96 protein-coding genes and 3 pseudogenes (1 of these 99 cut by a window edge) are annotated in these 114,694 nt (G+C 58.7%); 49 read left to right on the top strand and 50 right to left on the bottom strand.

Features of this window, described 5'->3' with window-relative positions; translation table 11 throughout:
• From hemG to Ga0074115_RS06360, 6 genes are all read right to left on the bottom strand, one after another.
• Positions 1-719, bottom strand: the 5' portion of a protein-coding gene (hemG, locus tag Ga0074115_RS06380) for a protoporphyrinogen oxidase (RefSeq protein ID WP_057956562.1). It extends 691 nt beyond the left edge of the window; 719 of the gene's 1,410 nt are visible here — the first part of the coding sequence; its start codon is at positions 717-719; the stop codon falls past the left edge of the window.
• Positions 716-2,746: a radical SAM/SPASM domain-containing protein gene (locus Ga0074115_RS06375; protein WP_060528333.1), complete on the bottom strand. Its 2,031-nt coding sequence runs from the start codon at positions 2,744-2,746 to the stop codon at positions 716-718. The genes hemG and Ga0074115_RS06375 overlap by 4 nt, the downstream gene beginning before the upstream one ends.
• Positions 2,747-2,756: 10 nt before the next feature.
• Entirely contained in the window at positions 2,757-4,982 is a 2,226-nt protein-coding gene (locus Ga0074115_RS06370) for a universal stress protein (RefSeq protein ID WP_060528332.1), read from the bottom strand.
• 223 nt (positions 4,983-5,205) lie between these two features.
• Positions 5,206-5,379 carry a carboxypeptidase-like regulatory domain-containing protein gene (locus Ga0074115_RS16650; protein WP_232432938.1) on the bottom strand — a complete coding sequence of 58 codons (174 nt, stop codon included), beginning with the start codon at positions 5,377-5,379 and terminating at the stop codon, positions 5,206-5,208.
• A complete protein-coding gene (locus Ga0074115_RS06365) occupies positions 5,330-5,947 on the bottom strand; it encodes a cupredoxin domain-containing protein (RefSeq protein WP_232432937.1) in 618 nt (205 codons plus the stop codon). The genes Ga0074115_RS16650 and Ga0074115_RS06365 overlap by 50 nt, the downstream gene beginning before the upstream one ends.
• Before the next feature lie 33 nt (positions 5,948-5,980).
• Complete coding sequence (locus tag Ga0074115_RS06360; RefSeq protein WP_060528331.1) at positions 5,981-8,428, bottom strand: HEAT repeat domain-containing protein; 2,448 nt, start codon at positions 8,426-8,428, stop codon at positions 5,981-5,983.
• Positions 8,429-9,062: 634 nt separating this feature from the next.
• Between Ga0074115_RS06360 and Ga0074115_RS16215 the strand changes: the two genes are divergently transcribed.
• The 13 genes and pseudogenes from Ga0074115_RS16215 (at position 9,063) to Ga0074115_RS06300 (ending at position 26,423) form a co-directional block, all read left to right on the top strand.
• Entirely contained in the window at positions 9,063-9,215 is a 153-nt protein-coding gene (locus Ga0074115_RS16215; RefSeq protein WP_157292687.1) for a hypothetical protein, read from the top strand.
• A gap of 18 nt (positions 9,216-9,233) precedes the next feature.
• Entirely contained in the window at positions 9,234-11,141 is a 1,908-nt protein-coding gene (locus Ga0074115_RS06355; protein ID WP_082626860.1) for a cytochrome ubiquinol oxidase subunit I, read from the top strand.
• Positions 11,142-11,248: 107 nt separating this feature from the next.
• Positions 11,249-12,028 (top strand): cytochrome C, encoded by a 780-nt coding sequence (locus tag Ga0074115_RS06350; protein ID WP_232432936.1) that lies wholly within the window; start codon positions 11,249-11,251, stop codon positions 12,026-12,028.
• The gene (locus tag Ga0074115_RS06345) at positions 12,028-14,430 is read left to right on the top strand and encodes a c-type cytochrome (RefSeq protein ID WP_087959744.1); all 2,403 of its coding nucleotides are present in this window, start codon (positions 12,028-12,030) and stop codon (positions 14,428-14,430) included. The genes Ga0074115_RS06350 and Ga0074115_RS06345 overlap by 1 nt, the downstream gene beginning before the upstream one ends.
• A 194-nt stretch (positions 14,431-14,624) precedes the next feature.
• Positions 14,625-15,227 (top strand): SCO family protein, encoded by a 603-nt coding sequence (locus tag Ga0074115_RS06340; protein WP_232432935.1) that lies wholly within the window; start codon positions 14,625-14,627, stop codon positions 15,225-15,227.
• Positions 15,228-15,993: 766 nt separating this feature from the next.
• A complete protein-coding gene (locus Ga0074115_RS06330) occupies positions 15,994-17,100 on the top strand; it encodes a cytochrome-c peroxidase (protein WP_057956079.1) in 1,107 nt (368 codons plus the stop codon).
• A 17-nt stretch (positions 17,101-17,117) separates the two neighbouring features.
• Positions 17,118-18,356: a cytochrome-c peroxidase gene (locus tag Ga0074115_RS06325; RefSeq protein ID WP_057956080.1), complete on the top strand. Its 1,239-nt coding sequence runs from the start codon at positions 17,118-17,120 to the stop codon at positions 18,354-18,356.
• The gene (locus Ga0074115_RS06320; protein ID WP_057956081.1) at positions 18,356-18,952 is read left to right on the top strand and encodes an arsenate reductase (azurin) small subunit; all 597 of its coding nucleotides are present in this window, start codon (positions 18,356-18,358) and stop codon (positions 18,950-18,952) included. The genes Ga0074115_RS06325 and Ga0074115_RS06320 overlap by 1 nt, the downstream gene beginning before the upstream one ends.
• Positions 18,942-21,702: pseudogene (locus tag Ga0074115_RS06315) on the top strand (molybdopterin-dependent oxidoreductase). The gene Ga0074115_RS06320 and the pseudogene Ga0074115_RS06315 overlap by 11 nt, the downstream one beginning before the upstream one ends.
• A 300-nt stretch (positions 21,703-22,002) precedes the next feature.
• A complete protein-coding gene (locus Ga0074115_RS17070; protein ID WP_269747041.1) occupies positions 22,003-22,899 on the top strand; it encodes a phospholipase effector Tle1 domain-containing protein in 897 nt (298 codons plus the stop codon).
• Entirely contained in the window at positions 22,796-23,689 is an 894-nt protein-coding gene (locus tag Ga0074115_RS17065) for a phospholipase effector Tle1 domain-containing protein (RefSeq protein ID WP_267887562.1), read from the top strand. The genes Ga0074115_RS17070 and Ga0074115_RS17065 overlap by 104 nt, the downstream gene beginning before the upstream one ends.
• 12 nt (positions 23,690-23,701) lie before the next feature.
• Positions 23,702-25,828, top strand: coding sequence for a glycogen debranching protein GlgX (glgX, locus tag Ga0074115_RS06305; protein WP_057956093.1), 2,127 nt, complete (start codon positions 23,702-23,704; stop codon positions 25,826-25,828).
• Between the two features lie 52 nt (positions 25,829-25,880).
• A complete protein-coding gene (locus Ga0074115_RS06300) occupies positions 25,881-26,423 on the top strand; it encodes a DUF2058 domain-containing protein (RefSeq protein WP_057956083.1) in 543 nt (180 codons plus the stop codon).
• 51 nt (positions 26,424-26,474) lie between these two features.
• On the opposite strand, the gene rhlE is transcribed toward Ga0074115_RS06300, so the two are convergent.
• From rhlE to fliK, 3 genes are all read right to left on the bottom strand, one after another.
• Positions 26,475-27,932, bottom strand: a complete 1,458-nt coding sequence (gene rhlE / locus Ga0074115_RS06295; RefSeq protein ID WP_057956084.1) for an ATP-dependent RNA helicase RhlE — start codon at positions 27,930-27,932, stop codon at positions 26,475-26,477.
• Between the two features lie 294 nt (positions 27,933-28,226).
• The gene (locus Ga0074115_RS06290) at positions 28,227-28,511 is read right to left on the bottom strand and encodes an EscU/YscU/HrcU family type III secretion system export apparatus switch protein (RefSeq protein ID WP_057956085.1); all 285 of its coding nucleotides are present in this window, start codon (positions 28,509-28,511) and stop codon (positions 28,227-28,229) included.
• A complete protein-coding gene (fliK, locus tag Ga0074115_RS06285; protein WP_057956086.1) occupies positions 28,508-29,632 on the bottom strand; it encodes a flagellar hook-length control protein FliK in 1,125 nt (374 codons plus the stop codon). The genes Ga0074115_RS06290 and fliK overlap by 4 nt, the downstream gene beginning before the upstream one ends.
• A 131-nt stretch (positions 29,633-29,763) precedes the next feature.
• On the opposite strand from fliK, the gene Ga0074115_RS06280 reads away from it, so the two are divergent.
• Positions 29,764-30,558, top strand: a complete 795-nt coding sequence (locus Ga0074115_RS06280) for a pentapeptide repeat-containing protein (RefSeq protein ID WP_060528329.1) — start codon at positions 29,764-29,766, stop codon at positions 30,556-30,558.
• Positions 30,559-30,561: 3 nt separating this feature from the next.
• Here Ga0074115_RS06280 and amrA read toward each other — a convergent pair whose 3' ends face one another.
• On the bottom strand, positions 30,562-31,164 hold the full coding sequence (amrA, locus tag Ga0074115_RS06275; protein ID WP_232432934.1) for an AmmeMemoRadiSam system protein A: 603 nt from the start codon (positions 31,162-31,164) through the stop codon (positions 30,562-30,564).
• A gap of 100 nt (positions 31,165-31,264) precedes the next feature.
• On the opposite strand from amrA, the gene rdgC reads away from it, so the two are divergent.
• Positions 31,265-32,176 (top strand): recombination-associated protein RdgC, encoded by a 912-nt coding sequence (rdgC, locus tag Ga0074115_RS06270; RefSeq protein ID WP_057956089.1) that lies wholly within the window; start codon positions 31,265-31,267, stop codon positions 32,174-32,176.
• A 323-nt stretch (positions 32,177-32,499) separates the two neighbouring features.
• On the opposite strand, the gene Ga0074115_RS06265 is transcribed toward rdgC, so the two are convergent.
• The 9 genes from Ga0074115_RS06265 to Ga0074115_RS06225 all read right to left on the bottom strand — a co-directional run bounded on the left by Ga0074115_RS06265 (position 32,500) and on the right by Ga0074115_RS06225 (position 40,607).
• Positions 32,500-33,507 carry an NAD-dependent epimerase gene (locus Ga0074115_RS06265; protein ID WP_057956090.1) on the bottom strand — a complete coding sequence of 336 codons (1,008 nt, stop codon included), beginning with the start codon at positions 33,505-33,507 and terminating at the stop codon, positions 32,500-32,502.
• Positions 33,508-33,557: 50 nt separating this feature from the next.
• On the bottom strand, positions 33,558-34,835 hold the full coding sequence (gene tviB / locus Ga0074115_RS06260) for a Vi polysaccharide biosynthesis UDP-N-acetylglucosamine C-6 dehydrogenase TviB (RefSeq protein ID WP_005958955.1): 1,278 nt from the start codon (positions 34,833-34,835) through the stop codon (positions 33,558-33,560).
• 104 nt (positions 34,836-34,939) lie between these two features.
• Positions 34,940-35,791, bottom strand: a complete 852-nt coding sequence (locus Ga0074115_RS06255; RefSeq protein ID WP_057956091.1) for a lytic transglycosylase domain-containing protein — start codon at positions 35,789-35,791, stop codon at positions 34,940-34,942.
• Positions 35,792-36,286: a hypothetical protein gene (locus Ga0074115_RS06250; protein WP_060528328.1), complete on the bottom strand. Its 495-nt coding sequence runs from the start codon at positions 36,284-36,286 to the stop codon at positions 35,792-35,794. It lies immediately after the preceding gene.
• A 15-nt stretch (positions 36,287-36,301) separates the two neighbouring features.
• On the bottom strand, positions 36,302-37,768 hold the full coding sequence (locus tag Ga0074115_RS06245) for a hypothetical protein (RefSeq protein ID WP_232432933.1): 1,467 nt from the start codon (positions 37,766-37,768) through the stop codon (positions 36,302-36,304).
• The gene (locus tag Ga0074115_RS06240; protein WP_057956110.1) at positions 37,758-38,561 is read right to left on the bottom strand and encodes a hypothetical protein; all 804 of its coding nucleotides are present in this window, start codon (positions 38,559-38,561) and stop codon (positions 37,758-37,760) included. Before Ga0074115_RS06240 ends, Ga0074115_RS06245 begins: the two co-directional genes overlap by 11 nt.
• On the bottom strand, positions 38,527-39,204 hold the full coding sequence (locus Ga0074115_RS06235) for a hypothetical protein (RefSeq protein ID WP_057956109.1): 678 nt from the start codon (positions 39,202-39,204) through the stop codon (positions 38,527-38,529). The genes Ga0074115_RS06240 and Ga0074115_RS06235 overlap by 35 nt, the downstream gene beginning before the upstream one ends.
• Positions 39,205-39,211: 7 nt before the next feature.
• Positions 39,212-39,757, bottom strand: a complete 546-nt coding sequence (locus Ga0074115_RS06230; protein WP_060528327.1) for a hypothetical protein — start codon at positions 39,755-39,757, stop codon at positions 39,212-39,214.
• A gap of 19 nt (positions 39,758-39,776) precedes the next feature.
• On the bottom strand, positions 39,777-40,607 hold the full coding sequence (locus tag Ga0074115_RS06225) for a hypothetical protein (protein WP_057956107.1): 831 nt from the start codon (positions 40,605-40,607) through the stop codon (positions 39,777-39,779).
• Positions 40,608-40,699: 92 nt separating this feature from the next.
• Here Ga0074115_RS06225 and Ga0074115_RS06220 point away from each other — a divergent pair, with 92 nt between their 5' ends.
• The 3 genes from Ga0074115_RS06220 (at position 40,700) to Ga0074115_RS06215 (ending at position 44,652) form a co-directional block, all read left to right on the top strand.
• The gene (locus Ga0074115_RS06220) at positions 40,700-42,418 is read left to right on the top strand and encodes a B12-binding domain-containing radical SAM protein (protein ID WP_057956106.1); all 1,719 of its coding nucleotides are present in this window, start codon (positions 40,700-40,702) and stop codon (positions 42,416-42,418) included.
• A 222-nt stretch (positions 42,419-42,640) separates the two neighbouring features.
• Complete coding sequence (locus tag Ga0074115_RS17060; RefSeq protein ID WP_267887564.1) at positions 42,641-42,772, top strand: hypothetical protein; 132 nt, start codon at positions 42,641-42,643, stop codon at positions 42,770-42,772.
• A gap of 557 nt (positions 42,773-43,329) precedes the next feature.
• Positions 43,330-44,652, top strand: a complete 1,323-nt coding sequence (locus Ga0074115_RS06215) for a dicarboxylate/amino acid:cation symporter (protein WP_057956105.1) — start codon at positions 43,330-43,332, stop codon at positions 44,650-44,652.
• A gap of 26 nt (positions 44,653-44,678) precedes the next feature.
• Here the strand turns inward: Ga0074115_RS06215 and Ga0074115_RS06210 are convergent, their stop codons facing one another.
• Entirely contained in the window at positions 44,679-44,873 is a 195-nt protein-coding gene (locus Ga0074115_RS06210) for a hypothetical protein (protein WP_057956104.1), read from the bottom strand.
• 121 nt (positions 44,874-44,994) lie between these two features.
• Between Ga0074115_RS06210 and Ga0074115_RS06205 the strand changes: the two genes are divergently transcribed.
• From Ga0074115_RS06205 to Ga0074115_RS15740, 4 genes are all read left to right on the top strand, one after another.
• A complete protein-coding gene (locus tag Ga0074115_RS06205) occupies positions 44,995-45,381 on the top strand; it encodes an SEL1-like repeat protein (protein WP_057956103.1) in 387 nt (128 codons plus the stop codon).
• Between the two features lie 32 nt (positions 45,382-45,413).
• Complete coding sequence (locus Ga0074115_RS06200; protein ID WP_057956102.1) at positions 45,414-45,866, top strand: DUF192 domain-containing protein; 453 nt, start codon at positions 45,414-45,416, stop codon at positions 45,864-45,866.
• A 363-nt stretch (positions 45,867-46,229) separates the two neighbouring features.
• Entirely contained in the window at positions 46,230-46,439 is a 210-nt protein-coding gene (locus tag Ga0074115_RS15745) for a cold-shock protein (protein ID WP_006473869.1), read from the top strand.
• Positions 46,440-46,566: 127 nt separating this feature from the next.
• The gene (locus tag Ga0074115_RS15740) at positions 46,567-46,833 is read left to right on the top strand and encodes an RNA recognition motif domain-containing protein (protein ID WP_081417686.1); all 267 of its coding nucleotides are present in this window, start codon (positions 46,567-46,569) and stop codon (positions 46,831-46,833) included.
• A gap of 181 nt (positions 46,834-47,014) precedes the next feature.
• Here the strand turns inward: Ga0074115_RS15740 and Ga0074115_RS06190 are convergent, their stop codons facing one another.
• The 7 genes from Ga0074115_RS06190 to Ga0074115_RS06160 form a co-directional block, all read right to left on the bottom strand.
• Positions 47,015-47,425, bottom strand: a complete 411-nt coding sequence (locus tag Ga0074115_RS06190) for an acyl-CoA thioesterase (RefSeq protein WP_057956101.1) — start codon at positions 47,423-47,425, stop codon at positions 47,015-47,017.
• A complete protein-coding gene (gene menC / locus Ga0074115_RS06185; RefSeq protein ID WP_057956100.1) occupies positions 47,422-48,501 on the bottom strand; it encodes an o-succinylbenzoate synthase in 1,080 nt (359 codons plus the stop codon). Before menC ends, Ga0074115_RS06190 begins: the two co-directional genes overlap by 4 nt.
• Position 48,502: 1 nt before the next feature.
• Positions 48,503-49,366: a 1,4-dihydroxy-2-naphthoate polyprenyltransferase gene (locus Ga0074115_RS06180; RefSeq protein ID WP_005958975.1), complete on the bottom strand. Its 864-nt coding sequence runs from the start codon at positions 49,364-49,366 to the stop codon at positions 48,503-48,505.
• Positions 49,363-50,193: a 1,4-dihydroxy-2-naphthoyl-CoA synthase gene (menB, locus tag Ga0074115_RS06175; protein WP_057956099.1), complete on the bottom strand. Its 831-nt coding sequence runs from the start codon at positions 50,191-50,193 to the stop codon at positions 49,363-49,365. Before menB ends, Ga0074115_RS06180 begins: the two co-directional genes overlap by 4 nt.
• 127 nt (positions 50,194-50,320) lie before the next feature.
• Complete coding sequence (locus tag Ga0074115_RS06170) at positions 50,321-51,106, bottom strand: hypothetical protein (protein ID WP_057956098.1); 786 nt, start codon at positions 51,104-51,106, stop codon at positions 50,321-50,323.
• Positions 51,107-51,127: 21 nt separating this feature from the next.
• Entirely contained in the window at positions 51,128-52,828 is a 1,701-nt protein-coding gene (gene menD / locus Ga0074115_RS06165) for a 2-succinyl-5-enolpyruvyl-6-hydroxy-3-cyclohexene-1-carboxylic-acid synthase (protein WP_057956097.1), read from the bottom strand.
• Positions 52,828-54,228: an isochorismate synthase gene (locus tag Ga0074115_RS06160; protein ID WP_057956096.1), complete on the bottom strand. Its 1,401-nt coding sequence runs from the start codon at positions 54,226-54,228 to the stop codon at positions 52,828-52,830. Before Ga0074115_RS06160 ends, menD begins: the two co-directional genes overlap by 1 nt.
• Positions 54,229-54,477: 249 nt before the next feature.
• On the opposite strand from Ga0074115_RS06160, the gene Ga0074115_RS06155 reads away from it, so the two are divergent.
• From Ga0074115_RS06155 to Ga0074115_RS06100, 12 genes are all read left to right on the top strand, one after another.
• Positions 54,478-54,828: a hypothetical protein gene (locus tag Ga0074115_RS06155; protein ID WP_057956095.1), complete on the top strand. Its 351-nt coding sequence runs from the start codon at positions 54,478-54,480 to the stop codon at positions 54,826-54,828.
• Positions 54,829-54,869: 41 nt separating this feature from the next.
• Positions 54,870-56,270: a metal ABC transporter solute-binding protein, Zn/Mn family gene (locus Ga0074115_RS06150; protein ID WP_198295047.1), complete on the top strand. Its 1,401-nt coding sequence runs from the start codon at positions 54,870-54,872 to the stop codon at positions 56,268-56,270.
• A gap of 268 nt (positions 56,271-56,538) precedes the next feature.
• A complete protein-coding gene (gene nosZ, locus Ga0074115_RS06145; RefSeq protein ID WP_060528325.1) occupies positions 56,539-58,848 on the top strand; it encodes a Sec-dependent nitrous-oxide reductase in 2,310 nt (769 codons plus the stop codon).
• Between the two features lie 284 nt (positions 58,849-59,132).
• Positions 59,133-59,450: a c-type cytochrome gene (locus tag Ga0074115_RS06140; protein ID WP_060528324.1), complete on the top strand. Its 318-nt coding sequence runs from the start codon at positions 59,133-59,135 to the stop codon at positions 59,448-59,450.
• Between the two features lie 212 nt (positions 59,451-59,662).
• Entirely contained in the window at positions 59,663-60,445 is a 783-nt protein-coding gene (locus tag Ga0074115_RS06135; RefSeq protein WP_232432932.1) for a c-type cytochrome, read from the top strand.
• Positions 60,446-60,567: 122 nt separating this feature from the next.
• On the top strand, positions 60,568-61,764 hold the full coding sequence (locus tag Ga0074115_RS06130; RefSeq protein WP_060528323.1) for a hypothetical protein: 1,197 nt from the start codon (positions 60,568-60,570) through the stop codon (positions 61,762-61,764).
• Positions 61,761-63,128 (top strand): nitrous oxide reductase family maturation protein NosD, encoded by a 1,368-nt coding sequence (gene nosD / locus Ga0074115_RS06125; RefSeq protein WP_057955114.1) that lies wholly within the window; start codon positions 61,761-61,763, stop codon positions 63,126-63,128. Before Ga0074115_RS06130 ends, nosD begins: the two co-directional genes overlap by 4 nt.
• 33 nt (positions 63,129-63,161) lie before the next feature.
• Positions 63,162-64,061, top strand: a complete 900-nt coding sequence (locus tag Ga0074115_RS06120; RefSeq protein ID WP_057955115.1) for a 4Fe-4S binding protein — start codon at positions 63,162-63,164, stop codon at positions 64,059-64,061.
• A 1-nt stretch (position 64,062) separates the two neighbouring features.
• Positions 64,063-65,034, top strand: a complete 972-nt coding sequence (locus tag Ga0074115_RS06115; RefSeq protein WP_060528322.1) for a NapH/MauN family ferredoxin-type protein — start codon at positions 64,063-64,065, stop codon at positions 65,032-65,034.
• A gap of 39 nt (positions 65,035-65,073) precedes the next feature.
• Positions 65,074-65,940 carry an ABC transporter ATP-binding protein gene (locus tag Ga0074115_RS06110; protein WP_005958992.1) on the top strand — a complete coding sequence of 289 codons (867 nt, stop codon included), beginning with the start codon at positions 65,074-65,076 and terminating at the stop codon, positions 65,938-65,940.
• Entirely contained in the window at positions 65,930-66,499 is a 570-nt protein-coding gene (locus tag Ga0074115_RS06105; protein ID WP_198295046.1) for a hypothetical protein, read from the top strand. The genes Ga0074115_RS06110 and Ga0074115_RS06105 overlap by 11 nt, the downstream gene beginning before the upstream one ends.
• Positions 66,499-67,326 (top strand): ABC transporter permease, encoded by an 828-nt coding sequence (locus Ga0074115_RS06100; protein WP_005958994.1) that lies wholly within the window; start codon positions 66,499-66,501, stop codon positions 67,324-67,326. The genes Ga0074115_RS06105 and Ga0074115_RS06100 overlap by 1 nt, the downstream gene beginning before the upstream one ends.
• 63 nt (positions 67,327-67,389) lie before the next feature.
• Here the strand turns inward: Ga0074115_RS06100 and Ga0074115_RS06095 are convergent, their stop codons facing one another.
• From Ga0074115_RS06095 to Ga0074115_RS17235, 3 genes and pseudogenes are all read right to left on the bottom strand, one after another.
• The gene (locus Ga0074115_RS06095) at positions 67,390-68,073 is read right to left on the bottom strand and encodes a c-type cytochrome (RefSeq protein WP_057955117.1); all 684 of its coding nucleotides are present in this window, start codon (positions 68,071-68,073) and stop codon (positions 67,390-67,392) included.
• Between the two features lie 140 nt (positions 68,074-68,213).
• Complete coding sequence (locus tag Ga0074115_RS06090) at positions 68,214-68,573, bottom strand: inner membrane CreD family protein (RefSeq protein ID WP_232432931.1); 360 nt, start codon at positions 68,571-68,573, stop codon at positions 68,214-68,216.
• A pseudogene (locus Ga0074115_RS17235) lies at positions 68,480-69,003 on the bottom strand (inner membrane CreD family protein). Before Ga0074115_RS17235 ends, Ga0074115_RS06090 begins: the two are co-directional and overlap by 94 nt.
• Positions 69,004-69,164: 161 nt before the next feature.
• On the opposite strand from Ga0074115_RS17235, the gene Ga0074115_RS16210 reads away from it, so the two are divergent.
• Together Ga0074115_RS16210 and Ga0074115_RS06085 are read left to right on the top strand one after the other, a co-directional pair.
• Positions 69,165-69,329 carry a hypothetical protein gene (locus Ga0074115_RS16210; protein ID WP_157292684.1) on the top strand — a complete coding sequence of 55 codons (165 nt, stop codon included), beginning with the start codon at positions 69,165-69,167 and terminating at the stop codon, positions 69,327-69,329.
• A 357-nt stretch (positions 69,330-69,686) separates the two neighbouring features.
• Positions 69,687-72,272 (top strand): hypothetical protein, encoded by a 2,586-nt coding sequence (locus Ga0074115_RS06085; RefSeq protein ID WP_232432930.1) that lies wholly within the window; start codon positions 69,687-69,689, stop codon positions 72,270-72,272.
• 37 nt (positions 72,273-72,309) lie between these two features.
• Here the strand turns inward: Ga0074115_RS06085 and Ga0074115_RS06080 are convergent, their stop codons facing one another.
• Positions 72,310-74,406 (bottom strand): asparagine synthetase B family protein, encoded by a 2,097-nt coding sequence (locus Ga0074115_RS06080; protein ID WP_057956964.1) that lies wholly within the window; start codon positions 74,404-74,406, stop codon positions 72,310-72,312.
• 163 nt (positions 74,407-74,569) lie between these two features.
• On the opposite strand from Ga0074115_RS06080, the gene Ga0074115_RS06075 reads away from it, so the two are divergent.
• The 3 genes from Ga0074115_RS06075 to Ga0074115_RS06065 are packed head-to-tail and all read left to right on the top strand — an operon-like array spanning position 74,570 to position 77,656.
• The gene (locus Ga0074115_RS06075; protein WP_408642706.1) at positions 74,570-76,312 is read left to right on the top strand and encodes a 2-oxoacid:acceptor oxidoreductase subunit alpha; all 1,743 of its coding nucleotides are present in this window, start codon (positions 74,570-74,572) and stop codon (positions 76,310-76,312) included.
• Position 76,313: 1 nt separating this feature from the next.
• Positions 76,314-77,138 (top strand): 2-oxoacid:ferredoxin oxidoreductase subunit beta, encoded by an 825-nt coding sequence (locus Ga0074115_RS06070; protein WP_057956965.1) that lies wholly within the window; start codon positions 76,314-76,316, stop codon positions 77,136-77,138.
• A complete protein-coding gene (locus Ga0074115_RS06065; protein ID WP_057956962.1) occupies positions 77,135-77,656 on the top strand; it encodes a ferritin-like domain-containing protein in 522 nt (173 codons plus the stop codon). Before Ga0074115_RS06070 ends, Ga0074115_RS06065 begins: the two co-directional genes overlap by 4 nt.
• Positions 77,657-77,663: 7 nt before the next feature.
• On the opposite strand, the gene arfB is transcribed toward Ga0074115_RS06065, so the two are convergent.
• From arfB to Ga0074115_RS06045, 4 genes are all read right to left on the bottom strand, one after another.
• A complete protein-coding gene (gene arfB / locus Ga0074115_RS06060; RefSeq protein ID WP_057956961.1) occupies positions 77,664-78,077 on the bottom strand; it encodes an alternative ribosome rescue aminoacyl-tRNA hydrolase ArfB in 414 nt (137 codons plus the stop codon).
• Positions 78,077-78,412: a hypothetical protein gene (locus tag Ga0074115_RS06055; RefSeq protein ID WP_157292682.1), complete on the bottom strand. Its 336-nt coding sequence runs from the start codon at positions 78,410-78,412 to the stop codon at positions 78,077-78,079. The genes arfB and Ga0074115_RS06055 overlap by 1 nt, the downstream gene beginning before the upstream one ends.
• A gap of 107 nt (positions 78,413-78,519) precedes the next feature.
• Positions 78,520-80,493, bottom strand: a complete 1,974-nt coding sequence (locus Ga0074115_RS06050; RefSeq protein ID WP_060528321.1) for a monovalent cation:proton antiporter family protein — start codon at positions 80,491-80,493, stop codon at positions 78,520-78,522.
• 139 nt (positions 80,494-80,632) lie between these two features.
• Positions 80,633-82,201 (bottom strand): inorganic phosphate transporter, encoded by a 1,569-nt coding sequence (locus tag Ga0074115_RS06045; protein ID WP_057956785.1) that lies wholly within the window; start codon positions 82,199-82,201, stop codon positions 80,633-80,635.
• A gap of 344 nt (positions 82,202-82,545) precedes the next feature.
• Here Ga0074115_RS06045 and Ga0074115_RS06040 point away from each other — a divergent pair, with 344 nt between their 5' ends.
• The 4 genes from Ga0074115_RS06040 to Ga0074115_RS06025 all read left to right on the top strand — a co-directional run bounded on the left by Ga0074115_RS06040 (position 82,546) and on the right by Ga0074115_RS06025 (position 85,490).
• Positions 82,546-82,968, top strand: a complete 423-nt coding sequence (locus Ga0074115_RS06040) for a hypothetical protein (RefSeq protein ID WP_057956786.1) — start codon at positions 82,546-82,548, stop codon at positions 82,966-82,968.
• The gene (locus tag Ga0074115_RS06035; RefSeq protein WP_057956787.1) at positions 82,950-83,660 is read left to right on the top strand and encodes a response regulator transcription factor; all 711 of its coding nucleotides are present in this window, start codon (positions 82,950-82,952) and stop codon (positions 83,658-83,660) included. The genes Ga0074115_RS06040 and Ga0074115_RS06035 overlap by 19 nt, the downstream gene beginning before the upstream one ends.
• An 11-nt stretch (positions 83,661-83,671) precedes the next feature.
• A complete protein-coding gene (locus tag Ga0074115_RS06030; protein ID WP_057956788.1) occupies positions 83,672-85,126 on the top strand; it encodes a sensor histidine kinase in 1,455 nt (484 codons plus the stop codon).
• A 124-nt stretch (positions 85,127-85,250) separates the two neighbouring features.
• On the top strand, positions 85,251-85,490 hold the full coding sequence (locus Ga0074115_RS06025) for an HP1242/YdcH family protein (protein ID WP_057956789.1): 240 nt from the start codon (positions 85,251-85,253) through the stop codon (positions 85,488-85,490).
• Positions 85,491-85,645: 155 nt separating this feature from the next.
• Here Ga0074115_RS06025 and Ga0074115_RS06020 read toward each other — a convergent pair whose 3' ends face one another.
• From Ga0074115_RS06020 to Ga0074115_RS05985, 8 genes are all read right to left on the bottom strand, one after another.
• Complete coding sequence (locus Ga0074115_RS06020; RefSeq protein ID WP_057956790.1) at positions 85,646-86,029, bottom strand: PilZ domain-containing protein; 384 nt, start codon at positions 86,027-86,029, stop codon at positions 85,646-85,648.
• Positions 86,030-86,171: 142 nt separating this feature from the next.
• Complete coding sequence (locus tag Ga0074115_RS06015) at positions 86,172-86,801, bottom strand: class I SAM-dependent methyltransferase (RefSeq protein ID WP_057956791.1); 630 nt, start codon at positions 86,799-86,801, stop codon at positions 86,172-86,174.
• Positions 86,802-86,839: 38 nt separating this feature from the next.
• Positions 86,840-87,439 carry a hypothetical protein gene (locus Ga0074115_RS06010; RefSeq protein ID WP_057956792.1) on the bottom strand — a complete coding sequence of 200 codons (600 nt, stop codon included), beginning with the start codon at positions 87,437-87,439 and terminating at the stop codon, positions 86,840-86,842.
• A 68-nt stretch (positions 87,440-87,507) separates the two neighbouring features.
• A complete protein-coding gene (gene acs / locus Ga0074115_RS06005; protein WP_057956793.1) occupies positions 87,508-89,451 on the bottom strand; it encodes an acetate--CoA ligase in 1,944 nt (647 codons plus the stop codon).
• A 140-nt stretch (positions 89,452-89,591) separates the two neighbouring features.
• On the bottom strand, positions 89,592-90,284 hold the full coding sequence (locus Ga0074115_RS06000; RefSeq protein WP_057956794.1) for an exonuclease domain-containing protein: 693 nt from the start codon (positions 90,282-90,284) through the stop codon (positions 89,592-89,594).
• Positions 90,285-90,287: 3 nt separating this feature from the next.
• Positions 90,288-92,153, bottom strand: coding sequence for a putative nucleotidyltransferase substrate binding domain-containing protein (locus Ga0074115_RS05995; protein WP_057956795.1), 1,866 nt, complete (start codon positions 92,151-92,153; stop codon positions 90,288-90,290).
• Positions 92,154-92,321: 168 nt separating this feature from the next.
• Entirely contained in the window at positions 92,322-94,106 is a 1,785-nt protein-coding gene (locus tag Ga0074115_RS05990; RefSeq protein WP_060528320.1) for a sodium:solute symporter family protein, read from the bottom strand.
• Positions 94,107-94,119: 13 nt separating this feature from the next.
• Positions 94,120-94,374, bottom strand: a complete 255-nt coding sequence (locus Ga0074115_RS05985; RefSeq protein WP_039960067.1) for a DUF4212 domain-containing protein — start codon at positions 94,372-94,374, stop codon at positions 94,120-94,122.
• A gap of 472 nt (positions 94,375-94,846) precedes the next feature.
• Here Ga0074115_RS05985 and Ga0074115_RS05980 point away from each other — a divergent pair.
• A pseudogene (locus Ga0074115_RS05980) lies at positions 94,847-95,761 on the top strand (DUF3179 domain-containing protein).
• 114 nt (positions 95,762-95,875) lie between these two features.
• Here the strand turns inward: Ga0074115_RS05980 and Ga0074115_RS05975 are convergent.
• The 5 genes from Ga0074115_RS05975 to Ga0074115_RS05955 all read right to left on the bottom strand — a co-directional run bounded on the left by Ga0074115_RS05975 (position 95,876) and on the right by Ga0074115_RS05955 (position 104,475).
• Positions 95,876-99,010 (bottom strand): efflux RND transporter permease subunit, encoded by a 3,135-nt coding sequence (locus Ga0074115_RS05975; protein WP_057956752.1) that lies wholly within the window; start codon positions 99,008-99,010, stop codon positions 95,876-95,878.
• Positions 99,007-100,329 carry an efflux RND transporter periplasmic adaptor subunit gene (locus tag Ga0074115_RS05970; RefSeq protein ID WP_057956753.1) on the bottom strand — a complete coding sequence of 441 codons (1,323 nt, stop codon included), beginning with the start codon at positions 100,327-100,329 and terminating at the stop codon, positions 99,007-99,009. Before Ga0074115_RS05970 ends, Ga0074115_RS05975 begins: the two co-directional genes overlap by 4 nt.
• Positions 100,326-101,000, bottom strand: a complete 675-nt coding sequence (locus Ga0074115_RS05965; RefSeq protein ID WP_057956754.1) for a CerR family C-terminal domain-containing protein — start codon at positions 100,998-101,000, stop codon at positions 100,326-100,328. Before Ga0074115_RS05965 ends, Ga0074115_RS05970 begins: the two co-directional genes overlap by 4 nt.
• 123 nt (positions 101,001-101,123) lie before the next feature.
• Positions 101,124-103,169 carry an ankyrin repeat domain-containing protein gene (locus Ga0074115_RS05960; RefSeq protein ID WP_057956755.1) on the bottom strand — a complete coding sequence of 682 codons (2,046 nt, stop codon included), beginning with the start codon at positions 103,167-103,169 and terminating at the stop codon, positions 101,124-101,126.
• Complete coding sequence (locus Ga0074115_RS05955) at positions 103,156-104,475, bottom strand: NAD(P)-binding domain-containing protein (RefSeq protein WP_060528319.1); 1,320 nt, start codon at positions 104,473-104,475, stop codon at positions 103,156-103,158. The genes Ga0074115_RS05960 and Ga0074115_RS05955 overlap by 14 nt, the downstream gene beginning before the upstream one ends.
• 163 nt (positions 104,476-104,638) lie before the next feature.
• Here Ga0074115_RS05955 and Ga0074115_RS05950 point away from each other — a divergent pair, with 163 nt between their 5' ends.
• On the top strand, positions 104,639-105,553 hold the full coding sequence (locus tag Ga0074115_RS05950) for a transcriptional regulator (protein ID WP_232432929.1): 915 nt from the start codon (positions 104,639-104,641) through the stop codon (positions 105,551-105,553).
• Positions 105,554-105,654: 101 nt separating this feature from the next.
• On the top strand, positions 105,655-107,169 hold the full coding sequence (locus Ga0074115_RS15725; protein ID WP_006475047.1) for a hypothetical protein: 1,515 nt from the start codon (positions 105,655-105,657) through the stop codon (positions 107,167-107,169).
• A gap of 430 nt (positions 107,170-107,599) precedes the next feature.
• On the opposite strand, the gene Ga0074115_RS16640 is transcribed toward Ga0074115_RS15725, so the two are convergent.
• The gene (locus Ga0074115_RS16640; RefSeq protein WP_232432928.1) at positions 107,600-108,088 is read right to left on the bottom strand and encodes a hypothetical protein; all 489 of its coding nucleotides are present in this window, start codon (positions 108,086-108,088) and stop codon (positions 107,600-107,602) included.
• A 1,905-nt stretch (positions 108,089-109,993) separates the two neighbouring features.
• On the opposite strand from Ga0074115_RS16640, the gene Ga0074115_RS16635 reads away from it, so the two are divergent.
• Both Ga0074115_RS16635 and Ga0074115_RS05910 read left to right on the top strand, forming a co-directional pair.
• A complete protein-coding gene (locus Ga0074115_RS16635; RefSeq protein WP_232432927.1) occupies positions 109,994-110,212 on the top strand; it encodes a hypothetical protein in 219 nt (72 codons plus the stop codon).
• 92 nt (positions 110,213-110,304) lie between these two features.
• Positions 110,305-112,851, top strand: a complete 2,547-nt coding sequence (locus Ga0074115_RS05910) for a hypothetical protein (RefSeq protein ID WP_157292680.1) — start codon at positions 110,305-110,307, stop codon at positions 112,849-112,851.
• Between the two features lie 95 nt (positions 112,852-112,946).
• Here the strand turns inward: Ga0074115_RS05910 and Ga0074115_RS05905 are convergent, their stop codons facing one another.
• Complete coding sequence (locus Ga0074115_RS05905) at positions 112,947-113,315, bottom strand: response regulator (RefSeq protein ID WP_057956764.1); 369 nt, start codon at positions 113,313-113,315, stop codon at positions 112,947-112,949.
• Between the two features lie 114 nt (positions 113,316-113,429).
• Here Ga0074115_RS05905 and Ga0074115_RS05900 point away from each other — a divergent pair, with 114 nt between their 5' ends.
• Positions 113,430-114,518, top strand: coding sequence for a tetratricopeptide repeat protein (locus tag Ga0074115_RS05900; RefSeq protein ID WP_057956765.1), 1,089 nt, complete (start codon positions 113,430-113,432; stop codon positions 114,516-114,518).
• Positions 114,519-114,694: the final 176 nt, after the last annotated feature.

Raw genomic sequence — 114,694 nt, 5'->3', positions numbered from 1 at the left:
TGTTGCAGAGTGGTGGCACGGGTGCCAGACAGCCGCTTGATCAGCGGGTGGTCGGCTAGCTGTTCGACCAGTTTGCCCATGCCTCCCTGGAAGGAGAAAGCTTCGGCGCGGTTGGCACGCCGCCGATGCAGTAGTCGATTGATCAACATGCCGGCGGTGATGCTGCCGTAGCGTCGTTCCAGCGCGGTCATGCGCGGCAGCACGCTGGCGGCATTGGCCTGCTCCGGATCGGAGGCGAGGGTGCCGGCCACGTAGGGGTCCATCACCTTCTCGAGGATCTCGCTGCCGAAGCGACGGCGGATAAACTGGCTCACTGTCTCCTGCTCATTCCCGCCTCTGGCAACCAGCAGTTCGCTGGCCATGCGCAGCTTGCCGCGCCAGCTCCACAACGGTGAGGCGAGCAGTGCCGGCACCTGCATCGGCACCTCGCAGAGCCTGCCGCCTTGGACCACATAGCGGCGCATATCGCTGCCGCGGGAGCATTTTTGCTCGCTCAGTCTGGCAGCGTCGATCTGTTGGTCCACCTCGGCGCGGTAGTTCATCAGGATGCCAGCGGCGTTCTCCGTGAGATAGCCCGACTCCCGGTGGCTGCGGATCTTGCCGCCGAGGCGCTGGTCGGCCTCCCACAGCTCCACTGGAATGCCGCTGTCGGCTAGCCAGCGGGCGGTGGAGAGACCGGAGATGCCGCCGCCGATGATCAGGATCTTCTGCTGGCTCACTCTTTCAGCTCCTGCTTCATCCGCTCGATCAGATCGTGGCCGAGGGTGCCGAGGCCACTGCCGTCGGGCGCCTGGTGGCCCTCCACGTAGTCGCGGATCTTGGAGAAACACTGCTCCGCCTGGGGGTTGTTCTGCAGTCGTTTGACTTGTTGTTTGGCGACGGCGAAGGCGTCGAAGTCGAGGGATTTCATGCCCATGCCCTTCATCCGCATCACCGCCCGCATCATCGCCCGGTTGCGGTAGCGGGTCAGGTCGTTGCTGCCGATCACCGCTAGGCTATCGCGGCGGGCGCCGAACTCGGCGGCCTTCTTGATGCCGGCGCGGACGAATTCCGGCGCCGATTTGACTCGCGCCAGCGCCTCTGGCGACCACTCGACCCCGGCCAGCAGGGTGGCGGCCACCGCCTCCACATCCTGCAGCTCCACCTGTTGGGCGTGGCGGCGCTTCACCTCGCGTTCTGCTGCCGCCTCCATGGTGGGTTGCACAAACATTCTTACCTGGGGCGCCTTGTCGGCCAGCGCCTCGGCGAGATGCTGCTCTGCCGCCTCACTCCAGGGGAAAGCGCGTTTGGCTGCATCTTCCGATTCAAGCCGCTCTAATAGTTTGATGTTGACCTCAAACCGGCCCTCGCTGCGCGCCACATCCTCAGCCACCTGCTGTACGCCGGGCTGCAGGAAGGGAGGCAGCTGGTCGAGATAGGCCTGGGCCTCGCCGGTCCAGGGTAGGGCGGGGGCCTCGGAGATCGATTTGGCGCCGGCCTCGGCAATCGAGGCGATGTTGGCGGGGCGGCCCGGCATGCCCTTCTTGAAGCGATTCTTCGCCAGGGTCGCCATGTGTGCCGGGGTGACCAAGGTTTCGCCCTGCTCCCGTACATAGGTCTCGGCGCGCTTGTGCACCATCTTGCGCAGAAAACCGGGCACCCGAGAGAGGCGCTGCTGCGCCTCTGGTGACCAGTGGATCTCATCGCTGATCTGCGGGATCAGCGGCTGGATGATGCCGCCGCCTTCGGGGCGATAGTCGCACCAGGGGTCGGCGTCCATCAGGCCGTTGCCCATCGCCACCGGGCGGGCGCGGCAGCCGCCGCAGAGCTTCTGGTATTCGCACTTGCCGCATTTGCCATGCAGCTGCGGGTTGCGTAGTTGCTGGAAGGTTGGTGAACTGTCCCAGATCTGCCAGAAACTTTCCTGGCGGATCGAGCCCTCTTCCGCCTCCAGGTAGGGACAGGCGGTGACCGCACCTTCGGGGGTGATGCGACAGTAGTGGATGCCCGCCAGACAGCCGCCGCCCTCGTAGCCCTGGGCGCGGGTCAGCGGTGACTCCGGATCGTGCTGGTAGGCGATGCGTTTGTAGTGGGGGGCGCAGCGGGCGCGGAGCAGCAGATCCTTGTTTGCGTCCTGCGCCTCGACCAGCTGCTGCAACACCTGTTCATAGCGCTGTGGGGTGATGTCGGACATCGACTCACCGCGTCCAGTGCAGACCAGGAAGAAGATATTGAGCACGTGGGCGCCGGCGGCCTTGGTGAAGTCGATCATCGACTGCACCTCATCGGCGTTCTGCTCGGTCACGGAAAAGTGGACCTGAAATGGCAGGTCGGCCTGTCGGCAGAACTCCATGCCGGCCAGGGTTTTCTCCCAGCTGCCGGGACAGCCGCGGAAGCTGTCGTGGTGGTTTGGATCGAGGGAGTCGAGGCTGATACCCATGCCCATCGCGCCGGCCGCTTTGAACGAGGCGACGCGCTTTTCGTTGAGCAGCACACCGTTGGTGCCGACTACCATCGCCAGGCCGAGCCCGTTGCCGTGGGCGACCAGTGCTTCCAGATCGCGGCGCAGCAACGGTTCACCGCCGGTGAGTACCACCATGGTGTCGTCGCCCCGCTCGCGGATCTGATCGAGCAGTGCCTTCACCTCGTCGGTGGTCAGCTCACCCTCGCTGCCTGCCTCGCGGGTCGCTGCGTCCATGTAGCAGTGGGCGCAGGCGAGGTTGCAGCGGCGGGTGAGGTTGATGGCGATGAGAAACAGATCGTTCATCGCATTGGGCTTACTGATTACGGGAGTCGTTGGGATCGAGGTGGAACACACCGCGTTCCGTCCAGACCTGCTTGACTGCATTTACCGCCCGCGTATCGACCCGTTCATGCCCCTCGCGCCTGGCCCAGCCTTCGATCTCCTGCACCAGCATGCCGCGCACCATGTTGGGGGCGCGGGCGATACGTTCGCGGGCTGTTTCGTCCCAGGGCATGCTTTCACTGACCTGGCTGGAGCCCTGCTTGAAGGTGGTTATTACCTGCTGGATGAAGTCGCTGTCGATCTGCTCAAGACCACGTTGCGTGGCGATGGTTTCGGCAGCCCTCACGGTCATCTCACGGCAGAAGCCGGCAGGGACGCTGTTCATGCTCTGTTGGGCTTGGTCGCTCCAGTTGAGGTTAGGTTTTTTCTCTTCCTGCTTGATTGGCTTTGCCGGTTGCGCCAGATGGGCGAAGGGGCAGGCGCTTTTTTTCTTTTCCGGCAGGCTGGCAGCGGGCTGTTTGTCGCCCTGCATCTGGGCTTCCATCGCCTTGCGCGCCTCGGCCAGCCCCGCTTCAGCGGTTTGCAGGCTGACCTCACTCAGCCCCTGGGCGCGGGCATAGTCCTCGATGCGCTGTTTGGCGGCGTCGCGCATGAAGCCTTCTGGCACCCGCATCAGACGCGCTAGTGCCGCGGCCTGCCAGTGGAGATTAGAGGGAGCTGCCTCATCTGCTTGGGTGGTCGAGGGAGGGTGACCATAGGCAGAAGAGGCAGCTCCGGAACTGTGCTGGCTGGGGTCATCCAGAAAGGTCTGCAGATGGTGGATGGTCACTTGGCGCTTGCCTTCGCTACGGGCCTTCTTTTCGGCTCGCATGCTGAGGTTACCGCGCAGAGAGAGGTTATCGATGGTCAGCAGCAGTGCCTTGGCATCGTCGTTCCAGCGTATTGCCTCTTCTGCGTTGAGTTTACGTTTCAGCTCGCCCTTGTCGTAGGCTTCTACGATCTCGGTCATTGCATCCTCAGCGTGTCCGGGCATCAGCTGAGCGGTGGCCTCTTCGACAATGCTCTCGGTGATCACGGTGTGGCCGCGTTCCTGAGCGTAACGCAGGATAGCCATGCGTGCCATGTTGCGTACGAAGGAAGGCACGCGGTTCATGCGCGTCTCCGCTTCGTGGGTCCATGAGGTGGTGACGGCGGCGATCTTCTCCACCGGTGGTTGGTATTCGCGCTGACTCAGCAGGATGGCACAGTCGCAGTCGTTGAGCAGTGCCTCGGCGTTGCCGCCGATGTCGAGCCCCTCATCGGCATGGATGCCGAGCTTGCCAATTATCAGCAGGGAGGGTTTCTCCCGTTTCAGATAGCGGTCGATGACGTCGTTGGGTTTGCCGTCGAGCAGTGTGGTCTCGATCTCGACACCCTGGTCGGCGGCGACCTGTTTTGCCACGTCGAGGTGGCCCTGGTAGATCTTCGCTAGACCCGAGTCGATGATCTCTTCGTGCAGTTTCTCCTGCTCCTGAAAGCGGAATACCTTGCCCGCCTCTTCGGAGAGCACGCCGGCGATACGGTTGAAGGCGACATAGTGGTAGTAGGGGTCGAAGGCGGAGATCACCTTGACCGGCACCTGCCACTGCTGCGCCAGGCTGAGGGCGGTGAGCAGGCCGCCGTAGGATTTGGCGGAGCCGTCCACCGCGACCACGATCGGGCCGTTGGCGATGGAGCGTTGCGGCTCCTTGATCACCAGGGTGTCGATCTCGCTGCGGCGGCTAACACGCTGACAGACGGTGCCGAGGCGGCTGCTCTTGACCGCACCGAGCCCGAGTGCGCCGATCACCAGCAGGTCGTAGTTGCCGCTGTTGGTTTCGTTCACCAGCTCGCGGTAGTTCTTGCCCTCCAGTGAGCGGCGTCTGAGTTCGATGTTCTGTTCTCGGCTCTCGCGCTCAGCCTGATCCAGGTAGGAGTCGGTGATGATTGAGAGGCCACGGGTAATTAGGTCATCGTGCACATCGCGCTGGCGCTCCAACTCCTGCTCTTCGCGGAACTGCTCCGGCAGACCACCTTCCATCTGGCGGAAGCGCACGTCGTGCAGCTTGGCTGCGTAGACGTGGGCGGCGGTGAGATCGCTCTGCCAGATCGATGCCAGGGCGACGGCCTCGCTGGTGCCCCGGTTGGCGTGGTCGGAGGAGTCGACTGCGAGCAGGATCGAGCGGTATTCCGGCAGCGGCGCAGTCTGCGTGGGTTGGGTCTGTGCTTGCGATGACATGGTATCGGGTCGTTTTGCTGTTGGTCGTTATCAGAAGATAGATAACGGGTCGCAGGGATCACCCCGCAACCCGTATCAGGTTTTTGTTATTGGTTGAGAAACCAGTAGACAACGATGGAACCAATCACCAGTGCGTTGATGATGCCGGCGATGATCGCCATGTAATCAAGCGGTGCCAGATTGAATCGTTTCAATAGCGCCATGGCCTGGTCTCTCCTCTGTCTTACTTGAAGGTAAAGTCGACGGTTGCGGTGCCACCGGCTTCAACCGTGACCTTGCCCTTCTGGTTCTTTAAAAAGCCGTGCCAGGCCTTGATCTTGTATTTACCGGGCGGTACGTCCTTGATCTCAAAGCTGCCGTCTGCTTTTATCTTGGCGAAGTAGGGGGTTCTTGGCAACGAAGACAAAACCGTGCATGAAGTCGTGGGCGTCGCATTCGACCTTCATCGCCGGCCCTTTCTTCATCTTGATGGTGCTGGTGACGGTATTGGGTTCAGGCTGGGAGATGTTGGAGATGGTCTTTTTCGGCCCTTTGGCGTCGCCACGGATCAGCTCGTAGGTGTGGATGTTGTGCAGGATCGGATCCTTGTTGACCGCGTTGAGCTTGGAGTTGTTGCGCATCACCTGCATGAAGGGTTTGAACTCACAGCCCTGCTGATCGATGGTGGCGTCCGCCACGTCGGCGGGGAAGGGCTTGCCGCTCTTGACCTTGTCGAGATAGACCACCACGTCCATCAGCTTGCCGCCTTCGACCCGGACATAGTCGATCTCACGGGTACCGGTACCGCAGACGTCGTTGTCTTTGCTGATCTTGTAGGTCTTTGGCGCTAGGTCCTTGCCGGCAAACGTGATAGTGCCGGTGATGGTGCCGCCGTTGCTGACAGCGCCTTCCTTGTAGGCCGCCTGGCTTGCCAGGGGTAGGGCGCAGAGGCCGGCGATGCTGAGCGCGGTGATCAACTTCTTCATGTGCTGAATCTCCTGTGGAGTCTTGTTGGTGGATCAGGCCGCCTGCTGCGGCTGACCCTCTTGGGAATGGGAAACAAACAGTTCTTCGAGCATTTCGATGACAAAGCGCCGTTCAGCGCTGGAGTCGACCTCGGCCAGCTCTTTGAGTAGGCGTTGTGCGCTGGCTTCGGCGTCGATCTGACGCAGTATCTTGCCGATTGGGCGCGCATGCTCGCCGCTGCCAAGGAAGGCGGTGGCAATCAACCTCTCGATGGTGTCGGGGATCTCATCCGCCAGTGCTTCGAGCTGCAGCAGTTCGCTGAGTGCGTTGGCGGCAGTGATGCGCACCCCGTTCTTTTGGCTCTGCAGCATGCCTTTGATCTTGCGGACGATCGTTTTGGGAGAGACGGGCTTGGTCACCATGTGGTCCGCCTCAACCGGGTCAGAGCCGTGCAAGGCGAGGTTCGTGAGGGCGCGGATTGCCTCGATCTTGGTCTGGGTGAGGTCAGACTGCAGTGCATCCAGCAGCGGCAGGATCGCCGCCTTGTTGCCGAGATAGCCGAGGGCGCGGGCGCAGGCGATCTGTTGGTCCTCGTCGCCTAGACCGAGCTGGGTGATCAGGGAACCCATGGCGTTCATCAGCCCTGCTGCGTCGCGGTTGAGTTTGGCGGCCTCGGCGATGGCGAGTGCGGCTTCATACCTGATCTCGTTGTTGTCGTCGTTGAGTGCCTGAAGCATTGCGGCGATGGCCCGTTCATCGGTCTGCTTCGTCAGCACCCGCAGGCCGAGAATGCGCAGATCGTCTTCGAGCGGGATGGTGCGGCGGTTTTTCTTCATTCGCATGGCGGTGCGATTGTTTTGCTCCACCAGTTTGAGGAACTCCTCGGTCTCCTGGTCATACTCGGGCGCCGCGGTCGGCTCCTCCTGGCCTATGCCCAGGGTCGCCTCCACGTTGTCCATGGCGATGGCATCGAGGGTCGAGATCGCCTTGTTGACCTCGCCAACCTCAACCACTCTGCCGGGTTGCTCAGGCAGTTGCAGCGGTGCAGTTGTGGCAGCCTCTTCTGTTGCTCCGGTGATCTCTGCCAGGGTGCTGGTCGCTGCTTGCTCATCAGAAGCGGTCTCATCTTCGGTCTGCTTGGGTAGGATCTTGTCGGCCTCGGGGTCGAATTCGACCGTCTGGCTAATGGGCGGCAGCTCACTCTCTTCCGGTTTGATCAGTTCGCCATTGATCGCAGCCAGCACAATATCGAGTGGACGCTGTGGCTGCTGATCGGTTGCCTCATCTTCCTGAAGCGGAAACTGTTCAAGATGGCTGAGTGCGCCGATGCGTACCGCCTGATCCTTGTCGAGGACAGCGCTCTTCAGGACATCGATGATCGCTCTATTGTTGATGCCAAAACTGCGCAGGGCGAGGATTGCATGGCGCCGGGCCATGGAGTAGATGGTGTTGTTGCCGACCATCTCGATGAGCGGCTCGATCGACTCGCTGGCGTGGTTGGCGGCGAGTAGATCGGCAGCAGCAGCGGCGGTATTGAAGTCGGTGTGACTCAAGTTCTGTTCGACCAGTTGGCGTGTTGTTTGCTCCAGTGCCTCCGGCTGGATCAGCCCGCTGAGGGTTTTGAGAGTGGTGGTTCGCACTAGGCTGTTTGGGTCGACGAGCAGGCTGCTGCTCTCCTTGAGCAACAGTTCGGGATCGCCCTGGCTGGCTGCAAGCCGGCTGCTGGCCTCCACCGCAGCGGAGCGGACATCTTCGTCTTCATCCCGCAATAGCAGCACTATTGCGGACAGATAATGGTGGGCCCCTAATTTGGCGAGGGCGGTGGCGGCGGCGGCGCGTACCTCGGGGGCCTTGTCACGCAGGCTCTGACCGATCTTGCTGCTGGCATCCGGCGAGCCGCTGCGGCCAAGGGCGGCGACGGCACGACGACGGTGCATCGCGCTAGGCGATTTGAGCCGTTCACAGAGTACTTCAAAGCCTCGCTGCTTGATGCTGGAGAGGGCGTGGTAGATCTCGGCATCTATGTCCTGGCTGGCATCGCTGTCCATGATGTCGACCAGCAGCTCAGTGGCATCCTCGATGCCATATCTGCCCAGTGCCTCTACCGCGGCAAGCTGGACATCCCACCATCTATCCCAGTCGTCTTCCCACTCAATGGCTTCGGGACGCTCCACTGCGATCTTCTTTAGTGCATCGATCGCTGCTTCGCCGCCAAGCATGCCAAGCGCGCTGGTGACTGCGGTGCAGACCTCGCCACTCTCTTCTTTCGACAGAGAGTTCAGCAGTGGTGGTACGGCTGTCGGGTCGCCAATCCGCCCAAGGGCTTCGGCGGCGTCGACGCAGACGTCGATATCCTCGTCGGTTAGATGCGCGATGAGCGTTTCAACTGCATTTTGGCTGTGCAGGGTGCCAAGTGTTCTGGCGGCATAGCAGCGGTCGGCTTCATCGCCGTTTTTCATCAGTTCGATGAGTGCCTGTTCGGCTTTTGATCGCATATTCATGGCTGGCCTGGTGGAGATGAATCTTTCCTTTGCTAGCAAATACGGTGCCAAAGCGCTGGAGCGGTAGGTAGTGGTGAGTGGAGCATTATCCCGTTCAAAATGGCCGGCCGCATGGAATGAGATGTTTAGATCGTAGCCTCAAGAGGTGGAAAAATGAACAAATCGTTCAATTTTTCTCGGTGAGATTGTTTGTCCTCTGGTGTGTCGGTCGACGCGTGTCTGAGCGGAAGCTCGGCGGGCTGGGTTGAAAAAATTGATGCAGTTTTGCTGGAGCGGCTGAAAGAATCGTTCATTTATTTTCTGTAGAGGGTTTGAGGTGGATCGAAGTTGCCTGCATGAAAACTGAGTTGGAGTGGGGTAAATGGTTAAAACCACTGTAATCCAAGGGGTTGGAGTGAGTGCTTTGGAAGAGTGGGTGCTTTGGCTTGGTATTTGCTTGCTAGGCGGGAGCTGGGTTCACGGTCACTGGGGAAGGGGTATTTCAATATGTCTGAGAAAGAACAGCACTCTGCTTCGGCTAAAAATTGGGGTCCAAAGTTATTTGCCTCCGTCCTGGTCGGAGTGCTGGCATTCTTCTACTGGCTGCTTATCTATTCCGGCGGCGTTGTGGTCCACCACGGTTAGGAGAGGGAATATGAGCGAACAGAATAAACTCGGGATGCCTGCCACCCTGCTTATCTGGGGGGCTGCCTTTGTTGCAGTGCTGGTAGCGTTTTACGGGCTTGATCAGATGATCATGAGTATCCAGGGCTTGCCCTTGAACGTGGATCTGACGCCCGCTGGTTAGCGGCAAGGGGAATCGATAATGAGGCAGATGAGACTGCGTAGCCTGTTTGAAAGGGTGAGTCCCGGGCTGCTCCGGGGGGGGCTGATGGTTCTGCTGTTTGCCGTCGGGCTCTCCGCTGCTAGCGCAGGCATGGCGGGTGATGGTGATATCGCGCCGATCGGCCGGGTCCACGTTGAGGGGATGGATTTTACGCCAGCGGAGGATCTTGCTGCTACCGAGTCCGATGAACCTGAGCTGATTGCTGCGCCCCAGCCAAGCCGTGGAGATTATCCCAACATCGGGGTCAGCAGCCGCGCGGTGGTGTGGATTCTCGCGCAGATGCACCTGTTCTTTGGCGCGCTGGTGTTGGCGGTGCCGCTGTTTGTGTTGGTGATCGAGCTGGTTGGCGTGATGAGCGGTGATGAACGCTACGACAGCATGGCCCATGAGTTCATGAAGATCAGCCTCACCGGCTTCTCGATTACTGCTATTTTCGGGGGTTCCCTGGCCCTGGCGCTGTTTCTGCTCTATCCCGACTTTATGGGCTATATGATGCACGTGTTCGGCGCCCAGTGGCTGGTCTATGCTGGGCTGTTTTTTCTCGAGAGTTTCTTCCTCTACACCTATTACTATGGCTGGAACGCGATGCGTTACGGCAACGCCAAGTGGGTGCATCTGTCATTGGGGCTGCTGCTGAACGGCGCGGGCATGACCATCATGGTGATGTCCAACTCCTGGGCCACTTTCATGATGGCCCCCTCCGGCGTCAACGAGGTCGGCGCGGTGATCGGCAATATCTGGGAGGTGATGAAGGGGCCTTTGTGGAACCCGATCAACCTGCATCGCTTTATCGCCAACATCGGCTTCGGTGGCGCGGTGGTTGGCGCCTATGCGGCCTATAAGTTTCTCAGCACCAAGGACCCAGAGAAACGGGCCCACTACGACTGGATGGGCTACACCTCCAACTTTATCGCCATCCTCGCCTTTCTGCCGCTGCCCTTCGCCGGTTACTGGCTAATGGCTGAGATCTACGCCTACTCCCAGCAGATGGGCATCACTGCCATGGGTGGCATCCTGGCCTGGCTGTTTATTGTGCAGGCGGTGCTGATCGGTACCATTCTGCTGGCGGGTAACTACTACCTCTGGGCGGGCATGTCGCGCACCGAGGGGTCGGAGCGTTACAAACCGCTGATCAGCCTTATCGCGTTTGTGCTGGTGGTCTGTTTCCTTACCTGGGTGACGCCGCATACGCTGATCCTGTCGGCGTCTGAAATCGCCCAGCTGGGTGGCAGCCACCACCATCTCCTCGGTCCGTTGGGGATCATGCCGGCGAAGAATATCGCGGTGAACCTGATGCTGATCGTCACCTTCCTCTCGTTCCAGCTCTACCGCCGCTCCGACAAGGTGGCGACGGTGGCCTGGGCGCCTATCGGCAATGCGCTGATGGTGGCGATCTATGTGGTGGCGATCTATGTGGTGGCGATAGCTAATGTCATCTTTCTCGGCGTCTACTATGGCTACTTCACCAACACCGTCTACAAGGTCGGTTCCTCGGTGGCTCAGGTGTCGTCGACGCTGGTGGTGATCATCTCCGGTATCGTCATCGACGCGCTGATGTTCAAGAACGCCAAGACCCTGCCTTCGCACTGGGGCAAGATCCCGGACCGCGCTCAGTATGCCCTGTTTGCCCTGCCGATCGCTTTTACCTGGCTGATGGGTCTGATGGGCTATGTGCGCTCCTCGGTGAAGACCCACTGGCATGTCTATACGGTGATGAAAGACAACTCACCGGATAACTTCATTCCGACTATCGGTTACGCGGGCAATATGATCACCATCGTTACTGTGTTGTTTCTGCTGTTTGTGCTGTTCATGTTCTGGGTTGCCAATCTGAGTGGGACAAAACAGGCGAAACCGGTGGTGGTCACCGAGGGGGGGGCGGCATGACAAATCTTTCGGGAAAGGATCTGGATACGCATGGCGCATCCACAGGGGAGCGGGCGAGGTCGAATATCTTTATCAAGATAATCGGTTTTAGCCTGGGATTGACCTTGGTGTTTACCTTAGTAACCCAGTTGTTGCCCCAGGTGGAAGGGGAGGCGCCGGTGGAGAGAAGGGTCGATCTGGATTCTCTAACGATGGATGCATTTGTCGCCATGGGGGAGGATCTTTTCATGAACAAGGGTACCTGTACCCTCTGTCACAAGCCGCCCCCGTTAGGACGGGCGCCGGATATCCAGGGCATGGACATGGTGAGTACCTCGGCTAAACGGTTGGCTGATCCCCGCTATCAAGGAGAGGCGAAGGATGCGGCGGGTTATATCCATGAATCGATGCTCGATCCGAGCCGTTTTGTGGTCGCTGGTTGGGGCAAGAAGGGTTCTAACGACACCGTCTCACCGATGCCTGCCATCGATAAACCACCAATCCAGCTGTCGGCGATGGAGATCGATGCGATCATCGCCTATCTACAGGCGAAAGATGGCAATGAGGTGACCGTCTCCCTGCCATCGCCCGAAGCGGCAGCGGAGGTTGCAGCGGCGATGCCGGCGGCTGGTGGGGTTCTTTCGGCGTCAGCAGCGACCGCCGAAGAGACGTTGGGTAAGTATGCCTGTAGTTCGTGTCATGCGATGGACTCAGCAGATGTCCTGGTGGGGCCGGGATTGGGGGCAGTTGGGGCGCGTCTGAGCGAGGCGGAGATCCGTCAGAGTATTGTCGATCCTTCGGCGGTCATTGTTGAGGGCTTTCCGCCGGCGATGCCCCTCGATTTTGCCGAGAAGATGACGGTGAAAGAGCTACGGATGATCGTGACGTTTCTGGCAGAGAAAAAATAATGAAGTCATTCAGGATCCCCGCATTCTGGCAGGCGGTGCTGGTCATCGTCGTCGCCTACCTGGTGTTTGATAGTGCCTTCCCGCCGCTGCTGCCGAAGACGCTGATGATCCAGTACATGATCATCACCATCATCGGCGTGCTGCTCTACTTCTCGTTTGATGACGCCCGCTGGACAGAGTTTCAGGCGCCGGTTCTCGCTACGCTGCGCAATGATAATCTGATGGTAGTGCGCTGGGCGCTGCTGATCATCATTCCGGCGATCATCGGCTACACCGTCTATGGCATGGTGAAGCCCTCCAACGAGGCCCCGGTAGAGCTGCGTCAGGTGCATCCGGCGCCACCTGCGTCGGTGAAGGCCTATGGCAAGAGCTTCGATCTGGCCTCGTTGGAGAATCCGATCCGCGAGGAGATCATTAAGACTCTGAGCTCTGATAAGGAGACGGGTTGGAAGAAGTACAAAGAGGCGGTGAGCGCAGGGCGTGACGTCTACTATCAGAACTGTTTCTATTGCCACGGCGATCTGCTGAACGGCCAGGGTCACTACGCCCAGGGTTTCAATCCGCAGCCGATCAACTTCCAGGATCCGACCATTATCCCGCAGCTGCAGGAGTCGTTTCTGTTCTGGCGTATCACCACCGGTGGTCCTGGTCTGCCGAAGGAAGGCACGCCCTGGAACTCAGCGATGCCGGTCTGGCATGAGATGCTCAGTGAGGAGGATGTCTGGAACGTCATCACCTTCCTCTTTGATTACAACGGTCAGGTGCCACGCATCTGGGATCCGGCAGTCTCCAAGCAGGTCACCGGGATGAAGGATCAGGTGCTGGCGCAGCGTAAGCAGATCCAGGGCCAGGAGCTCTATGAGTTCCGCTGCCAGGTCTGCCACGGTGAGCAGGGGGCGGGTGACGGTATCGCCGCCGAGCATATGTACCCAAAACCGCGTGATTTTTCCCTTGCTCTGTTCAAATACAAGACCTCGCCGGGCACCGAACTGCCACGGGATGAGGATCTCTTCAACACCATCAAATTTGGACTGACCGGTACCGCCATGCCCGGTTGGGGGCCGCTGATGAGCGACGAGCAGATCCGCAGTCTGATCCCGGTAATCAAGCGCTTCGATATTACCTCCGCCTGGCCGCCGGAAGAGGCGGATGAGGATGCCTTCGACGATGATGGCCACTACACCAAGGATGACTTCAGAAAGATCACCGATGTGGAGCCGTTGACAGGACAGATCCCCTACAGCGAGGAGTCGGTGGCGAAGGGACGTGAGGCCTTCCTCAAATCGTGCAAGGAGTGCCACGGCAAGGAGGGCAGGGGCAATATCGTCTCCGGCAAGAAGCTGGAGGACGATTGGGGTAATCGCATCTGGCCTCGAGACCTGACCAAGCCCTGGACCTGGCGCTCCACCCAGTCGACCGCCGCTGCTGAGCAGGAGCGGGATGAGACCATCAAGGCGATCTACACTCGTCTCTCGATCGGCATACCCGGCACGCCGATGCCGGCCCACCGGGCGGTGGAAGAGGGCAACAAGGATCCGGTCAGCCTGGAGGATCGCTGGCATATCGCCAATTTTGTCTACAGTCTGCGTGAGACCACGGTGCAGCCTAAGGACGGCGCGGTGGTAACTGGCACGAAAGTGGAGGGTGATCTGCCCAGTTCAGCGGAAGATACGCGTTGGAACAGCGCCAGTGCAGTCACCCTGCATTTGGTGCCCAATATCATCAAGGAGGATCGACTCTTTACCCCGCTTAACGACGCAGTGACGGTGCGGGCGCTCTACAACGACCAGGAGATCGCCTTCCTACTGGAGGTGGATGACCGCACCGAGAGTCGGCCGGGTATCGACTACTTCACTGATCTGCAGGATGAGAGCAAGGAGATGCACTCGGATGCGTTTGCGATCCAGTTCCCCTTGGAGGATGCCTATATGTCGTCACCGATGGTGGAGAAGCCGCTCTACCGCCACGGTGACAAGAGTCATCACACTACCATCTGGTACTGGAATGCCGGCAGCGTTGAGCCGAAGCGCGAGGCCCAGGCGATGCTGCTGGAGGGCAGCGGTCCGGATGCCAAGCTGAAGTTTCGCGAGGACGACAAGAGTCTGAAGGCGAATGGCAGCTGGAAGAATGGCAAATGGCAGGTGGTGATGCGTCGTCCGCTGAGCGGGGGTGAGAAGGGGGATATCGACTTTGCCGAAGGGCAGTTCATGCCGATCTCCTTCGCCAACTGGGATGGTAGCAACGGCGAGGTGGGCTCCAAGCATACTCTGAGTACCTGGTATTGGCTGTTACTGCCGCCGGAGATCGACTACGTCTATATCTACGGGATGCCGTTGGGTGTGGCTCTGCTGGTCTTCCTGGCTGGCATTCTGCTGGTCCGTTCACAGCGTCGCAAGACTTAAACGACTAACATAGAATCCATCCTCCTTTGGGATACCCCAATTTAACCCGGATACGCCATTTGGTGTCTCCGGGTTTTCTTTTTCTGACGAGGCAGAAGTGGGGCGGCCAATCATCATTAATTGGCAATGACCGGATGAACGACTTCGGGTAATCTTGAGATATTCCAATGGGTTATTTATAAGAGGTTATGAATATGTCTGAAAGACTCCTCATGTCACTGTTTTTCTGCCTGTTTTTTCTTTCGCTCAGTGCCGTTGCCGGGGCTGAGGCGCCTAGGCAGGATGAGGTGCTGGAGCAGGTTGAGGCCCCGCCGGGTGGGGATTTTGTGCTCGCTTCGGTCAATGGGCCGTTGGATACTCGGCAGCTCCGCGGCAAGTCGATCTTCCTCTATTTCGGCTATACAAGATGCCCCGATGTCTGCCCGACATCACTCTCTTTTCTGACCCAGGCGCTCAGTGAGTTGAGTGATGAGGAGTTGCGGAAGACGGTCTCGATCTTTGTCAGTGTTGATCCGCAACACGATACAGTGGAGTCGCTGGCCGACTATGTGGAATATTTTCACCCCAATCTGGTCGGTGTGACGGGCACGGAAGAAGCCGTGGCAAAGGTTGCCAAGCAGTATGGCGCGCAATACTACGAGGTGGAATTAGAGGGCTCGGCCTTCGGTTACGCGGTCAATCACTCTGCCGCCACCTACCTGATCGCCCCAGATGGAGAGTTGCGCTTCATCTTTCCCCATGAGACGCCGCCCGAGGTATTACTTCAGGCGGTGCGCCATCTGAATGCCGGTAACTGATTCCGTAACTATTCAGCTCTTGCCAGAGTCAAGAGCTGAATAGTTACCTGATTGCTTTCAAAACCCTCCCTTCCAACGCTATTAACCCGGTAGTTAAGGAGCCTCTGATTAAGTCTGGACGAAGTGGATTGTGATTCAGAATATTCAGATTCAAGGCGCAAATCACCCGTAACGCTACCGCTCCCTACTCACGTTCCTCCCCTACATCCCTGTCGGGGATAGCTGGCTATTGCGAACGACTACATGGATGCAGGAGGTAGGCAACGCATGGAGCCGTTGCCGAGATTTGCTACGCAGAAGCTGGATATTCTGGGCACAAGATATGAATTCATGACTTGATCAGAGGCTCCTTAAATAAATCGTTTGTAGGTTCGACTGTAGTTGGGCTGGCTCGGCTGAAGCTGAGCCTACGGTGGCTGTGAGCCGATCTTCTGAATCTTTGGTGCCTTTGTCTGCGCCACCCTTCTCATCTGAGCGAAGCGGGCGAGTGCTCGGAATGTTGAACGATTTGATGTGCCTGAGTGATTTGTTCGGGGCGTTTTGGAACAGATCATTCAGCTGGGGGAAGTGGGATTTCTTGATCTGTATCAATGGCCTGGCTCTAACCATAGGAAAAACCGGGGTTTGTTGGTCAGGATAGGATTTGGCTCGGAATATGCAAATAGCTGAATCGAATTGGACCGTCGGCAGATCAATTAAGTTCCGGGGTCCGGATTCAGAATTTTCGGAATACCGATAATTGATAATCTGACTTGGAGGAAATCCAATGGGTGTACGAGTCAAGACCGGACATACCCTGCTGGCGGCAGCGCTGGGACTGGGTATGACGTTCGGTGCACAGGCCGGCAAGTATCCCGATATTTCGCCTCTGCCTGATCTGAAGATCAACAAGGCAAAGGCAGAGTTGGGTAAACGGCTGTTTTTTGATCGCCGTTTGTCGGGAGATGCAGGTATCGCCTGTGCCGACTGCCATCAACCGAAGCATGGGTATGCGCATCCCGATGCGCTCTCTCCGGGTTATCCGGGCAATGGCCATTTTCGCAACAGCGCCAGTCTGGTCAACACGGCACATAAGAAGGTGTGGAACTGGGATGGTCGTATCGGCACCAACCTGAACGATATGACCCGTGAGATGCTCACGGAAGACTACATCATGAATATGGATATGCGGATCATGCAGGAGCGTGTCAAGCAGGATCCAAAATATCTTGAGATGTTCAAGGCTGCGGGCATGGGCGAACCGTCAAACGGTAAGATCCGTAAGTTGATCCCTGAGTACCTGAAGACCCTGACCTCTCGCGGAGCGCCTATCGATACCGGCAAGATGTCCGCTGCAGCCAAGCGCGGCAAGAAGGTATTCGCGGGCAAGGGTGGCTGCATCCAGTGCCACAACGGTCCGCTGGCCTCTGATGGCAAGGCCCATAATACCGGTGTTCCCGAGAACTTTGATGTCTTCCTCGACCCGATGAACCACCAGGCATTCCTCGCCTTTGCGATGTTTCAGGGTATCGAGAACTACATGAACCTGAAGCGTGATCCGGGTTACTACAACGTCACCCTGAATGCTGACGACATGGGTAAATTCGTGACTCCCAGTCTGCGTGAGTTGAAATACACCGCGCCCTATATGCACAACGGTATGCTGAAGTCGCTGGATGATGTGATCGCCTTCTACAACAAGGGCGGTGGCAAAGATAGCCGCAAGAGCAAGTTGCTGAAGCCTCTGAAGCTCTCCAAACAGGAGAGAAGCGATCTCAAGGCATTCCTGCTCTCCATGTCCGGTGAGCCTCTGACCAGCAGCAAGTATGTCTGCAAGGAAGCCTATCCGGCTGAGTATCCAGTGATCGAAAACTGGACTCAGGTCAAGAACTAAACGTCGAGGAGACAGCGATGAGTAAGATGAAACAGACTCCAACCCTGTTGGCCGCTGCCATCACGACAGCACTGCTGGCCGGTTGCGCTGCCCAGGTGACGGCGGAACAGTCTGCTGCCCCGGCTGCAGCGCCGGCAGCCGCAAAGATGGCCAAAGGGCCTGCGCCTCTGGCGCCTCTGCCTGCGCCGCCAATTCCGCCGGATAACCTGCAGAGCCCCGAAAAGGTCGAATTGGGCAAGATACTCTTTTTCGATCCGCGTCTCGGTGGTGATGCCTCCACCGGTTGCTCCACCTGCCACGAACCCGATCAGGGCTGGGCATGGGCTGAGGACTTCTCCCGTGGTTATCCCGGTACCGTCCACTGGCGCAACAGTCAGACCGTGGTCAATAGCGGTTACATGCCCCGCCAGTTCTGGGCTGGTTCCGCCTCTTCCAATGAGAAGCAGGCACGGGGTGCTGCCAGGGGTGGTGTAGCCGGTAATGGTGAGGCCGACATCATGGAATCACGGCTGAAACTGATTCCTGAATATGTCGAGCGATTCCGTGATGTATTCGGTACCGAGTGGCCCTTGGTTCGCGACGCCTGGCGTGCCATCTCCGCCTTTGAGCGCACTTTGAACAGTCGTGGTGAGTATGAATCCCAGGTGGATAAGTACCTGAAGGGCGACAAGAGTGCTCTGAACGCTGAAGAGATCAAGGGCAAGGCCCTGTTCGAGGGCAAGGCTGGCTGTATCCAGTGCCATAACGGCGCAGTGGCCTCTGATCAGGACTTCTACAATATCGGCGTACCGCCGAACAAGCGATGGGAAGAGGACGGCCTGGCACAGATCACCTTCCGCTTTGAGCAGTATGCCAAGGGTCAGACTCAGGAGGGCTACCGTAAGGCCAAGTCAGATTGGGGCTTCTACTATCGCTCCAAGAACGCATGGGACAAGGGTAAGTTCCGCACCGCACCGCTGCGCTACCTGAGCTACACCGCGCCCTATATGCACAATGGTGTCTTCTACACCCTGGAAGAGGTCGTCGACTTCTACGATCGTGGTGGTTTTGATGAAGAGGGACGCACCACTCTGTTCCCAGAGAACAAGAGCAAGCTGATTAAACCGCTTGGTCTGACCGACGACGAGAAAGCAGCTCTGGTGGCGTTCCTCGAGGCGATGTCCGGTCCGGAGATCACCATAGAGAAACCCAAGATGCCCGAATATGCACCGCTCTTCACCAGGGCTGAGCTTGAAGCGGCACAGGAGGCAAAATAATGTCTGATATCGAGAAAAAAGACGAGACTGCAGCAGATCACGGCAAGTGCATGCTCAGCCGTCGTCAGTTCCTGATGTACAGTGGTTCTGCGGCAGCCGCAGCAAGCACTGTTTCGATCAGTCTGTTCCCTGGCCAGGCCGCAGCAAAGGCCCGTGTCGTGGGTTATCCGCGCAAGAAGATCGGCCAGCTCAGCGCCCTCAAGGATAACGAGCCGCTGAACTTCAATTATCCTGATGACAGCGCGATGAATATGCTGGTCAAGCTGGGTGGCGTGAAGGCTGGCGGCGGCGTCGGCTCACAGCGCGATGTGGTGGCCTTCAGCTACCTCTGCACCCACCAGGGCGGCAACATGATCGGCAAGTATCAGACGGTGGGTAACCATCGAGTACTGGGCCAGTGCCCACTGCACCTCTCCACCTATGATCTGACGCGTCATGGCATCATCGTTTCCGGACAGGCTTACCAGAGCCTGCCCCAGGTGCTGCTGGAGGTGGACGGCGACGATATCTATGCCGTCGGCATGATGGGCCTGATCTTCGGTCGTAACGAAAATCTATCAGGAATCCTGAGGAGGAGAATAGACAATGGCAACTAAATATTACCTCCCTGAGGATCATACACCGCTGCCGCCGAAAAGCGCGGATGTGATGACCACCTGTTGCGACTACTGCATCGTGGCCTGCGGTTATAAGATCTATCGTTGGCCGGTAGGTGCGCCGGATGGTGGCCCGAAGGCCTCAGAGAACGCCTTTAATACTGATTTTCCTTCCGGTCCGCTGCAGGCTTGGGTGGCTCCCACCCAGCACAACGTCGTGATGCACAAAGGACGTCCCCACAATGTGGTGATCATCCCGGATAAGGACTCCAAGGTCGTCAACGTTGGCGGTGACTCCTCGATCCGTGGTGGCTGTATCGCGCAGAAGTGCTACAACCCCGACAAACCGACAAACCGACAAACCGACAAACCGACAAACCGACAAACCGACAAACCGACAAACCGACAAACCGACCAACGACCGCCTGACCTCGCCCCTGGTGCGGATCAACGGTACTCTGCAGCCGGTGAGCTGGGACTTCGCCCTTGATATCGCCGCCGACGTGGCCAAGCATGTCATCAAGGAGCACGGTGCCAACGCCTACAGCGTCAAAACCTACTCCTACCAGTACTTCGAGAATACCTACGCGATCAAGAAGTTTGCCCGTCGTCACATCAAGACCGCGGCGTTCACCTTCCACGATACGCCCTCTGATGTGACCTCCACCCCCGGCTTCCGGGATGCGGGTTTCGATAACTTCGGTCCGGCCTACAAGGACTGGGGGGATGCGGATGTCTTAATGATCTGCGGTACCGATCCGTATGAGACCAAGACGATGATCTTCACCCAGTTCATCAAGCCCGCCATCGACCGCGGCCAGAAGACCATCTGGCTCAACGTGCGTGAGACCGCCGGCATCGCCTACGCCAAGAGCCGCGGCAATGCGCTCTTCCTGCAGGTCAACCCCGGTACTGATACCCCGGTATTGGGTGCCATCTCCCGCATCATCCTGGAGAACGGCTGGGAGGATAAGGATTGGATCAAGCACTGGGTTAACGACAAGTGGGGCTCCAGCTCCGGCTTTGGCCAGGGTACTCGTAACACCCCCTGGCAGTGGCGTACCACCTGGGGCAAGTTCCAGACCAATGGTGTCTACGGCAAGAAGGGCTACAAGGCCTGGGTCATGTTCCAAAAGGAATATGAGCCCGAGGTGGCTGCTAAGATCGCCGGTCTCGATGCCAAGGATCTCTACAAGGCAGCCGAGTGGCTGACTGGGGCTGGCAAGGCGCGTCCCAAGGCGTCCTTTGGTATCGAGAAGGGCTTCTACTGGTCCAACAACACTGGCAACACCAATGCAATCTCTTCGATTGCCACCATCTGTGGTGCAGGTGGGCGTCCGGGACAGGTGGTTGGTCGCTTCGGTGGCCACCAGCGTGGTGGTGCCGGTGGTGGCAGCTATCCGCGCAACAGGTCACCGGAGAAGGTGCCGGGTCGCCGTCGTCGCTCCCTGGATACCGATCGTTGGCTCTATTCAGGCCACACCCGCATGGCGCATGTCATCGGCACCACCTGGATCCAGGCGATGACCGGCTCCAACGGTCTGCACGCGAAGTTTGAGGAACTGGTGACCAACAATCCAAACCAGGTCACCTCCTGGGAGAAGGATGAGATCATCAAGACCCTCAAGGCACGCGCTGACTCCGGCGGTACCGTGGTGATCGACCAGGATATCTACCTGCGCGATCCGATCGGCGCCCGCTTTGCGGATATCATTTTTCCGGCTGCCACCTGGGGTGAGGAAGATCTGGCCCGCGCCAATGGCGAGCGTCGTATCCGCCTCTACCAGAAGTTCTACGATGCACCCGGTGATGCCAAGCCGGACTGGTGGATCATCGCCGGGCTGGCCAAGCGAATGGGTTTCGAAGGCTTCGATTGGAAAGACTCCAACCAGGTCTGCGAAGAGTCCTCCCGCTCCAGTCGTGGTAACCGCAAAGCCTACCACATGATCAAGGTCGCCGCCCATGCCGAGGGCAAGACCCTGCATCAGAAGCTGGCAGAGTTGGGTACCGAGGGCATCCAGGGGCCGACCTTCTACAACTACGAGACTGGCGAGCTGTTGGGGTCGGTGCGGCTGCACAACACCACTATGACTCAGGAGCAGATCGAGAAGGAAGGGCGCACCAAGGGTGCCAACATGATCAACAAGAAGGGAACCCACTTCAATTCCCAGACCGGTCGTGTGAACATCCAGAAACACCCCTGGAGCCTCTATGCAGACTACTGGGAGTGGATGAGTCCGAAAGAGGACGAGCTGTGGCACACCAACGGTCGTATCAACGAAGTCTGGCAGTCTGGCTTCGACGATATTGAGCGTCGCGCCTACATCACCCAGCGTTGGCCGGAGAACTTCACCGAGATCCATCCGGATGATGCCGCAGTCCGCGGTATTGAGTCGGGTGATCGGGTGATGCTCTACTCCAACCGCGTACCGGTGCACAAGAACACCATCAAGGGTGTGCATGGCAAAGACTTCCAGTTTTCCGAGCTGATGAAGAACGGCCATATCGCACTGGAGAAGGGTGCCACCACGGCGATCGCGATCGTTACGCCACATGTGAAGAAAGGGGCACTCTATTCCTACTTCATCACTCAGGGTCAGCCTTCGAATGCGCTGCAGGGGCGTGTGGTGGATAACGTCAGTGGTAACTACAACTACAAACTCGGTGTCTGCAAGATCAAGAATCTTGGCCCCTCCGAGTATAAGGATGAGTTCCGCACCATGTCGTTCGCACCGCGTAACATTGTCTGATCACATCTTCACTCTTTAGTGAGTGACATGCGGGGCTTCGGCCCCGCTTTTTTTTGCTATGCAGGGCGAGTCCTATCCCCCTCACTATCTTCATGGGCTACACTGGTCTCTGCCGGAGCCGGTTAGCTCCGATCAGCGTGGAGGAACGCCGCCACACGGGAGCAAAAGGGGCGTCAGAATCCTGTGGAACCGATAGTCAGAGTCAGCGGATAGGAGCCACTCTCGTTGCATAACTCACCTGGGTGTTCACCTCTGTTCCCCTGTCTCTCCCTGCTGAGCCATCCATATTGAGGGGATTGCATGATGACAACAGCAGATTCAGATGCTGGTGGAGCCAGCCAGCCTGTGCCGATGCGCAACAAAAATATCATCCTGTGCTCCGATGGCACAGGCAATCGCGGTGGTATTGGCAAGGGTACCAACGTATGGCGACTGTTTCAGGCGGTGGACCGACATGGCCATCTGCAACAGGGGGCGGATGAGCAGGGTGACGATGCACCCTGTGAGCAGATCACCTTCTATGATGACGGGGTCGGCACCTCTGACTACAAACTCCTAAAACTGCTGGGCGGTGGCATGGGCTTCGGTCTCAGTCGCAATATCCGGGACATCTACAGCTTCCTGGTAAAACATTACCAGACTGGCGATCGGATCTACCTGTTTGGTTTCAGCCGTGGCGCCTTCACCGCGCGCTGTGTGGCTGGCCTGATCGATACCTGCGGCATCATCGAGCCTGGTGCAGATGATGATGAGCTGAAGAGGCGGGTGAGTGAGACCTTTGCTGCCTATAAATTCAGCTATTGGCAGGAGCTGAGTGGCATGGATCGACTGGCCAGCCTCGCTGATGACAAGTTGAGACAGGTTGGCATCAAGTACCGCAGAACCTGGCGATGCCAAACCAACCATGGTGAGGATGGCAGGGAGGCCCCTGTCCACTGTGTTGGTGTCTGGGATACGGTGGGGGCGGTTGGCATGCCGGTAGATGAGTTGCGCGATGGCCTGACCTGGCTGCTACAACAGCTGGCCCGGATTCGTTTTCTTAGCAAGTATGTGCCGGTGGTTGAGTTTCTGGATGGCACCCCCCCCCAGACATATGCAGCATGGGTCTCATGCCCTGGCAATCGACGATCAGCGCCAAGCCTTTCACCCTACGCTCTGGAAAGAGAGCGGAAACCCGGCAGAGGGGGCGCAGGTTGAACAGGTCTGGTTTGCTGGCATGCACTCCAATGTCGGTGGCGGCTACCCCAAGGATCAACTCGCCCTGGTCAGTCTCGACTGGATGATGGACCGGGTCGAGGCGTGCGGAGTGCGTTTTCTCGAATCCAGCCGTGCAGCGGTTCGTCAGCAGTTGGATGAGCATGGCAGGATGTACGATTCACGTGCTGGTCTAGGCATCTACTATCGCTTTATGCCCCGTGATCTGACAAAGCTCTGGAGTGATGCGACAAAGAGTGATGCGGCAGGGCCCATGCTGATCCACCAGAGTGTCATGCAGCGCATTAGCGCCGCCACCCAGGGCTATGCCCCCCACAATCTTTCATCGAGCTTCAATCTGGTGAGTCGTACGGCCCTGAACCCGCCTGTTTACCAGCAACAGCCTTGGCAGGTGGATGCCGGCAAGTGCGACTATTATGATGCCTGTTTGGCGCGCAGTGCTCACTATGCCAGTTGGCGGCGGATCATCTACATGCTGCTGGTTGGCGCTACGCTCATCTTTCTGGGTCTGATCACCATGCTTGATCCCATACCCCAGGGAGAGATGATTGAAGCCTCACCGTTGCTGGGTGGGGTGATCAGCCTGCTGCAGTTTCTACTGCCGGATATGCTCGGTGGCCGTCTCGAGGCGCTAGGTGCCTACGAGGCGCCATTCTGGAGCCTTGTCGGGGTGCTTGCCCTCCTGTTTGTGGGCCATCGTCTGCTCAAGCGGAAGATGATAAATAGCGCCCAGGCGGGTTGGCGAAGGATCTTCCCGCTAAAGTCAGACTAACCAGTGTTGATCATGCAGAGCTACCAAACTACTCCCGGATCGAGGCAGCCGCTGGGTGCCTCACTCTCTTCGGCAGGCGCCAACTTCTCTATCGTCAGCCCTGACGCCACCCGGGTCGAGCTGCTGTTGTACGAGCATCATGATAGCCAGGCGCCGTTTCAGGTGATCGAACTTGATCCCGAGGTCAACCGCACCTTCATGTGCTGGCATGTCTTCGTCAAAAAGCTGAAGGCTGGCATCCACTACACCTGGCGGGTCGACGGTCCGTCGGACCCTTATCTGACAGGCAAGCGTTTTGATCCCAGCATCGAACTGCTCGACCCTTGGGCCAAGGCGGTCAGTGACAGTCGTTGGAATCGCACAGCCGCAATGCGTGGTGAAAAAAACGGCAGCATGCGCGCCATCGTGGTCAAAACCAAGGTCGGTAGCGGCGACCGGGAGGAGCGCCGCCGCCGTCGCATCCGGAAGGGGGCGTTTCGCTCCCAGGATGCGATCATCTACGAGATGCATGTGGGTGGATTTACGCTGCACCCCTCATCCGGAGTGGCGCCGGAGAAACGTGGTACCTTCGCTGGTGTGATCGAGAAGATCCCCTACCTGAAATCCCTCGGTATTACTCATGTGGAGTTGCTGCCGGTGATGGCATTCGACCGCCAGGATGTGCCGGCGGGAGTGGCCAAGCGGGGGCTGAGCAACTACTGGGGCTACAGTACCCACAGCTACTACAGCCCGCACCCCCACTACTGCATCAGCCCGGAACGCGGTACCCACCTGGATGAGTTTCGAGAGATGGTGGATGCGCTGCACGAGGCGAATATCGAAGTGATCCTCGATGTGGTCTTCAACCACACCGCCGAGGCGGGAGAAAATGGGCCGGTGATCAACTTCAAGGGGTTGAACAACGACGTTACCTACCATCTCGATCCGGATGAGCCGAGCCGCTATCGGGACTTTACCGGCTGCGGCAATACCGTCAACTGCAACAATCCGGTGGTCTCCAACTTTCTGGTCAGCTGCCTGGAGTTCTGGGTCAACGAGCTGCATGTGGACGGCTTCCGCTTCGATCTCGCCAGTGTGTTGTCACGGGGCGAGGATGGCGAGCCGATGGCCAGCCCGCCGATCATCTGGGCGATCGAGCTGTCACCGGTGCTGAGCACCAAACGCATCATTGCCGAGGCTTGGGACGCGGTCGGGCTCTATCAGGTCGGCAATTTCCCCGGCTATCGCTGGAGCGAGTGGAACGGGCGCTATCGGGATGTGGTGCGGCGTTTTGTGCGCGGCGATCCTGGTATCCTCGGCGAGGTGGCGACACGCATCAGCGGTAGCAGCGACTACTATCGACACCAGGGGCGCCACCCCTTCAACAGCATTAACTTCGTGACCTGCCACGACGGCTTCACCTTGTGGGACCTGGTCAGCTTCAACCATAAACATAACCAGCCGAACGGTGAGCACAACCGGGATGGTCACAACGACAATCTCAGCTGGAACTGTGGTGTAGAGGGGCAGACCGAGGATGCAGAGATCCTCGCCCTGCGGCGGCTGCAGGTGAAAAATTTCATGGCGATCCTGATGCTCAGCCAGGGGTTGCCGATGATCCTTGCCGGTGATGAGGTGCTGCGCAGCCAGCAAGGCAATAACAATGCCTGGTGTCAGGATAATGAAGTCGGCTGGTTCAACTGGGAACTGACCGAACAGAATAGGGAGATGTTGCGCTTCACTCGAGGCATGATCGCTCTGCGCAAACGTCACCCAAGCTTGAAACGGCGTCAGTTTTTGACCGGTGTGCCAGCGGCGGCGTCCGAGCTGGCCGATATCACTTGGCATGGAAAGAAATTCGGGCAACCTGCCTGGGACGATCCGGTTTCACGGGTGCTGGGTTTCACCCTCGCCGCGGTCGCGCCGGATGAAGCCCATCTGCATGTCATCATGAATATGTCCGAGCGGCGACAGCGTTTCTCTCTGCCAGCAACGCCGGACATCAGCTGGCGGTTGGCTGTGGATACTGCTGCAGCTGCCCCTGATGACATCCCTGACCCCGATCAGCAGCCCTACCTCACACGCGCTGAATTCGAGGTGGAGGCGCACAGCCTGGTGGTGCTGGAGGGGGAGGACTGCGGTAACGGTTGCACAGACTGAGCCTTGCCATCATCATCACCCCCTTCGTCCAGATTGCAAAGCAGAGAGGCAGATGGGTAATTCGCTACAGGATCAACTGCTACAGGCGGGAATGATCGCTAAACAGAAGGCCAAAAAGATCAAGAAGGCCAAACACAAACAGGACAGGCAGCAGCGCAAAACCAAGACGCCGGTGAGTGATCAGGTTAAACAGCAGGCGCAGCAGGCACAGCAGCAGAAGGTGGCGCGGGACCGGGAGCTGAATCGGCAGAAGCAGCAGGCGGCAGAGCAACGGGCTATTGTGGCGCAGATCCGCCAGCTGATCGAGCAGAATCAGGTGTCGGTAGAAGAGGGGGCTGAGATCGCCTACAACTTCACGGATGGCAGCAAAATCCGGCGTATCCATGTCAGCGAAGGCCAGCATGCCCTGTTGAGCAATGGCCGGCTCGCTGTGGTGCGGCAGGGAGAGGGTTATGCGATGGTGCCGGCAGTAGTCGCTGAAAAGATCCGCCAGCGGGATGCCAGCGTCATCCTGGTGCTGAATGAGTCACAGCCGCAGGATGACGAGGATGATCCCTACGCCGAATTCAAGGTGCCCGACGATTTGATGTGGTAGGCGTTGTCCGCCTAGCCGCCTAGCCGCCTAGCCGCCTAGCCGCCTAGCCGCCTAGCCGCCTAGCAGGGCCGGCTTTTCACCACTACGCTGCCGACGTTGGGATCCACTAGCTGAGCGCTGCTGTGCAGGCCGTGCCGGCTTCTTGTGTGACTTGCTCTGGGAACGGCGCTGGCCATCGGCGTGGCCGGCATGATCGGCATGGGAGTCGCCTCTTTTCTGCGTATTCGATCTCTCTGTCTGTGCACCAGAAATGCTGCGTTTTGCACTAGAGCGGCCTTCGGAACGGCGCTGCTGGGGTTGCCCCGATCGCCGGCCCTGTCTCTGTCCGCCCGGCGCGCTGCGTCCCTGCCTGATCGGCTCTGCCGGGATGCTTGGGTCGGGTTCGTAACCGGGGAGCACCTTCTCGGTAATCTTGCGCTTCAGTAGCCGCTCGATGTCCCGCAGCAGCTTGTGTTCGTCGATGCAGACCAACGACACCGCCTCGCCCTCGTTGCCGGCGCGACCGGTGCGGCCGATACGGTGCACATAGTCCTCTGGCACATTCGGCAGCTCATAGTTGACCACATGCGGCAGCTGATCGATATCGAGCCCGCGGGCGGCGATGTCGGTCGCCACCAGCACCCGTACCTCGCCGCTCTTGAAGTTGGCTAGCGCCCGGGTACGTGCCCCCTGACTCTTGTTGCCGTGGATCGCTGCGGCGCTCAGGCCGTCCTTCTCCAGCTGTTGTGCCAGCCGGTTGGCGCCGTGCTTGGTGCGGGTGAAGACCAGCACTTGGCGCCAGTTGTTGGCGCCGATCATGTGGGAGAGCAGCTCGCGCTTGCGCGCCTTGTCTACCGGGTAGACCACCTGGCTGACCAGCTCGGCGGCGGTATTGCGGCGGGCCACCTCGATCTGCTCCGGCTGGTTGAGCAGGTCGTTGGCCAGCCGTTTGATCTCCTGCGAATAGGTGGCGGAGAAGAGCAGGTTCTGGCGCTCATGGGGCAGTAGCCTCAGCACCTTGCGGATGTCGTGGATGAAACCCATGTCGAGCATCCGGTCTGCCTCGTCAAGCACCAGGATCTCGATGTGGGAGAGATCCAGGGTCTTCTGTGAGACGTGGTCGAGCAGGCGGCCGGGGGTGGCGACCAGGATGTCGACCCCGTGACGTAGCTTTTCGATCTGTGGGTTGATCTTTACTCCGCCGAAGATCACGGTGGATTTTAGCGGCAGATATTTGCCGTACTGCTCCACGCTCTCGCCCACCTGTGCCGCCAGCTCTCGGGTTGGGGTCAGCACCAGCGCCCGTACCGGGCGGCGGCCTTTTCCTTGAGCATGTTCCTCGAGCAGTTCCAGCAGCGGCAGGGTGAAACCGGCGGTCTTGCCGGTGCCGGTCTGGGCGCCAGCCATCACGTCGCGGCCGCTGAGGATGACTGGGATCGCCTGCTGTTGGACTGGCGTGGGTTGAGTGTAGCCCTGTTCGGAAACAGCACGCAGGATCGGGGCCGAGAGGCCGAGTTTCTCAAATGACATAGTGTTTTTGATTGCGCCAGAGGCGGTTGGGAGTAGAGCGTTGTGGGGGAAAGCGAGAGATTGTCGCTGAATCGCGAGACTCTAGCGCGTGCTAAGCTAGATTGCAAATTCAGACCACACGACACCACTATCACGTCATCTATCTCAGCAAGTCGTTGTGTTACCACCAAGAGCAGAAAGGACACGAAGGCGATAACAGTTTGTTTCTAATGCGGCTTTGTGCCCTTCGTGGTTGAGACTGGTCTAACTTCAGTTGTCGTCGTCATTGAATGACACAGTCTTGTAGACGGTGCCCTATTCGTAGCCCGGTGGCCGTTTGCCCGAGAGCAGATAGGCAAAGGCGATCACCTCGGCTACCGCACGGTAGAGGGCCTCGGGGATCTCATCGCCCAACGGGATTTGTGCCAGCAGGGCACTGAGTTCGGTGTCCTGGTGCAGTGGGATATTGTGCTCTTTGGCGATAGAAAAGATCTGTTCCGCCACTGCCCCCCGCCCCTTAGCAGTAAGCCGGGGGGCGTTGCTGCCATCGTAGTTGAGGGCGATGGCGAGGTCGGCCTGCCGCTGTTTGTCGTCGCTCATGCCTTTTCATCCAGTAGCGAGAGGCCGCTGGGCAGTTCCCGCTCTTCTGTCGGTATGCCCTGATAGGCCTTGATCTGTGTGACTTCGAGGCCAGCCCTTTCGAAAGCGCTTTTCAGTTGGCTGGTATGTCGTTTCAGCAGTTGGGTGGTGTGTGGCTGTTCCGCCCAAAATAGACTGGAGATGCTTTTTCCCTGCAGTCGCAGTTGTACCCGCATCGGACCGAGTCCCGCCAGGTTCATGCGCAGGGTGAGGCTCCAGATCTGTTCTTCACCCGGGTTCTCCTGAGTGCCCTGTCGCTTGATGAAGATGGTGAATAGATCGGTCTGATCCGCATTGCGGATCGGCAGCTCAAACTGCCACAGTTGACGGCTGGGGTCATCCTGGGGGAGGGAGTTGAGCTGCAGCGTCTCAATGCGGGCGAGGCCGGAGTCGAGCTGCTTGGCGAGGTCAAGCAGCAGCCGGGTGGCTGCTTCGCCCAGTGGTTGAGGTGCCTGGGGGGCTGCTTGGGGGAGTTGAAAGCGGCTTGCCACTCCAGCTCTATTTCCGAGCGTGAATTTGAGTGCACCCAGCAGCTGCAGCAGGCTGATCTTCAGATCGCCCGCCTGTGGCCTGCCCTCCAGCAGGCTGCGTTCGCTGAAGAGGCCGCTGTTGCTCACGCCTTCACGCAGTCGCTGGATGAGCTCCGGCCGAGCGGAAGTGAGCAGCTGTTGGGTGATCTGGCCTATCGACTGGCGCAGACTCTCCGGCAGCTCCCGGCTTGCTGGGCTGGAGAGCAGTTCGGCGAAGCGCTGGAACAGCTGCGTAAGGGGCTGTTGTCGCGGCAGGATCGATTTCAGCATAGTATTTTGGATCTCAGCCAGGCTGCGTCCGGTCACCAGCTTGAGTTCCGGCAGCTCGCCTGCCTTCTCCACGCTCAGGGTAAGCTGCTGTCCGGTCTTGATGGCGAGCTGGGTCTGGGCGATCAGTTTGGTGACACCGATCTGCAGCCGCACACTGCCGTTGATGTTGTCGCTCAGGGCCGTGGCCTTGAGCAGTTGCCCCGGCTTGAGGCTATTCAGCAACTGCTCCCGGGAGGGGGGCGGCGAGAGTTGGCCGGTCAGTTTCAGATGGGTGATGTGCATGGGCTGGTGCCGAAACCCTCTTTCAAACGCTAAACATCCCTGCCGGCAGGGGCTGGAAAAAGTATAAGCGACTTGGAGGGCGATTCAATTTCGCTTTGGCTGCGCCGCTAACGGAGAAGACGAGGTGGCTGATGTCTACTGCGATGAGTGAACAGGAACAGAGATACCCGGACCAATGGCTGTTGCGCTGTAAGGGGGTGAAGCACGGGCCCTATCCAGCGGCTAGCGTGCGCCGTAAGCTGTTGCGGGGTGAATTGGAGCTGAGCGATGAGATCAGCCGAGATGGCCGCCAGTGGCAGCAGATTTTGCATGTCGCAGATGTGGTTCCCCTGCAACTGCGCGCCCTGCTTGGTGAGAAGCAGGCAGGGCGTCTGTTTGCCCATCGTGTGCACTCTGGGCATGAGCGGGAGGATGCACTCAGCGCACCTCTGAGTCCTGTGGTCATCCTCGCGTTGGTTGCGGGGCTGCTGAGTTTACTTGGTGTGGCGCTCTGGTTTGGCGTGCCGCCGCCAGTAGATCCACCCCGATGTGATGCGCCGCCCGCGCCAGGTGTCAACTGGCGCAACTGCGTGCTGGCGGGGGTCGATGTGGGCTCGGCAAGCCTGCAGGGTGCCAATCTGAATAGTACAATTCTGCGTGGTGCACATCTGACCGCCACCAATCTGGAACATGCCGATCTGCGTTATGCAAACCTGACCAAGGCCGATCTGGCCTATGCGCTGCTCAGCGGGGCGAGCCTGATGGGGGCGGATCTGCGTGGTGCGGATCTTTCCCACACTGATCTGCGCGGAGCAGATCTGCGGTTTACCGATCTGAGCGGGGCGAGCCTGGCAGGTGCGCAGCTGCAGGATGCCCATTTTGACCAGGCGCTCTGGCTGGATGGCAAGCCCTGTCTGGTGGGCTCCAAAGGCAAATGCCTGCGCTGAATCTCACCCTTTCTGGGGCTGATCCTCTGGCCGGCTGGAGAAAGATTCGGTCTCGTATCGGAAAATCTGCACACTGCCGGACCAGTGGTTCTCGGGGAGTCCTGCCTTGCGCTTCAGTTGGCGAAGAAAATCTTCCGGTTGTGGCAGCGAATCCCAGACTGAGGGGAGGAAGGTGCCGCGATTATAGCCCTCTTTCAGGATCAGCCCGTCGCGGCCGGGGCGCAGCTGGGCGAGCAGCTCGGCCTCGGAAGTGAACTCCAGTGGCACAGAGGGAGTCAGGATGGAGATGTGGAGTTCGATGCTGCTCAGCTCGCTGCGTTTCAATGGCGGGAAACGCGGATCTCGGAAGGCGGCGTAGGCGTTGTCGGCGACATCTTTCACTAGTGGCTGGAAGGCCTCCAAGTGGCCGATACAGCCGCGCAACATGCCATGTTTGTTGAGTGTGACGAAGCTGGCGCGCTCCTGCTGCAGGGGCTCGGGGTAGGTGTCAAGCTTGGTCTCGGGGGCGCAGCCATTGTCGAGTCCATAGGCTATCGATTCGAACGCTACCGCCATCAGCGTGTCACGCTCCACGCTGCCCAAGCGATCGGTGGTTACCTCTGTCATGGTCTCTACCATGTGTCGCCGGGAGCAAAAAAGCAAGTCTGGATTCACGCTACCCCATTCGCCATAATCCCGCTCTTTTCACACACAGGAAGCTCGCCGCATGTGGTTTAAAAATCTGCGTATCTACCGTTTAAAGCAGGCGTTTGATCTCTCCCAGGAACAGCTGCAGGAGCTTTTGCAGGAGCGGGCGTTCCGCCCCTGTGGTCCTAATGAGCCGTTATCGGTGGGGTGGGCGGCGGTGGTTGCCGGTCAGGAGTCAGGCCTCTGTTACGAAAACACCGGTAGCCTGATGATCTGCATGCGTCAGGAGGAGCGGCTGTTGCCTGCGCCGGTGATTAACGAGGCGGTGGCGGAGCGGGTTGCGGCGGTGGAAGAGGCGGAGGCGCGCCGCGTTTCCCGCAAAGAGCAGCGGGAGATGCGCGATGAGATCATCTTTGAACTGCTGCCGAAGGCGTTCACAAAATCCTCTTATCTGCATGCCATGATCGATCGCTCGAATCGCTGGATTCTGGTGGATGCGGCCTCGGCAAAGCGGGCGGAGGCGCTGCTGAGCCTGTTGCGGGAGACACTGGGCAGCCTGCCGCTTCGCCCCCTTGAGAGCCAGATTGCCCCTGCGGCAGTACTGACCGACTGGGTCCGGGAGCCAGAGAGCAACCCGGGTTTCCTGCTGCTGGACAGCTGCGAACTGCGCGACATCAACGATGAGTCTGCAGTGATCCGCTGCAAGGGCCAGGATCTGGCAGCTGAAGAGATCGGCGTTCACCTGGCGGCGGGAAAACAGGTGGTGAAGCTGGGGATCGAGTGGGAAGAGCGGATCTCCTGTAGCTTGGAGTCCGACTTGGCGCTGAAGCGCTTGCGGTTTCTGGATCTGATTCAGGAGGAGGCAGCGGAAGCCGAGGCAGAGGATGCTATCACCCGCTTCGATGTGGATTTCGCCTTAATGAATCTGGAACTGCGCCGCTTTTTGCCGCGGTTGCTGGAGCAGTTTGGTGGGTTGCTGGAGGAAGGGTAGCGGATCTTCTTTGTCAGACTTGCGGTCTTCAAACAAATACCCAACTAACAGAAGGGTTTAGTTGGCTTGGGTCAATGCCAGGCGGGAAGGGCAACGGGTAGTCTATGCCTGCAACGTACACGGATTGGTCGTTTCCGTGGATAAGCGCTAGTCTGCAGGTGGGGTATTCTAAGCCTCCTGGGTTGGAGGCCCCACCTGCGTTTTTTTCTCCCCGAATCCTCATGAGAGCTGAAGCAGCACGCTACGTTGCTTCTGCCTGGTTCCGTGCGCCAGGTGGTTAGAGTTACGATGGCGCACCTGGCGCCACCGTAACAGCCTACAGATCAATAGCCGTAGAACCCCTTGAACCACTTGCCGAAGGCGGCGACGCCATCTTCCAGCTTGGTATCCGGCTTGTAGCCGGTGTCCTTGATTAGATCATCCACGTCCGCGTAGGTGGCAACCACATCGCCATCCTGCAGCGGCAGCATGTTGACCTTCGCCTTCTTGCCCAGCGACTCTTCCAACAGCTCAATGTAACGCATCAACTCGGTGGGGTTGTTGCTGCCGATATTGTAGATGCGGTAGGGCGCACGGCTGCTGGCGGTGTCCGGGTTGTCGCTATTCCAGTCCGGATTGGGCTGGGCTGGGCGATCCAGCACCCGGATCACACCCTCGACGATGTCGTCGATGTAGGTGAAGTCACGCTGATGCTTGCCGTAGTTGAAAACGTCGATGTGCTCGCCCTTCATGATCTTGTGGGCGAACTTGAGCATCGCCATGTCGGGGCGGCTCCAAGGACCATAGACGGTGAAGAAGCGCAGTCCGGTGGTGGGTAGCCGGTAGAGGTGGCTGTAAGTGTGGGCCATCAGTTCGTTGGCCTTCTTGGTCGCCGCGTAGAGGCTCACCGGGTGGTTGACGTTGTCGTGCACCGAGAAGGGCATCGAGGTGTTAGCACCGTAGACCGAGCTGCTGGAAGCGTAGACCAGGTGTTCCACGTCGTTGTGGCGACACCCCTCCAGGATGTGGCCGAAGCCCATCAGGTTGGAATCGATATAGGCGAGCGGGTTCTCGATGGAGTAGCGCACACCGGCCTGGGCGGCCAGGTTGACTACCCGGTTTGGCTTGTGGGTGGCGAAGAGATCGGCGATACCTTCGCGATCCTCCAGCTCCATCCGGATGTCGGTGAAGCTGGGGTGGTCCTGGGTACGCGCCAGGCGCGCCTTCTTCAGGTTGACGTCGTAGTAGTCGTTGAGGCAATCGATGCTGATGACCTCATCGCCGCGCTCCAGCAGGCGCAGCGCCAGCGCGGAGCCGATGAAACCGGCACCGCCGGTGATCAAAACTTTCATGGATTCTCCTTGGGAACCTTGAGTAATCGGGGTCGGGGCGGATGTCCTGGTTATAGGCGACCGTCCACCTGATCGGCGGGCAGGATATTCTTGACGTCGTAGAGTACGCCATCGGGTTTGCACAGGGCGCGGATCTTGTCGATGCCCATCTCGACAAACTCGTTGTGCGCTACGGCCAATACCACTGCGTCATAGGCACCCTCTTCGAGATTGTCGATGGGGGTGACGCCGTACTCTTTGTGGGCTTCGTCCTTGTCCACCCAGGGATCGTAGACGTCGACGGAGGCGCCGTAGTCATCGAATTCGGCGATGATGTCGACCACGCGAGTGTTGCGCAGATCGGGGCAGTTTTCCTTGAAGGTCAAGCCGAGCACCAGCACCTTGCCGTTGCCGGAGATTACGCCGCGCTTCATCATCAGCTTGACCACGGTGTAGACCACATAGGAACCCATGCTGTCGGAGAGGCGACGGCAGGCAAGGATGATCTCGGGCTGGTAGCCGGTGGCCTGCGCCTTGTGGGCGATGTAGTAGGGGTCGACACCGATACAGTGGCCACCTACCAGGCCGGGCTTGAAGGGCAGGAAGTTCCACTTGGTGCCAGCGGCCGCCAGCACCTCCTCGGTGTCGATGCCGAGGCGATTGAAGATCAGTGCGAGTTCGTTGATCAGGGCGATGTTGACGTCGCGCTGGGTGTTCTCGATGACCTTGGCAGCCTCGGCGACCTTGATGCTGCTCGCCTTGTGGGTGCCGGCCTGGATGATGCTCTTATAGAGATCATCGACATAGTCGGCGACATCGGGGGTGGAACCGGAGGTGACCTTCTTGATGGTCACCAGGCGGTGCTCTTTGTCACCGGGGTTGATGCGCTCGGGGCTGTAGCCGGCGTAGAAGTCCTGGTTGAACTTGAGCCCGGAGATCTCTTCGATGATCGGGATGCAGTCTTCTTCGGTGGCGCCGGGGTAGACGGTCGACTCGAAGATTGCGACATCACCAGGCTTGATCAGGCTGCCAAGCATGCGGCTGGCGCCGATCAGCGGGCTCAGGTCGGGCTGCTTGTGTTCGTTGATCGGAGTAGGAACCGTAACGATGTAGACGTTGCAGTCCTTCAGATCGTCCGGATTACTGCTGTAGCTGAGCTGAGGGCAGGCCTTGAGCTCTTCGGGTTCTACTTCCAGGGAGCTGTCGCGGCCCTGTTTCAGTTCCTCTACCCGAGCTTCGTTAATATCGAGACCGATGGTTGGATACTGTTTGCCAAATTCGACGGCCAGAGGCAGACCGACGTAGCCCAGTCCAAGTACACCGATTCGTGTGTTCCTGAGGTCGAACATGCTGAGTCCTTGTTTATAACTTGTTGTAATTTAAGAGAATAACTAGATAGAGGGTTCTGCAGTAAGGGTGCAAAAAACCTTACGAATAGTAGCGTGTGGCTAATTCAAAGGCGAGATTTTTTCTTGAAGGTGAGATGTCGTTCCGAAAAATCTCTGGAGTTGAATCCAGCCGCCTTCAGCAGTGGAAGAGCCTGCTTTGCTGCGTGCTCATCTGCAATCACCACCACCACGCGAAATCGTTGTGCCGGGGTGCGGAACCAGTCGAAGTGGAGCGCCGGAAAACGGGCGATGAGATGGGCCAGCATGGCCTCCGCCCGGTAGGGTCGGCTGAACTCGACCAGGAGCAGTTTTTGTTCATTTGAGAAGTCAGTCTGGCGCTGGCTAGTGGCGGTGGCAGCATAGCGGCCAAGCAGGCTCTGTAGATGACGGTAGATATAGCGGCTGTACCAGTCGGCGCCATCGGGGATCGGTGCATCCCCTTTGGTGATGCGGCTGGGACCATGATTGTAGGCCGCCAGCGCACGGTGTAGATCGCCATCGTAGCGCTGTAGCAACTCCTTCAGATAGCGTCCGCCCGCCGCCACGTTACGACAGGGCTGATAGAGATCGGCGAGCCGATAGATGCCCAGGTGATTGGCGGTCCCAGGCCACTGGATCTGCATCAGACCGTGGGCATTGGCTTTGGAGATGGCATTGGCGTCGAAGTCGCTCTCGCCCCGGGCCACGGCCAACAACAATAGCGTGGGCAGCTGCTGGGCTGCCGCAGCTCGCTGGAAGCAGTGCAGATAGGGGAGCCTGGCTGAGATGGCAGGCTGGTGCTCCTGTTGTTCAAGAAATGTCCGCCAACGCTGCTGCATCTCGCTGGATCGAGCGGATGAGGATCCAGGTGCTGCACAAAGCAGTGCCGGTATCAGCAGCAATGCGAGGGTGGCGGCGCCTCGGCTCAGAAATGCCATCTATGGCGTTCCCTGCTCGATGGGAAGGCCGCTGGCACTGCTGATCAGCGCGAGTCCGATGCGCTGGTCTGGTTCGCCACGGTAGGCAAACTGGGCCTGGTATCTGCCGCTGCCGCTCTGTTCCACGTGGACTTCACGGCCACTGAGCCGGGCGATGCGGCTGGCAAATCCAAGTGCCGAGAGCTCGCTGCGGAAAGGTTTCCAGAACGGTTGCCAGGCCAGTGGCAGCTGTTCCGGCGAACTCCCCTCTGATGGGGAGAGGGTTGCCGGTTGATGTTTCGGCGCTTTGGCTTGGGCGATGGACTGGCTTGTTGCCCTGCTAGTCTCTGCAGGTTCTGGAGTAGGCCGCTTATCGTATTGTACTGCCTCGCTTATCTGCCCAAGAGTTGCGTCAACCCTGCTGTGCAGTTCGGTCAGTTGGGGTGGATCGAGCAGGCTTAAAAGCAGTAGTGCAGCGATGCTGCTGCCGGTGATAAATCCCAATACCCTGAACATCTCGTCCTCCCGCGGTTATCTGTGTACTTGGCGCCAGTGGGCGGTCTGATGGAGCGGCTCGCCGATCTCCAGGGCGCGCCAGCTGATCGTCTGTGGATGCTGATCGACGATCTGTTCCAGCGCTTCCAGCCAGAGCCGTTGTTGCTCTCGGGAGATGACAGGCTGCTCGTCCTGGTCACAGGGATCGGCCAGCTGGGCGAGATGGCGTGACAGGCGAGTGGCCGGCTCCCCCCGTTTGGCGAGCAGCAGGATGTAACGTTCCGGCCGCCGGGCGGAAAACAGCGCCGGTCGGGCGTGTGCAGAGGGCAGCCGCAATCGTCGCCGGGGCTGTTCTGCAGACGGCTGTACACTCAGGGAGAGACAGCTGGAGGGGCTGAGGCGCAGCAGCCTCTGCCCGCCGGTCTGTTTGAAGGCAAACACGAGCTCGTCTGCAGCTGCCTCGATCTCGATGGCAAAACAGCCGGGAATCCTCTCCGTTCGGTGGGCTGCAATCTGCTGCATGCCGGATTGCCAGGGGTTGGGTGAATCGCACAGCTGTTCCGAGGTGGGGCTGAGGATGCGTACAACAGGTTGTTTGACACCGCTCTGCTGCGGCTCACCGACAGTCTGCAACGAATAGATGCTGCTGCCGATATCGAGCGGCGCTGCCTCTGCCTCGAGCGGTTTCAGTGTCACCCAATATTGGCTGAGAGAGGTTGACACCGGTAGTGACTGCGCCTGCATCACCAGATCTGCCTCCTCTTTGTGCCGGGTCAGATGAACCCTGCCCAGGCGGCTGAGGCAGTGGCCCACCAGTTGCAGGCGGCGGTCACTGTCTTGCTGTTGCTCAAGATAGAGTTGTGGACTGGTTAGAGACAGTTGACGGATCTGGCAGGCGAGATCGCTGGCCAGTCGATGTGCCGCCAGATCTGGCTGGTCTGCCCGGAATGGCAGTCTGCGCAGGCCGCGCAGCGCCTCGTCGTGATGCGCCTGCCGGCTCAGCGCCAACTGTGCCGCATCCGCGCTACCCCGCCACTGCAGTCCAACCCCGGAGACCCAGCGATTCTCCTGCAGATCCAGGATCCTGACCGAAACACTTAGTTGCGCGCCAGGCTGTCGCTCCATCTCGATGCCAAGCAGGTAGTGGACCTCCGGGGTCTCGGCGCAGGCCCGCTGCCGTGAGTAGAAACGCCACTTGTCTGTCGCATTGAACGAGAGCAGGTTGATGCTGCGCTGCGGTAGCAGCCCCTGGGTCAGTCGACGCGCGATTGAATGGCTCAGCTGATCCCCCAGGGGGGAGATCTGGCCTGCCCGCAGGCCGCCGATCAGGATCGGCTGCCCCATCAGGCGTGGTTCACGGGTGAGTCTCTGTTGCAGGTGGGGGATCAGTTGCTGCTCGATCCAGCGATCCAGGCTGCTGCTTGTTGCAGGGCGCTGGGGTTGGCTGCCGCAATCGACGAGGATCAGCAGCAACAGCGGGCAGAGAAGGCGCTCAATCTTCATCTGATACGGCTCCTTTGATGTGCACTTTGCCGTGGCGATCGATCACCAGATCGCCCTGGCGATGCTGCTGCATCAGCTGTTTGATTTCGGTTTGGATTGCTGCGGGTAGTACCACCCCCCAGGTCATCTTGTCTGCCCTGCTGGTGGGCAGGGCGTTGATCAGGGCGCTGGGGACGGTTGCAGCGCTCATCTCGTGGATTTGTGATGGCGGCCTCTGCTCGATGTAGCTGAGGGCGGAGGTGGCGCGCCAGGCCATCTCACCGGAGATGGCGAAAAACCCGATGCGGCGTTGGCGAATCAGCTGCAGCAATACCTGATCGGAAGCGAAGCGCAGGGTGAATCCAGGTTGTCTGAGCAGCTTTGTGGGTTGAGTGGTGTCGCTTGGCCTGCGCTGCGCCTGTGCCTCCCGGCTGTTTTTGCGCTGTTCGGTTACGCTGGCCAGTTGGCCGCTTAACGCTTCGATCTGGCGGCGTTGCTGCTGGATGGTCGTTGCGGATTCGCGAGCCGACTGCGTCATTTGTTGCGCCCTCGCAGCGGCCTGCTCGAGCTGTTGGTGCAGTTGTGATAGCTCTGCCCGATGCTGTTCCCGCTGCTGCGTCAGCTGGCTGATCTGCGCGCTCAACGCCTCTCGTTGCGGGTCGTCTTGGGGCAGTGACTGGACTAAGGCAAAGATCGCCAGCAGGCAGAAGCCGAGGATCGCCATGAAGCGCATTACATCGGTCTGCAGGCTGTCGCCGCCGTCACCCTGCAGGAATGGATCAGTGGGCTCGATGTTCGAGTAGCTTGGATACATGGTCGGTTTGGTCCTTATTTCCCATACTCTCCAGCTGCTGCTCGATACGCTGTAGCACCAGCAGTATCGAGTCGTTCTGCTGTGCGTGATGCTGCAGGTAAAAGCGGCGCAGCTCGCCGCCCACAAAGAGGGCCTTGATCAGCCGCATCAGATAGCCGCCTATGCCGCCGAAGATGGTGGTGGATAGGGCCAGCAGGATGCCGCCATCGACCAGCCGCTGCAGGATCACAAACGCCCCCAGCTGGGCGCTGGAGGTCGGATCCCCCAGCGCCTGCAGCAGTGCGCCGCGCATGCCGATAGCGGTCCAGATTACGCCGATGCCGAAGAACAGGCCGGTCCAGACATCCAGCAGGTGCTCCGTCTGAGCGACCTGTTCGGGTGGGTCGCCACGCTGCAGCTTCTGCTTCAAGACAGTGAGATTGACCAGAAACAGCAGCGCGATCAGGCTGAACGGCAGCAGTGCGCTACCGAGGTTCTGATTAAACCAGTCGAGCCACTGCTGCAGCGCCATCAGCTCGCCGCTGTCGATGCTGATCGCTCCGCTCAGACTGGCGAGGTAGAGGCCACTGGCTCCCAGCAGCAGGGTCACACCACCGCCGGCGGCAAAACCCTTCAGAAAGCGACCTGTGGTTGTCTGTTTCATCTTGGCCTCAGTTGCTACGGCAGGCGGTGCAGGTGGCTTCGAGCACCAGCTCGGTCTCCTGCAGCAGCCGGTCGGCACGCTGGTAGCCGCTGTTGTCTCGGCTGATCTTGAGTAATCCCTGCTCCTTGTCGAGCAGCTCCTGCTGCATCTCGCTGATCAGCTGTTGCTGGCGGGTGCAGCTGGTGGAGCAGTTGTTGTAGTCCCCCATCAGGGAGACATATTTGACGTTAAAATAGCGGTTGTAGAGTTCCCGGGCCTGGCGCTTGCTGAGCAGGCTAGTGCGGTGGGCCCACATCATGAAGTCGCTGAACTTCTCCTTGTTGGCGGGTTGTGGGTCGCCCTCGGCGATCTTCATCAACTGACTGAAGTAGGCATTGAAACGGTAGCCGCAGATGTCGCTGAGGTCCTGTTTTGCCTGCTGCATTGCCTGGTTCAGATCGTGTCCTTCGGGTGGATTGCAGACGTTGGTCTTGACCGGCTCGCTGTTACAGCCGCTGATAGCGAAAAGAGTGGCTGCGAATGCGGTGGCGTAGAGGTTGTTTCGGATCTTCATGCTCTCTCTCCTGGTCTGTCTACATAGCCAGCGGGCTGTGGTAGCCGGCGGTCTGGGTGGCGGGAGGTGCGGCGATCGGCTGTTCTGCTGCCGGGTCGCCGAACAGGATCTGTTTCACGCCGTTCACAATCTGCTGCATCTCCGGAGTGATCACGCCAAAGGATTGCGAGAGTTGCCCCATCAGAGTGGCGCGGCTGATCTCTTGGCGGGTGCGGGTGATCAGGTTGGCGGTCTCCTCCATGTCGAGGTAGATGTCGGAGGCGATCACCGCCAGCGAGGTGTCGTTGGAGGCAGAGCCGTTGGCGACCAGCTTGTAATACTGGTTGAAGCGGTCGCTGAGACGCATCCCAGAGCGGCCGCGCAGGCTGGGCCGGGTGCTGTCGGCTATCTGCTGCGACTCACCGAGCAGGGCCTGCTGCAACTCCCAGGGGGTCATGCGTTGTCCCAGTTCGGTGCGCAGACGTTTCGCCAGACTCTTGCGGGTGGTCTCCACTGCACTCTCCATCTCAGGCAGGTTCTGCTCCATGATCTGCAGCATCTCCAGATAGCTGGTACTCAGCTGTTGGCGCAGCTGGTTGCAGCCGGGGTCCTCCTCGGCGCCATCGCATTTGCTCTCGATGATCATCTGCTGCTGCAGATCGAGCCGTTCGATCACCTGTTGCAGGCCGCTCTCCATCTCCTTTGCCACCCTGCCGGTGTGGCGGATATCTTCCAGCACAGTGGTGGGGAAGAGCTTCAGCGTCGGAGCTGTGGCCGACGGGGTGGGGCTGGAAAAGAGTGCCAGCCAGACGGCGGCTGCGGCGATCAGGGGCAGGCCTCTGTGGCTGGCGGGGGTGGTGTGGGTTGGCATGGTTGGTCCCTCCTTTTGAATCTGCAAAAAGAGTTTGGACCTGCTTAACTGAACGGCTGCTGAATACCTTGTGCCGGTGTATAGTGCGCGCGATGATCGATCCTGACCGGTGCCTCAGCGCCGCATCCCACCCGGTAGCCCTGGTTGCACTGCATGCGGGCTACAGCCACTCTTCGCTGGCGATACGCTCGCTGGCCGCCTTCTGCCGGAACGAGCCTTTCCATGCCGGGATCCAGCTGTTCGAGGCGCAGGTCAATGTCAGTCACCAGACGCTGCTTGAGGAGCTGGTGGCCTGGCAGCCGCGGCTGATCGGCTTCTCCTGCTATCTCTGGAATATTGATGCCTGCATCCGTTTGGCGCAGCTGCTCAAACAGCTGCTGCCGGAGTGTCGGATCGTCTTTGGCGGGCCGGAGGCAGGACCGCGGGGCGAGGCGCTGCTCAGGGCTGTGCCGGTCATCGACTTTGTGGTGGATGGTGAGGGTGAGGCGGCATTTCGCGATCTGTTGCGCTGGCAGTTTGCTGGGGTAGGGGAGTTGTCAACCATCTCCGGCCTGATCTGGTGGGATCAGGACCAGATCCACCGTAATCCGATCCGGTTGTTACCGGTGGAACAGATCCCCTCCACCATCTTGCTGGGCAGCTTTGATGCGGGGAAACCGCTGATCTACTGGGAGACCTCCCGCGGTTGCCCTTATAAATGCACCTTCTGCACCAGCGCCACTGACCGTCTGCGTGCCTTCCCCATCGAACGGGTGGAACAGGAACTGGCGGTCCTCTCCCGATTAAAAGGCAAGACCATCAAGCTGCTCGATCGCAGTTTTCATCTCGGCAAACAGCGCACTCTGCGTCTGCTACAACGTTTTGCCGAAGCGGAGGGTGATCTGCGTTTCCATCTGGAGCTCAACCCGGATCGTATCTCTGCGGAGGCGATGGTGATCTTCCGCCACGCTGAGCCGGGCCGTTTTCAGTTTGAGATCGGCCTGCAGACCCTCAATGAACCGGTGCTCAATGCCATCGAACGGCAGATGGAGGTGTCCAAGGCGCTGGATAATATCCGTAAACTGGTGGCGATGAAGCGCCATCCGGTCCACCTCGATCTGATCGTCGGGCTGCCGGGGGAGGATGCGGCACACTGCGCTGACTCACTCAACCGGGTGTTCCGGCTGTTTCCCGAGCATCTGCAGCTCGGCAGCCTGAAGCTGCTGCCCGGAACGCCGCTGCACGATCAGGCACAGATGCTGGGCTATCGTTGGGATCCGCAGCCACCCTACGAGGTGCTGGCCCATCCACTGCTTAGCTTCCAAGCGTTTGCCCGCTTTAAACGTTATGCGGCCCTGCTGGAGCGGCTCTGGAACAGTGGCTATCTGGTTGCGACCCTGATGCGGCTGGTACCGCATCACTTCAACAATGAGCTGGTGCGCTTTTTCGATACGCTGATGGAACAGTTGGGGGAGAGCATTGCACGGGAAAAGATGCAACCTGAGCGACTGTTCGGGCGTCTGGTCGGTTTTCTCGAGCCCTGGCTGGATGGTGATCCGCTGCTGCAGGAACTGCTGCTCTGGGACTATGCTAACTTTACCCTGCCGAACCGCAACACGCCGGCCTGGATCGCTGTCCGGATTGATTGGTCGCAGCCTCTGGTGGTGGATGGGAGCCGTCGCCGGTTGCCTGTGCTACGGCTCTCGGCAGCGGCGGTGTCGATCATTAACCGCCGGCGTCTGGGGCCACTGCAGGCTGGTCGTTATGGGGTCTGGCCGCGTCAGCACAAGCGTGGCAAGCCGGTGACTCTGGTGTCGCTGACAACGGAATAGGAATCCCCGCTGGATGCATGAATTTCCTGAGTTGCCCTCGTCCCGTTAATCTAAATCCTGAACCCTCAAAAATGCCTTAATCCCGCACTGATCCTGCCGCTATCGCGCATCAACAACAGCTAATATGCATCTGAGAGCCACCATGAGAGCTTGACTCTTTCGGGTGCGGATATCAGACCGGTTTGTTGTCGAAACTAGCCTAGTGTTAAAGAGGTGATGCCTATGATTAGAACGCGCAATGATGAGCGGGATATCAGCAGCTACGTGATCACTTCCATGGTGATGTTCGCATTGCTGGGAGTGATCTTGACCGGGAAGCTGCTCTTTTGGGGGGTTCATAATCTACTCAACTGAGTTTGCTGGCCCCCTGAGTTGATCGCTCAAGCTGAGGCTGCAGTCTGCCGGGAAAGCCGGCGGGCTGCAGCTTCTTTCATTTTCGGCCCAGGTGGCCTTTTCCGCATTGCTCCGCCCGCTCTGTTTTCACATTAGTCTGCTCACTGCTGTCTTGTTAAGGAAACACTTATATGGACACCGCCCGTTTGCCAAGTGAAACGTGTTGGCGAAGAGAATCGATTGCAGTCTTACATCCGGCCTGTTGATGGAGTCTGTGCTCCTGGCCTCTATGATATTCACCGACGGGGCCCTATCTGAATAGCGAGGTGCTGGCCTCCAAGAGTTTCCTCAGATTTGACTCGTCGTGGTTCGACCTGTTTCGCCATGGTTTTATTTGCGCAACCGTTGAGTGACCTCTGTGACTTGTTAACTGATTTGAGTAGATGCCTCCATTTCTTGAATCCGGTTCCGCGCAGCTCTGCTAGCCACTTTGTCACCCGCAATAAACTCTTTGTACACATTTCAAACCATCTGTTAACGTTCCGCAGCCCAACAGACAACCGGAACCCCAACACAGTATGAGTCACCAGAAACTCCACGGCCTGACCCGCCGAATCATGATCGCAATGGCCAGCGGCGCCCTGCTGGGCATACTACTCAACCTGCTGTTCGGTGCTGAAGGCCTGCTCAAGGATTATCTGACCGACGGTCTGCTCTATGTGGTCGGTGCGATCTTCGTCGCTTCGTTAAAGATGCTGGTGGTGCCGTTGGTGTTTGTCTCCCTAGTGGGCGGGGTCACCTCGCTTGGCAACCTGTCGGCGCTGGGGCGGATGAGCGTCAAGGCAATCCTGCTCTATCTTTTTACCACCGCGGTGGCGATCAGCATCGCCCTGATTCTGGCGACGGTGGTCGGGCCGGGCCAGGGCTTCGAGGCGGGGGTTGCCGATGTGAGTTTCCAGGGCAAGGAGGCGCCGCCGATCTCCCAGGTCTTCATCAGCATGGTGCCGACCAATCCGGTGGCGGCCCTCTCCGAGGGCAACATGTTGCAGATCATCGTCTTCTCGCTGTTGTTCGGCATTGCCATCACCCTCGCCGGTGAACGCGGTCGGCACGTGCTCAACCTGTTCAACGACCTGGATGCGGTGATCATGCACATGGTGGAGATCATCATGCGTCTCGCTCCTTACGGCGTGTTTGCGCTGATCGCACGCACCTTTGCCACTCAGGGGCTCGATCTGATCGTGCCGCTGCTGGCCTATTTCCTGACCCTGACGGTGGCGCTCGGGCTGCATGCCTTCGTCACCTACCCGCTGTTGCTGAAGCTGCTGGCCGGGCTCAACCCGCTGCGCTTCCTGCACAAGATGCGCGATCCAGCTACCTTTGCTTTCTCCACCGCCAGCTCCGGCGCCACCATCCCGATCACCATGCGTACCGTGGAGGCGAAGATGGGGGTGGATAACTCGGTCGCCTCCTTTACCGTGCCGCTCGGTGCCACCCTCAATATGGACGGCACCGCCATGATGCAGGGGGTGGCGACCGTCTTCATCGCCAACGTCTACGGCGTAGATCTCGGCGTCACCGAGTACCTGATGGTGGTTCTGACTGCGACTCTGGCCTCGATCGGCACCGCCGCGGTGCCCGGTGTCGGGTTGGTGATGCTGACCATGGTGCTCAACCAGGTCGGCCTGCCGGTGGAGGGGATCGCGCTGATCATCGGCGTCGACCGCCTGCTCGACATGATGCGCACCGCCTGCAACGTCACCGGTGACTGCGCTGTCTCCTGTATCATTGCTAAGGGTGAGGGAGCGCTGGATCAGGCATGTTTCGACGATCCGCATGCCGGCTCGGTGGAGACGGCGACCAGCGATCTGGCGGGTGCGGTGGCCCAGGAGAAGACTTAAGCCAGAGGGGTAGAGCCCGCAGGGGGCTAGCGCTCTTTGCTCGGTGCCTCGTCAGCGTGCTCCATCAGATTGAGCCAATAGGGCTCCGCCTCGCAGGAACAGCAATCATGCCAGACCTCAACGCCATCGTGCATGCTCAGACTCTGCCGTGGCTGCTGCGCGGTGGGGCTGGGAAAATTTGGGACTTGGTTGGTCTCAGGGCCGGAAGCTCGGTTGGTCATGGGGAAACTCCTCGATTATTGCGTATATCGGGTTTATAGCAGCTGGAGCGTTGGCGGCTCATCCATCGGACGATTTTGTTGTAACATCCCCGGCATCTTTTGGCTGATCAGGACCCAACGCATGATCTCTTTTCGCACCATTCTCACCAGTTGTTTCCTGTTGTTTTTTTCTTTCGCTCTCCAGGCCGGTTTTGAAGAGGGGGAAGAGGCCAACCGGAAAGGCGACAGAGCAACCGCTTTCAAGGAGTTTCAGGCCGCCTCGCAGGCTGGTGATACCCGTGCCTACAGCAAGCTTGGCAGCATGTATCTCTATGGTCTGGGGACGGAGACGAACTACCCGATGGCCTATGCCTGGTTTGCCCTGGGTATGCAGGCGGGAGACAGATATGCCGAGCGTTTCAGAGATACGGCCGCCGCGGCCATGCCGCTGGAGCAGATCCGCCACGCAGAGGAGTTATTGAGTGAGTATCGGGCCAAACTGGGGTTGCCTGAGCCGGCATCAAAGTGAATCTGTGATCTCGGATTGATTGAACGACTCGAATGCGCCTTGCCGAGCAGACAAAAGTCGGAGTGCTCCCCGCGCTGCTGTTCGCCACCCTTCTATCGGCCTGCGACCACACAGAACGGACAACCATCTATATCGATGATGTCCGTGCTGAGGTGGAGTTGGCGGCGGATTTGGAATCGCGAGCGACTGGCCTGATTGGGCGAGAAAAACTTGCGATGGATCAGGGCCTGCTGATGGTGTTTCCCCATGAGAAGATCGTGAAGATCTGGATGCTGAACATGTCCATGCCCCTCGATGTGGGCTTCTTCGACAGCGAGGGTCGTCTGCTCAATACCCACACCATGCCCCCCGATAGTGGGCTGACAACCTACGCTTCAGCCGGGCCGGCCATCTACGCCCTGGAGATGAACAGAGGTTGGTTTGAAAAACATCGCCTGACAAAAAACGCCAGATTGTATCTGCCAAACCCGATTCAGGCACACTGAGCTGCCGCCACCGGCCAGAAGCGGACGGTTTGCACAGCAAAGACTGTGGTATGCTCCCCATTGCTGCGATGACCAGGGCTCAAGGGCTGGAGCGGGTATTCACGATCAACGTCGAGACCGGCGACGCATGCGGCAGCGTGCTGAAGGTGGCCAATCTCGCGTAATGGACGGGTTTAGTTTGCATTTCAGCCTAAGGCGATATATCTTTTGCGTCTTCATGATCTTAGTCCTACCTATAACGCCTAACATTCGCTGTTTCCTCACAGATACATTCGAATCGAGCTTCATAGTGCCTGCCAAGATTCGTGGTGGTGGTTCGTTCATTGAGACGAACATATTTGCAATTCATTGAGGTATTTACAGATGTCAGAAAGACAAACCGGAACCGTCAAATGGTTCGACAGCGGAAAGGGTTATGGTTTTATCGAACGCGAGGGTGGCAAAGACCTGTTTGTTCATTTTCGCGCGATTGTTGGTGAAGGCCATGTTTCTCTTGAAGATGGCCAAAAGGTCGAGTTTACTGAAGTCGATGGCAAGAAAGGCCCCCAGGCTGATAACGTAGTTCCGCTGTAAGTTTTGTTTCAATCCGCTGTCCCGTTTCTTTATGGGACGGTTTTCCGAACCGTTGTCGCAGCGGATTAGATAGGTGCAGGGATGCACAGACTTATTTGTCGACGAATTACGCAGCAGGTCCAAAGCATTGATTACCCTTTCGGTTCGTGGTCTCCCTAGATCGACCACAGAAGAGAGTCTGACAGCACTCTTTTCGGAATACGGCGTGGTCCGTTCTCTCAAACTGGTAAAAGATCTCTTCTCCGGTGATTGCAAAGGCTTTGCCGTCATCGATATGGAAGGACACGAAGCCCGCGCCGCTATTGCAGCGCTCGACGGCAGTGAATTCAACGGTAGCATGATCCGTGTCGGGCCCGACCGGCCAAGAAGAGGACGTGGCGGCAGACGCCGCTGATCATCTCACTGTCTTGATGCCTTCAGTTCGAGGCTGCTAAATCGGCCAACGATCGCAGCTGCGCACACGGATGGGCGCCGGCGGAGGCGAGCCGTAAAAGACGGAGTGCAATGGAGCGGGCATCGCCGTGATCAGTGTGGCAACTGCTGACTGATCACGGCGATGCCCGCTCCATTAGCCGTTACTCCAGATAGGCGGCTAGGCTCTTTCTCAGCTCCTCAGAAAGTGGCATTGAGCTGCCATTGCTGAGGTCCAGCATGACGTGGGTGGTTCTCACCCGCGCCAGCTTGTCCCCTTGTGAATCAAAAAATTGATAGGCGATGGTGAATGAGCTATCGCCCAGCCGTTCCACCTGTAACCGGATTTTGACTGCATCACCATGGCGCATGGGGCGTAGATAGTCAGCTTCGCTGTGGACCAGGGGCAGACCCTGTTTGGCTTCGATCAGATCATGCAGGCTGAAGCCCATTTCCGCCATGAAGGCCTCATAGGCATCGTGGGCGTGGCGCAGGGTATGGGAAAAAAACACCACCCCGGCGGCGTCGATATCGTGTAATTGGACTCTGAAGTGGTAGTCGAATCTACTGCTCATCGTTGCGGTGACTCCAGGTTGTTCAGGCCCCTTAGGCCAAGTCCGATAGCCTCGTTTAACAGCAGCTGGCCCGCAATGATTTGCGGTGGTTGGGCCAGATCCCGGGCCAGCCAGTCGCTGGTGGCCAGACCGTGGGCCAATGGTTGCTCTGCGCCGCCGATTGCCGCGGCGAGCTGAGCGGCGGCCTGAATTCCCACTGCACTCTCGAGGCAGCTGGTGACCAGCGCCTCCATGCCGGACTCGGCGGCTCGCCGGGCCAGTCTGAGCGATGGCAGCAGCCCGCCCTGAACCATCGGCTTGATGATCAGGCGCCGCACTGGCGGGTGCTGCAACAGCCTCTCCAGCTCGAAGCGGGGCAGGGATTCATCGATCGCTAGAGGGTAGTGGGTCTGTGCCTGAAGTGCTGTCAGGCTGGCGGTCTCTGGAGTGCTTAAAGGCTCCTCGATCGATTCTACCGGCAGCCCTTCGATGCCTTGCAGGAAGGCGCTCGCCTGGGCAAAATCCCAGGCGCCGTTGGCATCCAGCCGCAGCCGGGTGGATGGTGGCAGGCTTGCCGCTAACTGCTCCAGTCGGGCCAGCTCCTGTCTAACGCGATCTAGTCCGAGCTTGAGTTTGAGGATATCGAACCCCTGCGCCAGGGCCCGTTCGCTACGTTCGCCGACTTGCCCATCTAGCGCGCCGATGTTGGCATTCACCGGCACCGATTCCGCCGCCTGGGGATCGAGCCAGTGGCGAAGGCTTACGCCTTCAGCTTGACTGATGAGGTCGAGCAGCGCGCTCTCCAGTGCACATCGGGCGGCAGGGCAGTCGCCCCCTATTGGTAGTGCGGCAAGCCGCTCTCTTGGTGAGTCTCCCGTCAGGGCCGGCACCTGTTGAGAGAGCCAATGCTCGGCCTGTTCCCTGTTTTCTGTGCCCGCAACCGGCAGGGGGGCGCAGTCGCCACAGCCACGCAGCCCTGCCTCTGTCTCCAAGGCGACCAGCCAGCCTTGCTTCTCTTTCAGTGTGCCCCGGCTAGTGCGCCAGGGCCGTTGCAGCGGCAACCGGTAGGGGATCAGGCGCGCATGCTTGATTTGCATCTCAAAGCAGCAGGCCGCCGCTCAACAACAATCCGTAGGCGAGCTGCAGTTGGGCGGTCTGTGCCAGGATTTGATTGAAGGCCGGGCCGGGGGGTTCGCTGATGAAACGATAGAGCAGCCGCAGCGCTAGCGGCAGGGCAATCAACACCAGCCAGCCGCCGGGGCTGATCTGTGGCGCCAGCAGTGGCAGCAGGAAGGGCAGCAGCAGAAGGAGGGCGTAGAGTTGTCGAGCGTGCGCGCGGCCCAGATAGTGCGCCAGGGTCAGCTTGTCGGCCCGTTCATCGGTCTCCAGGTCTCGATAGTTGTTGACCAACAGCACCGCAGCGGCGAGCAGGCCCACCGCCACTGCGGCGGCGAAGGCGTTGAACGACAGACTCATTGTCTGCAGATAGTAGCTGCCGAGTACTGCCGCCAGGCCAAAGAAGAGGAACACAAACAGCTCGCCGGAGGCGCTGTAGGCGATCGGCCTGGGGCCGCCGGTGTAGGCGTAACCTGCCGCCAGCGAGGCGAGCCCCAACAGCACGATCGGCCAGCCGCCGTGCCAAGCGAGATAGAGGCCGATTAGAAACGCCAGACCGAAGGCGAAATAGGCAGCCCGTTTCACCTCGGCGGCGCTGAACCAGCCCTGGGCGGTAGCGCGGGCCGGGCCGATGCGCTCGGCGGTGTCGGCGCCACGCTCGAAGTCGGCGGCATCGTTGTGCAGGTTGGTGCCTATCTGGATCAGCAGCGCGCCGGCTAGGGCCGCCAGGGCGGTCGGCCAGTGGAGCTGCGCCGTCTCCGCCCAGGCGAGGCCGCTGCCCACCAGCACTGGCACCAGCGAGATCCCCAGTGTCTTGGGGCGAATCGCGAGCAGCCAGCGCTTCATGGGCGACGCGGAAATTTGTTGAAGTCCGCCGGACGCTTCTCGACGAAGGCGTCACGCCCCTCCTGGGCCTCTTCGGTGAGGTAGAAGAGGGCGGTGGCGTTGCCCGCCAGCTCCTGAATGCCGGACAAGCCATCGGTATCGGCGTTGAATGACGCCTTCAGCACGCGCAGCGCGGTGGGAGAGAGCTGTAGCATCTCGCGGCACCACTGCACCGTTTCCGCCTCCAGCTCAGCTAGCGGCACCACGGTATTCACCAGCCCCATCTGCAGTGCCTGTTGCGCGTCGTACTGGCGGCAGAGGAACCAGATCTCCTTGGCTTTTTTGAGGCCCACGGTGCGCGCCAGGATGCCGGCGCCTAGGCCGCCGTCGAAGCTGCCGACACGGGGGCCGGTCTGGCCGAAGCGGGCGTTGTCGGCGACGATACTGAGGTCACAGATCAGGTGTAGTACGTGGCCGCCGCCGATAGCGTAGCCCGCCACCATCGCTATCACTGGCTTGGGTAGGGTGCGGATCTGGCGCTGCAGCTCCAGCACGTTGAGCTGCTCCACGCCGTTATGGTCCCGGTAGCCGCCGTCGCCGCGAATCTTTTGATCGCCGCCGGAGCAGAAGGCGAGATCGCCGGCGCCGGTGAGGATGATGACGCCGATCTGCGGGTCGAGATGGGCGCGGCGGAACGCCTGGCTCAGCTCCTCCACAGTCTCTGGCCGAAACGCATTGCGCACTTCAGGGCGGTTGATGGTGATCTTGGCAATGCCCTCGGCCTGGTGGTAGAGGATATCTTTAAATTCGATGTCGGCAGGGCTCTGCCACTGGATAGGCTTGTTCATAATTGGAATCTGTTACCAATTCTAATCCGGTAATTAAACATGACACTGTATAGGTCGGGCTGCGCCCGACATCATCCTTGATTTCAATTGATGACTCGCGGCGGCCACGGGCCGTCCTATATTCTGTTTACTCTTCCAGCACCCAGCCGATCTCGGCGGCGCTCTGTGGGCCGATCACACAGTGGCGCAGGCTGGCCGGCATCTGTGCTTCGCTGGCAGAGACGGCGAGCCGACCCGCCATTATCTCACAGCGGCTTTGCGGGTGAAGGGGTTGTTTGTCGGGCCGGGCGTAGCCGGTGGGGAAGAGCGGCATGCCATCGGCGCCATATTTGTCGCTCGCGCCCACCGTATGCAGTAGCTCATGGGCGATCACGAGGTTGTTCTTCTGCGTCTGTTTGTCGATGGCGTAGGCGTGCACCACGCCTAGCAGCCCCTTCTGCAGACCCAGTGAGTGGGCCAGGGCGGCGCCCTCCCGTCCCTGCTGATAGAGCACGAAGATCCTCACGCGATGCTGGTTGGAGTCCTCATCCGGGGTGTTTTTCCAGGCCCAGTAGCGTAGCTGGAGGCTCCAGGTGAGCCTCTCCAGCAGGCTGGCGTCGATGGCCGGTACTGCGGGAGGTGGGGTGTCGATCTGCGTTCCCAGACGGGTACGGGTGGGGGGAGCGATAAACACCTCATAGCGCTTCGATTGTTGTTGGATGAACCGGTCGATGGCGGCGAAGTCTGCATCTTTTAGGCGCTGGATATAGGCCGCGGTGTCGGCATTACCATCCGCATTGATGGGGAATATCACCACATCCAGAGGCTCGAACCAGGATGTCGAGTCGAAGGCCTGATGGTGGGTATAGAGGGCGACAAACAGCAGCAGACCGAGCAGCAGTAGGATACGGAGGTTACGAAAGCTGAAGAGCATGATTGGGCGGTCTCCGGTCGATCAGTCGCGGGCGACGGTCTGCCAATAGTCGTGCTGGCGCTGCAGACTCAGGCTCCGGTTCAGCACCACCTCGATCAGGCTGACACCGTTTGCCTGTATGGCCTGCTCGAGTGCTGGTCTGAACTCGGTCTGCCGGGTCACTCGCTGGAAGTTCAGTCCATAAAGTCTGGCGCTGTGTGAAAAGTCGAGTCCGGTGGGCATCAGCCAATGGGCTTCGAACTGCTTCAGTCCCGCTTGGGGCAGCTGGCCGAAGATGGCGCCGCCACCGTTGTTGAACAGGATGATCACACCCTGCAGATCTCTGGCCGTGAGCAGGCCGTTCATGTCGTGGAACAGCGCCAGATCCCCCAGCAGACCGACCACTGGCGTCTCGCTGGCAGCCATCAGGCCGAGCAGGGTGGAGACGTTGCCGTCGATGCCACTGGCGCCCCGGTTGGCGAAGATGCGCAGCCTCTTTGAGCCACTGCCGCTGAAACTGTCGAGCTGGCGGATCGGCAGGGAGTTGCTGCTGAACAGAGTCGAACCTGCCGGCAGCCAATCGATCAGCTGTTGGATCAGCTGATCTTCGAAGGGGATCTCCTCGGCCGGGAGGCGGCAGGCGGCCGCTTGTTGCTCAGCATGCACGAAGGTTTCGAGCCAATCGGCCGGGGCCGGCGTGAGGCTTGTCTGGCTGAGCGCCTCGCAGAGTGCTGTGGCGTCGGCGCGAATCATCTCGCGGCTCTGGTGCAGCGGATCGGGCCAGTCGCCACGAGGGGAGCAGAGCAGGGTGACAGGTTTGGTCTGCGCCAGATAGTCGAGCAGGGTTTTGGAGACCGGGGCGGCAGCAAAGCGCAGCAGCCATTGGGGTTGGTGGCTGCGGCTGAAGCTGTTTCGGCGCAGGAAGGCGTCGTAGTGGCAGCAGACCCGGGAACGATCGTGCTCGCCGAAGCGCAGCTGGCTGAGTGGATCGGCGAGGATCGGGCAGTCGAGGCGGGTGGCCAGGGTTGTCACTGCTTCAGGGAAGCCGGCTCTCTCCTGGTGGTCGGGGCCGCAGAGGATCAGACCCGGCTTGCCGGAGATGTGCGTACTGATTCGATTGATCTGTTGCGGATCGGGCAGCAGTCGTGGCGGTGACCAGGGCTGCGCCTCGCCGGGGGGGGATGGTGCGGGTATCTGCCGGGGCACCAGCGGCTCACGAAACGGCAGGTTGAGGTGCACCGGCCCGGGATTTGGCCAGCGGCTCTGCTGGCTTGCCTTGATCGCCAGGCTGCGGATGAAGTGCAGTGCCTCTGCTCCTCTCTGGGCCGGGCCTGAGTCGTGGAAGGCACGCACCTGGCTGCCGAATAGGTGGCTCTGGTCGACGGTCTGGTTGGCGCCGCAGTCGTGTAGCTCCGGTGGGCGGTCGGCGCTCAGCAGCAAAAGTGGGATGGCGGCGCGGTTGGCCTCGATCACCGCCGGGTACCAGTGGGCCGGGGCGCTGCCGGAGGTGGCGATCAGCGCCACCGGTTGATGATTATGGCGGGCCAGGCCGAGGGCGAAGAAGCTGGCGCTGCGCTCATCGGGGTGGTGCCAGCAGCGCATCTCGGTGCGCCGTTCCAGGGCTAGGATCAGCGGCGTGGAGCGGGAGCCGGGAGAGAACACTGCACGACTGACCCCGGTGGCGATCAGGCCGTCGACCAGGGCATCGGCCCACTGCAGATTGAGCAGGGCGGTGTCGTGCATCAGGCGTTTTCCAGGGCTTCTAGCATGGCGGCCAATTTTAGCTCAGTTTCGTCGAACTCCGCGTCTGGATCTGAGCCGGCGGTGATGCCGGCACCGGCGTAGAGGTGCGCCTGGCTGCCGTCGAGCAGGGCGCAGCGCAGCAGTACCGCCAGTTCGCCGTCGCCCTTGGCATTGATCCAGCCGGCAGCGCCGGTGTACCAGCCGCGTTCGAGCGCCTCGTGCTGTGCCAGCCACTGGCTGGCAACTGCTGTGGGGACGCCGTTGACTGCGCCGGTGGGGTGCAGTCGGGCGGCCGCTTGTAGCAGACTGGTGTCTGGTTTGAGGCGGCCCTGGATCTCGGTATGCAGGTGCTGTAGTCCCCGTAGTGGCAACAGCTGTGGGCCGCTGCTCGGTTCAAACTGACTGCAGATGGGGGTCAGGGCATGCTGGATGGTGTCGACCACCAGGGCGTGTTCGTGCAACGCCTTGGGGTTATTTAGTAAGGATTCGCCGAGTATCTTGTCTTCACGCTCGTCGGCTGAGCGGCGGCTGGTACCGCCGATGGCATCACAGCTGATCTGCGATCCTTGACAGGCCAGCAGGCGCTCAGGGGTGGCGGCGACGAAGCTGTGTTCGCCGATGCGGAATGCCAGGTGCCGGCTGCTGGGGTAGAGGCAGTCGAGGGTCGCCATCAGGCGGCCGGGATCGAGCCGGCGTTGCGCTTCGATCCGGATTTGGCGGGTTAGCACCACCTTTTCCAGATCGCTGTTGCGGATCGACTCTTTGGCCTGCTGCACCAGTGCGTGCCATGTCTGCGGGTCGGGTTGCTGACGGGTGCGGGTGAGGCGCGTCCGCTGTCCCGGCGGGCCGGATTTCCGGTCGAGCGCCTGCAGCAGCTGATCGAACAGTGCCAGCCAGCGCTCAATGAGCAGCTTGGTTCGGCTCTCGCCGGCAATGTCGTGACTGAAGCAGAGGCTGCAGCGATTGTTGCGCTGCTGGATCAGGATTTCCGGCAGAAAGATGGCGGCATTCGGTAGCCCCTTCCAGGAGGATATCATTGGCCTTTGCGGCACAAAGGCAAATCCGCTGAAAGCGGCCGGGGGGATGGCGGTATGGTCGGGGTCGAGACAGCGCCAGCGGGCCTGCAGCCGCTGCAATGCCCCAGCCAGCTGCTGGATCGGGGTACTGCCACTGGCGTCTATGCGCAGCGCCTCGCCGGCGCCGAACAGGTACTCCTCTTTCTCGGGTTGTCGCCAGTACCAGTAGGATCGGCAGTCGCGTAACTGCGGCAGTCCGCGGAAGTGGATTTCGGGCAGTGCCAGGGTGATCGAGTAGAATTGCCCGGCGGCAGGCGGGTGGGCGGCCAGTGTCCGCGAGACTGCCGTGTGAATGCGATCGCGAAGGGATTGCCTGTCGAACATGGATGGGTGTTGTGCCTGATGGGAATGCCGGGGGGCCGTTGGGGGGATCTACCATTTATCCTTCCCCGGGTGCCTGCATGCGGGCTGGACCGCTGAGATTAAATCAACGGGATTCTCTCACGCCTTTGATTTCAGTCAACCGGGATCTGTTTGCGTGGGGTAGGTGGTCTTCCCGGAAGACTTGATTTGAAACAGTTACAATGCCCGCCTGATGATTAGAATGCAGTCCGGTTGATGGAGTCTTTATTCATGAAGTTGAGAAAATCTTTACTGTTTGGTGCCCTGTTCCTGCAGGGGATGCTTCAGGCGCATGCGATTTCTGATGCCAAGTTGGAGGTTATTCGTGAGTTGGGTCGACTGAATGGTATCGCGCTGCAGTGTGGCTATCTTGAGCAGACACAACGGATGAAGCGGGCGTTGGTGTTGCGCTTGCCGAAGCTGCGGCAGCTGGGTGAGCTGTTTGATGTAACCGCCAATAAATCGTTCATGGAGCTTATTGAGCGGGGGGAGAATTGCCCCTCTGCCGGCACTTTGGCCGATCAGGTTGGCAGTGCAATCGACTCCCTGGAGCGGGAGTACCCCTCCAGCGAGCGTAGGTGAGGTCCATGGGTTTTCGTCCGAGTTTTTTGCCGCAGTTGCTAATGGCGTTCTGTCTGCTGTTCAACAGCGCTGCCGCGCTGTCGGAGAGTAGTTTCCGAGTCATCGCCACAATCAAACCGATCCACTCCCTGCTGGCTGCTCTGATGAATGGTGCGGACTCGCCGGAGTTGCTCATCTCGGGGGAGCAGTCCCCCTATGGATTTGAGCTGTCGAAGGCGCAGGCTGAGCGGCTGCGCCAGGCCGACATCCTGGTCTGGGTAGGGCCGGAGCTCGAGGCATCATTGGCGAAGACGATTCAGGCGTTGCCATCTGATGTGCGGGTAATCGAGCTGTTGTCGAGTGATGTGTTGAAGATTCTGCCCATGCGGGCAGACCACAGCCAGCGTGATCCCTTTTTCTGGCTCGATGATCGCAATGCGATCCTCCTGGTTGAAGAGTTTGCCCGCTTGCTCAGTGAGGCCGACCCGAAACGAAGCCATATCTACGCCAAAAACCGACGCAAGCTGCAGAAGGAGCTGGCCCGCATTGACCGGGAGTATGAATATGGTTATCGCGGCCTGAAGGCCGGGCTTGGGCTGCAATACTACGATACTTTGCAGTATTTTGAGCAAGCTTATGCGCTGACGGTGCTGGAGCATGTTGCGGCCTCTCCTCGGCATAACACCGATGCTCATGCCCTGCTTAAAATGCGTCAGCGCATCGCGGATGGTGAGGCGGTGTGTCTGCTGACTGAAGCGGGTATGCAGGCTGAACATCTTGCGCTGCTGACTGAGGGGCAGACGATCAATGTGGGCCAGCTGGACAGCCTGGGAATCCACCTTGAGCCAGGGCCGGATCTCTATGTCAGGATGATGGATCACAATACCGACACCATTAAGCGCTGCCTGAATGCGGATGTTGCCGAGGCGGCCCGGGCGCGGGATGTTGCCAAATCTGAAGAGGCGCCAGCCGCTGTCCATATCGGCGGTCGTTTCATCCTGACCGACCATTTGGGGAGACTCTTCACCCAAGAGGATTTTCTGGGTAGTTATTCACTGCTCTACTTTGGATACACCTACTGTCCGGATGTCTGTCCCACCTCGTTGCAGGTGCTCTCCTTGGCGCTGGATATGCTCGGTGATCGGGCAGATGGGATAAAACCCTACTTCATCACCATCGACCCAGAGCGGGACACAGTAAAGGTGATGCGAAACTATGTGGAGTATTTCAATCCACGTCTGGTAGGGCTGACAGGTTCCAAGGAGATGATCGAGCGTGTTGCGCAAGAGTTCAAGGTCAAGTACGAGAAGGTGACAGAAGATGCGCCCAGTCCGGAACTCTATCTCATGGATCACTCCGCCAGCCTCTATCTGATGGGGCCGGATGGTCGCTTTATCACCAAGTTTGCCCACGGTATCACTCCCAAAGATCTGGTCAAAGAGTTGGCCTTGATCCTGCCCTGAACGGATAAGTCAAAACGCCTTATTGCAGATGAACCTCTCCCGGTTCAAGGAGGCGTGTGTCTAATACTTATCACTTAATTGATAGAGATATGTCGGGTTTCCGCCTTCACTCTTTTAGATTCCTGTCTAGAATAAGACGGTGATTTGAAAAAGTGTGTCATTTGACACAAATCAAGGAGTCAAATGACCCAACGGGAGGAGGATTGCCCCGTTGCATTTTGTCATTGATCGATAGAACGCAGGCTGTATCAATCCGTTCGGAGGAACCATGAAAGCTGCCACTAAGCGAATATGTTCGGTATTGACCGGGGTTGGCCTCGGTTTGGGGTTATCGACGAGTGTCTGGGCCCAGGCCTCGCTCGAAGATGTGATGAAGGAGCGTGGCCTAACGCAGAAAGACTTGTTGGCCGCCGCTAAGACCTATACACCAACTGGCGGTCGTGACGAGTATCTGGCCTTCAGTTCAGGCGGTCAGAGTGGTCATGTGATCGTCTACGGCATCCCGTCGATGCGTATCCTAAAATACATCGGTGTGTTTACACCGGAGCCTTGGCAGGGTTACGGCTTCGATGACGAGTCCAAAGCCATCCTGGCTCAGGGTAAGATCAATGGCAAGCAGATTACCTATGGTGATACCCACCATCCGGCCTTCTCTGAGACCGAGGGTGAATACAACGGTAAATACCTGTTTATCAACGACAAGGCAAATCCCCGCATCGCGGTGATCGATCTGCACGACTTTGAAACCAAGCAGATCGTGGTCAACCCCTTCATGAAGTCCGATCATGGTGGTGCCTTCGTCACCCCGAATACGGAATATGTGATGGAGGCTTCCCAGTATGCAGCGCCTGTCAGCCATGATTATGTGCCGTTGGAAGAGTTCAATGATAAGTATCGGGGCGCACTGACCTATTGGAAGTTCGACATGAAAGAGGGGCGCATCAAGCCTGAAGACTCTTTTACTTTCGAGCTGCCTCCCTATAGCCAGGATCTCTCCGACGCGGGTAAAAAGGCCAGTGCAGGTTGGGGCTTTACCAACTCCTTCTGCTCCGAGCGTTATGTGGGTGGTATCGAGAAAGGGCGTCCTCCCTTCGAGGCAGGTTGCTCGCAGAAGGATACCGACTTCCTACATGTGACAAACTGGAAAAAGGCTGCTGAGTTGGTTGCCGCCGGCAAGGTCCATAAGGTCAATGGTTCCTATCAGATCACCATCGAGCAGGCTGTTAAAGAAGGCCTGCTCTATCTGATCCCCGAGCCCAAGAGTCCGCACGGTGTGGATGTGAGCCCCGATGGTAAGCACATCATCATCGCCGGTAAGCTGGATAGTCATGCCTGGGTCTACAGCTGGGAGAAGATCCAGAATGCCATCAAGAACAAGAAGTTCGAAGGCAAAGATCCCTATGGCATCCCGATCATCTCCATGAAGGATACCCTGCACACGCAGGTGCAGGTGGGCCTCGGTCCGTTGCATAACCAGTATGATTCCAAGAAGTGCGTGGTCTACACCTCTATCTATGTGGACTCCATGGTCACCAAGTGGGACTACTGCCAAGGCAAGGTGCTGGATCAACTCCATATCCATTACAACATCGGCCACCTGGTCTCCATGGAAGGCGATTCCGTCTCTCCTGACGGCAAGTATCTGGTCTCCCTTAACAAACTGGCCATCGATCGCTTCAACCCTGTTGGCCCCCTGCATCCGCAGAACCATCAGCTGATCGACATCAGTGGTGACAAGATGCAGCTGCTCTACGACATGCCGCTGCCGCTTGGCGAACCTCACTATGTGGTTGCCATCAAGGCCGACAAGCTGAAACCGGCCGTACGCTACAAGTCCGGTTGGGATAGTCGTTCCGACAAGAAATCACCCTGGAAGACCCGTGCTGGCCGTGAGAAGGTGGTGCGCAAAGACGGTGTGGTTCATGTCTACGGTACGGTGATTCGCTCTCACATCACGCCTGAGATCATTGAGGTCGAAGAGGGTGAGACTGTCTCTATCCATCTGACCAACCTGGAACGTGCTGAGGACGAGACCCATGGTTTCGCCATGTATAGCCAGAACGTCAATCTCTCTATTGAGCCTGGTAAGACCGTATCTGCCACCTTCAAGGCTGACAAAGCCGGTGTCTATCCTTACTACTGCACCGAGTTCTGCTCCGCCCTCCACCTGGAGATGCAGGGTTATCTGCTGGTCAAGCCTAAGGGCTACGTGGCCAAAGCAGGCAAGATCCAGGAAGGTCAGAAGTACACCAAGGCTGATTACGACAAGCAGGTGAAAACCAACATCGACACCCAGGCTGTGATCAACTCCGTGGTGGGCTTCATCACCAGCCATAACTACAAGGACTTCCCGGAGGTTGTGGCGCTGGTTGAGGATGCGACTGATCAGCTCGGTTTTGCTGACGAAGCCAAGAAGAAGGCCGAGGGCTATGCCGCCAAGGGTGACTACCAGAACGCGACTCTCTGGGCTGGTCAGCACTGGCAGTACCAGGTCAAGACCGCTGACTTGGGGTTGCGTGCCAAGACCTTCCTTGAGGAGCATGGTGCAAAGAAGGTCGAGCCGAAAAAGGCTAAATAGTTGCTGAGAAGCAATTGACCTGAATGGGAAAGGGGGCCTAACGGTCCCCTTTTCTGCTTCTGGGTAGTTATTTCGTTAAAAATTGTGGGTGTATTTTGGGTCAGAGGTTCTCCTGATAACCGTTCAGAACTCGGATATATACATTACTATGAGCCATAATCTGCCGAGGGGCTTCTATTTGATGTTGCTCAATGCGGGGTGCTTTGCTCGGTGAGAGACTCCGTCCCCATGAAAAATGGTTGCCTAGTTTGGGTGACTTTGTCTGAAGTAAAGAGGAAATACTAATGTTGAAGTTGATCTCTTATGCCGCAGTAGCTGCAACTCTCTCTCTTGGCATGCTTGGCAATGCAGTTGCTGCTGACGGTGCAGCGCTCTTTCAAACCAAGACCTGTTGGTCCTGCCACGGCAAAGATGCCAAGACCCCGATCATGCCCATGTATCCCAAGCTGGCCGGTCAGAATGCCGACTACGCCTTCAACCAGATGAAAGATATCAAGTCCGGTGCTCGTAATAATGGCCAGACTGCTGCCATGAAAGGGGTGATGGGTTTGGTCTCCGAGGCAGAGATGCGTGCCATCGCCGATTGGCTCACCACTCAATAGTCAAAATAATCTTGCAATGAGATTGGATCCGCTGTGGGGTTCATTTCCGTAGCGGGGTTTGACGTATATCAATGAGCGCTAATATTCCCCGTGGAAGAATCCGTCTCCGGAATAGAGGTTGAATTTCCGGTCAGGTAAGAGGTCGGTGAACTCGATCTGGTCTGCGTTAAAGTATTTGTGCCCCGGCACCGGGGAACAGGAGAAAACTTGTAATGAGTATTAAATCTGCATTGACGACCCTATCACTGGCTTTAGGGTTGGCCGTTTCCAGCAGCAGCTTTGCGGGAGAAGGCGATGCCCAGGTGACGGATGTCAAAGACTGGAACAAAGCGGGTGGGGAGAAGACTGAGGCGATGCTCCTGACGCCAGACAGGGAGCGTGGCATTGCGGTCTATGAAGTTTGTTCTGCCTGCCATCTGCTGGAAGGCTGGGGTCTGAAGGACGGAACCTTTCCCCAGCTGGCCGGACAGCACCGGAATGTGCTGATAAAGCAGCTGACCGATATCCGTGCCAAGAACCGTGACAATCCCACCATGTACCCGTTTGCTCTGGACGAACAGATCCTGGCGGTGGCCGGTTATCATGCAGGTGAGATAAAGCCTGCACAGCTGGTTGCTGACGTCACCACCTATATCTCCAAGCTGCCGATGAATCCGGACAACGGCAAAGGCGCCTGGGCAGAGGGTACGCCGGAATTTGAGCAAGGTAAGAAGCTCTACGCCGACAACTGCACCCAGTGCCACGGCGACAATGGCGAAGGCAGTAACGAAAAATTCTATCCTAGGATCCAGGGTCAGCACTACGCCTATATGCTGCGCCAGTTCGAGTGGATTCGTGACGGCAAACGTCGCAATGCAAACCCTGACATGGTGAAACAGATCAAAGGTTTCTCTGACATGGATATGAAGATGGTTATCAATTACGTATCCCGTCAGAAGGTTCCTGCTAAGGATCTTGCTCCTTCCGTAGATTACCAGAATCCTGATTACGATTAATCAATGACAGCTGCACCGGATGCCTGGAATATCCGGTGCAGGCTTTCCCGTATATTTCCCCGGGAGCCGGTTAAGGAGCTTCGTTCAGAGGCTCCTTAAGGCTCACCAGGGGACTCAATAACATGTCAGTGATTATGCAAAACAAGCAAACGCTCCAAGTCGCAATACTCTCTCTGATCGCTGCAGGTTTGCTTGCGGCCATCTTTTACAGTCCGATCTGGTGGGTCTCTCTCACGGCGCCAAACTATCCGCCTGAGTCCTTCCCGGATGGTGTGCGGATCCATTTTCATATGAATGGTGTCTTCAACGGCTGTCAAAAGCAGGATAAAGCTGAAATCACTGAAGATGAAGCGCTGGATTGCGTGCATGAGATGGATACCATCAACCACTACGTCGGCATGTATCCGATTGCCGCGGGTGGTCCGGTAGAGCGTGGCTTCGGCCAGTTTCTGATGGTGTTCATGGCCGTTATGCTGTTGGGATTCATCTGCACCAAGCCGAAAATCCGTATGGCGTTAATGAGTGCCGGTTTTGCAGGCATCGCCATCTGGATGTCCCTCACACTGTATGGTGAGGATGGTTTTTATCTGCAGAATGAAGGATTTGTCACCGCGCTGGTGACCTCCCTTGACCAGGAGGCGTCCGGCGAATCCGCAGAGCCCGAAATCGTGATAGGTGGGATTACCGGTGTCCTGAAAGACTCACTGGAGGAGTCTGGAGTGGAGGTCATCCTTCCGTCTGAGGTTGCTGCGAAAAAGGCAAAGGCCAACAAGGTCCATGCCAGCAAGGCACACCTGATCGAACAGCTCAGGACGTCCTACGACATTGACCAGGTCAAGTCGGATACGCTGGAGCCCTGGAACGGTAGTTCGTTCCAGGTCATGTCCTGGCACTATGCGAAAAGTTTGGGCCGTTACTTTAATAACCAGGAAGAGATCGTGCCGATGGTCGCCACCCTGGAACTAGCTATCAATGTGGTATTCATCGGCCTGATCGGTGCGATGGTGGTGGTTGTGGTCGGCGCGCGGAAAAATAATGGCTTCTTCTATTGGTTGCTAGTGCTGGTGCCTATGGCGTTGCCTGTTTTCTTCATTATCGACTACTCGGCCTGGCTCTGGTGGTATGGCCACACCCTGAATGATATGGGCGCCTTTTCGGTCAAACCCTTCATGCCGACAGTATTTGGTGATGGTAAAGTGGCTCAGTTTGCGACCCACTCCTATCCCTACACAGGCTTCTTTTTGATGCTGTTGACCTCGGTAGTGCTGATTGTGGCGGCATTGATCCGTAAGAAACAGTTTAAGGAGTCGAGTGATTGAAGCCATCGCTTTGGTCACATGCGCTGATCTGTCTTGCCTTTCTGCTGCCTTTGGGCAGCGGCCAGGCAGCCTACCCCTCCTTTCAGGCGCTGATCGATGCGGCCGATCCTAACGGTACGCTGATTCCACCGCCCGGCACCTATGCCGGACCGGTGACCATTGAGAGTGCCATCACCATCGATGGTCAGGGGAAGGTCACCATCGATGCTGGCGGTAAGGGCTCCGTTATCTACCTGGATACCGATGGTGCAACCCTCAAAAATCTGCATCTGACCAACTCCGGTGAGTCCCACAACGATATCGATTCGGGCATCCAGGTTCGTGGTAACTTCAATGTCATCAAGGATAATGTCATCGACAACACCCTGTTCGGCATTGACCTCCAGCAGTCCGAGAACAACCTCGTGCAGCGCAACCGCATCTCCTCCAAGCCTTTCGATCTTGGCATGCGGGGCGATTCTGTGCGTCTCTGGTACAGTTTCAACAATAAGATTACAGACAATATTATTCGCAATTCCCGGGATATGGTCGTCTGGTACTCGGCGGACAATCTGATTGCCCGTAACGATTCCCGTGGTGGCCGTTACTCTCTGCACTTCATGTATTCAAAATACAATGAGGTGCTTGAGAACCATTACGAAAATAATTCTGTGGGTATCTTCCTGATGTACAGCGACGGCGTACAGGTGAAGAATAACTATATCGCCCACGCTCAAGGCCCGACTGGGATGGGTATTGGTTTTAAAGAGACGTCCGACGTGGATATCGTTGGCAATCAGATTCTCTATTGCGCCACCGGCATCTATCTGGATATTTCCCCCTATGATCCTGATACGACCAATCGGCTGAAGAATAATCTGATCGCCTATAGTGGGATTGGTATGCTGTTCTTGAATGATTGGACGGGGAATACCCTGGAAGGCAATAGCTTTAAGGGTAATATTACTCAGGTCGCAGTTTCCGGTGCGGGCAAAACGGCAAATAGGAACGACTGGCTCGGAAACTACTGGGATGATTATGAAGGCTTCGACCAGGATCGTGACGGCGTGGGTGATAAGCCCTACGAGCTATACAGTTATGCCGACAGAATCTGGATGGATGTGCCGCCTGCCCGTTTTTTCAAAGGCGCACCGGTATTGGAAGTGATGGATTTTCTGGAGCGCCTTGCTCCGTTTACCCACCCAAATATGCTGGTTCGGGACAAGAAGCCGATGATGACTGCTCAACTGGCTCAGACAGTTGTTACCGAGGTGGGGCTGGAGAGTGGGTCTGCTGTGACCAGCGAAACAACTGAGGGCGTCAAGGTGAAAAGTCAGGAAGCTTTTGATCCGCTAAAGGCGCTAAGAGAATCGCTGGGAAGGTAGCCACAGCTCAAATTTCTGGAGGCAGGGTCTCTGATGAGTGACAAAACGACGAAAAAACCCAACGCCAAAAAAACGCTTTCACCACGGCGGAAAGAGCAGAGCCGGCGGGAGTTCCTGCGTTCCACTGCGTTGACTGTGGGAGTGGTTGGTGCATCCTTGCTTGGGATTATCCCCGTGGTGCAGGGGGCATCGATCCGGCTGCGCCCCCCCGGTGCGATCAAAACCCCTGATGATGAGCAGGAGTTTTTTGCCTCCTGCATCAAGTGTGGCCAGTGTGTGCAGGTCTGCCCGGTCAATGCAATCAAACTAGCGGACCTCAATGATGGGTTTGGTGTCGGTGTTCCCTATATCGATGCCCGAGCGCAGGCCTGCGATTTCTCCTGCGATGGTTTGCAGTGCGTACTGGCCTGTCCAACCGGTGCCCTGCCCCATCATCTCGACTACCCAGCCGATGCCCGTATGGGCTTTGCTCGTCTCGCCCGTCCCGGTGCCTGCCTTGCAGTACAGGGTAAAGGCTTCAAAGGTCAGGCCAGGGGGCCGGACTATGAAGGGCTTTTACGCTATGACAAGGTGGACCGCTGGAATCCCATTCCGGTGGCGGATCACCCTTACGACCTGGAGTTATGCGATCTCTGTGTGCGCCAGTGTCCTATCGAGATTCGTATCACCCAGTGTGCGGAAAAGGCGAAGCAGGCCGCAGCCTCTGGAGATAGCGGCAAGGTCGCACGGGTAGCGGAACAGCATGGCAACGAATGTCCGCCAAAGCATGCGATTGCGCTGGAGCCATTCGAACTGCCCAATGGGGAGACGAGGATGAAGCCCGTGATCAAGGAGGGGTGCGTCGGTTGCGGTGTCTGTGAAATGATCTGTCCGGTCGAGTCCGCTGCGATTGTGATCGATCTGGATAAAACTACGGATACGCTGGGAGGTTGATATGCGCTACATAAGAGACTCCCTGTCACAGATATTTGGCGCCAAACCCCGTCGGCCCGCCAAGGGCGAGCAGCCGATCGAATTGCTGGAAATCTATCAGGGCAAGAAAGGCAATCTTTCCAAGGCCGACATTGAGACAGTACGCCATGAACACAGGAATACCTGCTGTAATAAATGGCAGCGGCGGCGCTGGATCACCCTGATACTGGTCAATCTGCTGTTTGTCGTCTCCTACTATTTCGACGTGCAGCTGCTGGAAGGCGCGCTTACCGCATCACGCTTTGTGGGTTTTCACATGGCGGATCTCAACTCAGCACTGCAGGTGGGTTTGGCATACAAGCATATCGTGCTGAATCTGGTGATTGGCACCACCACCGTGTTCGTGTTGTGGTTGTTGCTCGGTGGCCGCACCTTCTGCTCTTGGGTCTGCCCCTACCACCTGCTCTCCGAGTGGGCGGAGTATCTGCACCTCTGGTTGGTGAAGAAGAAGATCATCAAGAACCATAGCTTCCATCGCGGTACCCGCACCGTCTTCTATCTGATCTTTGCCCTGCTGGCGCTGCTCTCGGGCTATACCGTGTTCGAGACGATCTCCCCCACCGGTATCCTGAGTAGGGCGCTAATCTATGGCCCGGGAGTGGCGCTGCTCTGGGTTGGGGCGTTGTTGTTGTTTGAGGTTTTCTACTCGCGCCGTGCCTGGTGCCGCTATGTCTGCCCGATTGGCGTTACCTACGGTGTGGTGGGTGTGTTGTCGCCGGTGCGGGTCAAGTACAATGCCGAGGCCTGTCACTATGAGGGTGACTGCCGTAAGGTCTGTCTGGTCCCGCACGTGTTGGATCTGACCATCCGTGGCGCGGCCTATGATGTGAATCAGGATGTGGGCGCAGACTGCACTCGCTGCGGCATGTGTGTGGATGTCTGTCCCACCAGTTCGTTGACTTATGAAGTCAAAGGGTTAAACAAATTTCTCTAGGGCCTGTTAACAGGCCTGATAGTTGCGGTCGCATATTGCATGATCCACTTTTCTAATCTGGTCAAACGTTTTCGTCGCCATGAGGTGCTGAAGGGCGTAGAGCTGACCATCGAGCGCGGCCAGCGGGTCGCGCTGGTGGGTTCCAACGGTGCTGGCAAGACCACCCTGATCCGCTGTCTGCTGGGCGAATACACCTGCGAGGGGCGGGTTACAGTGGATGGTATGGAGCCGCGTAAGCAGCGCCGCGAAGTGCTCTCCATGGTGGGCTTCGTGCCTCAGTTGCCGCCGCCGCTGCGCATGCCAGTGGGACAGTTGATTCGCTTCTCCGCTAGCCTCTGCGGGAGCGACCCGGCGCGCATGATCGGGGTGGCGGGCCAGCTCGGCTTTGATGTCGACAAGTTCCGCCATCAGCCCTTCGTCAAACTCTCCGGCGGGCAGAAACAGAAGCTGCTGATCGCCATCGCGCTGGGTCGCGAGAGCGAACTATTGGTGATGGACGAGCCGGCTGCCAACCTCGATCCTGAAGCGCGCCACATCTTCTTCCAGCTGTTGGCGGAGAAGCAGCAGAACGCGGCGATGCTGATCTCCAGCCACCGTCTTGATGAGGTGGCCTCGCTGGTCAACCGGGTGATTGAGATGGACCAGGGCCTTGTGGTGCTGGACGACCAGGTAGCCGATCTGGTGGAGCTCTCCTCGCGGCTGCGTGTCCAGGTGCGACTGGTACAGCCGGCCGAGGCGTTCGCCAAGGCGATCGGCGAGTGGGGGTTTCGCGGCTCGGCCGACGGCCTGAGCTGGAGCGGTGTCATCGCTGGCCCCGACCGGTTGCGTTTCCTCGGCCTGCTGTCGCGCTATGCGGCGCTGTTGGCGGGGATGCAGATGGATGAGGCTGAAGCGGATGCCGCATAAGCTTGCCTGCTGGCTGGCGGTTGGCCTTGTGTTGCTGCTTGCCGCCTGCTCCGGCGATCCGGGCACAGGTCCAAAAGATGTGAGGTGGGATCGGGATGCCTGCGAGCGCTGCCGCATGGTGCTGAGCGATCGTAACTTCTCGGCCCAGATTCGCTATTTCCCCGAGGAAAAACCCCGCTCCCGAGTGGTCGCCTTTGACGACATTGGCTGTGCCATCTTGTGGCTCGAAGAGCAGCCCTGGAAAGATGATCCGCGCACCGAGATCTGGGTCACCGACCACCGCAATGGCGAGTGGATCGACGCCCGCGTCGCCACCTACGTAAAAGGCAAGATCACGCCGATGGAGTTTGGCCTGGGCGCCCAGCCAGAGCCACTCGAGGGTGGGCTCGATTTCGAGCAGGCCAAGCAGCATATCCTCAAGGTCGAGGAGCGCTTCAATATTCACGGCGTGCATCTGCTGGAGCGCTTCAAGCAGCAGGCGGCGCAGCGTGATGCCGCACGCAAGGCGCAGCGGGCGGAGTCGACATTACCCACCATCATTCCCGAGCAGAAACCCTGATGAAACACCTCTGGCTCACTGCCTACACCGATATCATTGAATCCCTGCGTGCGCGCTGGTTTATGGTCTACTCCATGGTCTTTGGTGGCCTGATAGTGATTCTTTTCGCCTTTGGCCTGGCTGAGTCGCGCATCATGGGTTTCACTGGCCTGTCGCGGCTGCTGATCACTTACATCCAACTGTCGATGGCGATGCTGCCGGTGTTTGTGCTGATCACCACGGTGCGTTCGGTGGCGGGGGATCGGGAGGCGGGGATCTTCGAATACCTGCTGTCGCTGCCGATCACCCTCAGCGCTTGGTTTTGGGGGCGGGTCTTCGGCCGCTTCTTCGTGGTGTTTCTGCCGGTGTTTCTAGCGATGCTCGGGGCCACCGCCTGGGGCATGGTGAAGGGGGCAGAGATCCCCTGGGATCTGCTGATCTACTACACTGCGCTGCTGATGTCGCTGGCCTGGTGTTTTCTCGGTATCGGTATGCTGATCTCGACCCTGGCGCGCTCCTCCGATGTGGCGCAGGGGGCGGCGTTTGTGGTCTGGCTGACCCTGTTACTGTTTCTCGATCTGATCCTGCTCGGGGTGATGATCCGCGAAAACCTGCCGCCGGAGACCGCGGTGGCGCTCGCTCTGGCCAATCCGATGCAGGTATTCCGCACCGCCACCATGATGCTGTTCGACCCGCAGCTGGTGCTGCTTGGTCCGACGGCTTACGTGATCCTCGACAACTTTGGCCAGAGCGGCTACATCGCCTATGCGCTGATCTATCCGATCCTGCTGGGTACTGGTTGTGCCGGCCTGGGTTATTTTTTCTTTAAACGCAGCGATCTGCCATGATCCTGGCAGGCTGCTGAAAAACCTTCCTAAACTGCACTCGCCTGAGACTTTTTCTACAACCTGCTAGTCATCAACGATGGAGAGATAGGCGAAGATATCGCCTAGCTGCTGGTCGCTGAAATCTGCCAGCAGCTCTTCATCCGGCTCTTCGGGATCGTGGATGCGGATCTTGTTGCGATACTTCTTCACTTGCCGCCAAAGGTAGTTGGTGTATTGGCCGGCTAGCATCGGTACTGCTTTTTTCTGGTCACCCAAGCCTTCACGACCGTGGCAGCTGGCGCACTCCTTTCGGTAAAGCGACTGGCCCTTCGCGATATCCCCCGGCGCGCGCGGGATCTGCATTAGCTTCTTCGACGCCAGCAGCCGGGCATAGGCGTCGAAGTCAGGGGCGGTTTCGTCCACCGGCGGCAGTTTGGTCTTCAGACGAACGCTCTCCAGGTAGATCGCAATATCCTGGATGTCTTCATCTGGCATTTGGCGGTCATCCACATACTCCACCATCGCCAGGTTGGGGCGTTCGCGGTCACGAAACAGGTGTAGCTGGAGGGCGATGAATTCACGCGGCATCCCCGCCAAGCGGGGATATTCGCCATCCTTGCCGCCTTGGCCATACTCGCCGTGACAGCCGGCGCAGAGCTCGTTGATCTCCTCGCCATTGTCCGGGTCATAGTCGTGGGCCGCCAAGCTGAAGGGGGGCAGTAGCAGGGTAAAACCGAGCAGGAGTGTGGTGTGTCGAAGTATTTGCATCTGTTCTCTGTTGGGGTGCCGTTTACGGCGTGAGTTTTTTGTTACGGCTGGTTCGTGCCGCGAGCGGCTCTGTTACGGATAATAAAGGATTGAAACAGGGCCGCCCACGGGTGGGCATTAATCTATATCAAATTGGTTGGTTATTCTATTCCCTCTTTATTCTGCTTTGGTCGTTTCTCAACAACTTGCTCAGTGGTCTGATACCAGTCGATATTACGGGTCAGGTACATCACCAGGCCAAGCATCAGAAACAGTCCGATGGAGCCGGCCAGCAGGGCGTACTCCTGTTCATGCAGCAGGGCAAACAGGTAGCCGTAGAGGATGCTTAGTCCACCGCTGACTAGGGCTGCGTTGCGTCTGCTGGTGAGAATTCTGCGGGTGTATCCATATACCAGGCCGACGGTCATCAGGGTTGCCACACAGTAAGCTGCGGTAAAACCGATCTGCTCAGCCAGCGATAGCAGCAGCAGATAGAAGAGTGTGATGGCACATCCCGCCAACCAGCCCCCACACCTGGTTGGAGTTCGAGCGGTTGCCCGCCCCACATCAGCGGGCTGGCCGAATCGATCGCCTTCGGGTCGCTTATCGCGATCACCAGGCTGGCCCGACCCCAGTGCGCCGTGTATCCCGGATACTCATTCGAGATGGTTTCGATCCTGAAGCGACCGGAGAGTTGTAGCCTCGCCTGGTAGAGCGGTATCTCGTAGATGCCTCTACGGCGGGTTTGCTGGCCATCCGGGCATGCGCCTGCAGCGTCTCGGGCAGGATTACCAGAGTGCGTTGCACTTCGGCGCCATCGTCGAGTCGCCTGGTCATCGGTATCACCAGCTGGGGGCCGACGATGTTCTGGGCGTGGCCCCATTTCTGCATCACCTCCTGCACCGCCTGCTCACGACTTAAACTCCGTTCAGCGATCAACCCATCCACCATTGAGATAGGGACCTGCAGCAGCAGGATCAGTCCAAAGATGATCAGCAGGCGCAGTGCCGGGTTTTCCTGCTGGGGCCGGGCCAGGATCTTCTGAATGCCAGTCATGCTTCGTTCCTCCAGTTATTACCTGGACTATTGAGCCGGATGATTCAGGAGGCCTGATGGCGAAACTGTGGCAATCTGCTGATATCAAAACCCATGTGACGGGAGTTAGATGCGGGAAAATCTGCTGGAGTAATGCTGTCAGTGCGGGTGTCGGCAAGATTTACATTCTTTTTCGCCCTGCTCAGGCAGCGAATCGTTCATTTTGCCAGGGAATTTACTGACGGCTCAGGATATTAAGGGTGTTATCTAGCGCGTTTTATCTGTTTCCACGGGGCGAACGCCGGGGGAGATGTGTCGGTGATCTTTACAGAGGCTTTGCCAGCCCCCTTTTGTTATTCAGTTAAGTCATTGGTCGTTATAGGGGAATTAAATTGTGGCCTGAATTTTGCAAAAAATTGTGGCAGTCCCTATATCTGATGCCCAGCCTGCAGGTTTGCGTGAGGTGATTCCCTCCGTTTTTGGTATGGCGTGTCATCGGCAGCGCTTACCCGTGCGGCGCGAATACGATGTCCATTCGTTTCCGCAGAGGTCAGATACGCCTGAGATGTAGCACCACCTAATAACAATAAAGGTAGGCAATGACGATCAAACACCCTCTCAACTGGCCCGGCTCCGCTGAACTGCTCTTCATCATCATCCTGTTTTTGAGCCTCAATGCCTTTGCCGAGCCTCTGATCCAGGCTGGCTTTGACAGCGGTGCGGATGGCTTCAGCTATCAGGACGATAGCTTCCGCGGCACCAGCGCGCCCGCCTATGCGGATGGGGCGTGGAACCCCACCGAAGCGGCCCTGCAGATCGATCTGGGTGGTATCGACAAAAGCGACATCTTCGGCATGTCCGGCGGCTGGCAGCGTGACTTCGAGCTCGGCGGACTGAGCGAGGTGGTGCTGAGTTTTCGCTACAATCTGACCCAGAGCGCCTGGTACGAAAGCAACGAGCAGAGCCAGATGCTGGTGAGCATCGACGGGATGCTGATCGGCGTCTCGCCCAACGACTACATCGATCAGGTGACCGGCAACGGTAACGGTGGCCCGGACGAGACCACCGGTTGGCAGCAGGTTGAGCTCACCCTCGGCAACCTGGCCGCCGGCAGCCACCGCCTGATCCTGGGTGGCTACAACAACCAGAAGACCGCGGCCAACGAGTTGACCCGGATTCAGTTTGACGACCTGCTGCTCACTACTGGTGATGGTTCCGTGGGCGGTGGTGGTGGCGGAGGTCAGCCGATCGATGGTGATCTGGTTGTTATCTCTGCCAACGATCTTGGCATGCACTGCGCTGATCTCGATTACCAGGTGTTTAGCATTCTGCCGCCATTTAATGTGGTTCATGCCCAGGTGGTCAAGAAGGGTGTGGAGGGGCAGCCGCCGGAGATCCTCGACGATACCCAGCTCGAGCTTACCTATGTGGCGACCAGCAGTGCCAACGATCCGGTGGGTGCGGGCTCGATAAATACCACTAGCCAGAACGGTGAGGTCTATAAGAGCAACTTCTGGGAGATTCAGGACGCCAATACGCTGGCCTATGGGGGTTATGGGACACTCTATCCGTTTGATAATGGCCTTAGCATCCTCTCGGGTTTTGAGCATCTGCCGCCCGATCTGGGATTGCCGGTGCCGGATCTGATGGAGCTGGCGCTGGGCAACCTGGTGGTGCATCAACAGGCGATGCCAGGCATCTCTGATCCCTACAATGCGAATCAGCCGCAGGCGTTCAAGCGCTTTGATCGGGATCTGCCATTATTCGCTGGTCTGCCGTTTGGTTCCACCATTGAGGGCGTGAACTGGTTTGCCGCAGATGGCATTCCGCTCCTACCGATCGATGATCAGGGACGTTCCAACGCCTATCCGCTGATGACAATCACCGCCGTCGACAAGGCAACAGGTGAGGATCTCGCCAGCACCGATATCGTGGTGCCGGTGGCTTCCGAGGCGGATTGCGTCAACTGCCATGGCACCACCGATGATGGCTATAGTGGTGTTGCTGCCGACTTTGCATCGGTCTCCTTCGACTATGTGAGTCAGGCACTCAATGATGGTGAGGTCCCCGGGCCGGAGAAGCATAACAACGCTGCCAAGATCAACATCCTGCGGCTGCACGACACCAAACATGGCACCGATCTCGATAATCAACGGCCGGTGCAGTGCTCCCAGTGCCACTACTCGCCGGCTCTCGATCTGGCACAGCAGGGGCCGGTGGATGATGATCCGGAGTCTGGCGGTCGTCAGCAGACCAGCCATGTTTCGATGTCGCGGGCGATGCATCAGCATCACGGTGAGCTGATGTTTGCTGATGAGCCACTCTTTCCGCAGATGCCGTTGCCGGGTGAGCGCACCTTGGATGAGGCCGCTGATGTATTACAGGCGACCTGTTACCAGTGTCACCCGGGTAAGAACACCCAGTGTCTGCGCGGTGCCATGGCGGCTGGCGGGGTGGTCTGCCAGGATTGTCACGGCAGCATGGTTCAGGTGGGCGATGACTTCACCGAAAACCTCCCGCATACCCCCTATCCGGAGGGAGCCGACTCGAGCAAGCGGGTGCCCTGGGGCAGCGAACCAGGCTGTGGTTCCTGCCATACCGGTGATGCGCTCAATCCAAACCATGAGGGTGAGGGGCTGATCGTGGCGCCAGATGGGATTCGTCTGTTGCAGGCCTACCGCAGCGACGATATCACTGCAGAGCCGATCCGTTCGCCCGCTTCACGCTTCACCGAGAACCAGCCTCTCTATCGCCTGAGTACGGGCCACGGTGGAGTGATGTGCGAGGGCTGCCACGGTAGCACCCATGCGATCTTTCCCAATCCGATGCCGAATGCCAACGACAATGTGACTGCCACCCAGTTGCAGGGCCACAGCGGCACCATCATCGAATGCGAGACTTGCCATGAACCGGGCAGTCTGCCGATGACACTAGGCGGTCCGCATGGCATGCATAACCGGGGTGACATGCGCTGGACCGACCATGAGCACAAGGAGTTCTTCAAGGATGACCCTGACGCCTGTCGCAGCTGTCATGGTGCCGATCTGTTGGGAACTGTGCTCTCCGCGGCTGCTGCAGCTCGTCACTACGAGATAGAAGATAATGAGATAGTTGATATCGCTCGGGGTGAGCCGATCGGCTGTAACCTCTGCCACGAACTACCGGAGGATGAGAATGAGGATTGAACAGTTCGATGAAGCGCGGCTAGCGAAAAACCGGCCGTCATACAGGACCACTCTGCGCAAGGTAATGCTGCTCGAATTCAGGATCCTGCTCGATCTGCTCACCCTTAACGATACTCTGATGAACGATACTGAGACAGATCGCGGTCTGGTGAGCCGAGCGAAGGTGCGTCGCCAGGAACGGATCCTGCGTCTCAACTGCCTTGGCCTGGTCCAGCAGCCCCTGGAGTCGGCGCCCCTCCGCCAGGCCGCACAGCGCGAAAACCTGGTCGCTGTTGAATCGCTTGATCAACTGCGCCGAGTCAAGGAAGGGAGCGTTGAATTGCTTTTTCGGCGTCTGGGCAAACTCCGGCGGAAACCGACGCGCGTAGCTGCGGCGTAGCAGCACCTTGTCGTGCAGACCGCTGACCAAGGCGTGATCGGGCAGGGCGTGGATCAGTCGGCGCATGTGCCCGGAGAGAAACGGTGTGCGGCCTTCCAAGGTATTGGCCATCTCCATCCGGTCGCCGACCCAGTTGAGAATCAGCACCGGCAGATGAGTCTTTGCGAAGTAGTTCTGCCACACTAGCAGGGCGTTGTCGGGGGCACAGAGGGCGTCGTCGATCGCCAGTCCGGCGCCAAACCAGCTCTGGATCGAGCTGGCTTGGCTAGCCAGCCAGCTCTCCGCCTCATCTCCGAGCAGTGCCTGGGTGATCGCCTGGATCTGGCCGAACAGCGGATGGGGCACGCCGAGCAGGCGGATGCTGTCGACAAAGTCTCGGCCGCTGCCGGCCGCACTCGATCCAGCCAGCCAGGGGTTCTTGCTGTGGGCGGCGAAACGTCCGTTGTAGAGTCGGTCCCGTCCCCGCGTGCCGAGGGGTATTCTCTCCAGCAGCTGCAGAACCTCGCCGCGGGTCTCGGCCTGCCCGCGGCCACGCATCACAAATCGCCACCAGTTGGCGTAGCGGTAACTGGGGTAGCCGCAGAGCAGCTCGTCGGCACCGTCACCGGTGAGTACACCGTGTACATACTGGCGGGTGAAGCGGCTCAGCCACCATTTGGCGGCGCCGTTGGTGAAGGGTTGCACCAGCTCGCTGTTCTGCACCGCTAGTGGATAGGCGTAGTCGAGCGCTGTGCCGTCGATCCGTACCAGGTGGGGATTGAACCCGAGATGACGGGCAAAACGCAGCGCCTCTTCTGATTCATCGTAACCGGCCTGTTTGAAACCGACGGTGAAGGTTTTCATCGGCTGCTCGCGCCCCGTGAGCCGGCCCAGCTCGAAGGCGACCGCCTTGGAGTCGACCCCGCCGCTGAGATAGACCCCCAACTCCACATCGCTCAGCAGCCGCTCCTGCACCGACTGGCTGAAGGCCTGCTCGAACTCATCCTCGCAGGCCAGTCGACTGCCGCGGACGGATTGGCGGATCGGTGTGGTGGCGGTGCGTAGCGTACAGTTGAAAGCCTCGCCATTGCGCCGTGCTCGCAGGATGGCGCCAGGAGGGATCTGGATCAGTTGCTCAAAGGGGGTGCAGATCGGCTCGAACAGGCCGACGAACTGGCGCAGTAGCCCATCCCGGTTCCAGCGTTTTGGAGAGGTAATGCCTTTGATCTCGCTGGCGAACTCCAGGATTCCGCTGCTGAAGCTGTACTCTGGGGAGAAGCTAGCGAAGGTGCGGCTGTCGATGTCGTCGGCGTGCAGAAACAGCGGTTTGACGCCGAAACGGTCGCGGTGGGCGATAAAGCCGCTGCCGTTGCGGGCCAGGATCACAAACGCGTATTCGCCCTCGAGTTGCTCGAAAAACGCCTCGCCGAAGGCCTTCCAGCCCTCGATCAGGGTTTCGGTATCGCTACGGGTCTTGAAGCGGATGCCGCTCTGGCGCACGATCGCGTCGCGCAACTGCAGGTGATTGTAGACTTCGCCATTGAAGAGGATCAGATGTTCCCTGTCGTGGCTTGGCATCGGCTGCTGGCCGGCGCTGATATCCTGGAACGCCAGCCGGTAGTGGCTCAGCCAGAAGTGTTCACTCAGTTGTTCCCGGTGTTCGGTATTGCCGCGGTGTGCGATGCGCCGGGCAGCCTGGCGAAAGCCATCGAGCGCTGGCGGGAAGCGATCTCTGATCGACTCGCTGTGAAACAGAATGCCTGAGAAACCACACATAACAACACCGATTCCTTCTCTGCTGCTCGGTTGAAAGCGGGCGCCCATCATAAACCGATCCCGTTACCTTGGTCAGCCGCAGTTGATCTAACCCAAGGATCCGCTTGCTGGCTCGCCTATCATTGGATGCAGGAGAGGACGATAGATTGGACCGATAGGATGAATGCCAGCTAGGATGAATGCCAGCAACAGAACTCGGAGTTTCTCGATCGCCATCACCGGCTCCGGTGGCAGCGGCGCTGTCACGACCGGGCGTATCCTGCTGGAAGCGGCGGCGCTGGCCGGCCTGCAGGGAGTGATGATGCGTTCGGCAGGACCGCAGATCCGTGGTGGTGAGTCGGCGGCGATGGTGCGCTTTTCCCCCTCGGCGGTTGATTGCATGGGGGATAGATTTGACCTGCTGCTGGCCCTCGACTGGAGGAATGCCGAGCGTTTTGCCGATGAGATCCCGCTTACTGAGCAGAGCCTGATTCTGGCTGATCCGGCGGTTGGTGAGGTGCCGTTGCAGCTGCGTGGCAACGGTGCGCAATTCCAGCCGGTGGCGTTTAAGCAGCTCGCCGCCAGCCTCGAAGGAGGGCGCATCAATATGGTGGCTCTGGGGGCCGCAGGGCGGGTCATCGGCCTCTCGCTTGCTTCTCTTCAGCAGGCGCTGAATCGCATCCTCGGTCCCAAGGGGGAGCGGGTGGTGGCGGGAGCGCTGGCGGCCCTCGAATTCGGTTATGCTCAGCCGTTGCAGGCGCGTTTTTCACCGCCGTCAGAAGAGCCTCAAGAAGAGCGCTGGAACCTCAGCGGCAACCAGGCCTGTGCGCTGGGAGCGCTGCGTGGTGGGGTGCGCTTTGTCGCAGCTTACCCGATCACCCCGGCCAGCGAGATGCTGGAGTGGCTGGCGCCACGGCTGGAACAGCTTGGCGGCTCGCTGCTGCAGGCGGAGGATGAGTTGGCCTCAGTGAACATGATCATCGGCGCCTCCTTTGGCGGGGTGGCGTCGCTTACCGCCACCTCCGGGCCGGGGCTGAGCCTGATGATGGAGGGATTGGGGCTGGCGGTGATGAGTGAGACGCCGGTGACTGTGGTCGATGTGATGCGCGGTGGGCCTTCCACTGGTATCCCCACCAAGTCGGAGCAGTCCGATCTGAATATCGCCCTCTACGGGATGCATGGGGATGCGCCCCATCTGGTGCTGGCGCCCCTGTCGATCGTGGACTGTGTCTTCACCACTCAGTGGGCGGTACAGCTGGCGGAGCATCTGCAGACCGTATCCCTGGTGCTCTCCGACCAATCCCTCGGGCAATCACGGGCGGTGGTATCGCCGCCAGCGGCAGTTGAGCTAGGGTTGAGCCGACGCGTGGAGACGCGGCCGGCGGACGATTATCTGCGCTATCAGGTTAGTGAGACGGGTATCTCACCGATGACCCTGCCGGGCACCCCGGACGGCATGTATACCGCCGATGGCCTGGAGCACAACCGCCAGGGAACCCCCTCCAGCATGGCGGTGGATCATCATGAACAGCTCGCCAAGCGTGCGCAGAAACTGGCGGAGTTCGACTTTGGCGAAGCCTGGGCGGAGATCCGCGGCAGCGGGCCACGCTGCATCATCACCTGGGGCTCAAGCAATGGGGCGGTGTTAGATACGATGCGGCGGCTGGAGGAGCAGGGGGAGGCGCTGCTGGTGATCGCACTGCGCCTGCTGATGCCGCTGCAGAGCGCCGCGTTGCATCAGGCCCTAAAGAGGGTGGAGCAGATCCTGGTGGTGGAGCAGAACCACTCCGGCCAGCTCTATCATTATCTACGGGCCGAGGGGGTGCTGTCGGATTCTGCCCACTCACTGGCCCAGCCTGGGCCCTTGCCGTTACGGCCAGGACGGATCCTGCGTGCACTGGATGAGATCGGTGGATCGGGAGGCTGAGATGAGCGTGCCTGCACTCAAGGCGAAAGACTACAAATCGGCGATCAAGCCGGTCTGGTGTCCGGGCTGTGGCGACTTCGCGGTGCTGGCTGCGCTGACCCGGGCACTGGCCCATCTGCGGTTGCCGAAACATCAGGTGGCGCTGGTCTCCGGTATCGGCTGCTCCTCTCGCCTGCCTGCCTATCTCGACAGCTACGGTTTTCACGGCGTACATGGCCGCGCGCTGGCGCTCGCCTCTGGCCTCAAGGCGGCGCGCCCCGATCTGACGGTGATTGCCGCTGGCGGTGATGGCGATGGCTTCTCGATCGGCGGCAATCATTTCCTGCACGCCTGCCGGCGCAATATGGACATCACCTACATCGTGATGGACAACGAGGTCTACGGCATGACTAAGGGGCAGGCCTCGCCCACCACCCGGCCCGACTGGCTCTCCAGCAAGATGACCCCCCACGGCACCGGCATCCCTAGCTTTCAGCCAGCGGCGATCGCCCTGGCGGCAGGAGCGGGATTTATCGCTCGTGGCTACTCTGGCGATCCGGCCGAGCTGACACGGTTGCTGGTGGAGGCGATCCAGCATCGGGGCTTCGCCTTTGTGCAGGTGTTGAGCAGCTGTGTCACTTTCCGCCCTGAGCAGCGCGAGTGGAAGCAGCAGGTCCATCCCTTTGATGGGGTGCCGGTGGACGATCCGGTGGAGGCGGCACGGATCATCCAGGCCGACGATGGCCGCTCCACCGGGTTGATCTACAAGGGTGAGCTGCCAGTCTGGCAGTTGGAAAATCAGGTGATGAGCGCGCTGGCCCGACTCGAAGAGGAGTTTCTAGTATGAGCAGTGATCAATCCCGGATCATCGAGTCGCTGGTGGAGTTCCTGGCTCATGCGCTGGAGCTGGAAGAGGCCTCGGTGGGGCACTATGAAGAGCTGGCCGACAGCATGGAGATCCACAACAATCCGCAGGTGGCGGAGCTTTTCCGGCGCATGGCGGGTTTCAGTCAGGAGCACGCAAACCAGGTCCGGGTGCGGGCAGAAGGGCTGGAGCTGCCGGAGATCTCCCCTTGGGAGTTCAAGTGGGCTTGCCCAGGTAGCCCCGAATCCTCCTGCATGGAGGAAGCCCACTACCTGATGAACACCGCCCAGGCGCTGCAGATCGCTCTGTTTAACGAGATCCGTGGGCGGGATTTCTACTTGCAGGTGGCCGAGACCTCGCCGGATGCCAACGTGCGCTGGCAGGCCCAGGAGATGGTTGAGGAGGAGGCTTGGCACGTCAAGATGCTGGAGGAGTGGCTGCAGGAGGTGGAGGTGGAGACCCCGCTGGAGGATCTCGATCCGCCAAACAGCCCGGAGTAGGGTGGGGTCAATGCTCCACCTTGCGCCGCAACGACTTCTGCTTGCCCCGTTTTGACTTCTCATCGAGACGCCGCTGCTGGGCGCCTTTGCTCGGCTTGGTTGCGATACGCTTCTTACGTACCACCGCCACGCTGCAGATCAGCTCGCGTAGCCGCTCCAGCGCATCGGTCCGGTTCTTCTCCCGGGTGCGGAAACGCTGTGCCTTGATGACGATGATCCCCTCGCTGCTGATGCGCCGGTCGCGTAACGTCAGCAGCCGCTGTTTGTAGAAGTCCGGCAGGGACGACTGGGCGATATCGAAACGCAGATGCACTGCACTGGAGACTTTGTTGACGTTCTGCCCGCCGGCTCCCTGGGCGTGGATCGCGCTCAGTTCGATCTCCTCCAGGGGGATCGTGACCTGGTTTGATATGCGCAACATTAGAGGAGCAGTTCCAGGCTGATCGTGATCACCAGCGTGCCGATCAGGCCATTCACAAACTCAATCCGCAGCAGCCGCATCGGATAGGTGGACTGGATCCACATATTCCAAAAGCGAGGATAGACCCGCAGTACGCCGAAAAGCAGGCCTAGTATCAAGGCCGCCTGGAGGCCATCAACTGGAATTAGTTCTCTCAGCCAGAGATCGGCCAGAGTGTCGATAAAAGGATTGCCGTAGAGCGCCCCCATGGCCGCAAAATGGATCAGCCCGGCCGGAATGGACCAGATCAACGCCTCAAAAAGCATGATCGTTTCTCCTGACATTTTGCGCACCACTCCAAGAATTAAGAGATGGTAGCTGAGGCGCTATTGAGTTCCAATGCCTGCAACTGCTAGTTCTGGTGGGCGGCAATGAGGCGGTGATCGCAGGGACTGTGAACGCATCAACCGCGCACCAAAATCTCCTCAGCATGCTCCAGCTCTTTCGGCGGGCCCTGGATGATCAGGGTGTCGTTGGCCTGTAGGATGATCTCAGGGTCAGGCGTTTCGCCGTGAATACCGTGGCGGCGCAGGCCGATCACCTCGATATCATGGGACGCCAGCCCCAGTTCGCCGATGCGTCTGCCCACCGCCCGGCACTGCTCGGTCAGCACCAGGCTGTGGCGGTGGAAGTGGTCCTCCTCCTCGACCTGGTCTTCGAAGGATTCGCCGTGGAAGTAGCCGCGCAGTCGGCTGTAGTGGTCGGCGCGGGCCTTTTCGATCAGTTCGTCGATCTCGCCCTTCTCCACGTCGAGATGGCGCAGGGTGTGGGCAGCGAGCATCATGCTGGCCTCGATCGACTCGGGCACCACGTCGTTGGCGCCCGCCTGCTCCAGATCTTCCAGGTGGTGGTCGTCGTGGGTGCGGGCGACGATCATGATCTCGGCTGAGACCTTGCGGGCGGTATGGATGATCTGTTCACTGAGGTGGTGGTCGTGGAAGGTCACCACCAGCGCCCGCGCCCGCTCGATACCGGCGCTGTGCAGGATCTCGGCGTTACGGCTGTCGCCGTAGAAGACCTGTTCACCTGCCTCCCAGGCCTCGCGGATCAGTACCGGGTCGAGGTCCAGCGCGACATAGTTGAAGCCCTCCTCTTTGAGGAAGCTGGCCAGATTCTGGCCGATGCGGCCGAAGCCGCAGACGATCACATGGCCGGAGAGCTCGTCGCTCGCCTGGGAGAGGTTCTGTGCCTGCGCCATCCGCCGACCCAGGTAGTTGGCGCAGACCCGTTTGGCGAAGGTGCCGTTGTGGCGGATGATCAGCGGCGCCAGGATCATGCTGAGGACGATGGCGGCCAGCACGGGCTGGGTGACCTCGCTGCTGAACAGCCCCTGGGCGATGCCAAGGGTGATGAGGGCGAAGCCAAATTCCCCACCCTGGGCGAGCACCAGGCCGCTGCGCAGGGCGACGCCGAACTCGTGGCCGCCGAAGTGCGTGATGACGATCACGATGGCTGCCTTGCCGAGGATCAAACCAAGGGTGATCAGCGCCACCCAGTGCCAGATCTCCGGCAGCACCATCAGATCGAGCTGGGTGCCCACTGAGATGAAGAAGAGTCCCATCAGTACGTCGCGGAAAGGGCGCACCTCTGCCTCGACCTGATGCCGGTACTCGGTCTCGCCCAGCATCATCCCGGCAAGGAAGGCCCCCAGCGCCAGGGACAGCCCGAGCTGGTAGGTGAGTGCTGCGGCGGCCAGGGAGACCAACAGGATGGTCAGGGTAAACAGCTCGATGGAGTGGGCCCCAGCCACCATATGAAACAGCGGCCTCAGTGCCCAGTGGCCGAGCGCGAACATCAGGGCGAAGGCGAATGCCGCCTTGGCCAGCGCCCATAGCATCGGTTGCAGCATGGAGCCGCCGCTGGGGTCGGCGAGGATCGGGATCAGCACCAGGAAGGGCACCACCGCCAGATCCTGAAATAGCAGGATACCGAGCGCGATGCGGCCATGGCGTGATTGCATCTCCAGCTGTTCGATCAGCTGCTTGGTGGCGATTGCAGTGGAGGAGAGGGCGACGATGCCGCCGAGGATTAGCGCCCCCTGCCACTCTACCCCCAGATACCAGGCGATGCCCCCGGCAAGGCCAAGGGTGATCAGAACTTGGGCGCTACCCAGCCCCAGCACAGTGCTCTTCATTGCCAGCAGATGCGGGATGGAGATCTCCAGGCCGATCATGAAGAGCAGGAACACCACTCCCACCTCGGCCAGCAGATGGATCGCCTCGCCGTCCGGTACCCAGCCGAGGGCGTGGCTGCCGGTGAGCACCCCGACCATTAGATAGCCGAGGATCGGTGGCAGATGAAAACGGCGGAAGATGGCGACCGCCCCCACCGAGCAGGCGAGCAGCACCAGGACATCATTCAGTGGGCTGTGATCCATGCGGGTTCCTCAACTATGGATGGGGAATCATAACCCAGTGCGAGGAAAAATAGGGCGTACCTGCGATGGGGATAAAGCAGGGCGGGAAGTTTCCTGCCACCAGGCCATGTGGCTGGCCTGATGGCACGGAGGGGGAGAATCAGGGCATCAGCATGCCGCGCAGGGTGAAGAAAATCATTGCCGCCATGATGCCGGAGACTGGCACGGTGATCAGCCAGGCGGCAACGATCTTCAGCAGATTAGAGCGCTTCACCAGCTCAGTCTTGTAGACCCGCTTCAGGCTCTTGCGTTCCTTTTTCGAGAGATCTGCCTTGGCCGAATGCTCCTTCAGCTGCTGTAGCATTCGCCCCTTTGTGGGAACTGATGCCTTCTTGAAAGCCTGCAGGAACTTGGCAACCTCCGCCTCGTCCCTGCCGTGGTGGTGCTCCTCGATCTCCGCCACCATCTTGGCGTAGCTGCTCTTCAGAAATTCGCGCAGAAAGCCAACGCCAAACACCGCACCTACCGCAATGTGGGTAGAGGAGACAGGCAGCCCCATCTGGGTGGCGATGATTACGGTGATGGAGGCGGCCATGGCGATGCTGAAGGCGCGCATCTGGTCCAGTTCGGTGATCTCGGAGCCGACGGTGCGGATCAGTTTGGGGCCGTAGAGCATCAGCCCAACGGCGATGCCGATGGCGCCCACCATCATTACCCAGAGTGGGATGGCGGCCTTATCCAAGACGGCTCCACCAAGGATTGCTTCGTTGATCGCTGCCAGTGGTCCGACCGCGTTGGCCACGTCGTTGGCGCCGTGGGCGAAGCTGAGCAGTGCGGCGGCGAAGATCAGTGGAGTGGTGAAGAGTTTGTTGACGCTCGCCTTCTCCATCGGCAGCTTGTCTGCAGCCCGTTGCACGATTGGGCGGACAAAGACGTAGATGCTGGCAGCGAGCGCGGTGCCGATCAGGCCGGCGGTGACAAAGTCGACCTTCCAGACCTTCTTCAGTCCCTTCAGCACCAGATAGGTAGAGAATGCCCAAGCCATCAGGGCAATCAGTATCGGTACCATCCGCTTTGCCGCGCTGAGCATATCCTGCTGGTAGGTGATGGTGCGCTTGATCAGGTAGAGGAAGGCGGCGGCGATGATGCCGCCGAGTACAGGTGAGATCACCCAACTGGCGGCGATCTGCCCCATCTTTCCCCAGTTGGCGATATCCATGCCGCCGGCGGCGATGCCGGCGCCCAGCACCCCGCCGACGATGGAGTGGGTGGTGGAGACCGGAGCGCCCAACGCAGTGGCGATGTTGAGCCAGATCGCGCCGGCAAGTAGCGCCGCCATCATCAGCCAGATGAAGGTGTCGGTGTTGGCGATCTGACCCGGATCAATGATTCCCTTCTTGATGGTACCGACCACCTCGCCACCGGCAATCAGGGCGCCGGCCCCCTCGAAGATCACGGCGATGACGATTGCCCCGCTCAGCGTCAGGGCGCGGGAGCCCACTGCCGGACCGACATTGTTGGCCACATCGTTGGCGCCGATGTTCATCGCCATGTAGCCGCCGATCATCGCCGCGGCGATGAGCATGAGGCCGCCGGGCAGATCGCCGTTGGTGATGCCGGAGTAGAGCATCACAGCGACGATAAACACGAGCGCGGTGCCGAGCCGAAACAGTTCAGGGCGACCGGGCTGGGTGGCGTTTTCGATCTGATTGATGTTTCGCAGTTCCATGGTTTGACTACAGTGGCTGGTGTTGATGGATGTGGAAGGTTGGGATTGCTGCTGGCAAAGGGATGTTGCCGCAGAATCGTAAAAAATAATGCGCTAATTTTGTCATATTTTTGCTCAAAATGGGCGGTTTAGATCAAGAGAATTTGGAGGTTTTGATCGCTTATCGGCTCAGGGCCGTGGCTGCCTGGATTTTGTCAGCCCAGTTCCCCCTCTTTGCCGAAAACCGGGTAGTGTGAGCTTTTCGTGAAATTTACGTGACTCAGGCGGGATCTGCATCGGCTTTAATCTCCTCCGAACGTGGTGCGGGGTGTTCCCCACCGACTTTTCCTGGAGGAGATAAGACGATGACTATTTTTACCAACAGAGTGGTTTTGAGCCTCGGTTGTGCCTTGATTTTGCAGGCGGCAGCGATCAGTGCCGCGGAAATGAGCGAGCAGATGTCCCATTCTGGCACGAGGATGATGGATGATAAAGGCATGATGGAGCACAAACAGATGCAGTCAGAGGGCATGCAGGGCAAGATGGGAGAGACGCCTATGCAGGCGCAAGGCATGCATGACTCAGATGGGAGACAAATCGATGTCGGGTATGCAGGAGCAGAAGATGATGTCGGAGAGCCCCATGGGAATGTCAGAGAAGAAGGGCGGAATGTAGCAGGAGCGGCCCGCAATACTCCCTCCGGCTGGAGGGGGCGTCGCCTGGCAACTGCTATGATCACTTCTGAAAATCGCAACAGAGCGCAGACCCGATGCGTCGCAGAGTCTTGATTGTTGAAGATGAACCCGATATCGCCCGGCTGGTGCGGTCGCACCTGAACGATATCGGCTGCGATGCCGACATTGCCGGGGACGGCGCGACCGCGATGCAGCGCTTCAATGGTGGCGGCTATCAGCTGGTGGTGCTCGACCTGATGCTGCCCGATACCGATGGCCTGAGCCTCTGCCGCCAGATGCGCCAGTCGGGGGACTATCTGCCGATCCTGATGCTCACCGCCAAGTCGGGCGAACTCGATCGGGTGCTGGGGCTGGAGATGGGGGCGGATGACTATCTCAGTAAACCCTTCAGCATTGCCGAGCTGCTGGCGCGCATCAAGGCGCTGTTCCGGCGGGTCGATGCGCTTAGCCAGCAACGGGATGAGTCGCCGGTCGAGGAACAGATCCGCTGCGGTGGGCTACAGATCGATGTGGTGCGGCGGGCTGTGCAGGTTGATGGCCGGCCGGTAGAGCTGACCGCCCGGGAGTTTGATCTGCTGCTATTTTTTGCGCGTCAGCCGGGGCGGGTCTTCAGCCGGGTGCAGCTGCTCGATCGGGTCTGGGGTTACAACCACGAGGGCTATGAGCACACCGTCAACTCCCACATCAACCGGTTGCGGGCGAAGATCGAGAGTGAGCCCTCCAAGCCCCGTTATGTATTGACCGTCTGGGGCGTCGGCTACAAGTTTGCTGATGACAGCGGCTGAGGCCCGGCAGCATGTTGCGAACCCTCTATGCGCGCCTGGCCGCCGCTTTGGTGGCGATCTTTCTGGTTATAGGCCTGCTCTACGGCCTGATCACCTCAGTGGTGACAGAGCGCTATCTGCAGCAGCTCAACCAGCAGTTCAATCGCGATCTGGCGCAGCGGATTGTTGCCGATCGGAAGCTGGTGGCGGCGGGCGAGCTCGACCGGCAGGCGCTTAAAACTACCTTCAGCGCCTACATGGATATCAATCCGAGCATCGAGATCTACTTGATCGATAGCGCCGGAAAAATCCTCGCCTTCTCCGCTGATCCCGGGCGTGTGAAGCGGCAGCATGTGGATCTGCAGCCGATCCGCGCCTTTCTGCGCGGTGAAGGGTTCCCGCTGCTGGGGGACGACCCCCGTTCCCACGACCGACGCAAGGCCTTCTCTGTCACCCCGGTGCCGGCGGGCTACCTCTATGTGGTGTTGCGCGGTGAGGAGTACGACTCGGTGGAGCAGACCTTGCGGGAGAGCTATCTGATCCGCCTCAGCCTTTGGACGGCGCTGGGCAGCCTGGGATTCGGGCTGCTGGCGGGGTTGCTGCTGTTCCATCGCTTGACACGTCGCCTGCAGCGGCTCTCCGGGGTGATGCAGCAGTTTCAGGGCAGTGATTTCACTCGTCACCAACCATTTGCCGAGGATCCGGTCAAGCTGAACGACGAGATCGGTCGGCTCGGCCAGACTTTCGACGGGATGGCTGATCGCATCATCGATCAGTGGGGTGAATTGAAACAGCAGGACCGTCTGCGACGCGAATTGGTGGCGCAAATCTCCCACGACTTGCGCACCCCGTTGGCAGCTCTGCAGGGTTACCTGGAGACCCTGCAGATGAAGGCAGAAACCTTGCAGGAGGGGGAACGGCAGGAGTATCTCGGTATCGCTCTGCGCCAGAGTCGGCGGTTGACGCGGATGGTAGAGGCGCTGTTTGAACTGGCCCAGCTGGAGGCGCGGGAGACCCGGGCCGAGCTGGAGCCGGTGGCACTGGCGGAACTGGTGCAGGATGTGATGCAGAAGTTTGTCCTGTCGGCTGACGAAAAGGGCATCCAGCTGAGCATGGAACCACCGGTTGGGCTGTCGCTGGTGCTGGCCGATCTGGCGCTGAGCGAGCGTCTGCTCGATAACCTGATCAGCAATGCCATCGACCACACTCCACAGGGTGGAACGATACAGATCCGCTTTCAGCAGAGCGCAGATTCAGTGGCGGTGGCGATCGAGGATAGTGGCCCCGGCATCGCCGCAGCCGATTTGCCGCACATCTTCGATCCCTTCTATCGCAGTCGCCCTGCAACTGGTCAGACCGGGCATGCCGGCCTGGGGCTGGCCATCGCCCGACGCATTGTGGATCTGCAAGGAGGATGCCTGACGGCGGAGAACCGCCCGGATGGCGGTGCCTGCTTTCTCTTCACCCTTGGCAATGCCTCTGTTTGAGCTGTTTGTGGAACTGGCTGCAGGTGATTCAGCCAGGCTAATGAGCTTCCCTTGAGCCTGATCATTCCAGTCGTTTTGGCTGCTGCTACTCTAGAACTGCGCACTCCCAACAGAGGAAAAAACCATGCTTTCAGAACACCATGACATCGACCATGAGTTTCCTGAATTTCATGAGAGACTGGAGGCGGCGAAGGCTGCTGATGCCGAGTTTGCTGCGTTGGTAGACAAACATGACGTCCTGGATGACGAGATTCGGGAGCTCGAAGAGCGCGGCCAGCCGATCGAGGATCTGGACATTGAACAGATGAAAAAGCAACGTGCGCAGATGAAGGATGAGATCTTTGCCAAGCTGAGATCTGCCTGACCGCTGGGTTTAGCTGCCCGCATGCATCCAGGTTGGCCAGGGAACTGGCGGAGTCTGGTGCTGGCTGGTCTTGATGACATTGCAGGGCAAGTCACTTGGAGGCCGTCCGCTCGGTCCCCATCGAATCTGAATACCTGCCCTTTCCTGGCGGCAGTTCAGACACTGGGCCGCAGAAGTGGCTTCAGCAGGGGGGGGCTATGAGCGGCAACGGGTGCTCGTCGGTTTTCCCTGATCTTTTCCAGCGTCGACTTGAGTTGAAACACTGTTTCGAATAGCTCGGGTTGTGGAAACTGGAACATGATGCCGATTTGTTCTGGAGTGGACCAGATGACCAGGCCGAATACCTGCCATTGGTGAGTACCTAGATTGAAGCTCATCTCGATGAGCCTACCAGTGGGGATGGTCAGCGCTTTATCCCGAAGAGTGATGCCGGTGGAGGAGATGCCATCGGCCTGTGCAGTGATGCAGCGATTGCGGTGGATGATCTGGACATCGAAAGTGATTGGGATGCGGCGGTTGAATCGCTTTTCTATGGTCATTCTTTGCTCTTCCTTTTCTCGTGTTTAGCGTCCTCCATTCTTGATGGGTAGAGTGGCAACAAAATTAATCTTTTGTTGCGGTTTTGCTACGGTCTGCGTTCAGGTTCTGATGTCTTAGCGGTGTTGCCTGGCAGTTGAAAAGTTACAAGCGGTGCAGATGAAAATAGGAGAACGCCTGCCGCTTGCCGGCGGGCGTGGGATGAGATTCCGACAGCTCTTCAAGCAGCTGAAACCCATCACCCAGCACATTCAGCAGACGTTCCGCGTCATACTGCACGATATCCAGGCCGCTGCACTGGGTCGGGCCGCCAATTGCAAAAGCGGCGATCACCAGATGCCCGTTGGGCCGCAGGGATGCGTTCAGAACTTCGGCATACTTTTCACGGTCGGCGGCCTTGGTGAGAAAGTGAAATACTGCTCGGTCGTGCCAGAGGGCGTAGCGGTGGGGGGCGCTGAATTCAGTCACATCCACCTCATGCCACTCGATCTGCCTGGCCGCCTCTCCCAATCGGCTTTGCGCATAGGCAAGTGACCTGGCGGAGATATCGAGCACCGACAGCTGCGAGTAGCCCGTCTGCTGCAGCCGATCGACCAGCAGCGAGGCACCACCCCCCACATCGATGATGGGATCATCTTTTTGAATGCCGCTGTTGCGGATCAGCTCCAGAGAGAGGCTGGGTTCCTTCTGGTACCAACTGACCTCAAGAGGGGATTTGTCACGGTAGACCTGCTCCCAATGCTGCTTCCGGTCGCCCATTGCGCCTGCCTCCATGAGTAGAGCCTGCTTTCAGTATATGTGATGAAATCCCACTACTTGACCCGCGCGTGGCTTGGTGCTGTCGGATAGTGCTGAGTTGTCAGTGCAGCGGAGAGCCAGAGCAGGGCTGCCTCTTCACCTTTTTGCAGCTGCTTTTTAATCACCACTACACCTTGCCCGGTACGCCAGTGGATCAGGCTCGTCGGTTGCGGCTGCGCCTGGCTGATGGCGCGCTCTTCAGCTGGCTTGCCCAGGTGTCTGTGGAGGTGCGTGAGTAGCTGCGGGTGATAGATCTCCCGGTAGACCATTTTCACTGCGCTGACCTTTCCCGCGCGGAAGAACAGGGTGAGATAGCGGGCCGGGATGCCGTTGAAGACGCCGATGCGGGTCACACAGAGCCGATCACCAAAGTCGCTGGATTGATCTTGGCACTGCCAGTCGAGATCCGGGTAGACGGTTTTTAGCTCCGCTTCGGTGTAATTGTCGTCCAGATCCTTGAGATTGAACTTGATCTCATCCTCCCCCCAGAGCATCAGCAACACGGTATCGGTGCGGCGCTGGCCATCCTCGGTGAAGACCAGCCAGAAGATCGGTCCAAGCACCAATGCAAGGATCAGCAGTTTTTTATAGAGGATGGGGAGTTTCAGTTTCATGGTGCGCCTTAGGAGAGTAAAAGGGGCGGCAGTGCCGCCCCTGAGTCAGTTGCTGGTCAGAAGCCGGATCAGCGATTCGCTCGGTTTTCGATCAGGTTATCCACCACGCTGGGATCGGCCAGGGTCGAGGTGTCGCCCAGGGCATCGATCTCGTTGGCGGCGATCTTGCGCAGGATGCGGCGCATGATCTTGCCGGAGCGGGTCTTGGGCAGCCCTGGAGCCCACTGGATGATGTTGACCTTGGCGATCGGGCCGATCTCCTTGCGCACTAGCTGCACCAGCTCATCCTTCAGCTCATCGACATACTCTTCGCCAGACATCAGGGTGACGTAGGCGTAGATGCCCTGGCCGGTGATCTCGTGGGGATAGCCGACCACGGCGGCCTCGGCGACCTTCTCGTGCAGCACCAGTGCGGATTCGATCTCGGCGGTGCCGAGACGATGGCCGGAGACGTTGAGCACGTCATCGACACGGCCGGTGATCCAATAGTAGCCGTCCTCATCGCGTTTGGCGCCGTCACCGGTGAAGTAGTAGCCGGGGTACATCTGGAAGTAGGTCTCATAGAAACGCCGATGGTCGCCATACAGCGTGCGCATCTGAGAGGGCCATGGGTGTTTGATGGCGAGATTGCCGGAGGCCGGGTTGCCCTCGATCTCCTTGCCCTCTTCATCCAGCAGCACCGGCTGAACGCCGAAGAAGGGCTGGGTGGCGGAGCCGGGTTTTAGTGGGGTGGCGCCGGGCAGGGGGGTGAGCATGTGGGCGCCGGTCTCGGTCTGCCACCAGGTGTCGACGATCGGGCAGCGACTGTCGCCCACCACTCGGTTGTACCACTCCCAGGCTTCTGGATTGATCGGCTCGCCGACGGTGCCGAGCAGGCGCAGGGATTTGCGTGAGGTGGCCTTGACCGGCTCTTCACCGGCGGCCATCAGGGCGCGGATCGCGGTTGGCGCGGTGTAGAAGCTGGCTACGTTGTGCTTGTCGCAGACCTGCCAGAAGCGGCCCACATCGGGATAGGTGGGGATGCCTTCAAACATCAGGCTGATGGCGCCGTTGGTGAGCGGGCCGTAGACGATGTAGCTGTGGCCGGTGACCCAGCCGATGTCGGCGGTACACCAGTAGACCTCGCCGTCCTTGTAGTCGAACACCAGCTTGTGGGTCATGGCCGCTTGCAGCAGGTAGCCGCCGGTGGTGTGCAGCACGCCCTTGGGTTTGCCGGTGGAGCCGGAGGTGTAGAGGATGAACATGGGGTCTTCGGCGTCCATCTCCTCCGGTTCGCAGACCGGATCGGCCGCGGCCAGCGCCTCGTGATACCAGATATCGCGGCCCTCGGTCCACTCCACCGCTTCGCCGCCATGTTTCACCACGATGGAGGTGTGCACGTTGGGACAGTTGGCCAGGGCGGCGTCGGCGCTCTTTTTCAGCGGCAGATGCTTGCCGCCGCGGATCGACTGATCGGCGGTGATCAGGCATTGGCAGTCGGAGTCGAGGATGCGGTCCTTCAGGGCGTCGGGGGAGAAGGCGCTGAAGACGATGGAGTGGACCGCGCCGATGCGGGTGCAAGCGAGCATCGCTACCACCGCTTCGGGGATCATCGGCATGTAGATGGAGACTCGATCACCCTTCTTTACGCCACGGGATTTGAGTACGTTGGCGAACTTGTTGACGTCGGCGTGCAGCTCCCGGTAGCTGATTTTTTTGTCATGCCCCGGATCGTCCGCTTCCCAGAGGATCGCGGTCTGATCGCCACGGCTCTCCAGGTGACGGTCGAGGCAGTTGTAGGAGACGTTCAGTTTCCCGCCCTTGAACCATTCGATGTGCAGGTCGTCCTCGCCAAAGCTCCAGTCCAGGGTCTTGTCCCACGTCTTGAACCAGCTCAGGTACTCCGTTGCCTGCTCGCCCCAGAAGCCCTCCGGGTCATCGATAGAGCGTTGGTACATCTCTTGGTACTGGGCATCGGTGATGTTCGCCTGGGCGGCGAAATCGGCGGGGACTTCGTAAACCTTGTCGGACATGGTGGTTACCTCTTGGTGTTTTGTTCCATTGAATGGTCTGTTGTTAGTGCGAAGTGGGCTTCTGCAGCGGCCCGATGATCGCAGGCCCGGGCTGATCGTTCTGTGCAAAGCTGCATACTGCCGAGAATCGGGGCATCGGGTCAATCCGTCTGAAACTGGTCGAGTCGGCACTGCGTGGGCCTTGGCGCCATCTCCGCTGCCATCGCAAGAAACAGCTCGGCGGTGGCGAGGGCATCACTGAGCGCATTGTGCGCCTTGTAGTGGGGTAGATTGTAGCGTGGCCGCAGGTTGAACAGGCGCAGATCGCCGGGCTGGATGCTGTGGTTACGCTGGGCGAACAGGCGCTGGGCCAGCTCCAGAGTGTCGATGATCGGAATGATAAAAGGCGTGCCGTAGAGCCGCTGGCAGGCGGCGTCGAGAAAATTCTGCTCGATGTTTTTGTAGTGGGCCAGCATCACCTTGCCGCTGAGTTGTCGCAGTAGCTGAGGCAGTGCCTCTTCTAGGGGGGTGCCTGCGGCGGCGTGGTCATCGGTGATCTGATGGATCACCGCGGACGACTCAGGGATCTGCTGTTCCACCCGGATTACCCGGTGCCAGGCAGTGTCGAGGTGGATCTGTAATGCACGGATATTGACCAGGCCGATGCTGAGAATGCTGTCCTGTTTCGGCTTCAAGCCGGTGGTCTCCAGATCAAGGGAGACGATCTCCAGCTCCGTGCAGGGGGTCTTACTGGAGGGGAAGGGGGCTGTGAGGTAGTCCCTCATCACCCCGGTGGGAGCCTTGGCCAGGGCCCGCTTGCGCTGATGCTGTTTGCTGAAGAGACGCTCGAACATGATTCACCGGAAGCGCCCGCTTTGGTAGCGGCTCTCCATAGTCTCCTGCATTGTCTGAATCACCCCGAAGGCATCTTTCAGGTGGCGTCGCTGTAGTTCGGAGAGGGTATCCGGTGGCAGATAGTTGTTGGGGCTCTGGCCCCGTTTGATCTGTGTGGCCTGATGCTGGATGCGCAGGCTGGCGATATACTCCAGGGCATCCTGCAGATTCTCCCCCATCTCCTCGCTGATCGCCCCGGCGGCCATCGCGGCACTCAGGCGCTCGCTGGTGTTGACCTCAGCCAACCCTTGATCAAGTGCGAAGACCCGGGCGATGTCGGTGATCGGCACGATGCCGCGGTGTTTGATGTCGAAGGTGTCGTCGTGCTCACCGCCGTGGATTAGGGTGAAGTTGCGGAAGAAGCCCAGCGGTGGGCGGAACTGCAGCGCGTTGGCCGCCATGTAGGCGGTAAACAGGCTGTTTCCCTTGGTATTTTGCAAGATCTCCTGTTGCAGCTGTTCAAACAGGCTGAACTCACCGAATACCGGACGCAGATCGAAGAAGATGCTGGAGAGCATTAGCGCCATCGGCTCGGGGGCGTCGATCCACTCCTTGAAGTAGCCACGCCAGGTTTGTAGCGGCTGACGCCACTTCGGGTTGCTGGCCATGGCATCCCCCGGGCAGTAGACAAAGCCGCAGGCGTCTAGGCCGTCTGTAACCCGCTGTGCCAGTGCCGCAAAGTAGTCGGCATGCTGTGCGGGCTGGAAGCTGTCATCGAGCAGCAGCGCGTTGTCCTGGTCCGAGTGAGAGCTCTGTTCACCTCGCGCCTGGGAGCCGCCGCAGAGCCAGACGAAGGGGATGGGTGCTGGCCCCAGTTCCTGTTGCGCCATCTCGATCAGACGGATGGTGATGCCGTCGGTGATGCAGGAAATTGCCTCGCCGATGTGCTGTGCGGTGGCGCTGGAGTTGGCCAGCTGCAGTTGCAGCTCGGGCAAGCGTTGGCTGGCTTGGATCAGGTACTCCAGGTTCTGTGCCTTGCGCACATCGTTGGCGATGAAGGCGGAGCTGGAGTTCTGCTGCTGGGCCAGATCGGTGGCGGTGAGCATGCCGATCACCACTTCGCCGATCATCACCGGCAGATGGTGCAGATTTAGGCGGGTCATGGCCATCAACGCATGCATCACCAGGCTGTTGTGCTGCACAGTCTGCAGCTTGCTTGACATGATCTCCCGGGCTGGTCGATCGCCGAGCAGCCCGGTTGCCACGCAGCGTTTGCGCAGATCCCGGTCGGTAATCAGGCCGGCCAGTCTTTCCCCCTCCATCAGCATTACCGAGGAGACGTTCTGCTCGCTCATTAGCTGGGCAGCCTGTTGGATGCTGGCGTTGACGTCGATGGTCACTGGCGGCTTCTTCAGCAGGTCTGAGACCTCCACCGTCAGGTGGGCCATCTGATTGTGACTCTCCTGATCACCGTTCACCGCCTGTTTCAGACGATCCCGCAGGGATTCGCTGAAGTGGCGATTGAATGCCTCGGAACCCTCCCGCAGCTGGCGCAGGCTGTCGCAGGGGAGCAGGTAGAGCAGGCTATCCTCCACGGCTTTGCCGTTGCGCGATTGGCCCAGATCGAGCAGTTGGCAGTGCAGGGTGTAGATATCGCCCTCCGCCAGTTTTTCGATCAGGTTGTCGTCTGCATCGTAGAGTTCAATGGCGCCGCTGCGGATGATGTAGAGGTAGCTGCCGTCGATATCCTCTGGCGGGAAGTGGCTGTCGCGGCGCAGGTAGCGGATCTGCAGGGATTTGGGGAGCTGCTCCAGGGTCTGATCGGAGAGTGCGTCGAACGGATGGCGTTCGACGAGAAAGTCGCGGATCTCGATCAGTTCGATTTCCATGGGATCAGTTCCAGCTCTCCATCGGGTGAAGTTGTTATACCGGTACAGGGGAAGAATTTCTACGCATCGACCGCTGGTCTGGGCTGTCGATTGGTGGAAATGCCTCGGCAGGTGGGGAAGGAAAAAGGCCCCGCAGTGCGGGGCCAAACTTTACAGAGTCGTCTGGTTTTAGTGAGCGGAGGCAGCAGCGGCCCCCTTGGGTACGCGGATATCCTCCACCAGATGTTGGATATGCTCCGGCGGTGCGGCAGTCACCTTCGACACGGCGATGGCGACGGCGAAGTTGACCAGTGCGCCGACAGCGCCAAATGCATTGGGTGAGATGCCGAGGAACCAGTTCGGCCCCATGTCACCGAGGAAGGCGGTGCCGGGGATGAACATGATGCCCTTGTGCTGGAACACATAGAGCATAGTGACGCCGATACCGGAGACCATGCCCCAGATCGCACCGGAGCGGTTCATCTTCTTGTTGAAGATGCCCATCATCAACGCCGGGAAGATCGAGCTGGCAGCCAGACCAAAGGCGATGGCCACGGTGCCGGCGGCGAAATCCGGTGGATGCAGGCCGAAGTAACCCGCCAGGGCGATGGCGCCGGCCATTGCGATGCGTCCGGCCATCAGCTCATTCTTCTCCGAGATGTCGGTCATGAAGACGCCCTTCAACAGATCATGGGAGATCGAGGAGGCGATCGCCAACAGCAGACCCGCTGCGGTGGAGAGCGCAGCGGCCAGACCGCCGGCGACGACAAGGGCGATGACCCAGTTTGGCAGTCCGGCGATCTCTGGGTTGGCTAGCACCATGATGTCGCGGTCGACCTTGACCATCTCATTGCCTTTCCAGCCGAAGGACTCGGCCTTGGCAGCAAATGCGGTGTTTTTGTCATTGTAGTATTGGATGCGGCCATCGCCGTTCTTATCCTCATACCTCAACAGACCGGTCTGTTCCCAGTTCTTGAACCACTGGGGCCGTTCGGCGTAGGCGAGGTTGCCCTCGGCAGAGCCAACTTCACCCGTCTGGATAGTATTCATCAGGTTGAGGCGGGCCATCGAGCCGACCGCCGGTGCGGTGGTGTAGAGGATGGCGATGAAGACCAATGCCCAGCCGGCGGAGGAGCGGGCATCCTTCACCTTAGGGACGGTGAAGAAACGGATAATGACATGTGGCAGGCCTGCGGTACCGATCATCAACGACAGGGTGTAGACAAACATGTTGAGTTTACTGCCCATCACCTGGGTCGTGTACTCATGAAAACCCAGTTCCGCGACTACCTGGTCAAGCTTGTCCAGCATATACATGCCGGAGCCATCCGCCATGGTGCTGCCGATACCCAACTGCGGCAGTGGGTTGCCGGTGATGTTCATTGAGATGAAGACGGCGGGCACGGTGTAGGCGAAGATCAGCACGCAGTACTGGGCGATCTGGGTGTAGGTGATGCCCTTCATGCCGCCGAGAACGGCATAGATGAAGACGATGCCCATGCCGATGTAGAGGCCGGTATCGTAGTCAGTCTCGAGGAAGCGGGAGAAGGCGACGCCGATGCCCTTCATCTGGCCGATTACATAGGTGATCGAGGCCAGGATCAGGCAGATGACTGCGACGATGCGTGCTGTGCGGGAGTAGTAACGATCACCGATGAACTCGGGCACGGTGAACTTGCCGAACTTGCGCAGGTAGGGCGCCAGCAGCAGTGCCAGCAGTACATAGCCGCCGGTCCAGCCCATCAGGAAGACAGAGGCGCCGTAGCCGTTGAAGGCGATCAGTCCTGCCATCGAAATGAACGAGGCGGCGGACATCCAGTCGGCGGCGGTGGCCATGCCGTTGGCCACCGGGTGTACCCCGCGGCCAGCGGCATAGAACTCGCCGGTGGTACTGGCACGCGCCCAGAAGGCGATGCCGATGTAGAGGGCGAAGGTAAAGCCCACTACGGTATAGGTCAGTGTTTGAAGATCCATTGGTTGTATCCCCTTAATCCTCGTGGACGTCGAATTCGATGTCCAAGGCGTTCATACGTTTTGCGTAGAAGAAGATGAGCACCAGGAAGGTGTAGATAGAGCCCTGCTGGGCGAACCAGAAACCCAGCCCGACACCACCAACTTTGATGGCATTGAGCGGCTCCGCGAGGATGATGCCAAATAGGTAGGACACCACAAACCATATCGTCAGTAGGATGGCTACTAGGCGAATATTGGCTTTCCAATATTGCTCAGCTCGATTGTTCATTTCATGATCTCTCCGCCGGTTGAGTTGCTTCGCTCTGTGGCTACCGCCGCCGCCCTGCCTGAGGAGTTCCTGCAATTTTATTGTTCTGGCTTAGAGGCGGTGCCCGGTTTTGGGTATCCGCAGGTAACGGATAGAGCCACAGGAATTGTCCGGCTGGTGTGGGTTAAAAGTCAAAACAAAACAAGGAGTTATTGTGTGTTATCTGGGGTCTTTAAAGAGAGTGTGTGAGAAAAAAGGTAACAAAAAATTGAGTGAGTGTTACCGATGGGACCGCAATCTGTTCCCGATGGTAAAAGAAGCTATTTTTTGACCGCAGGCGGCGGGTGTGAAACCGGCTGACGCTGGTGTGCGTATCTGGGGAGAGCAGAGTTGTCTATGGATCAGAATGCGTTAGAAGCGAACTGATCATAGCGAATTGGATTCCCTCAGGATTGGATCTATGTCTAACTTTTCACTGCTGAGTCTATTGTCAATGGCGATGGTAGTGCTGGCTTGTTCGCCGGTGCAGACTAACGCGCTGGAGCGTTTGAATAGCTTTGATCTGCGTGATGCGCAGGTGCCGCCGGAGGAAATCTTCCACGGTGGCCCGGCGCGGGACGGCATACCGGCCATCGACTCACCGCAATTTGTCACTGCTGATTCGGCTGACTGGCTGAAACCTGACGAGCGAGTGCTGGGACTGTCGTTGCAGGGGACCAGCCGCGCCTATCCGGTGGCCATTCTCAACTGGCATGAGATCGTCAACGACCGTTTCGGTGAGCGGGCGGTGGTGGTCACCTTCTGTCCACTCTGCGGCAGCGGCATGGCGTTTGCCGCAGAGGTTGATGGCCAGGCCTTGAGTTTCGGGGTCTCTGGTCTGCTCTATAACAACGACATGCTGCTCTATGACCGACAGAGCAAATCTCTCTGGTCGCAGTTGATGAGACAGGCGATCAGCGGCCCGATGGGGGGTAGGCGTCTGCAGATGTTGGCGTTGCAACACACCAGCTGGTAGGAGTGGCGCGACAGGCATCCACAGACGCAGGTACTGTCGCGGGAGACCGGTTTTGCTCGGGACTACAGCAGAGATCCTTACGCGGGGTATGCGCAGGAGTCAGAGCTGTTCTTTCCGTTGTCCGCTATCAACCCGCGCTACCATCCGAAAGAGCAGGTCTTGGGCCTGGAGATCGATGGAGCCTTCAAGGCCTATCCGTTTCAGGAGTTGGCGCGGCTGGAGGGTGTTCTGGATGATCGATTGGGGAACCGGCCGATCCGGGTGCACTTTGACAAGGCCAACGCGACCGCTTGGGTGGAGGGCCGAGAGGGGAGACGGCTGCCAAGTGCCATCAGCTACTGGTTTGCCTGGATGGCGTTTCACCCGGATAGCCTGGTGTTTGAAGGCGATTAGAAGAGAGGAAAGGCAGTGCCTGACTGCAGCGCAAGACTGCAGCCAGGCTGAGTGGAGTTGTTTGGGTGGTGATCGGGTGAATTGTATTCTAACTCATAGTTATGGCTACAAAAATCAATGGCTCTGCTGGGTAACCTCAGGATCTGATTCGGCCTTTGTATCCAGTTCACCCAATAGATTGAAATCATCCAGAATGCAGTAGAAAGCCGGTACCAGGAACAGCGCCACCAGGGTGGCCGCGGTCAGGCCAAAGGCGAGGCTGGCTGCCAGTGGAATCAGGATCTGTGCCTGCAGACTTTTCTCCAGCAGCAACGGGGTGAGGCCGACGATAGTGGTGATAGAGGTGAGCAGGATTGGACGGAAACGGGCCCTGCCCGCCTGTTTGGCAGCGTTGGTGACCACCACACCCTGGGCGCGGGCATCACGGATAAACACCACCAACAGAATCGAATCGTTGACCACCACCCCGAACAGCGAGGCCATGCCGACGATGCTCGGCATGGTCATATCGAGCCCGAGGGCGAGATGCCCAAACACCACGCCGATCAGGGCGCTGGGGATCACCAGCATCACCGTCAGTGGAGCGAGATAACCGCGGAACTGCAGCGCCAACAGCAGATAGACCCCGAGTAGCCCCATCAGGACGTTGCGCACGATCGACTTGCCGGTCTTGGCGGACCGCTTGCTCTCACCCTGCACGTCGAACTTCAGCCCCGGATAGCGTGCCAGCAGTCCGGGAATAAACTCACGCTGGGTCAGCCCCAACAGCTCCTGGGCATTGGCCTGGGAGCGGTCCACATCGCCCTGGATAGTGACTGCCCGCTGGCTGTCGATCCGGTTGATCCGGGCCCAGCCGCGCACCTCTTCGATCTCGGCGACCACTGAGAGTGGCACCAGCGCGCCGTCTGGCCCGGTGATGGTGAGTGTATCGAGACTCTCGGGGCCGATACGATCCTGCTCGCTAAAGCGCAGATTGACCTCATAGGTCTCGGCGCCGACCGGAAACTCATCCACCTTGAGGCCCTGAAAGGCGCCGCGCAGCTGCTCGGTCACGCTGCGGGCGTCCAGCCCCAGCACGCCGGCATCCGGTTTCAGACGGAGGCGGTACTCACGCTTGCCCGGGCGTAGGTCATCGCTCAGATCGTTGACCCCGGCAAAGCCGTTGAGCCAGGCCTGCAGTTCGTTGGAGGCGGTCTTGAGCTGCGCCAGATCGTCGCCCAGCAGGCGCAGGTCGATGGGGCGGCCGCCGGGTCCGATGACCGGCTCGGTAAACTTCAGAGAGATCACGTCGGCCAGCAGCCCGGCCTCCTCGCGCCAGAGCTGGATGAACTCATCCAGTGGGGCGTCGCGTATCTCGGCGCTGAGCAGGTCGGTGGCGATCCGGGCCACATGGGGGCCGGTCTCGAAGGCATCCGGGTTCTGGCCGTAGATTACGGTGACGTTCTGCACCAGATCCTGCTGCTGCGGCTGACGTGGCTTGAAGTGGGCATTGACCCGCTGCAGCGCACCCTCGATCTGTGCCACCACCTGCTCAGTGCGCACCAGCGGCGTGCCCTGGGGCAGCAGGATGCGGGCCTCCACCAGGTCGCCATCCATATCGGGGAAGCCGACAAACTTGAGCCCGCCGCCGACCGGCACCGCCACCGAGAAGAGCAGCAGCATCAGCACGATACCGAGGGTCAGATAGCGATTGTGGATGGCCCGGTCGAGGGTCGGTCCAAACCAGCGTTCGCGCAGCCTATCGAAGCCCCGTTCAAAGGCTTGGCGGAAGCGGTTGGGCGAACCGCTCTTCATATGCGCCAGCGAGTGATTCAGGTGGTTGGGCAGGATCAGGAAGGCCTCGATCAGACTCACCGTGATCACCAGGATCAGGACCACCGGCATGACCCGCAGGATCTGCCCGATCTCGCCGGTGATAAAGGCCAGCGAGCCAAACACCATCAGGGTGGTGGCGAAGGAGGAGGCGATGCCCGGCAGCACCTGACGTACCCCGGCGATAGCGGCATGTTGCGGCGTGTCGCCCTTGGCCATGCGGGCGGCGATGTTCTCGGCGATGACGATGGCGTCATCCATCAGCAGGCCGATGCCGATCAGCAGCCCCACCATCGAGATCATATTAATGGTGACACCGACCATCGGCAGCACAAATAGCGCGCCAAGGAAGGAGACCGGCAGCCCCATGGTGACCCAGAAGCTGTAGCGGACGCTGAAGAAGAGCCAGAGCACCAGAAATACTGCCACCAGCCCCTGAGCGCCATTGCGCAGCAGCATGTCGAGGCGGTCCTGCACCACCGAGGCGCGGTCCTGGGTCAGCGTCAAGGTGACGCCCTTGGGTGCCTGCTGCTGTTCGGCCTCGGCAAACGCCTTGACGCTGGCGAGCACCTTCAGGATATCCTGGGAGCGGGTCTTGGAGACATCGAGGATCGCCGCGCGCTGGCCGTTGAAGGTGATCTTCTCCTCGGCGCGGTCGAAGCGATCGCTGATCTCGGCGATCTCGCCGAGACGGATGGCCGCGCCGCTGCTGCTGGATATCACCACCAGATCCTTGAGCTGCTCGACACTCTTGCGCTGATCGTCAAAGCGCAACAGCAGATCTTCCTGACTCCCCTCCAGCCGGCCGGCAGGGCCGCCGACACTCTGGCGTTGCACCGCATTGGCGATGGCGGCGGCGGAGAGGCCATACTGGCGCAGCCGCCAGGCGGGGATCTCGATGCGGATCTGGTGCTCGGAGAAGCCACCAATGGAGACGTCGGCGATCGTCTTCAGGGCCAGCATGCGTGACTTGAGCTCTTCCGCATAGGCCTTCAGCGCGACCGGATCCTCTGGCCCGGTGACGGCCAGCGAGATCACCGCTTCGGTACGCCCCAGTTCGGTGATCACCGGCTGCTCCGCCTCGACGGGGAAGTCATCGATGGTCTCCACCTCTGATTTTACGTCGTCGAGGAAGCGCGTCATGTCGGCCCCCTCGAGCATTACCGCGGTGGCTTGGCCGACGCCCTCGCGGGCTTCGCAGCGGATCTCATCCAGATCGGTGACCCCCTCCAGGGCATCCTCCAAGCGGCGGCAGATGGCGTCCTCCACCTCCTCGGCGGTAGCCCCTTTGTAGATCACGCGGATCTCGACCTTGTCGTTTTTGATCTCCGGCAGGCTCTCGCGCTGCAGGTTGGGCAGGGTGATCAGCCCAAGCAGCATCAGCGCCCCCATCATCAGATTGGCGGCGGTCGGGTGGCGGGTGAACCAGGCGATCATGAGTCATCTCCGATAGCCTGCAGTAGTTCAGCGCTGAGTTGCTTGTCCAGTTGCGGTTGTAGCAGCATGCCGCTGACCGCTGGCACCGGGTCGGAGACGACCACCCGGTCACCCGCTCGGATGCCGCTTTTGATCACGCTCACACTTCCCTGACTGTAGAGCAGTTGCACCGGCTGTCGCTGCAAGCGGTTCTGTGCATCCACCAGGTAGACCTTGCCGTTGCGCACCGCAGAGCGGGGGATGACAATCTGATCAGGCTGGCTCTGGCCACGCAGAATCACCTCGACAAACATGCCTTTGGAGAGGGGGGGACGCAGGCCGGGCCTGACCTTTTCAAATGGTTTGTCGACGGCGACCACCACGCCCACGGTACGGGTCTTGCTATCGATCTGGTCGCTGAAGCGGACGAACTCCGCCTGCCACTCGGCCGTGTGGTTGCCCATGTCGAGGCGGAGCAGCGGGCGAAGTCCGACAAAGCCGGCCAGATCCTGGTTGAGCCGTTCGATGTTGGGAAGGGGTTCTGTCTGACCGATAAACAGGCGGCGCAGTGAGGCAATGGCAACCTGGGCAACTACCTCCACCCGGTCCACTGCATCGCCGTCGAACAGATTCTGACCTCTGCTGACATACTCATCCGCCTCGATTTTTAGATTCGCTATGCGCAGGTTGAAGGGTGCCTTCACCAAGGTGTGGGCGAGATCCCGCTCTGCCTGGGCCATCTTGGCCTGCAGCAGGCGGCGCTGGGTCGGGAGTAGCGCCAGGGTATTCTGCATGTTCTGCACCTTGGTGCGGTTGGCGAGCATCGCGCGCTCTGCCTCATCAGCGTTGCTCTGGGAGGCGGTGCCGCTCTGCACCAGTTTGCGGATGCGCTCCAGTTCGCCTCTGCTCAGGGCAAGATTGCGCTGCTCGATCGCCAGCGAGGCGTGGGCATTGGCCTCCTGCACATCAAGTTCTGCCAGCGACGCCTTGGCCTGCGCCAGATTGAGTTCGTAGTCGACCGGGTCGATGTGAAACAACTCGGTGCCGGCCGGCAGGATCTCCCCGTTGCGCAGTTGCGGATGGATTTCGACGATACGGCCGGAGACCTGTGCCACGGCGCTCCACACCCGTGCGGGCTGGACTGCGCCATAACCTTGCGCAACCGGGGTGAAGGCGAGCTGAGGGGCCTCGATGATGCGCACCACTCGGGCGACTTCGCCGCGCTCTGCTTTTGCCGGCGGCTGTTTGCCGCTGGCGGCCCAGAGCAGGACAGCGATACCGATGGCGATGGGCGGCAGAATCCATAGAACCTGCCAGCGGGATCGGGAGGCGTTTGTCATGATTTCTGTTCCTGCAGAGGGTGGTGGTTGAGTGAATGGAGTGCGAGTGAAGCGACCAGTTCGGTGATTATGCGAACCTCACTGTCGCCGAATACCGGCAGCCCTAGGCGGCGCAGGATGGTGGTTCTGCCAATGCGGAAGATGATGACCTGTCCGAATAGGGCATGGCTGGTGGTTAGCACTTCGGGGGCATCGGCCGGCAGCCCCCAGACCTTGGCGATCAGGTGCGAGATGACATCGTGCATCGGGGCGAAAATCTGTTTGTAGAGGATCTCGAAGGCCTCGGTGGGGTGGTGCTGTTCGCGGAAGATGAGGCCGGCGGCATCCTCCGTGATGCTGTCCAGCGCCAGGTTTCGCGCCAGCCTTGCCATCAGGTTGGCCAGCAGCTGCCGGCACTGTTGTGGGGAGGCAGTGAGTGATGCCTGCTGAATGTGTTGCAGATGGGGCGCCATGGTGGTGTGAATCGTCTCGGCAAGATATTCGGCGGTCGCCAGATAGAGCCCCTGCTTGCCACCGAAGTGGTAGGAGATGGCCGAGATGTTGGCGTCGGCGGCCCGCACGATCTCACGGGTGCTCACTGCCTCATAATCGCGATGACCGAAGGCCTTCAGGGCTGCCTGCAACAGCCGCTGGCGGGTGTCTGCTGTGTTGTTTTGAAGGTTGCGAGGCATGGGTGTCCGGATTGTTGATGATCTCGATGTCGGCAGAAGATAAAACAGATGATTGAATTAGGTCAAACGTTTGTTTGAATTTTTGGTTGTTGGGTATGGGGACCACCGGCCTGAAAGGCAGGTTTAGAGTCCTAAAAGCTCAAGCCATTCAGACTTCCCGGTGTGGTTTTGCAGGGCCTCCACAACTGGCTGGTGAGCATTGGCGCTGGCCAGATCGATGGCCTGCTCGCGTTTTTTGTTTCTGAGGCGGGGGTTGGCGCCGTGGGACAGAAGCGCTTTGACGATCCTTACCCTGCCAGCTTCCGCAGCGGCCATCAGTGCAGAGGTGCCATTTTGATTGCGTCGGTTGGGGTCGGCATTCCACGCCAGCAGTTTTTGCACAACAGCCTCGTGGCCCAGGGCTGCAGCCTGGATCAGTGCGGTGTCTCCCGCATGGTTTGTTGAGTCCACATCAATACCGGCACGTAGCAGTTTCACTACGATCTCGGCAGAGTCGCGTCTGGCAGCCAGCAGCAGCAGGGCGTGGCTGGAACGGTTACTGCGTGCGGGGTTGGCATTTGCCAGGAGCAGTTGTTCCAGGGTTTTTGCTGAGCCGCTGTCGACTGCATACCAGACCGGGGTGCGGCCGTGCAGGTCCGCCGCATTGGGGTTGGCGCCCAGCTCCAGTAGCAGTTGGCTGGTGGCCGTGTCGCCATTGGCGGCGGCGATCATCAGGGGAGTCATGTCACTAGCCCCGCGGCGATCCAGCTCGGCTCCGGCTTTGGCCAGCAGCTGGATCACCGCCGGTCGGGCATGCGTCACCGCGATCGAGAGGGGAGTCGCCTGTGTATTGTCGCTGGCATGCGGGTCTGCGCCATGTTTGATCAGCAGTTCAGCCAGATCGGCCTGGCCGGCCTTGGCGGCGTAAAAGAGCGGGGTCTGCTGGTTAGCATCTCGGTTGTTGGGCTCGGCGCCGGCCTCCAGCAGCCGGGCTGCGATCGCTAGATGCTGTTGTGCGACAGCACGTGACAGTGCAGTAAACCCCTCGGGATCGTGCTGGTCTACCGGGCTACCCGCTGTCAGGAGCTTGGCGACCACTGCCTCGTTGCCGCGCCAGGCGGCGAGATTGAGGGTAGACCAGCCGGCAAAGGGCTGGTTCTCTCCGGCTACTGGGGTGGTTTGGCGCAGCACAGCCAGATTGGGCGTTTCGGCATGGCCGGGCTGCTTCACCGGCAGGCTGGCGCCTGCGTCTTGGAGGATTTTTACTATCTTGTGATGACCGCGCAGAGCGGCGATCTCGATGGCGCTCTGCGATTTCTTGTTGGTGGCTGTGAGGTTGGCGCCCCGTTTCAGCAGCAGTTGTACGCTCTTTGTCTGGCCCTTGGCTGCGGCGATGATCAATGGGGTATTGCCGAGCGAGTCAGTGTCCTCCAGGCTGGCGCCGGCTTCGATCAGCCGCGCGGCCAGCTTGGCATCGTTATTTTGTATAGCCAGCGGCAGGGGACGGTTGCCGAGCCGGTCTGCCAGGTTGGCATCTGCACCCTCTTTGAGCAGCAGGTTAATAACCATCGGGTGGCGGTTGATGATGGCTGACAGCAGGGCGCTTCGCCCATCCTGGTCGGTGGCGTTGATCGGCAGGCCTCGGGCAAGCTCGGCTTTGAGTTTGCCGAGATTACCGCTGGCGGCTTGACCGATGAATTGGACGATCTCAGCGGTGCTGAATTGGTTATCGGATGGACGCATGGCTTCGGTAAGCTGCGCCAGCTTCTTTTTCGCCAGCGCATGCTCCTGCCGGGCGGCGGCTGAGTACCAGCGCTGGGCCGTTGTTAGGTTGCTGTCGGTGCCCCATCCGTATTCGTAGAAGTTGCCGAGCTGGTACTGGGCTTTGTCGAGCCCCTGGTGTGCGGCCTTTTTCATCCAGGTGAGGGCGGCGGAAAAATCCTTCTTTACCCCGCGGCCGGCTCGGTAGAGGCCGGCCAGGGCGTACTGGGCGTCGGCATCGCCGGCCTCGGCCAGTTGCTGGTAGATCAGCGCGGCTTCGGTGAAGTGGCGTTGACGGATGGCGCTGCGGGCCTCGTCGAGAGTGGCCGCGGTTGCCGGCAGTGCGGCAGTCAGCAGACAGAGCAGACCGGCCAGCAGCCGGGTGATGCGCCAGCGCTGCTTTGTTGCTACAGGGTCAGGCGGTGCCATGTTTGGTCTCCACGGTAATGCCGATCTGTTTGAGAAAACCGGTGGGAAGAATGCCGCCGGCGCAGATGATAGTCGCATCGTTAGCGATCTTGATCTGCTTGTCGTCCTGCTGGAGGGTTACCTGCTTTTCGGTTATCGCCGTTACATTCGAGCTGAGCAGCACGTTGATACTGCCGCTCTGCTCGGCTGCTTCCAGGCGTTGTCGGTTGCGCTTTTTGGCCCGGCTGAAGGCGCCGCTACGGTAGGAGAGGGTCACCTGGGTGCCAGGTTGTTCGGCAATAGAGGTGGCTGCTTCCAAAGCGCTGTCGCCGCCGCCAACCACCAGTACATGTTGTCCCCGATACTGTTCAGGGTCGATCAGCCGGTAAACGATCTTGCTCAACTCCTCACCCGGTACGCCGAGTTTGCGAGGCGTACCGCGACGCCCGATGGCGAGTAACACCGACTGGGTCTGGTAGCTCCCTTTGTTGGTGGTGACCTTGTATCCGCCTTCACCATCAGGTTCGATGGCCTCGACCCGCTCCTGGTAGCGGATTGAAACCTCAGACTCCCGCTCCACCTGTTGCCAGAATTCGAGCAGCTCCTCCTTGGTGGTCTCTGTGAAGTGGACCTTGCCAACGGTGGGGAGATCGACAGGGGCAGTCATCACCAGCTTGCCGCGGGGAAACTGGTAGACTGTGCCGCCCAGAGACTCCTGTTCCAGCGTGACATAGTTGAGGTTCAACTCGGCGGCACGCAGGGTGGCGGCGAAACCGGCCGGGCCGGCACCGATGATGACGACGTCGACGGCGTGAGTGCGCTTGCGGTCGAGAGATGCATGCAGCGCCTCGAGAGCCTTGACCCCCTGTTCGACCGCATTTTTGATCAGTCCCATGCCTCCCAACTCTCCGGCAATAAAGATGTTCGGCATGCTGGTCTCGAAATTGGACTGCAACACAGGGATGTCGACTCCACGCCGCTCTGTGCCAAATACTAGGGTGATGGCGTCGAACGGGCAGGCGGTTTTGCAGGCGCCATGGCCTATGCAGTTGGTCGGTGCGATTAGCTGTGCCTTGCCCTCGATCAGTCCAAGCACCGGGTGGTTGGCTTGTTCCGGGCAGGCAGTCACGCAGCTGCCGCATCCCATGCAGCGGTTGGGGTCGATCACCGGGTGCAGTGAGGCGGGTTCGGTCAGGCCGGCTTCAGACTCCTCCTGCCAGATGGCGCGGCTGCGCCGCGCCTTGAGCTGCTGAATGCCCAGGTAGATGCTGAAGATGATGGCTAAGGAGGGTAGGTAGATCGTCAGGATGGGCGATAACTCTGTCATGGATTTTGTTTGAGTTGGAGTAAAAGTGTGATTTGAAACTAAGAATAAGTCTAATTGATTTGGAGGGAATGATAGGGGTGCTAGGATTAAAAAACTGTAAAGTTTTCCGACTTTCGAGCGACCGAACAGGAGAGATGGGAGATCTATGTCACAAGAGCTGAGCATGACGATGGTTCAAGCGCATAAGCCGCAGGAAGCGCATAAGCCGCAGGAGAGGGCGAGCAAAAGGGATGGCGCCCCCTTTCTGGGGCTCTCAGGCTGGCTGTTGACGCTGCTAGTTGCAGCGCTGCTCTATGTTGGCTGGATCAACAGTGAAGAGCGCATCTGGACGCCGGAACAGGGCATGGGGTACGCGCTCGGTATCATCGGTGGTTCGATGATGCTCCTGCTGCTGCTCTATTCGATGCGCAAACGCGTGAAGTGGATGCGCCGCATGCTCAGTGTGAAATTCTGGTTCCAGTTGCACATGTTGTTTGGCGTGATGGGGCCAACCCTGGTGGTGTTACACTCAAACTTCCAGTTGGGTTCTTTGAATGGACGGGTGGCGCTGTTTAGCATGTTGCTGGTTGCCGGCAGTGGTGTGATCGGGCGCTATATCTACTCAAGAATCCACTGCGGCCTCTACGGGAAAAAACAGGTCTTTTCCCGAATGCAGACCGATTTTTCTGTACTGATCGAACAACAGGCAGGACTGCTTGCTGCAGTGCCCGATGCTAGAGAGAGACTGCAGCAGTTTGCGTTGCGGGTGTCGAATCTGCCTGCAGGTGTAGTGAGCAGTTTTATCCGCTGGCTCAGCAGCCGTTGGCAGGCGTACCGCCTCTATCGCCGACTTGAACGGGAGTTGCTGGCGGCGCTCAAGGCGACGGCAGGGGAGCGGCAATGGTCACGCCATAAAGTCAGGGCAAACGTAAAGCAGATGCGGACCTTCCTTCACGAACATCGGGTGGCTACAATCCGCGTGTTGGAGCTGCGTTTCTATGAACGGCTGTTTTCGCTCTGGCACCTGTTGCATCTGCCGCTGTTCATCATGATGCTGATTACGGGTGTGATTCATATATATGCGGTACATGCGTATTGAAAATTCACTTTTACTCTCCATTCACTGCAATGTTTTCAGCTCCCGGTCTTTATTCTGCCCGTCTGCTTATTCTGCTGTTGATCGTACTGACTGAGCCAGTCATGGCAGGTGGTGTGCTGGATAGCCTGATCATGCCTGGTGAGGTGATTCAGGGGCATGCCCGCTTTGAACAGCAGTGCGAGCAATGTCATGAGAAGCTGAAAAAGGCTGAGCAGAACAGTCGTTGCCTCGCCTGCCACGACCATCAGAATATTGCGGAGGATATAAAAAACCGCAAAGGTTTCCATGGGCGTTCTGAAAATGTCCGAAACAGCGCATGCAAACACTGTCATACCGATCACAAGGGGCGCTCGGCCCGGATTGTGTTGTTTGATGAAGCCGCTTTTGATCATCAGGCAAGTGATTTTGTCCTCAGGGGGGCACATCAGTCACTAGCCTGTCGCGCCTGCCATCCAAAGAAGCAGGCCTATTCTCAGGCCAAGAGCGACTGTTTCTCCTGTCACGAACAGGATGACAATCACCGTGGTCGACTGGGCAAGAGTTGTGATAACTGTCATCAGGAAGAGGCGTGGAAGCGGGCGGAGTTCGACCACGACCTGGACACTAACTACCCGCTGGAGGGGAAACATCGGGAACTTGGCTGCAAGCTCTGTCACGCGGGAGAAAACTATAAAGATACACCGCTGGCCTGTGTGGCATGTCATCAGCTCAACGATGTACATTCAGGTAAATATGGCAACAGCTGTCCTGCTTGCCACATCACTCAGGAATGGAAGGATCTCCACTTCAATCACGATCTAGATACCAAATACAAGCTTAAAGGTGGGCACAAAAAAGCAAGTTGCAATGGCTGCCATCAGGATAATCCTTATGAGAAAAAGCCGAAGCAGAGTTGTTACAGCTGCCATCGCCTGGATGATGTGCACAAAGGGGTCAATGGTGAAAAGTGTACGAAGTGCCACACAACTCAGGGGTGGAGTGAAGTCGCCTTTGATCATGCCAAGGACACCCACTTTCCTCTTCGTGGTAAGCATGATGGATTGGTGTGCGAGGCGTGCCACAAGGTGGCGGGCAAGAAGCGCGCCTTGCGTATGGAGTGTGTGGCATGTCATATGGATGACGATAGCCACAACGAGCAGCAGGGTGATCAGTGCCAGCGCTGCCACAATGAACAGGGATGGAGCGTCGATGTCCTATTCGACCACGATCTGGGTGGCTTCCCACTGATTGGACAACATTCAGCACTCGCTTGTGAGTCATGCCACATCAGTGGTCGCTTCAAGGATGCGGAAAAGGCCTGTCACACATGCCATCAACAGGATGATGTCCATGAAGGGCGCTTCCTCGATAGCTGCGAGAACTGCCATACCCCTAACGACTGGTCCCTCTGGTTATTCGAACATGCGCGCCAGACCGATTATCCATTGGAAGGCAAACATGAGGGATTGAGTTGTCACTCCTGCCACAAAATAAAAATAGATCCTGATAACAAGATGAGTCAGACCTGCTACAGCTGCCATAGTCAGCAGGACAAACATCGCAAGGCGTTTGGCAGGCGCTGTGAGCGATGTCATACGAGCCGTTCATTCTCCGATATTCAGATGCTGAAGCGATAACCTACCTCGGGTTACAGAGATACGACCAATGAAAAAGATAATGATATCCAAACTCTTCGTGGCTCCAGCGGGGCTGTTGGCGCTACTGCTTGCCTTATCTGCCATCTGGTTGCCCACGGGCAACGCACAAGATGAAAGTTTCGACCACTTCATGACAGGCTTTCCCCTGACAGGTGGTCACAAACGAGTTGAGTGCGAAAGTTGCCATGAAAACGGCTTGTTCAAAGGCACGCCGATCCATTGTACCGGCTGTCATAACAACGCTGCTGCAGAGGGTAAAGGCGCGGATCACATCAAAAGCTCGGAGAGCTGTGACGACTGCCATACTACGATGAGCTGGCGGGTTGCCCGTTTTGATCATGGCAGTGTCAGTGAGGCTTGTGAAAGTTGCCATACTGGGCGGCGTGTTGCCGGCAAGAGCGCCAGTCATTTAAGTACCAGTAATAGTTGTACCTTCTGTCATACCACATTCAGTTGGCAACGGGTGCCGCGGGTGGACCACCTGGCGGTGAACGGCAGCTGTGCGAGCTGTCACGACGGCAACCGCGTTACCGGCAAACATGCCAGCCATGTCGAGACCCGCTCGTCCTGCGATACCTGTCATTCCACCAATCGCTGGAGCCTGGCACGGTTTGATCATACGGATGTTGCGCCTGGCTCCTGTGCGCATTGCCACAATGGCACCAAGGCGACCGGCAAGCCGACCCTGCATATCCACACCACCGAGCAGTGCGATAGCTGTCACCAGACCAACGGCTGGCAGGTGGCCCGCTTTGATCACAGCAAGACCAATGGCGTCTGCTGGTCCTGTCATAATGGCATCAACAGGCCAGGAAAGAGCAGTAATCACATCAAGACAACAGCGCAGTGTGATACCTGCCATACCACTGAGACCTGGACGACAGGCCGCTTCGACCATTCAAATGCCACAGGCACTTGTGCTTCTTGTCATAACGGAGTCAATGCGACAGGCAAGCACGCCTCCCATGTCAGAACGAATGAGCAGTGTGACGTCTGCCATACATCCACTGCGACATGGAAAACCTCCACATTCAAGCATGTCAATGTTTCCGGTAGTTGTTCTACTTGCCACAATGGATCATCCGCGACCGGTAAGTCCAATAGCCATGTGCCAACCACAGGGCAGTGCGACAGCTGTCATCTCTCTACATCAAATTGGCGCAGTGTCCGGTTTGATCATGACAATGCATCAGGAGCTTGCAGTAGTTGCCATAATGGGGCGCTAGCAACAGGCAAGCAGAGTTCACATGTGCCAACCATAGCTGAATGTGACCGCTGCCATCTCTCCAATACTTCATGGAAATCGCTGCGCTTCGATCATGCTGCCACCAATGGTTCTTGCAGTAGCTGTCACAATGGAGCCCAGGCAACAGGCAAGCATGTGAGTCATGTACAGACCAGTGCTCAGTGCGATAGCTGCCATCTTTCAACCGGCAGCTGGGAAAGCGTTCGTTTCGATCACTCCAACGTAACCGGCAGTTGTGCCAGCTGCCATAACAGCACGACAGCGACAGGTAAACATGCTAGCCATATCCAAACTACCGCCGCTTGTGATAGTTGCCACAATACGGTCTCCTGGCAAGTTGGCTCTTTTGGCCATGAGGGAGTCACCGGAACTTGCAGCAGTTGCCATAATGGTTCTACTGCAACTGGGAAATCGGCCACTCATGTGGCGACCACTGCACAGTGCGATAGCTGCCATATTTCCACCAGAGTATGGAACAATGTACGGTTTGATCACGATGCAATATCGGGTAGTTGTTCCAGTTGCCACAATGGCAGCAGGGCTACGGGCAAGAATGTTGATCATCTGAAGACAGTTGCAGAGTGCGATACTTGCCACGTTTCTCAAACCAACTGGAAAACTACCCGCTTTGACCACTCAGCTGTAAATGGTACATGTAGCAGCTGCCACAATGGCCGGACGGCGATAGGTAAACGTGCGGGGCATATTCAGACCTCCGCTGAGTGTGATAGCTGCCATACTTCACAGACAACCTGGGGTGCGGTTCGCTTTGATCACAGCGAGGTTAGTGGCAGCTGCGCCAGTTGCCATAATGGAGCCACGGCGACAGGCAAGCCGTCGGGGCATGTCCAGACATCGGCGGCCTGTGATACCTGCCATGTTTCCCAGAGTAGCTGGAGTGCGACCCGCTTTGATCACTCTGGAGTCACCGGTTCTTGCTCTAGTTGCCACAACGGCACAACAGCGACTGGCAAACATGCTGGGCATATTCAGACCTCTGCGCAGTGTGATAGCTGCCATATCTCTCAGACGACCTGGAACGCTACTCGTTTCGATCATTCTGCGGTCAGCGGTTCTTGTGCCAGCTGCCATAATGGCACCACCGCGAGTGGAAAACACGCTGGCCACATCCAGACCAGCGCAGGGTGCGAAACCTGCCATGTCTCCCAGTCCAACTGGAATTCTGTGCGGTTTGATCATGCTGCTGCCACTGGAAGCTGTTCCAGTTGTCACAATGGAACGACCGCCACTGGCAAGCACAGCAGCCATATTCAAACCACAGCAGAGTGCGATGCCTGCCATCTCTCTCAAAGCAATTGGAGTTCAGTACGCTTCGATCACAGTGGCGCGAGCGGCTCCTGTTCCAATTGTCATAACGGATCAACGGCACAAGGCAAACCATCCGGACATTTTGTTACCACTCAGCAATGTGACAGTTGCCACCGTACATCTGCCTGGCAACCGACACTCAGCTACAGTCATCTCTCAGCCAGTTATCCTGGTGACCATCGGGGAAGCCTGAGTTGTACGAGTTGTCATGGTGGCAACAGCCAGATAGTGACCTGGAGCAACGCCGGTTATGTGCCAGACTGCGCCGCCTGCCATGCCAGAGACTATGAGTCGGGGCCACACAAGAAATATGGCAATACCAGGTACTCAGTCAGTGAACTGCGCGACTGCAGTGGTGCCTGTCATGTCTATAGTGATAGTTCGATGACAAAGATCAGTAAGAGCCGAAACCGGGAGCACCGGGTCTCGGACCGTGATTGGGATTGAGGCGCTTCAGGCAGTGAGATTGCAGCAGGTTGTTTGTAGGGAAACTGCTGCAATCCTCTTCAATAATTAAAACAGGAATAACAGGGTTGGAGATGAATAAACCTATGCAGATGGGGCGTTTTGTCCTTTTCTTTGTGTTACTTGCAATGGGAGCAGGGAAGACCTTTGCCGGCTCGAAGATCATGGACCGGATCGAGACGAAGATCGGTGTGGAAGAGAATCGTATCTCGATATTTTTTAATGTGCCGATGCGGATTGTCAGTCATCTGATCAATGCCAAGCAGAATGAGATAGGCATTCGGATTAAGCCGGTTGTTACGCCGGGTACGGAGAGTGAGTTCCTTACAGGTGATGAAACGTTCTCTTGGAGAGCTACGGCTGAAGTGCCACTTGAAAGGGTGGTGTTTAATGGAAGTCTGATCGGCAATTCCACGCTTTCGCTCTCTTTTGCAACCCCGATTAGTAAATATGAGATCGAGCAGGGAAAGGGTTTTTTCAGTCTCTCTTTGATACTGAAGAAGCAAAAGAAGGTTCAGCAGATCAAACTTCTCGAACCGGCTGAACTGATTGATGTCCCGCAAACCAAATTACCTGTGACCTCAAAGGATAAGGAGCAAGCCGTAGTTGAAACGGAAGGGGTGGTAACAGGAGATTATGTGTTGAATCTACTGTCACAAAGAGTCCCAATTGACTTTTCCAAGGTGGCTCCTGTTCCGGTTCCAAAAGGGAGAAAGCTCTATGCCGTTAAGGCTGAAGTCGAGGGTGTGACATGGTATCGCCTGCGCATGGGCTTTTTTTCAAGCAAAGAAGCAGCAAAGATTGCGAACAGGGAAGTCAGACATTTTTATTCGGATAGCTGGATAGATCTTGCTTCTACTGAAGAGAAAGATCGATTACAGGCAGAGACGGGTGTAGATGCAACGATTGAAACATTGCAGCCTCCTGTATTGCTCCCGAAACGGGATAAAGTCCGACCGGATGCACCGGTTCGCCTGACCAAGATGATGGAGAAGGCACGGGAAATCATGACCGCGCAGGATTATCCTAAAGCGATACGCATGCTGACCGCGATTCTCGAAGAGAAGACGCATGCCTACTCCAAGGAGGCGCTGGAGTTGCTGGGGCTGGCGCGGGAACGGAATGATCAGGTTGCTCATGCCAAGGCGGAATACCGGCGCTACCTCGAACTCTATCCTGAGGGTGAGGATGCCAAGCGAGTTAATCAACGCCTGGTTGGCCTGATCTCTGCAGCCCAGACCCCCAAGGAAAAGTTGCGGGAGAGTCGTATTACTACCCAGCCCGGGCAGGAGCGGGAGGCAGAGTGGGAGGTCTACGGTAGTCTCTCGCAGTCCTATCAGCGTGATGCCAGTCAGAGCAACTTTATCGATACCGATGTCAATTTCGAGGATGAGATGGAGAGCGTCAACCGTTCGGAGATTGCCACTAGTCTCGACATCTCTGCCAGACGCCGCAGCCAGGATTATGATCTGCGTTTTCAGTTCAGCGGCGGCTATGATGTTGATCTGCTGACTGGTGGATCAGGAGACCAGAAATCCCTGACTGAGGCCTTCATCGAGCTGGACCGTCAGAGTCAGGGCCTGCTTGGCCGCGTTGGTCGGCAGCGCTTCAGGTCAAGCGGCATCCTGAGCCGATTTGATGGTGGTGTTTTTGGCTATCAATTTAATGAGGATACACGCTTTAATATCTACACGGGCTTTCCCGTCGATTCATCAAAAGATGTCTTCATTCGCCAGGATAAGTGGTTCTATGGCGCCAATATGGAGATGGATGCGCTGATTGATGATGTGGATGTAATCTTGTTTGCTATCGAGCAGCGAACGGATCATCTGGTGGATCGGCGGGCGATTGGCACTGAAGTCAGATATTTTGATGAGAATTTGTCAGTCTTTGGTCAATTCGACTACGACATATTTCACAATGAACTGGCGATGTTTCTGTTTCAGTCGAACTGGAGCCTTACTGACGATACCAAGGCCTATATCAATCTTGATTACCGCTCCAGCCCTATCATTACCACCTCCAATGCGCTTCAGGGTCAGGAAGGCGTCTCCTCCATCAAGGAACTTTCACTCTCTTTCACTGACGACGAGATCTATCAGCTGGCGCTTGATCGAACCGCAAACAGTACAGTGGTCTCCCTTGGCGGCACCCATTTCCTGGCCAGGGATTTCCAGCTGAGCGGTGATCTGACCGTCGCTAATACTTCAGGCACATCGGCTTCCGGTGGGGTCGATGCTACAGCGGCGACCGGTAATGAGTTCTACTACACTTTTCAGGTGCTGAAGAACAACCTGCTGAAGAATGGAGACATCGGTATCCTCAATCTGCGCTATATCGATGCCAACAGTGCCAACACCTACTCACTGACCGCCAACAGCCGTTACCCGGTGACATCGCTATGGCGAGTCAATCCACGCCTGTCTTTGGCCTATCGGGATAGTGATGACGGCACCACCCGCCTCAGCGCGGGTGGACGCCTGCAAGCCGACTATCGGGTCAAGCGTGATCTGCTGCTGGAGATGGAGCTGGGAGCGAGCTGGAATCGGCAGGAGAGTTCTACGACCATCGATACGAGCATCGACTACTTTCTGCTGGCCGGTTACCGCTGGAATTTTTAAACCTTCCCTCCCCCTGCCTGCCTGCCGGCAGGCAGGCGCCGTAACAGGGCGCGTATACGGGCAAGCAGTTCTCTAGGATTGAACGGCTTCGCCAGCTAGTCGTCGGTGCCCACCTCTAGGTCAATGATGCGATCGGCATCCTCACCCTGGGCAGAGAGCATGATGGCCGGGATATCGGTGGATACGCGCAGTCGCTTGGCGAGCGTCAATCCGTCATAGGCAGGCAACATGCGGTCGAGGGTGTTCAGGCCCGCCGGTTGTGCAGCCAGATAACATTCCATGGCATCGTCGTCCGCGACCGCGCCGGTCGAAAAGCTCGGCTCGCCCAGATATCGCTCTAGTAGCTCCCGCAGGCCTGGGTCGTCATCGACGATGAGTATGCTGGTGTTTTGCGGTACCTCGGCGGCAAGCCTTCTAAAAGAGCCTGTTCTGGGTTCGCCCGCTGAAATAGATGCGAAACACATTGCCCGGGTGTGGAAATACTATGGAAACAGTTTTTCTGTAGCTTCTGGTCCCGGAATCCGGCGTGCGAGACATCACCGGTCATTGCTGATGGTTTAAGGGGATTACCAAAGAATATGAATGCCAATATTTTAAAAGGTTACATCACACTGTTACTACCTTGGCTACTGATGGCCGGGAACAGTCAGGCCGTGTCTGCGGCGGAGCACTTTTCCATCATTGCGGCCATTCAGACAGATTCTGGACGGGATGGGCAGCAACAACGGCTGTTAGCTGAACCGGCCCTGTCCGTGTCGACCGAGGCCCAGCTGCAGAAGGTCAAGATTAAAAGCAGGCTCGATGCAGCAAACTCCGCCTATCGACAAAGTATCTTGGCCGTGTCAAGAAAAGACCTCAACGCCGCATACACCTACCTGCAGGAGGCCGTGCAGCTGCACCCGTCAAACCTTGACTATCTCCAGCCAGCATCCCGGCTGGCCTTTGCACTGGGCAAATACCGCGAGGCCGAAACATACCAGGTAATGGTGCTGAAGATTGCCAACGCTAGCTTGCAGGGCGTGGACCACAGAATGGCCGCTTTGCTCGATAACCTTGCGGTCATCTATATCAAACAATCCCGAATGGAAGAGGCCGAGTTTCTGTTGCGCCAGGGACTGGCACTCAGGGAGCAGGCATTGGGGGAGATGCACCCGTGGGTGGCGATTAGTCTCGGTAAGATCGCGAGTCTGAAAATGCATCTTGATCAGCCGCATGAGGTGGAGGAGTTGTTGACGCGCTCTTTGCACATCCTGCAAACGGCCTCAGGTGAGGACCATCCCCACGCTGCTTGGACAATGCATAGGCTGGCGGATTTTTACCGCAGCCAGCAACGTCTTGCGCCGGCAGAGAGCCTGTATCAGCAGGCGATCGCCATATGGAAGACCGACTCCGGGGATCGGCGCCTGAACCTTGCAGTCAGTCTGAAGGGGCTGGGTGAAATCTACGTAGCACAAGAACGCCTCGATGATGCAAGGGCGCAGTTCGAGCAAATGCTGGTACTCCTGCAGCAGGTATTCGGCGGGGAACATCCCGCCATCGATGCAGCCAGGGACCAACTGATCAGATTGGACCAAGAACTTCACTCCGGCCAAGATGAAGTGGTGGATGGAGCAGATCGAAGCGAACATCGAGCAATACTTGGGTCAACTCAACAGCACCGATCATGAGGAGCCATCGATAGCGGAGGCACAGACCGCTCGACTGAAGGATAAGGTTGTTGCGGCACTCACGGAAGAGATGCTGCGCTTATTAATCGTTCCGAAAGTATTGGCAGTCTATTTTTGAACTTGCCAAAATATACTTTGTATCTGACATGCGGAAGAAACTCTTAATCAGCGAAGTG

Origin of the sequence: endosymbiont of Ridgeia piscesae (assembly GCF_001443665.1) — a bacterium.
In the GTDB taxonomy this organism is placed as follows: domain Bacteria; phylum Pseudomonadota; class Gammaproteobacteria; order Chromatiales; family Chromatiaceae; genus Endoriftia; species Endoriftia persephonae.
This window is presented reverse-complemented; position numbering and strand designations above follow the sequence as displayed.

What these genes read in the sequence shown, in the direction of transcription:
- Ga0074115_RS06375 (WP_060528333.1), bottom strand. Translation starts at nt 2,746, where the DNA reads ATGAACGATCTGTTTCTCATCGCCATCAACCTCACCCGCCGCTGCAAC.
- Ga0074115_RS06370 (WP_060528332.1), bottom strand. Translation starts at nt 4,982, where the DNA reads ATGTCATCGCAAGCACAGACCCAACCCACGCAGACTGCGCCGCTGCCG.
- Ga0074115_RS06365 (WP_232432937.1), bottom strand. Translation starts at nt 5,947, where the DNA reads ATGAAGAAGTTGATCACCGCGCTCAGCATCGCCGGCCTCTGCGCCCTA.
- Ga0074115_RS06360 (WP_060528331.1), bottom strand. Translation starts at nt 8,428, where the DNA reads ATGAATATGCGATCAAAAGCCGAACAGGCACTCATCGAACTGATGAAA.
- Ga0074115_RS16215 (WP_157292687.1), top strand. Translation starts at nt 9,063, where the DNA reads ATGAGCGAACAGAATAAACTCGGGATGCCTGCCACCCTGCTTATCTGG.
- Ga0074115_RS06355 (WP_082626860.1), top strand. Translation starts at nt 9,234, where the DNA reads ATGAGGCAGATGAGACTGCGTAGCCTGTTTGAAAGGGTGAGTCCCGGG.
- Ga0074115_RS06345 (WP_087959744.1), top strand. Translation starts at nt 12,028, where the DNA reads ATGAAGTCATTCAGGATCCCCGCATTCTGGCAGGCGGTGCTGGTCATC.
- Ga0074115_RS06340 (WP_232432935.1), top strand. Translation starts at nt 14,625, where the DNA reads ATGTCTGAAAGACTCCTCATGTCACTGTTTTTCTGCCTGTTTTTTCTT.
- Ga0074115_RS06330 (WP_057956079.1), top strand. Translation starts at nt 15,994, where the DNA reads ATGGGTGTACGAGTCAAGACCGGACATACCCTGCTGGCGGCAGCGCTG.
- Ga0074115_RS06325 (WP_057956080.1), top strand. Translation starts at nt 17,118, where the DNA reads ATGAGTAAGATGAAACAGACTCCAACCCTGTTGGCCGCTGCCATCACG.
- Ga0074115_RS06320 (WP_057956081.1), top strand. Translation starts at nt 18,356, where the DNA reads ATGTCTGATATCGAGAAAAAAGACGAGACTGCAGCAGATCACGGCAAG.
- Ga0074115_RS17070 (WP_269747041.1), top strand. Translation starts at nt 22,003, where the DNA reads ATGATGACAACAGCAGATTCAGATGCTGGTGGAGCCAGCCAGCCTGTG.
- Ga0074115_RS17065 (WP_267887562.1), top strand. Translation starts at nt 22,796, where the DNA reads ATGCAGCATGGGTCTCATGCCCTGGCAATCGACGATCAGCGCCAAGCC.
- glgX (WP_057956093.1), top strand. Translation starts at nt 23,702, where the DNA reads ATGCAGAGCTACCAAACTACTCCCGGATCGAGGCAGCCGCTGGGTGCC.
- Ga0074115_RS06300 (WP_057956083.1), top strand. Translation starts at nt 25,881, where the DNA reads ATGGGTAATTCGCTACAGGATCAACTGCTACAGGCGGGAATGATCGCT.
- rhlE (WP_057956084.1), bottom strand. Translation starts at nt 27,932, where the DNA reads ATGTCATTTGAGAAACTCGGCCTCTCGGCCCCGATCCTGCGTGCTGTT.
- Ga0074115_RS06290 (WP_057956085.1), bottom strand. Translation starts at nt 28,511, where the DNA reads ATGAGCGACGACAAACAGCGGCAGGCCGACCTCGCCATCGCCCTCAAC.
- fliK (WP_057956086.1), bottom strand. Translation starts at nt 29,632, where the DNA reads ATGCACATCACCCATCTGAAACTGACCGGCCAACTCTCGCCGCCCCCC.
- Ga0074115_RS06280 (WP_060528329.1), top strand. Translation starts at nt 29,764, where the DNA reads ATGTCTACTGCGATGAGTGAACAGGAACAGAGATACCCGGACCAATGG.
- amrA (WP_232432934.1), bottom strand. Translation starts at nt 31,164, where the DNA reads ATGACAGAGGTAACCACCGATCGCTTGGGCAGCGTGGAGCGTGACACG.
- rdgC (WP_057956089.1), top strand. Translation starts at nt 31,265, where the DNA reads ATGTGGTTTAAAAATCTGCGTATCTACCGTTTAAAGCAGGCGTTTGAT.
- Ga0074115_RS06265 (WP_057956090.1), bottom strand. Translation starts at nt 33,507, where the DNA reads ATGAAAGTTTTGATCACCGGCGGTGCCGGTTTCATCGGCTCCGCGCTG.
- tviB (WP_005958955.1), bottom strand. Translation starts at nt 34,835, where the DNA reads ATGTTCGACCTCAGGAACACACGAATCGGTGTACTTGGACTGGGCTAC.
- Ga0074115_RS06255 (WP_057956091.1), bottom strand. Translation starts at nt 35,791, where the DNA reads ATGGCATTTCTGAGCCGAGGCGCCGCCACCCTCGCATTGCTGCTGATA.
- Ga0074115_RS06250 (WP_060528328.1), bottom strand. Translation starts at nt 36,286, where the DNA reads ATGTTCAGGGTATTGGGATTTATCACCGGCAGCAGCATCGCTGCACTA.
- Ga0074115_RS06245 (WP_232432933.1), bottom strand. Translation starts at nt 37,768, where the DNA reads ATGAAGATTGAGCGCCTTCTCTGCCCGCTGTTGCTGCTGATCCTCGTC.
- Ga0074115_RS06240 (WP_057956110.1), bottom strand. Translation starts at nt 38,561, where the DNA reads ATGTATCCAAGCTACTCGAACATCGAGCCCACTGATCCATTCCTGCAG.
- Ga0074115_RS06235 (WP_057956109.1), bottom strand. Translation starts at nt 39,204, where the DNA reads ATGAAACAGACAACCACAGGTCGCTTTCTGAAGGGTTTTGCCGCCGGC.
- Ga0074115_RS06230 (WP_060528327.1), bottom strand. Translation starts at nt 39,757, where the DNA reads ATGAAGATCCGAAACAACCTCTACGCCACCGCATTCGCAGCCACTCTT.
- Ga0074115_RS06225 (WP_057956107.1), bottom strand. Translation starts at nt 40,607, where the DNA reads ATGCCAACCCACACCACCCCCGCCAGCCACAGAGGCCTGCCCCTGATC.
- Ga0074115_RS06220 (WP_057956106.1), top strand. Translation starts at nt 40,700, where the DNA reads ATGATCGATCCTGACCGGTGCCTCAGCGCCGCATCCCACCCGGTAGCC.
- Ga0074115_RS17060 (WP_267887564.1), top strand. Translation starts at nt 42,641, where the DNA reads ATGATTAGAACGCGCAATGATGAGCGGGATATCAGCAGCTACGTGATC.
- Ga0074115_RS06215 (WP_057956105.1), top strand. Translation starts at nt 43,330, where the DNA reads ATGAGTCACCAGAAACTCCACGGCCTGACCCGCCGAATCATGATCGCA.
- Ga0074115_RS06210 (WP_057956104.1), bottom strand. Translation starts at nt 44,873, where the DNA reads ATGACCAACCGAGCTTCCGGCCCTGAGACCAACCAAGTCCCAAATTTT.
- Ga0074115_RS06205 (WP_057956103.1), top strand. Translation starts at nt 44,995, where the DNA reads ATGATCTCTTTTCGCACCATTCTCACCAGTTGTTTCCTGTTGTTTTTT.
- Ga0074115_RS06200 (WP_057956102.1), top strand. Translation starts at nt 45,414, where the DNA reads ATGCGCCTTGCCGAGCAGACAAAAGTCGGAGTGCTCCCCGCGCTGCTG.
- Ga0074115_RS15745 (WP_006473869.1), top strand. Translation starts at nt 46,230, where the DNA reads ATGTCAGAAAGACAAACCGGAACCGTCAAATGGTTCGACAGCGGAAAG.
- Ga0074115_RS06190 (WP_057956101.1), bottom strand. Translation starts at nt 47,425, where the DNA reads ATGAGCAGTAGATTCGACTACCACTTCAGAGTCCAATTACACGATATC.
- menC (WP_057956100.1), bottom strand. Translation starts at nt 48,501, where the DNA reads ATGCAAATCAAGCATGCGCGCCTGATCCCCTACCGGTTGCCGCTGCAA.
- Ga0074115_RS06180 (WP_005958975.1), bottom strand. Translation starts at nt 49,366, where the DNA reads ATGAAGCGCTGGCTGCTCGCGATTCGCCCCAAGACACTGGGGATCTCG.
- menB (WP_057956099.1), bottom strand. Translation starts at nt 50,193, where the DNA reads ATGAACAAGCCTATCCAGTGGCAGAGCCCTGCCGACATCGAATTTAAA.
- Ga0074115_RS06170 (WP_057956098.1), bottom strand. Translation starts at nt 51,106, where the DNA reads ATGCTCTTCAGCTTTCGTAACCTCCGTATCCTACTGCTGCTCGGTCTG.
- menD (WP_057956097.1), bottom strand. Translation starts at nt 52,828, where the DNA reads ATGCACGACACCGCCCTGCTCAATCTGCAGTGGGCCGATGCCCTGGTC.
- Ga0074115_RS06160 (WP_057956096.1), bottom strand. Translation starts at nt 54,228, where the DNA reads ATGTTCGACAGGCAATCCCTTCGCGATCGCATTCACACGGCAGTCTCG.
- Ga0074115_RS06155 (WP_057956095.1), top strand. Translation starts at nt 54,478, where the DNA reads ATGAAGTTGAGAAAATCTTTACTGTTTGGTGCCCTGTTCCTGCAGGGG.
- Ga0074115_RS06150 (WP_198295047.1), top strand. Translation starts at nt 54,870, where the DNA reads ATGGCGTTCTGTCTGCTGTTCAACAGCGCTGCCGCGCTGTCGGAGAGT.
- nosZ (WP_060528325.1), top strand. Translation starts at nt 56,539, where the DNA reads ATGAAAGCTGCCACTAAGCGAATATGTTCGGTATTGACCGGGGTTGGC.
- Ga0074115_RS06140 (WP_060528324.1), top strand. Translation starts at nt 59,133, where the DNA reads ATGTTGAAGTTGATCTCTTATGCCGCAGTAGCTGCAACTCTCTCTCTT.
- Ga0074115_RS06135 (WP_232432932.1), top strand. Translation starts at nt 59,663, where the DNA reads ATGAGTATTAAATCTGCATTGACGACCCTATCACTGGCTTTAGGGTTG.
- Ga0074115_RS06130 (WP_060528323.1), top strand. Translation starts at nt 60,568, where the DNA reads ATGTCAGTGATTATGCAAAACAAGCAAACGCTCCAAGTCGCAATACTC.
- Ga0074115_RS06120 (WP_057955115.1), top strand. Translation starts at nt 63,162, where the DNA reads ATGAGTGACAAAACGACGAAAAAACCCAACGCCAAAAAAACGCTTTCA.
- Ga0074115_RS06115 (WP_060528322.1), top strand. Translation starts at nt 64,063, where the DNA reads ATGCGCTACATAAGAGACTCCCTGTCACAGATATTTGGCGCCAAACCC.
- Ga0074115_RS06110 (WP_005958992.1), top strand. Translation starts at nt 65,074, where the DNA reads ATGATCCACTTTTCTAATCTGGTCAAACGTTTTCGTCGCCATGAGGTG.
- Ga0074115_RS06105 (WP_198295046.1), top strand. Translation starts at nt 65,930, where the DNA reads ATGCCGCATAAGCTTGCCTGCTGGCTGGCGGTTGGCCTTGTGTTGCTG.
- Ga0074115_RS06100 (WP_005958994.1), top strand. Translation starts at nt 66,499, where the DNA reads ATGAAACACCTCTGGCTCACTGCCTACACCGATATCATTGAATCCCTG.
- Ga0074115_RS06095 (WP_057955117.1), bottom strand. Translation starts at nt 68,073, where the DNA reads ATGCAAATACTTCGACACACCACACTCCTGCTCGGTTTTACCCTGCTA.
- Ga0074115_RS16210 (WP_157292684.1), top strand. Translation starts at nt 69,165, where the DNA reads ATGGCGAAACTGTGGCAATCTGCTGATATCAAAACCCATGTGACGGGA.
- Ga0074115_RS06085 (WP_232432930.1), top strand. Translation starts at nt 69,687, where the DNA reads ATGACGATCAAACACCCTCTCAACTGGCCCGGCTCCGCTGAACTGCTC.
- Ga0074115_RS06080 (WP_057956964.1), bottom strand. Translation starts at nt 74,406, where the DNA reads ATGTGTGGTTTCTCAGGCATTCTGTTTCACAGCGAGTCGATCAGAGAT.
- Ga0074115_RS06075 (WP_408642706.1), top strand. Translation starts at nt 74,570, where the DNA reads ATGCCAGCTAGGATGAATGCCAGCAACAGAACTCGGAGTTTCTCGATC.
- Ga0074115_RS06070 (WP_057956965.1), top strand. Translation starts at nt 76,314, where the DNA reads ATGAGCGTGCCTGCACTCAAGGCGAAAGACTACAAATCGGCGATCAAG.
- Ga0074115_RS06065 (WP_057956962.1), top strand. Translation starts at nt 77,135, where the DNA reads ATGAGCAGTGATCAATCCCGGATCATCGAGTCGCTGGTGGAGTTCCTG.
- arfB (WP_057956961.1), bottom strand. Translation starts at nt 78,077, where the DNA reads ATGTTGCGCATATCAAACCAGGTCACGATCCCCCTGGAGGAGATCGAA.
- Ga0074115_RS06050 (WP_060528321.1), bottom strand. Translation starts at nt 80,493, where the DNA reads ATGGATCACAGCCCACTGAATGATGTCCTGGTGCTGCTCGCCTGCTCG.
- Ga0074115_RS06045 (WP_057956785.1), bottom strand. Translation starts at nt 82,201, where the DNA reads ATGGAACTGCGAAACATCAATCAGATCGAAAACGCCACCCAGCCCGGT.
- Ga0074115_RS06040 (WP_057956786.1), top strand. Translation starts at nt 82,546, where the DNA reads ATGACTATTTTTACCAACAGAGTGGTTTTGAGCCTCGGTTGTGCCTTG.
- Ga0074115_RS06035 (WP_057956787.1), top strand. Translation starts at nt 82,950, where the DNA reads ATGCGTCGCAGAGTCTTGATTGTTGAAGATGAACCCGATATCGCCCGG.
- Ga0074115_RS06030 (WP_057956788.1), top strand. Translation starts at nt 83,672, where the DNA reads ATGTTGCGAACCCTCTATGCGCGCCTGGCCGCCGCTTTGGTGGCGATC.
- Ga0074115_RS06025 (WP_057956789.1), top strand. Translation starts at nt 85,251, where the DNA reads ATGCTTTCAGAACACCATGACATCGACCATGAGTTTCCTGAATTTCAT.
- Ga0074115_RS06020 (WP_057956790.1), bottom strand. Translation starts at nt 86,029, where the DNA reads ATGACCATAGAAAAGCGATTCAACCGCCGCATCCCAATCACTTTCGAT.
- Ga0074115_RS06015 (WP_057956791.1), bottom strand. Translation starts at nt 86,801, where the DNA reads ATGGAGGCAGGCGCAATGGGCGACCGGAAGCAGCATTGGGAGCAGGTC.
- Ga0074115_RS06010 (WP_057956792.1), bottom strand. Translation starts at nt 87,439, where the DNA reads ATGAAACTGAAACTCCCCATCCTCTATAAAAAACTGCTGATCCTTGCA.
- acs (WP_057956793.1), bottom strand. Translation starts at nt 89,451, where the DNA reads ATGTCCGACAAGGTTTACGAAGTCCCCGCCGATTTCGCCGCCCAGGCG.
- Ga0074115_RS06000 (WP_057956794.1), bottom strand. Translation starts at nt 90,284, where the DNA reads ATGTTCGAGCGTCTCTTCAGCAAACAGCATCAGCGCAAGCGGGCCCTG.
- Ga0074115_RS05995 (WP_057956795.1), bottom strand. Translation starts at nt 92,153, where the DNA reads ATGGAAATCGAACTGATCGAGATCCGCGACTTTCTCGTCGAACGCCAT.
- Ga0074115_RS05990 (WP_060528320.1), bottom strand. Translation starts at nt 94,106, where the DNA reads ATGGATCTTCAAACACTGACCTATACCGTAGTGGGCTTTACCTTCGCC.
- Ga0074115_RS05985 (WP_039960067.1), bottom strand. Translation starts at nt 94,374, where the DNA reads ATGAACAATCGAGCTGAGCAATATTGGAAAGCCAATATTCGCCTAGTA.
- Ga0074115_RS05975 (WP_057956752.1), bottom strand. Translation starts at nt 99,010, where the DNA reads ATGATCGCCTGGTTCACCCGCCACCCGACCGCCGCCAATCTGATGATG.
- Ga0074115_RS05970 (WP_057956753.1), bottom strand. Translation starts at nt 100,329, where the DNA reads ATGACAAACGCCTCCCGATCCCGCTGGCAGGTTCTATGGATTCTGCCG.
- Ga0074115_RS05965 (WP_057956754.1), bottom strand. Translation starts at nt 101,000, where the DNA reads ATGCCTCGCAACCTTCAAAACAACACAGCAGACACCCGCCAGCGGCTG.
- Ga0074115_RS05960 (WP_057956755.1), bottom strand. Translation starts at nt 103,169, where the DNA reads ATGGCACCGCCTGACCCTGTAGCAACAAAGCAGCGCTGGCGCATCACC.
- Ga0074115_RS05955 (WP_060528319.1), bottom strand. Translation starts at nt 104,475, where the DNA reads ATGACAGAGTTATCGCCCATCCTGACGATCTACCTACCCTCCTTAGCC.
- Ga0074115_RS05950 (WP_232432929.1), top strand. Translation starts at nt 104,639, where the DNA reads ATGACGATGGTTCAAGCGCATAAGCCGCAGGAAGCGCATAAGCCGCAG.
- Ga0074115_RS15725 (WP_006475047.1), top strand. Translation starts at nt 105,655, where the DNA reads ATGGCAGGTGGTGTGCTGGATAGCCTGATCATGCCTGGTGAGGTGATT.
- Ga0074115_RS16640 (WP_232432928.1), bottom strand. Translation starts at nt 108,088, where the DNA reads ATGGTCGAAGCGGCCTGTCGTCCAGGTCTCAGTGGTATGGCAGGTATC.
- Ga0074115_RS05910 (WP_157292680.1), top strand. Translation starts at nt 110,305, where the DNA reads ATGAATAAACCTATGCAGATGGGGCGTTTTGTCCTTTTCTTTGTGTTA.
- Ga0074115_RS05905 (WP_057956764.1), bottom strand. Translation starts at nt 113,315, where the DNA reads ATGTGTTTCGCATCTATTTCAGCGGGCGAACCCAGAACAGGCTCTTTT.
- Ga0074115_RS05900 (WP_057956765.1), top strand. Translation starts at nt 113,430, where the DNA reads ATGAATGCCAATATTTTAAAAGGTTACATCACACTGTTACTACCTTGG.